The 115,343-nt window shown below is 62.6% G+C and carries 94 protein-coding genes and 2 pseudogenes (2 of these 96 running past the window's edge); 34 read left to right on the top strand and 62 right to left on the bottom strand.

What is annotated here, in order from left to right:
• From FJ930_RS09375 to FJ930_RS09400, 6 genes are all read left to right on the top strand, one after another.
• Window positions 1-471, top strand: the end of a protein-coding gene (locus FJ930_RS09375) for an ABC transporter substrate-binding protein (RefSeq protein WP_181763336.1). Its footprint begins 675 nt before the window's first position; 471 of the gene's 1,146 nt are visible here — the last part of the coding sequence; its start codon lies off the left edge, out of view; it ends in the stop codon at window positions 469-471.
• Window positions 472-495: 24 nt separating this feature from the next.
• Complete coding sequence (locus tag FJ930_RS09380) at window positions 496-1,683, top strand: ABC transporter substrate-binding protein (RefSeq protein WP_141837020.1); 1,188 nt, start codon at window positions 496-498, stop codon at window positions 1,681-1,683.
• 71 nt (window positions 1,684-1,754) lie between these two features.
• Window positions 1,755-2,492: an ATP-binding cassette domain-containing protein gene (locus FJ930_RS09385; RefSeq protein ID WP_141837022.1), complete on the top strand. Its 738-nt coding sequence runs from the start codon at window positions 1,755-1,757 to the stop codon at window positions 2,490-2,492.
• The gene (locus tag FJ930_RS09390; protein WP_141837024.1) at window positions 2,485-3,243 is read left to right on the top strand and encodes an ATP-binding cassette domain-containing protein; all 759 of its coding nucleotides are present in this window, start codon (window positions 2,485-2,487) and stop codon (window positions 3,241-3,243) included. Before FJ930_RS09385 ends, FJ930_RS09390 begins: the two co-directional genes overlap by 8 nt.
• Window positions 3,240-4,184 carry an ABC transporter permease gene (locus FJ930_RS09395; protein ID WP_141837026.1) on the top strand — a complete coding sequence of 315 codons (945 nt, stop codon included), beginning with the start codon at window positions 3,240-3,242 and terminating at the stop codon, window positions 4,182-4,184. Before FJ930_RS09390 ends, FJ930_RS09395 begins: the two co-directional genes overlap by 4 nt.
• A gap of 1 nt (window position 4,185) precedes the next feature.
• Entirely contained in the window at window positions 4,186-5,154 is a 969-nt protein-coding gene (locus FJ930_RS09400; protein WP_141837028.1) for an ABC transporter permease, read from the top strand.
• A gap of 6 nt (window positions 5,155-5,160) precedes the next feature.
• Here the strand turns inward: FJ930_RS09400 and FJ930_RS09405 are convergent, their stop codons facing one another.
• Entirely contained in the window at window positions 5,161-6,000 is an 840-nt protein-coding gene (locus FJ930_RS09405) for an amidohydrolase (RefSeq protein ID WP_141837030.1), read from the bottom strand.
• Between the two features lie 66 nt (window positions 6,001-6,066).
• Window positions 6,067-6,852, bottom strand: coding sequence for an IclR family transcriptional regulator (locus FJ930_RS09410; RefSeq protein ID WP_141837032.1), 786 nt, complete (start codon window positions 6,850-6,852; stop codon window positions 6,067-6,069).
• Between the two features lie 168 nt (window positions 6,853-7,020).
• On the opposite strand from FJ930_RS09410, the gene FJ930_RS09415 reads away from it, so the two are divergent.
• The 8 genes from FJ930_RS09415 (at window position 7,021) to FJ930_RS09450 (ending at window position 14,340) form a co-directional block, all read left to right on the top strand.
• The gene (locus FJ930_RS09415) at window positions 7,021-8,340 is read left to right on the top strand and encodes a sugar ABC transporter substrate-binding protein (RefSeq protein WP_141837034.1); all 1,320 of its coding nucleotides are present in this window, start codon (window positions 7,021-7,023) and stop codon (window positions 8,338-8,340) included.
• A gap of 135 nt (window positions 8,341-8,475) precedes the next feature.
• Window positions 8,476-9,372 carry a sugar ABC transporter permease gene (locus FJ930_RS09420; protein WP_141837036.1) on the top strand — a complete coding sequence of 299 codons (897 nt, stop codon included), beginning with the start codon at window positions 8,476-8,478 and terminating at the stop codon, window positions 9,370-9,372.
• Window positions 9,373-9,389: 17 nt separating this feature from the next.
• The gene (locus FJ930_RS09425; RefSeq protein ID WP_140743689.1) at window positions 9,390-10,256 is read left to right on the top strand and encodes a carbohydrate ABC transporter permease; all 867 of its coding nucleotides are present in this window, start codon (window positions 9,390-9,392) and stop codon (window positions 10,254-10,256) included.
• Window positions 10,257-10,260: 4 nt separating this feature from the next.
• Window positions 10,261-11,358, top strand: a complete 1,098-nt coding sequence (gene ugpC / locus FJ930_RS09430; RefSeq protein WP_141837038.1) for a sn-glycerol-3-phosphate ABC transporter ATP-binding protein UgpC — start codon at window positions 10,261-10,263, stop codon at window positions 11,356-11,358.
• A gap of 5 nt (window positions 11,359-11,363) precedes the next feature.
• On the top strand, window positions 11,364-12,476 hold the full coding sequence (locus FJ930_RS09435) for a mandelate racemase/muconate lactonizing enzyme family protein (RefSeq protein WP_141837041.1): 1,113 nt from the start codon (window positions 11,364-11,366) through the stop codon (window positions 12,474-12,476).
• 10 nt (window positions 12,477-12,486) lie between these two features.
• Window positions 12,487-12,816: an L-rhamnose mutarotase gene (locus FJ930_RS09440; RefSeq protein WP_140743695.1), complete on the top strand. Its 330-nt coding sequence runs from the start codon at window positions 12,487-12,489 to the stop codon at window positions 12,814-12,816.
• Complete coding sequence (locus tag FJ930_RS09445; RefSeq protein WP_181763337.1) at window positions 12,812-13,885, top strand: Gfo/Idh/MocA family oxidoreductase; 1,074 nt, start codon at window positions 12,812-12,814, stop codon at window positions 13,883-13,885. The genes FJ930_RS09440 and FJ930_RS09445 overlap by 5 nt, the downstream gene beginning before the upstream one ends.
• Before the next feature lie 8 nt (window positions 13,886-13,893).
• Entirely contained in the window at window positions 13,894-14,340 is a 447-nt protein-coding gene (locus FJ930_RS09450) for a MaoC/PaaZ C-terminal domain-containing protein (RefSeq protein WP_141837045.1), read from the top strand.
• A gap of 10 nt (window positions 14,341-14,350) precedes the next feature.
• Here the strand turns inward: FJ930_RS09450 and FJ930_RS09455 are convergent, their stop codons facing one another.
• From FJ930_RS09455 to FJ930_RS09500, 10 genes are all read right to left on the bottom strand, one after another.
• Window positions 14,351-15,148: an ABC transporter permease subunit gene (locus FJ930_RS09455; protein ID WP_141837047.1), complete on the bottom strand. Its 798-nt coding sequence runs from the start codon at window positions 15,146-15,148 to the stop codon at window positions 14,351-14,353.
• A 2-nt stretch (window positions 15,149-15,150) separates the two neighbouring features.
• Window positions 15,151-16,008 (bottom strand): 2-aminoethylphosphonate ABC transporter permease subunit, encoded by an 858-nt coding sequence (locus FJ930_RS09460; protein ID WP_141837049.1) that lies wholly within the window; start codon window positions 16,006-16,008, stop codon window positions 15,151-15,153.
• Complete coding sequence (locus FJ930_RS09465; protein ID WP_141837051.1) at window positions 16,001-17,146, bottom strand: ATP-binding cassette domain-containing protein; 1,146 nt, start codon at window positions 17,144-17,146, stop codon at window positions 16,001-16,003. The genes FJ930_RS09460 and FJ930_RS09465 overlap by 8 nt, the downstream gene beginning before the upstream one ends.
• Before the next feature lie 32 nt (window positions 17,147-17,178).
• Window positions 17,179-18,207: a 2-aminoethylphosphonate ABC transporter substrate-binding protein gene (locus tag FJ930_RS09470; RefSeq protein WP_140607439.1), complete on the bottom strand. Its 1,029-nt coding sequence runs from the start codon at window positions 18,205-18,207 to the stop codon at window positions 17,179-17,181.
• Window positions 18,208-18,472: 265 nt separating this feature from the next.
• Complete coding sequence (locus tag FJ930_RS09475) at window positions 18,473-19,483, bottom strand: C-terminal binding protein (RefSeq protein ID WP_141837053.1); 1,011 nt, start codon at window positions 19,481-19,483, stop codon at window positions 18,473-18,475.
• Window positions 19,484-19,485: 2 nt separating this feature from the next.
• Window positions 19,486-20,844 (bottom strand): aspartate aminotransferase family protein, encoded by a 1,359-nt coding sequence (locus FJ930_RS09480; protein ID WP_141837055.1) that lies wholly within the window; start codon window positions 20,842-20,844, stop codon window positions 19,486-19,488.
• A gap of 72 nt (window positions 20,845-20,916) precedes the next feature.
• Window positions 20,917-22,374, bottom strand: a complete 1,458-nt coding sequence (gene phnY / locus FJ930_RS09485) for a phosphonoacetaldehyde dehydrogenase (RefSeq protein WP_141837057.1) — start codon at window positions 22,372-22,374, stop codon at window positions 20,917-20,919.
• 237 nt (window positions 22,375-22,611) lie between these two features.
• Window positions 22,612-23,868, bottom strand: coding sequence for a phosphonoacetate hydrolase (gene phnA / locus FJ930_RS09490; protein WP_141837059.1), 1,257 nt, complete (start codon window positions 23,866-23,868; stop codon window positions 22,612-22,614).
• 26 nt (window positions 23,869-23,894) lie between these two features.
• On the bottom strand, window positions 23,895-25,094 hold the full coding sequence (locus tag FJ930_RS09495; protein ID WP_141837061.1) for a 2-aminoethylphosphonate--pyruvate transaminase: 1,200 nt from the start codon (window positions 25,092-25,094) through the stop codon (window positions 23,895-23,897).
• 125 nt (window positions 25,095-25,219) lie between these two features.
• Entirely contained in the window at window positions 25,220-26,926 is a 1,707-nt protein-coding gene (locus FJ930_RS09500; RefSeq protein ID WP_141837063.1) for a Na/Pi cotransporter family protein, read from the bottom strand.
• A 154-nt stretch (window positions 26,927-27,080) separates the two neighbouring features.
• Between FJ930_RS09500 and FJ930_RS09505 the strand changes: the two genes are divergently transcribed.
• Window positions 27,081-27,950 (top strand): LysR substrate-binding domain-containing protein, encoded by an 870-nt coding sequence (locus FJ930_RS09505; protein WP_140743720.1) that lies wholly within the window; start codon window positions 27,081-27,083, stop codon window positions 27,948-27,950.
• Here the strand turns inward: FJ930_RS09505 and FJ930_RS09510 are convergent.
• From FJ930_RS09510 to FJ930_RS09575, 13 genes are all read right to left on the bottom strand, one after another.
• Window positions 27,947-30,424 (bottom strand): FAD-dependent oxidoreductase, encoded by a 2,478-nt coding sequence (locus tag FJ930_RS09510; RefSeq protein ID WP_141837065.1) that lies wholly within the window; start codon window positions 30,422-30,424, stop codon window positions 27,947-27,949. The genes FJ930_RS09505 and FJ930_RS09510 overlap by 4 nt on opposite strands.
• 82 nt (window positions 30,425-30,506) lie before the next feature.
• Window positions 30,507-31,292 carry a DeoR/GlpR family DNA-binding transcription regulator gene (locus FJ930_RS09515; RefSeq protein WP_141837067.1) on the bottom strand — a complete coding sequence of 262 codons (786 nt, stop codon included), beginning with the start codon at window positions 31,290-31,292 and terminating at the stop codon, window positions 30,507-30,509.
• A 111-nt stretch (window positions 31,293-31,403) separates the two neighbouring features.
• A complete protein-coding gene (locus FJ930_RS09520) occupies window positions 31,404-31,544 on the bottom strand; it encodes a hypothetical protein (RefSeq protein ID WP_181763328.1) in 141 nt (46 codons plus the stop codon).
• Between the two features lie 72 nt (window positions 31,545-31,616).
• Window positions 31,617-32,618 carry a N(2)-acetyl-L-2,4-diaminobutanoate deacetylase DoeB gene (doeB, locus tag FJ930_RS09525; protein WP_140743726.1) on the bottom strand — a complete coding sequence of 334 codons (1,002 nt, stop codon included), beginning with the start codon at window positions 32,616-32,618 and terminating at the stop codon, window positions 31,617-31,619.
• 5 nt (window positions 32,619-32,623) lie between these two features.
• The gene (gene doeA / locus FJ930_RS09530) at window positions 32,624-33,802 is read right to left on the bottom strand and encodes an ectoine hydrolase DoeA (protein ID WP_141837069.1); all 1,179 of its coding nucleotides are present in this window, start codon (window positions 33,800-33,802) and stop codon (window positions 32,624-32,626) included.
• Between the two features lie 134 nt (window positions 33,803-33,936).
• Window positions 33,937-34,929: an ectoine utilization protein EutC gene (gene eutC / locus FJ930_RS09535; protein ID WP_141837071.1), complete on the bottom strand. Its 993-nt coding sequence runs from the start codon at window positions 34,927-34,929 to the stop codon at window positions 33,937-33,939.
• A gap of 82 nt (window positions 34,930-35,011) precedes the next feature.
• Window positions 35,012-36,007: a hydroxyectoine utilization dehydratase EutB gene (eutB, locus tag FJ930_RS09540; RefSeq protein ID WP_140743732.1), complete on the bottom strand. Its 996-nt coding sequence runs from the start codon at window positions 36,005-36,007 to the stop codon at window positions 35,012-35,014.
• Between the two features lie 183 nt (window positions 36,008-36,190).
• Window positions 36,191-36,967: an ectoine utilization protein EutA gene (gene eutA / locus FJ930_RS09550; protein WP_141837075.1), complete on the bottom strand. Its 777-nt coding sequence runs from the start codon at window positions 36,965-36,967 to the stop codon at window positions 36,191-36,193.
• A gap of 3 nt (window positions 36,968-36,970) precedes the next feature.
• Window positions 36,971-37,630 carry an ectoine/hydroxyectoine ABC transporter permease subunit EhuD gene (gene ehuD, locus FJ930_RS09555; RefSeq protein WP_141837077.1) on the bottom strand — a complete coding sequence of 220 codons (660 nt, stop codon included), beginning with the start codon at window positions 37,628-37,630 and terminating at the stop codon, window positions 36,971-36,973.
• Window positions 37,631-37,663: 33 nt separating this feature from the next.
• Window positions 37,664-38,323 carry an ectoine/hydroxyectoine ABC transporter permease subunit EhuC gene (ehuC, locus tag FJ930_RS09560; RefSeq protein WP_141837078.1) on the bottom strand — a complete coding sequence of 220 codons (660 nt, stop codon included), beginning with the start codon at window positions 38,321-38,323 and terminating at the stop codon, window positions 37,664-37,666.
• Between the two features lie 173 nt (window positions 38,324-38,496).
• The gene (gene ehuB / locus FJ930_RS09565; RefSeq protein WP_141837080.1) at window positions 38,497-39,348 is read right to left on the bottom strand and encodes an ectoine/hydroxyectoine ABC transporter substrate-binding protein EhuB; all 852 of its coding nucleotides are present in this window, start codon (window positions 39,346-39,348) and stop codon (window positions 38,497-38,499) included.
• A 63-nt stretch (window positions 39,349-39,411) separates the two neighbouring features.
• A complete protein-coding gene (gene ehuA, locus FJ930_RS09570; RefSeq protein WP_281408899.1) occupies window positions 39,412-40,197 on the bottom strand; it encodes an ectoine/hydroxyectoine ABC transporter ATP-binding protein EhuA in 786 nt (261 codons plus the stop codon).
• 247 nt (window positions 40,198-40,444) lie between these two features.
• The gene (locus tag FJ930_RS09575; RefSeq protein WP_141837084.1) at window positions 40,445-41,830 is read right to left on the bottom strand and encodes a PLP-dependent aminotransferase family protein; all 1,386 of its coding nucleotides are present in this window, start codon (window positions 41,828-41,830) and stop codon (window positions 40,445-40,447) included.
• Between the two features lie 82 nt (window positions 41,831-41,912).
• On the opposite strand from FJ930_RS09575, the gene FJ930_RS09580 reads away from it, so the two are divergent.
• From FJ930_RS09580 to hutH, 5 genes are all read left to right on the top strand, one after another.
• Window positions 41,913-42,410, top strand: a complete 498-nt coding sequence (locus FJ930_RS09580) for an Lrp/AsnC family transcriptional regulator (protein WP_141837086.1) — start codon at window positions 41,913-41,915, stop codon at window positions 42,408-42,410.
• Window positions 42,411-42,609: 199 nt separating this feature from the next.
• Complete coding sequence (locus FJ930_RS09585; RefSeq protein WP_141837088.1) at window positions 42,610-44,103, top strand: NAD-dependent succinate-semialdehyde dehydrogenase; 1,494 nt, start codon at window positions 42,610-42,612, stop codon at window positions 44,101-44,103.
• 31 nt (window positions 44,104-44,134) lie between these two features.
• Entirely contained in the window at window positions 44,135-45,514 is a 1,380-nt protein-coding gene (locus FJ930_RS09590) for an aspartate aminotransferase family protein (protein ID WP_141837090.1), read from the top strand.
• A gap of 9 nt (window positions 45,515-45,523) precedes the next feature.
• Entirely contained in the window at window positions 45,524-46,627 is a 1,104-nt protein-coding gene (locus tag FJ930_RS09595; RefSeq protein WP_141837092.1) for an alcohol dehydrogenase family protein, read from the top strand.
• A gap of 148 nt (window positions 46,628-46,775) precedes the next feature.
• The gene (gene hutH / locus FJ930_RS09600) at window positions 46,776-48,275 is read left to right on the top strand and encodes a histidine ammonia-lyase (protein ID WP_141837094.1); all 1,500 of its coding nucleotides are present in this window, start codon (window positions 46,776-46,778) and stop codon (window positions 48,273-48,275) included.
• Between the two features lie 52 nt (window positions 48,276-48,327).
• Here hutH and FJ930_RS09605 read toward each other — a convergent pair whose 3' ends face one another.
• Both FJ930_RS09605 and FJ930_RS09610 read right to left on the bottom strand, forming a co-directional pair.
• Window positions 48,328-49,767, bottom strand: coding sequence for an NAD(P)-dependent oxidoreductase (locus FJ930_RS09605; RefSeq protein ID WP_141837096.1), 1,440 nt, complete (start codon window positions 49,765-49,767; stop codon window positions 48,328-48,330).
• Between the two features lie 191 nt (window positions 49,768-49,958).
• Window positions 49,959-51,398 (bottom strand): DHA2 family efflux MFS transporter permease subunit, encoded by a 1,440-nt coding sequence (locus tag FJ930_RS09610; protein ID WP_246676847.1) that lies wholly within the window; start codon window positions 51,396-51,398, stop codon window positions 49,959-49,961.
• A gap of 347 nt (window positions 51,399-51,745) precedes the next feature.
• Between FJ930_RS09610 and FJ930_RS09615 the strand changes: the two genes are divergently transcribed.
• The gene (locus tag FJ930_RS09615; RefSeq protein ID WP_140743759.1) at window positions 51,746-52,078 is read left to right on the top strand and encodes a hypothetical protein; all 333 of its coding nucleotides are present in this window, start codon (window positions 51,746-51,748) and stop codon (window positions 52,076-52,078) included.
• A 45-nt stretch (window positions 52,079-52,123) separates the two neighbouring features.
• On the opposite strand, the gene FJ930_RS09620 is transcribed toward FJ930_RS09615, so the two are convergent.
• The 8 genes from FJ930_RS09620 to FJ930_RS09655 form a co-directional block, all read right to left on the bottom strand.
• Window positions 52,124-52,906 (bottom strand): ABC transporter ATP-binding protein, encoded by a 783-nt coding sequence (locus FJ930_RS09620; RefSeq protein ID WP_140743761.1) that lies wholly within the window; start codon window positions 52,904-52,906, stop codon window positions 52,124-52,126.
• 10 nt (window positions 52,907-52,916) lie between these two features.
• Complete coding sequence (locus FJ930_RS09625) at window positions 52,917-53,684, bottom strand: ABC transporter permease (RefSeq protein ID WP_181763329.1); 768 nt, start codon at window positions 53,682-53,684, stop codon at window positions 52,917-52,919.
• A 124-nt stretch (window positions 53,685-53,808) separates the two neighbouring features.
• Window positions 53,809-54,816 (bottom strand): ABC transporter substrate-binding protein, encoded by a 1,008-nt coding sequence (locus FJ930_RS09630; RefSeq protein WP_141837301.1) that lies wholly within the window; start codon window positions 54,814-54,816, stop codon window positions 53,809-53,811.
• A 249-nt stretch (window positions 54,817-55,065) separates the two neighbouring features.
• Window positions 55,066-56,358 (bottom strand): hypothetical protein, encoded by a 1,293-nt coding sequence (locus FJ930_RS09635; RefSeq protein ID WP_141837100.1) that lies wholly within the window; start codon window positions 56,356-56,358, stop codon window positions 55,066-55,068.
• Between the two features lie 108 nt (window positions 56,359-56,466).
• Window positions 56,467-57,198: a histidine utilization repressor gene (gene hutC, locus FJ930_RS09640; RefSeq protein ID WP_141837102.1), complete on the bottom strand. Its 732-nt coding sequence runs from the start codon at window positions 57,196-57,198 to the stop codon at window positions 56,467-56,469.
• A 1-nt stretch (window position 57,199) separates the two neighbouring features.
• Window positions 57,200-58,258: a zinc-binding dehydrogenase gene (locus tag FJ930_RS09645; RefSeq protein WP_141837104.1), complete on the bottom strand. Its 1,059-nt coding sequence runs from the start codon at window positions 58,256-58,258 to the stop codon at window positions 57,200-57,202.
• A gap of 15 nt (window positions 58,259-58,273) precedes the next feature.
• Window positions 58,274-59,596 (bottom strand): histidinol dehydrogenase, encoded by a 1,323-nt coding sequence (gene hisD, locus FJ930_RS09650; protein WP_141837106.1) that lies wholly within the window; start codon window positions 59,594-59,596, stop codon window positions 58,274-58,276.
• Between the two features lie 82 nt (window positions 59,597-59,678).
• Window positions 59,679-60,452 carry a glucose 1-dehydrogenase gene (locus FJ930_RS09655; protein ID WP_141837108.1) on the bottom strand — a complete coding sequence of 258 codons (774 nt, stop codon included), beginning with the start codon at window positions 60,450-60,452 and terminating at the stop codon, window positions 59,679-59,681.
• A gap of 373 nt (window positions 60,453-60,825) precedes the next feature.
• Here FJ930_RS09655 and FJ930_RS30335 point away from each other — a divergent pair.
• The 3 genes and pseudogenes from FJ930_RS30335 to FJ930_RS30340 form a co-directional block, all read left to right on the top strand.
• A pseudogene (locus FJ930_RS30335) lies at window positions 60,826-60,957 on the top strand (histidinol-phosphate aminotransferase); the annotation flags it as partial.
• Window positions 60,958-61,135: 178 nt separating this feature from the next.
• Window positions 61,136-62,416, top strand: a complete 1,281-nt coding sequence (locus FJ930_RS09670) for an FAD-binding oxidoreductase (RefSeq protein ID WP_141837110.1) — start codon at window positions 61,136-61,138, stop codon at window positions 62,414-62,416.
• A gap of 71 nt (window positions 62,417-62,487) precedes the next feature.
• Window positions 62,488-62,598: pseudogene (locus FJ930_RS30340) on the top strand (GIY-YIG nuclease family protein); the annotation flags it as partial.
• Between the two features lie 109 nt (window positions 62,599-62,707).
• On the opposite strand, the gene glmS reads toward FJ930_RS30340, so the two are convergent.
• The gene (gene glmS / locus FJ930_RS09680; protein ID WP_141837112.1) at window positions 62,708-64,531 is read right to left on the bottom strand and encodes a glutamine--fructose-6-phosphate transaminase (isomerizing); all 1,824 of its coding nucleotides are present in this window, start codon (window positions 64,529-64,531) and stop codon (window positions 62,708-62,710) included.
• Between the two features lie 625 nt (window positions 64,532-65,156).
• On the opposite strand from glmS, the gene FJ930_RS09685 reads away from it, so the two are divergent.
• The gene (locus FJ930_RS09685) at window positions 65,157-66,578 is read left to right on the top strand and encodes a hypothetical protein (RefSeq protein ID WP_141837115.1); all 1,422 of its coding nucleotides are present in this window, start codon (window positions 65,157-65,159) and stop codon (window positions 66,576-66,578) included.
• Window positions 66,579-66,716: 138 nt separating this feature from the next.
• Here the strand turns inward: FJ930_RS09685 and FJ930_RS09690 are convergent, their stop codons facing one another.
• The 9 genes from FJ930_RS09690 to FJ930_RS09730 form a co-directional block, all read right to left on the bottom strand.
• Complete coding sequence (locus FJ930_RS09690; protein ID WP_141837303.1) at window positions 66,717-68,060, bottom strand: HlyD family type I secretion periplasmic adaptor subunit; 1,344 nt, start codon at window positions 68,058-68,060, stop codon at window positions 66,717-66,719.
• A gap of 26 nt (window positions 68,061-68,086) precedes the next feature.
• Window positions 68,087-69,799, bottom strand: coding sequence for a type I secretion system permease/ATPase (locus FJ930_RS09695; protein ID WP_246676849.1), 1,713 nt, complete (start codon window positions 69,797-69,799; stop codon window positions 68,087-68,089).
• 398 nt (window positions 69,800-70,197) lie between these two features.
• Window positions 70,198-71,109: a methyltransferase domain-containing protein gene (locus FJ930_RS09700; RefSeq protein WP_246676850.1), complete on the bottom strand. Its 912-nt coding sequence runs from the start codon at window positions 71,107-71,109 to the stop codon at window positions 70,198-70,200.
• A gap of 87 nt (window positions 71,110-71,196) precedes the next feature.
• A complete protein-coding gene (locus tag FJ930_RS09705; protein WP_141837119.1) occupies window positions 71,197-72,456 on the bottom strand; it encodes a polysaccharide biosynthesis/export family protein in 1,260 nt (419 codons plus the stop codon).
• Complete coding sequence (locus tag FJ930_RS09710) at window positions 72,443-73,720, bottom strand: hypothetical protein (RefSeq protein WP_141837121.1); 1,278 nt, start codon at window positions 73,718-73,720, stop codon at window positions 72,443-72,445. Before FJ930_RS09710 ends, FJ930_RS09705 begins: the two co-directional genes overlap by 14 nt.
• A complete protein-coding gene (locus tag FJ930_RS09715; protein ID WP_141837123.1) occupies window positions 73,717-74,721 on the bottom strand; it encodes an NAD-dependent epimerase/dehydratase family protein in 1,005 nt (334 codons plus the stop codon). Before FJ930_RS09715 ends, FJ930_RS09710 begins: the two co-directional genes overlap by 4 nt.
• A gap of 45 nt (window positions 74,722-74,766) precedes the next feature.
• Window positions 74,767-75,441 (bottom strand): sugar transferase, encoded by a 675-nt coding sequence (locus FJ930_RS09720; RefSeq protein ID WP_141837124.1) that lies wholly within the window; start codon window positions 75,439-75,441, stop codon window positions 74,767-74,769.
• On the bottom strand, window positions 75,438-76,574 hold the full coding sequence (locus tag FJ930_RS09725; RefSeq protein WP_141837125.1) for a DegT/DnrJ/EryC1/StrS family aminotransferase: 1,137 nt from the start codon (window positions 76,572-76,574) through the stop codon (window positions 75,438-75,440). Before FJ930_RS09725 ends, FJ930_RS09720 begins: the two co-directional genes overlap by 4 nt.
• Before the next feature lie 47 nt (window positions 76,575-76,621).
• Complete coding sequence (locus FJ930_RS09730) at window positions 76,622-77,344, bottom strand: NDP-sugar synthase (protein WP_140612108.1); 723 nt, start codon at window positions 77,342-77,344, stop codon at window positions 76,622-76,624.
• A 566-nt stretch (window positions 77,345-77,910) separates the two neighbouring features.
• Between FJ930_RS09730 and FJ930_RS09735 the strand changes: the two genes are divergently transcribed.
• Entirely contained in the window at window positions 77,911-78,588 is a 678-nt protein-coding gene (locus FJ930_RS09735; protein WP_140749457.1) for a response regulator transcription factor, read from the top strand.
• Window positions 78,589-78,685: 97 nt separating this feature from the next.
• On the opposite strand, the gene FJ930_RS09740 is transcribed toward FJ930_RS09735, so the two are convergent.
• Window positions 78,686-80,428, bottom strand: coding sequence for a PAS domain S-box protein (locus FJ930_RS09740; RefSeq protein WP_141837127.1), 1,743 nt, complete (start codon window positions 80,426-80,428; stop codon window positions 78,686-78,688).
• A 291-nt stretch (window positions 80,429-80,719) separates the two neighbouring features.
• Between FJ930_RS09740 and FJ930_RS09745 the strand changes: the two genes are divergently transcribed.
• Together FJ930_RS09745 and FJ930_RS30345 are read left to right on the top strand one after the other, a co-directional pair.
• Window positions 80,720-81,397: a helix-turn-helix transcriptional regulator gene (locus FJ930_RS09745; protein WP_141837129.1), complete on the top strand. Its 678-nt coding sequence runs from the start codon at window positions 80,720-80,722 to the stop codon at window positions 81,395-81,397.
• Between the two features lie 100 nt (window positions 81,398-81,497).
• On the top strand, window positions 81,498-82,103 hold the full coding sequence (locus FJ930_RS30345; protein WP_246676851.1) for a hypothetical protein: 606 nt from the start codon (window positions 81,498-81,500) through the stop codon (window positions 82,101-82,103).
• Here FJ930_RS30345 and FJ930_RS09755 read toward each other — a convergent pair.
• The 5 genes from FJ930_RS09755 to FJ930_RS09775 form a co-directional block, all read right to left on the bottom strand.
• Window positions 81,989-84,214 (bottom strand): lipopolysaccharide biosynthesis protein, encoded by a 2,226-nt coding sequence (locus FJ930_RS09755; protein WP_141837131.1) that lies wholly within the window; start codon window positions 84,212-84,214, stop codon window positions 81,989-81,991. The genes FJ930_RS30345 and FJ930_RS09755 overlap by 115 nt on opposite strands.
• A gap of 76 nt (window positions 84,215-84,290) precedes the next feature.
• A complete protein-coding gene (locus tag FJ930_RS09760) occupies window positions 84,291-86,507 on the bottom strand; it encodes an exopolysaccharide transport family protein (protein ID WP_141837133.1) in 2,217 nt (738 codons plus the stop codon).
• Between the two features lies 1 nt (window position 86,508).
• Window positions 86,509-88,506, bottom strand: coding sequence for an asparagine synthase (glutamine-hydrolyzing) (gene asnB / locus FJ930_RS09765; protein WP_141837135.1), 1,998 nt, complete (start codon window positions 88,504-88,506; stop codon window positions 86,509-86,511).
• 1 nt (window position 88,507) lies between these two features.
• On the bottom strand, window positions 88,508-89,767 hold the full coding sequence (locus FJ930_RS09770) for a polymerase (RefSeq protein WP_141837137.1): 1,260 nt from the start codon (window positions 89,765-89,767) through the stop codon (window positions 88,508-88,510).
• A complete protein-coding gene (locus FJ930_RS09775; protein ID WP_141837139.1) occupies window positions 89,764-90,987 on the bottom strand; it encodes a glycosyltransferase in 1,224 nt (407 codons plus the stop codon). The genes FJ930_RS09770 and FJ930_RS09775 overlap by 4 nt, the downstream gene beginning before the upstream one ends.
• Before the next feature lie 149 nt (window positions 90,988-91,136).
• On the opposite strand from FJ930_RS09775, the gene FJ930_RS09780 reads away from it, so the two are divergent.
• The 3 genes from FJ930_RS09780 to FJ930_RS09790 all read left to right on the top strand — a co-directional run bounded on the left by FJ930_RS09780 (window position 91,137) and on the right by FJ930_RS09790 (window position 96,202).
• Window positions 91,137-94,058, top strand: coding sequence for an AMP-binding protein (locus FJ930_RS09780; RefSeq protein ID WP_246676853.1), 2,922 nt, complete (start codon window positions 91,137-91,139; stop codon window positions 94,056-94,058).
• A gap of 312 nt (window positions 94,059-94,370) precedes the next feature.
• Entirely contained in the window at window positions 94,371-95,894 is a 1,524-nt protein-coding gene (locus FJ930_RS09785; RefSeq protein ID WP_141837141.1) for a calcium-binding protein, read from the top strand.
• Between the two features lie 95 nt (window positions 95,895-95,989).
• Window positions 95,990-96,202 (top strand): DUF768 domain-containing protein, encoded by a 213-nt coding sequence (locus tag FJ930_RS09790; protein WP_140745652.1) that lies wholly within the window; start codon window positions 95,990-95,992, stop codon window positions 96,200-96,202.
• Between the two features lie 188 nt (window positions 96,203-96,390).
• Here the strand turns inward: FJ930_RS09790 and FJ930_RS09795 are convergent, their stop codons facing one another.
• A complete protein-coding gene (locus FJ930_RS09795; protein WP_141837144.1) occupies window positions 96,391-97,362 on the bottom strand; it encodes a GlxA family transcriptional regulator in 972 nt (323 codons plus the stop codon).
• Window positions 97,363-97,512: 150 nt separating this feature from the next.
• Complete coding sequence (locus FJ930_RS09800) at window positions 97,513-99,405, bottom strand: sugar phosphate isomerase/epimerase and 4-hydroxyphenylpyruvate domain-containing protein (RefSeq protein WP_140745648.1); 1,893 nt, start codon at window positions 99,403-99,405, stop codon at window positions 97,513-97,515.
• 1,061 nt (window positions 99,406-100,466) lie between these two features.
• On the opposite strand from FJ930_RS09800, the gene FJ930_RS09810 reads away from it, so the two are divergent.
• The 3 genes from FJ930_RS09810 to FJ930_RS09820 all read left to right on the top strand — a co-directional run bounded on the left by FJ930_RS09810 (window position 100,467) and on the right by FJ930_RS09820 (window position 104,147).
• On the top strand, window positions 100,467-101,519 hold the full coding sequence (locus FJ930_RS09810) for a Dyp-type peroxidase (protein ID WP_141837309.1): 1,053 nt from the start codon (window positions 100,467-100,469) through the stop codon (window positions 101,517-101,519).
• A 7-nt stretch (window positions 101,520-101,526) separates the two neighbouring features.
• The gene (locus tag FJ930_RS09815; protein ID WP_141837146.1) at window positions 101,527-102,354 is read left to right on the top strand and encodes a family 1 encapsulin nanocompartment shell protein; all 828 of its coding nucleotides are present in this window, start codon (window positions 101,527-101,529) and stop codon (window positions 102,352-102,354) included.
• A 266-nt stretch (window positions 102,355-102,620) separates the two neighbouring features.
• Window positions 102,621-104,147, top strand: a complete 1,527-nt coding sequence (locus tag FJ930_RS09820) for an FAD-dependent oxidoreductase (protein ID WP_140745643.1) — start codon at window positions 102,621-102,623, stop codon at window positions 104,145-104,147.
• 196 nt (window positions 104,148-104,343) lie between these two features.
• Here the strand turns inward: FJ930_RS09820 and FJ930_RS09825 are convergent, their stop codons facing one another.
• From FJ930_RS09825 to FJ930_RS09865, 9 genes are all read right to left on the bottom strand, one after another.
• Window positions 104,344-104,916: an NADPH-dependent FMN reductase gene (locus tag FJ930_RS09825; RefSeq protein ID WP_141837148.1), complete on the bottom strand. Its 573-nt coding sequence runs from the start codon at window positions 104,914-104,916 to the stop codon at window positions 104,344-104,346.
• Between the two features lie 477 nt (window positions 104,917-105,393).
• Window positions 105,394-107,496 carry an ABC transporter permease subunit gene (locus FJ930_RS09830; protein WP_141837150.1) on the bottom strand — a complete coding sequence of 701 codons (2,103 nt, stop codon included), beginning with the start codon at window positions 107,494-107,496 and terminating at the stop codon, window positions 105,394-105,396.
• Entirely contained in the window at window positions 107,493-108,554 is a 1,062-nt protein-coding gene (locus FJ930_RS09835) for a betaine/proline/choline family ABC transporter ATP-binding protein (RefSeq protein ID WP_141837152.1), read from the bottom strand. The genes FJ930_RS09830 and FJ930_RS09835 overlap by 4 nt, the downstream gene beginning before the upstream one ends.
• A gap of 95 nt (window positions 108,555-108,649) precedes the next feature.
• Window positions 108,650-109,588 (bottom strand): ABC transporter substrate-binding protein, encoded by a 939-nt coding sequence (locus FJ930_RS09840; protein ID WP_141837154.1) that lies wholly within the window; start codon window positions 109,586-109,588, stop codon window positions 108,650-108,652.
• An 86-nt stretch (window positions 109,589-109,674) separates the two neighbouring features.
• Window positions 109,675-110,502 (bottom strand): SDR family oxidoreductase, encoded by an 828-nt coding sequence (locus FJ930_RS09845; RefSeq protein WP_141837156.1) that lies wholly within the window; start codon window positions 110,500-110,502, stop codon window positions 109,675-109,677.
• Window positions 110,503-110,553: 51 nt separating this feature from the next.
• A complete protein-coding gene (locus FJ930_RS09850; RefSeq protein ID WP_141837158.1) occupies window positions 110,554-111,333 on the bottom strand; it encodes a glucose 1-dehydrogenase in 780 nt (259 codons plus the stop codon).
• Window positions 111,333-111,839, bottom strand: a complete 507-nt coding sequence (locus FJ930_RS09855) for an acetone carboxylase subunit gamma (protein WP_141837160.1) — start codon at window positions 111,837-111,839, stop codon at window positions 111,333-111,335. Before FJ930_RS09855 ends, FJ930_RS09850 begins: the two co-directional genes overlap by 1 nt.
• Window positions 111,840-111,845: 6 nt before the next feature.
• The gene (locus FJ930_RS09860) at window positions 111,846-114,041 is read right to left on the bottom strand and encodes a hydantoinase B/oxoprolinase family protein (RefSeq protein WP_141837161.1); all 2,196 of its coding nucleotides are present in this window, start codon (window positions 114,039-114,041) and stop codon (window positions 111,846-111,848) included.
• 14 nt (window positions 114,042-114,055) lie between these two features.
• Window positions 114,056-115,343, bottom strand: the 3' portion of a protein-coding gene (locus FJ930_RS09865; protein WP_141837162.1) for a hydantoinase/oxoprolinase family protein. It continues 854 nt past the right edge of the window; only the last 1,288 of its 2,142 coding nucleotides appear in the window; its start codon lies beyond the right edge, outside the window; the stop codon is at window positions 114,056-114,058.

Genomic DNA, 115,343 nt, shown 5'->3' on the forward strand with positions numbered 1-115,343 from the left:
TACGCCATTGCAGGGTTTCGCACCTATCGCCTGGCCTTCGCCGATATCCCCGTTGTCGGCTCCGGCGGCCCGGTAGGTTCGGCCCTCGGCGGCACCGGGATCGCGGTATCCGCCTTTTCGAAGGCCAGGGATGCCGCGATCGACTTCGCCTACTGGATCGCCAGCGGCGACGTCCAACGCGGTCCTTATGCCGCTGCCGGTGGCCAGCCGGGCCATGCCGCTGCCTGGGAAGACCGGGCCGTCAATGAAGCCGCCGGCAATTTCTACAGGGATACGCGCGCGACGCTTGAAGGCGCATGGGTGCGGCCGCGCCATGACGGCTACATGGGGTTCCAGCAGGTCGCATCCGACCGCATCAATTCCGGCATCACCTCGGGCCATCCCGCCGGCCAGGTTGTTGCCGAACTCAATCGCCTGTTCCGGGAGAGTTTTCCGGCACGGGTCTCCGGCGCTGCCGGTGGAGGAGCCTGAACGAAACGAACGGAGGAGAACACAATGACCAGAATGATCGGCGGCTTGCTGGCCGCAACAGCGCTGGCCTCACTTGCAACAACCGCCCTTGCCGAGGACGTGCAAGGCGTCATCGGCGGACTGCCGACTGAACTCAAGGCGCAGTATGGCGGCGCGCCGCAGAAGGTGCTCCCCTCGGCCTGGGACAACTTCACCCCGCCGCCGAAGCCCTGGAAATGGTGCCACTCGGAATCCTATCAGGGCAACCCCTGGCGGGTCACCGTCACGAAGGAGTTGAAACGCTTGGTCGACGGGCTGATTGCCGACGGCACGGTGTCCAGCTTCGAAGTGTCGGATTCCAACAACGACGCGAGCCAGCAGATCAACCAGATCCGCGCCTTCATCGACAAGAAATGCTCGATCATCACCTCGATACCGGGCTCGGCGACGGCGCTCGACGATGCGATCGACGCGGCAGCCAAGGCCGGCATCCCGTTCATCACGGCTGCTGGCTCCGTGACCAGCCCGAACGCGATCAATGTCGATTCCAACTATGCGCGCTGGGGCTATGACATGATGACGGCGATCGGCAAGGCCGAGCCGAACGGCGCCAGCATCCTGCTGGTCGAAGGCATTGCCGGCCACCCGATCGTGGTGCAGGAGCGCCAGGGCGCGGATAAGGCGCTGGCGGAAGATGCGAAGCTGAAGGTCGCGCGCACCGTCAACGGCAACTGGACGGCCAATGTCACCAAGACGGTCGTGCTGCAGGCGATCGCCACCAATCCGGCGCCGATCGATGCGGTGTGGACGACCGGCAGCGAAAGCCGCGTCGTCGCCGAGGCCTTCGCCGAGGCCGGCCGGCCGGCGCCGCTGATCACCGGTTCGATCACGGGTGACGCTTTGGGCTACTGGAAAGCCAATCCGGACAAGTATCGTTTCGAAGGCCATGCGGTGCTGCCGCATTGGACCGCCGAGACGCTGTTCCGCGTCGGCGAGCGTATGCTGGACGGGCAGAAGCCGAAGCTGAACACGCTGCTGATCCCGATCCCGCCGGTCCACAACGCCGACCTCGGCGCCTGGTATAAGGACTGCATGATGCCGGATGCCGTCTCGATCTTTCCGATCCCGCCGAAGGACCCGATGCCGGAGGAATGGCTCGACGCCTACTTCTCCAACCCGGCGCCGACCAAGGGCTGGGATTATTCGAAGGTGCCCGACGCCTGCGCCAAGTGACGCTTGCGACAGACAAACTCATCGAGCCGGCTCCTTTCAGGGGAGTCGGCTTGCCAGCTTCGAAACACGGCATGCTTGAAATCAGAAACACGTCCAAACGCTATGGCGAGACGGTCGCGCTCGCGGACGCTTCGATCGCGTTCCGGGCGGGGACCATCCACACCATCCTGGGCGAGAACGGCTCGGGCAAGAGCACGATGGTCAAGCTCTTGTCCGGCATCGTCCAGCCGGACAGCGGTACAATCCTTCTGCAGGGCAGGCCGTTTTCAGGCAGCAACCCTTCGGCCTTCCAGGCACAAGGTTTCGCCACGGTGTTTCAGGAAGTGCTGATCGCACCGGACCGCAGCGTGACGGACAACATCCTACTCGGCCTCGACGGCCTGTTGCGGCGCACGGTGCCCCGCAATAAGCGCCGCGACAGGGCGGCAGCCGCGCTGAAACGCTTCGCCGTCACCGACGTGCCCCTCGACACACAGGCCGGTCGCCTGCCGCTCGCCGCCCAGCAACTGGTGGTCCTCGCCCGCGCGGTTGTGCGCAACCCCAAAATCCTGGTCCTTGACGAAGTCACCGCCGCGCTCGACTTCGCCGACCGTGAATCCGTGTTCTCGCTGATGCGTACCTTGGCCGGTGAAGGCTGCCTCATCCTGTTCATTACGCACCGCATGGACGAGGTGATGTCGCTTTCGGATCGCATCTCGATCCTGCGTGGCGGCAGCGTCGTGCGCACGGAAGAGCGCGGCGCCTCGACACCGGCGGAACTGCTGAAGGCCATGGCGCCACGCACGGCAGCGGAGTTGGCGCATGGCTGATCGCGCCGCCTCAGATTTTCGCGGGCTCGCCATCCGCGACCTCGTCATCGCGACTGAAGCCAGCCCGATCACGCAATTGATCGCTCCCGGCGAGATCGTCGGCCTTGCCGGCCTCGACGGTCATGGCCAGGAACTGTTCCTCAAGATGCTCGCTGGCCTCGCGCCGCCGCTCGGTGGCTCGATCGAGTTGGCCGTGCCCGGCTCGTCGCACAAGATCACAGGGTTCCGCAGGGCCGTCGCCAGCGGCATCGCTTATCTGCCACGCGACCGGCGTGCGAACGGCATTTTCCCGACGCAGTCAGTGCTCGACAATTTCGCCGTCGCGACGCTTTCGCGCGATACACGCCTCGGCCTGATCAGTCCGGCGGCGCGCAAGGCGCGCTACGATGTCTATCGCAAGAAACTTTCGATCGTGGCACCCCGGCCCGATGCACCGATCACCACGCTGTCGGGCGGCAATCAGCAGAAAGTACTGCTGGCGCGGGCGTTGGCGCTGGAGCCATCAATCCTGCTTCTCAACGATCCAACGCGCGGCGTCGACGTGGCGACCCGGCATGTTCTCTATGATGTCTTTCGCGGTCTCGCCGCCGACGGCATGGGGCTCGTCATCCTGTCCAGCGAGATCGAGGAGATTCTTCTGCTTTGTGGTCGCGTGCTGGTGTTCAGGGAAAACGAGGTTGCCGCGGAAATCTCGGGTGAAGCGATGAATACCGATAGCGTGATAACAGCCATGTTCGGACGCTCTGCATGAACCCGCGCCTTTCGTCTATTTCGCGAAGCGTCGGCTTCGCTGTCGTGCTGCTGATCATCCTGCTTGCGGTCAATCTCATCCTCAGCCCGGCGCGCTTCCAGCCGGGGTCCTGGGGCGCGCTGGTCGGACTGGCCGCTCCCTTGATCGGTGCGGCAATCGCCTCGACGCCGGTGATTCTCGCCGGCCGTGGCGGCATCGACATTTCGGTCGGGCCGCTGATGGGTTTCGTCAATGCTGTCGTGATCCAAGTGCTTTTCCTCAAGGCCGGCATCTCGTCGCCCCTGTTGCTTGTGCCGGCTGCCCTGCTCATTGGCGCGCTGGTCGGCGCGGCCAACGGTTTCCTGGCGACGGTGGTGCGCATCCAGCCGATCGTCGCCACGCTCGGCACCTATCTGATCCTCACCGGCATTACGCTGACGATCCTGCCGGCTCCGATCGGTCCGGCGCCCGCATGGCTCAAGGCGCTGGCCGGGCCGTGGTCGCTGCTGCCTCTTCTATTGATGTTCATCGGCTGGGGGCTGGTGCGGCGCACGCCCTATTACGATCAGCTGATGGCGGTCGGCAGCGACGACCGCGCGGCCTATACCGCTGGCGTCGATGTCACGCGCGTGCGCCTCATCGCCTATGTCATGGCGGGCATCCTAGGCGGCTGCGCCGGGCTGATGCTGACCGCGCTGATCGGCTCCGCCGATCCCAATATCGGGCCGACCTACACGCTGATCGCCATCGCCGCCGTCGCGCTGGGCGGCGTCAGCCTCGCCGGCGGACGTGGCGGCGTGGCAGGCGCCGCTGTCGGCGCCGTCGACATCTTCCTGTTGCAGAGCGTGTTGACGACCTTCAACGTCTCGACCTTCGTGCTGCAGATCGCCTATGGCGCCATACTGGTGCTGGCCGTGATGCTGACCGCCCTGCAGGAACGTTTAGCCATGAGGGCACGCTGAAATGGCCGGCCGAAATCTGTTCGCGACAACCAATGCCCGCGTCGTCGGAGCTTTCTGCGTCGCGGCGCTTTTGCAACTTGCCGGCACCATTCTCATTCCAGGCTATTCGGCGCCGTTCGCGGTGCGCGCCATGCTGGTGCTGGCCTCGCTGCTCGCGGTCGCCTCGATCGGACAGACGCTGGTCGTCATCATGGGTGGGATCGATCTTTCGATCCCCTTCGTCATCGGCTTCGCCAATGTCGTCGCGGCGCAGCTCTACGGTGACGGTTGGAACTTCTTTCTCGTCTGCGCCCTCGTCGGCGTGCTGGCGCTCGTCATCGGCGGACTGAACGGCCTGATCTCGCGCAGTTTGGACATCCAGCCGCTTATCGTCACCCTCGGCATCGGCATGATCGTGCAGGGGCTGGTGCTGTTGTGGACCGCCGGTTTCCCGTCAGGCTCCGCGCCACCGGTGGTTTCCGGCTTCGTATCGATCGGCGGATCGGCCGGCCCCCTGCCCGTTCCGTGGCTGGTGCCTAGTCTCGTCGTGCTGGCGGCATTCGTCGTGCTGGTGCTGGAGCGAACGCCTTATGGACGGCGGCTCTACGCACTGGGCAGCAATCCGGGCGCCGCGCCGCTGGCACTGATCGATCCCGTTCGCATGTGGATGGTCACCTATGCGGCAAGCGCCTTCTTCGCAGCTGTCGCGGGCGTGCTACTGCTCGGCTTCACCGGCTCGGCCTATGGCGATGTCGGCCAGCCCTATCTGTTCCAGACGATCGCCGCCGTCGTTGTCGGCGGCGCCGCGCTGGTCGGCGGGCGTGGCAGCTATCTCGGCACGATCGCCGGCGTGCTGGTGCTGACCGAAATCAACACGCTGCTGATCGGGCTCGGCTTCCAGCCCTCGGCGGTACAGGCCGCGCTCGGCCTCATCATCGTGCTGCTGGTCTCGCTCTACGGCCGCGAACGGCACGTCTCGACTACCATCTGAAGGCGACTATTCCAACCGCCAGAGCTTGCGGGCATTTCCCGACAGCAGCCTGTCGCGTTCCGAGACACCGCAGCCGGCAAGCAGCGCCTGTGTCGCGGCCACCCAGGTCGAGAGGCCGCCACCAAGCGTGCAGACCGGCCAGTCGCTGCCCCAGACGACGCGATCCCAGCCAAACGAACGAACCGTGTGTTCGACATAGGGCCGCAGGGTGTCGACGGTCCAACTGCCGGGATCGGCATAGGCGACGACACCGGAAACCTTGGCCACGACATTCGGCCGGCGCGCGATCTCGCTCATATGGTCGCGCCAGGGATGCTCGCCATTGCCCTTGATATCGGGAACGCCGCAATGGTCGAGCACGAACTGCACGTCGGGCGCCAAATCGGCCAGCGCGATGGCCTTGGGAATCTGGTGCGGCAGCACCACGAGGTCGAAAGTCAGGCCAGTGCCGCCAAGCCGCTTGATGTTGTCGCGAAACAGCGCAGCTTCCGACAGGTCATCGGGCACGACGTGGAGGACGCGGCGAAAGCCCTTGACGAAGGGATTGGTCCGCTGCCGCTCGAGATAGGCGGCAAAGTCGGCCTCTTCCGGACGGCAGGAGGCGATCGCTCCGGCCAGCATGCTGCCGGCCTGCCGCGACAGGCTTTCGACGCGCTTGGTTTCAGCCTCGATATCGGTGGCATCGACATCGACCTCCATATGCAGCACGCGCTCGACACCGACACGCCGCGCCTCCGCGGCGTACTCGTCATAGGAGAAATCACGGTTAAGCGCCGGCACACCGGCAAGCCAGGGATAGCGCAGGGCCGAGCGATCGATGAGATGCAGATGGGTGTCGATGATCATGGTAAGGCTCCTCCCTCCAGCATTTTCAAATCATCTCACGGAGGAATTCTTCATTCAAATAAGAATTCATGCCGCCGCGCCGACAGCCGATCCGGCCAGGTGTGACAGCTTCCCGGTCGTGGCCAGCAAAAGCTCGATGGTCCTGGTCATATCCGGTGCCGAAGGCGTGTTGATCACGCTGATGTAGGGGATCGACAGCGCCGCTATCGCCTTGCCGTCGGAACCGCGCACCGGTGCTGAGAGATTATAGACCCCGGCGGTCTGCATCGAGGCCATCATCTCATAGCCGCGGTCGCGGATCTGGTCTAAGCGGGCGTAGAATTCGGCCGATTGCGCGGTCTTGTCGGTGCTGCGGACGTGTTCGGAAATCATCATCTGCCGCTCCTCAGGTGAGCGGAAGGCGAGCAGCACGTGGCCGGAACCAGTATCGAACAGGCTGATGTGGGAGCCGACCCGGATCGAGATACCCCAGTAGTTCGGCGCCTCCTGCTGGGCGATGACGACAGCGGAACCGCGATCAAAAACAACAAGTTGGTTGGCCTGTTGCGAGGTCTCGGCCAGCTCGCGCATCAGCGGTGTGGCGTAGGAGACCAGCCGCCGCACCGGCGCGTGCAACTGCGCCAGGCCGAACAGTTTCAGGGTCAGGGAATAACGATCCCCGTCAAGCCTTGTGACGTAGCCGCGCCGCACCAGCCGGTCGAGCATGCGGTAGAACTCATTGGGGCTGCGGTCGAGTTTCTTGGCGATTTCGGCCTGGGTGAGGCCGCCGTCGACACCCGCCAACAGTTCCAGGATGTCGAGCCCCTTGTCGAGCGCCGGCGCGCGGTAGCGCTCGTCTTCGCTGTCGTCCATGGGTATCCCTCCAGTGAATTTAATTCTTCATATACGCAGGAACGTGGGTGTCGGAAACAAATTTCGCCTTGACGTACGTATGAATGTTTTGTTTGTATATGAATGTAGCACTTCTTGTCACGCGGATAAGTTGCGGTCGCCACCAAGGCGCACCCAGGGAGGAACCAAATGAACAGACTGCTTTCCGGCGTGTGCGCCGGTGCATTGGTGCTTGCGTCAGGTGCTGGCACTGCCCTTGCCGGCGACCTGCCCGGCAAGTTCGAAGGCGTGACCGTCGACGTGAAGCTGATCGGCGGCCAGCAATATGAAAAGCTCTACGAGCGCATTCCAGAATGGGAGAAAGCCACTGGCGCCAAGGTCAACATCCTGACCAAGAAGAACGGCTTCGACATCGACAAGGAGCTCAAATCCGACATCGCCTCGGGCAGCACCAATTGGTGCGTCGGCTGGAACCATTCGTCCTTCGCGCCGCAATATACGGGCCTCTACGCCGACCTCAGCAAGCTGCTGCCGAAGTCGGAGATCGACGCCTTCGTCCCGTCGACGATCAAGGCGGCGACCATCGACGGCAAGCTCGAGATGCTGCCGCGCGCGCAGTTCGACGTCTCGGCGCTCTACTACCAGAAGAGCCTCTACGAGAACGCCGACAACAAGGCGAAGTTCAAGGCGAAATACGGCTATGACCTGGTGCCGCCGGACACCTGGAAGGAAGTAACGGACCAGGCCGAGTTCTTCGCCAACCCGCCCAATTTCTACGGCACGCAGTTCGCCGGCAAGGAAGAGGCGATCAACGGCCGGTTCTATGAAATGGTGGTCGCCGAGGGCGGCGAATATCTCGACAAGGATGGCAAGCCGGTCTTCAACTCCGAGGCCGGCATCCGGGCGCTCGACTGGTTCGTCAACCTCTACAAGGCCAAGGCCGTGCCGGCCGGAACCACCAACTATCTCTGGGATGATCTCGGCCAGGGCTTTGCTTCCGGCACCGTCGCCATCAACCTGGACTGGCCGGGCTGGGCCGGCTTCTTCAATGACCCGAAGTCGTCCAAGGTCGCCGGCAATGTCGGCGTGAAGGTCGCGCCGAAGGGTTCGTCCGGCACGCGCACCGGCTGGTCCGGCTTCCATGGCTTCTCTGTGACCGAGAACTGCCCGAACAAGGAGGCCGCCGCATCGCTCGTATGGTGGCTGACCAATGAGGACAGCCAGAAGCTCGAGGCCGCCGCGGGCCCGCTGCCGACCCGCACCGCGGTCTGGGACTGGGACCTGCAGCAGGCAGCCAACGATCCCTACAAGAAGGAGGTTCTCTCCGCCTTCCAGGAAGAAGCCAAGCACGCCTTCGCCGTGCCGCAGACGCCCGAATGGATCGAGATCTCGAACGCCGTCTATCCCGAACTGCAGGCGGCGATCCTCGGCGACAAGACTTCCAAGCAGGCATTGGACGAGGCCGCCGCCAAGGCGACCCAGATTCTGCAGGACGCCGGTAAACTCTAACACTACTCCCAAGGCTGCCTCCCCCATCAGCACTGGGGGAGGCGATCGCGTCTTGAATGAGTGCGCCGCGTGGTGCTTCCGTCGCCTGGTTCGACGAGGACGCCGACAACCAAAACAACATGTCACGGAATCCTTATGAAGGGCTTCAAGCCGTCCGCGCCGTTCCTGCTGCTGCTTCCAGCCATCATCGTGCTGGCGGCGGTCGTCGTGGTGCCGCTGATTTTGTCGCTTTATTCCAGCTTCACGCCTTTCCGCCTGACCAAGCCCGAGACGTTCTTCGTCTTCGTCGGCTTCCGGAACTATCTCTCGATCCTGTCCAATGCGGATTTCTGGTGGGCCTTCGGGCGCACCGTGCTGCTGCTGACCATCGCGCTCAACCTAGAAATGCTGCTTGGCCTCGGCCTCGCCATGCTGGTCGAGAAGGCGACACGCGGCCAGCGCATCCTGCGCACGCTGATGATGTTTCCGATGATGTTCTCGCCGATCCTCGTCGGTTTCCAGTTCAAGTTCATGTTCAACGACAATATCGGCCTGGTGAACAACGCTCTGCAGTCGCTCGGCATCACCGGGGATGCCATACCGTGGCTGATCGAGGGGCATCTCGCGTTCATCGCCATTTCGATCGCCGAGATCTGGTCGTCGACGGCGATCTTCGCCATCCTGATCCTTGCCGGCCTGCTCGCCATGCCCAAGGAACCGGTCGAGGCGGCGCGCGTCGACGGCTGCACGCCGTGGCAGACATTCCGCTATGTGACATGGCCCTTCGTCATGCCCTTCGCCTACATCGCCATGACTATCCGCTCGCTCGACGTGGCGCGCGCCTACGACATCGTCAAGATAATGACCGATGGCGGACCGGCGGGCCGCACAGAGCTGCTTTGGACATTGGTGGCGCGCACCGCCTATAGCGACGGGCGCATGGGTATGGCCAACGCCATGGCTTATTTCTCGATCCTGCTGTCGATCGCCTTCACCGTCTATTTCTTCAACAAGCTCGCCGCGGCGCGCACGCAGATCGGTGCTGAGTGGTGAAGGGCGGCGTCTTGAGAATGGACGAGAATTCTTCCGCCCGCCTGAAGCGCCGGCTGCTGGGCATCGTCTATCGGATCGGCCTGTTCCTGGCGATGCTGACCATCTGTCTGCCCGGTCTCTGGATCGTCATCTCGTCGTTGCGGCCAACCGTCGAGATCATGGCCAAGCCGCCGGTATGGATCCCTAAGGAGATCTCGTTCGACGCTTATGTCGCCATGTTCTCAGGCATCGGCAAGGGCGGCATCCCGGTGATCGAATATTTCCGCAACTCGCTGATCGTCTCGGTGACCTCGACGGTCATAGCGGTCGCCATCGGGATGGCCGGCGGCTATGCCTTCGCGCGCTACCGCTTCCGTAGCAAATCGAGCGTCTTCCTCGGCCTGATGCTGACGCGCACCGTGCCCGGCATCGCGCTGTCGCTGCCGCTGTTCTTCCTCTATGTGCGGCTCGGCATCATCGACACGCATTTCGGGCTGATCCTCGCCTATGTCGCGCTCAACGTGCCGTTCACCATCTGGCTGATCGACGGCTTCTTCCGCCAGGTGCCGAAGGACCTCGCAGAGGCCGCGCAGATCGACGGCTGCACGCGCTGGCAGGCGTTCTGGCAGGTCGAATTCCCGCTTGCCGGGCCGGGCATCGCATCGGCGGCGATCTTCGCCTTCCTGACCTGCTGGAACGAATTCGCGCTGGCCTCGCAGCTGACCCGATCAGTCAGCGCCAAGACGCTGCCTGTCGGCCTGCTCGACTACACGGCCGAGTTCACCATCGACTGGCGCGGCATGTGCGCGCTCGCCGTGGTGATGATCATCCCGGCGCTCACCCTCACCTACATTGTCCAGAAACATCTCGTCGGCGGCCTGACCTCCGGCGCGGTGAAAGGCTGACAGAATGGCAACGGTTTCCCTCAAAAAGCTGACCAAGCGCTACGGCAATATCGAGATCGTGCACGGCATCGATCTCGACATCACCGACCGCGAATTCATCGCGCTGGTCGGCCCATCCGGCTGCGGCAAGTCGACGACGCTGCGCATGATCGCCGGTCTGGAAGAGATCAGCGCCGGCTCGATCGAGATCGGCGGACGCGTCGTCAACGACCTGCCGCCGCGCTCGCGCAACATCTCCATGGTGTTCCAGTCCTACGCGCTCTATCCGCACATGACGGTGCGCGAAAATCTCGGCTTCTCGCTGAAGATCGCCGGTGCTGCCAAGGAAGACATGGACCGGCGCGTCGCCGAGGCCTCGGCCATCCTCGGCCTCGACACGCTGCTCGACCGCCGCCCTTCGCAACTGTCCGGTGGCCAGCGCCAGCGCGTCGCCATGGGCCGTGCCATTGTGCGGGATCCAGACGTGTTCCTGTTCGACGAGCCGCTGTCCAACCTCGATGCCAAGCTCAGAACGCAGATGCGCACCGAGATCAAGAAGCTTCATGCCAAGGTGCGGTCGACGGTCATCTACGTCACCCACGACCAGGTCGAGGCAATGACGCTCGCCGACCGTATCGTCATCATGCGCGACGGCCATATCGAACAGGTCGGCACCCCCGACGAGGTGTTCCGACGGCCAGCGACGCGCTTCGTCGCTGGCTTCATCGGGTCGCCGCCGATGAACCTGCACGAGGCGCGGGTCGATGACGGCCAGCTGGTTTTCGCCAGCGGCGAAAAGCTGCCCCTGCCCCACCAATTCAAGGCCAATGTGACGACCGGCGACAAGGTGGTGTTCGGGCTGCGGCCAGACGATATCTACCCGACCGGACACGGCATCAGCTCCGGCGATGCCGCCGACGTGCACCAGATCGAACTGCCGATCACCGTCACCGAGCCGCTCGGAAACGAGACGCTGGTGTTCGTCGAATTCAACGGCAGTGACTGGGTGTCGCGCATGCTGAACCCGAGACCGCTGAAGTCGGGCGAACGAGTAGCGATGAGCCTCGACCTGTCGCAGGCGCATCTGTTTGCCGCCGACACCGGAAAGACATTGCGGAGCTGACCGACATGGCTAGAATCGAAAAGGTAGAACTGCGGATGGTGGACCTTGTGCCCAAGGTCAGGCGCACCGACGCGATCCAGAGCTTCGTCAGCCAGGAAACGCCTGTTGTGACGATCACCGATTCCGACGGCGCGATCGGCACCGGCTACAGCTATACGATCGGCACCGGCGGCTCGTCGGTGATGCGGCTCTTGTCCGACCATCTCGCGCCACGCCTGATCGGCCGCGATCCCGACATGATCGAGGCGATCTGGCACGATCTCGAATTCGCCACGCATGCAACGACCATCGGCGCCATCACCGCCATCGCCATCGCGGCGATCGATACGGCACTTTGGGACCTGCGGGCGAAGAAGCAGAACCTGCCGCTGTGGAAACTCGCTGGCGGCGCCAAGGACCGCTGTCCGCTCTACACGACCGAAGGCGGCTGGCTGCATATCGAGACGCAGGCGCTGGTCGACGACGCACTGGCCGCCAAGGCCAAGGGGTTTCGCGGCTCGAAGGTGAAGATCGGCAGGCCGCATGGGTCGGAGGATCTCGCCCGCCTGTCGGCGGTGCGCAAGGCCGTTGGCGACGGCTACGAGATCATGACCGACGCCAATCAGGGCTTTTCCGTCGACGAGGCGATCCGGCGCGCGGCAAGGCTGCGCGAGCTTGACCTTGCCTGGATCGAGGAGCCGCTGCCCGCCGACGATATCGATGGCCATGTTCGGCTGTCGAACTCGACACCGACGCCGATCGCCATCGGCGAGTCGCTCTACTCGATGCGTCACTTCCGCGAATACATGCAGAAAGGAGCCTGTTCGATCGTGCAGGTTGATGTCGGCCGCATCGGCGGCATCACGCCCTGGCTCAAGATCGCGCATGCGGCGGAGGCCTTCGACATTCCGGTCTGCCCGCATTTCCTGATGGAACTGCATGTCAGCCTGACCTGCGCTGTTCAGAACGGCCGATATGTCGAGTACATTCCGCAACTCGACCAGTTGACCGGCAAGCGCATGCGCATCGAGGATGGGCATGCGCTTGCGCCAGACGAGCCTGGTATCGGCATCGATTGGGACTGGGACGCGGTGAAGGCCATGAGCATCGCCGAATTCACCACGGCGATAACCAAATAGAGGAACGGACATGCAGCGGATGGGAATGATGCTCGGTCTGAAGCCGGAAAAGGTCGAGGAATATGTCCGCCTGCATGCCGCGGTCTGGCCTGACGTGTTGACCATGATCTCGGCCTGCAACATCAAGAATTACTCCATCTACCTGAAGCGGCCGGAGAACCTGCTGTTCAGCTACTTCGAATACCACGGCACCGACTATGCGACCGACATGGCCAAGATGGCCGCAGACCCGAAGACGCAGGAATGGTGGGCGGTCTGCATGCCCTGCCAGGAGCCGTTGGCGACCCGCAAGGACGGCGAATGGTGGGCTTCAATGGACGAGGTCTTCCATCATGATTGAGGGCGGTTTCGACCCTGCCTCACTCGTCCAATCCTGGCCAAGACCATTGAAGCCCCGGCCGATCGTCACCTTTGGCGCCGGGTCGATCGTCGGCGACGCGCATTTTCCAGCCTACAAGAAGGCCGGATTCCCGGTCGCCGGATTTTACGATCCAGACAAGGCCAAGGCGCAAACCTTGGCCGAGACATGGGGGGTGACGGCGTTTCGCTCGGTGGATGAAGCCGCGGCCGTCAAGGACGCGATCTTCGACCTGGCGACGCCGCCGGGACGGCACGCCGAGATCCTGAAGGCTCTGCCCGACGGGGCGGTGGCGCTGATCCAGAAGCCGATGGGCAACTATCTCGGCGAGGCAACCGAAATCCTCGAAATCTGCCGCGCCAAGGACCTCAAGGCGGCGGTCAATTTCCAGTTGCGCTTCGCGCCGATGATGCTGGCGCTCAAGGATGCGATCGCCAAGGGCTGGCTCGGCGCGGTCGTCGACTTCGACGCCTGGCTGGCGCTGGCGACACCATGGCAGCTATGGGAATTCCTGCTCAAGGCGCCGCGTGTCGAGATCGCCATGCATTCGATCCACTATCTCGACCTGATCCGGCAATTGCTCGGCGACCCCAAGGGGGTGCATGCCAAGACACTCGGCCATCCCAACCATAAGGTGGCGCAGACGCGCACCAGCGCCATTCTCGACTATGGTGACACGGTGCGCTGCGCGCTGTCGATCAACCACGACCACAAATTCGGCCGGCGGCACCAGGCCTGCGAGTTCCGTATCTGCGGCACCGAAGGGGCTGCCTATCTGAAGCTCGGCCTCAACCTCGATTATCCCGCAGGCGAGCCGGATGTTCTCGAGATCTATCCGAAGGGCGGCACGGACTGGGTCGCGGTGCCACTGGCCGGCGATTGGTTTCCCGATGCCTTCGTCGGGCGTATGGCCAATGTGCAGCGCTTTGCATCTGGTGAAGATGACACGCTGGTCAGCTCGGTCGAAGACGCATGGAACACCATGGCGCTGGTGGAGGCCGCCTATAGATCGAGTGCGGCGCCGGCGACGCCAATCGCTGAAAGGCCGTGAGGCAGGATATGGAACAGATCACTTATTTCGAGGACTACGAGATCGGCTCTACGCGTCTCACCAGCGGCCGCACCATCACGGAAACCGACTTCGTCGTCCATGCCGGCCACACCGGCGATTTCTTTCCGCATCACATGGATGCCGAGTACATGAAGACGACGCCGTTCGGCCAGCGCATCGCTCATGGCACGCTGGTGTTTTCGGTCGGCATCGGGCTGACGGCTGCTATCGTCAACCCCGTCGCCTTTTCCTATGGCTACGACCGGCTGCGCTTCATCAAGCCGGTATTCATCGGCGACACGATCCGCACGCGCACCACCATCACGGCCAAGGAGGACGACGTAAAGCGCCCAGGTTCAGGACGGGTGATCGAGCGCTGCGAGGTGATCAATCAGCGCGGCGAAGTCGTGCTGGCGGCCGACCACATTTACATCGTCGAGCGCAAGCCGGCCTGAACCTCAGAATTCACGAACCGGTGGCGCGCGCGGTGACGCGTTCCAGCCCGAGCAGCAGAACCAGCGTCGCCACCACCAGGATCATGGTGAGCGCCGCACCAGCAAAGATATCGCCGCGGTCGGTGAGGCTGAAGATGGAGACCGGCAGCGTCACCCAGCCCGGCGGATAGACCATGACGGTGGCGCCGAGTTCGCCCATCGACAGCGCGAAGCTCAGGCCGAATGCAGCGACGAGATAAGGCGCCAGCAGAGGCAGCGTGACATGCCAGAGCCGGTATGCGGGCCGCGCGCCGAGGCTTGACGCCACTTGTTCGAAATCGGGCGAAAGCCGTGCCAAACCGGCCGAGACGTTGCCGAAGGTGAAAGCCGAGATCAGCACGAAATGCGCGATCATCACGATCGCCACCGTGCCGTTGAGCAGCAGCGGCGGATGGCTGAACGCAACCAGCAGACCAAGGCCGACAGACACGGACGGCACGGCGCTGGGAATGAAGAAGAGCAGGCCAAGCAGCTGCTTCAAGGCATCGCCCTGAAGGCGAAGCGAAAGGGCCGCCCAGGTGCCGCTGACCAGCGCCAATGCGCTGGCCAGGAAGCCGGTGATGAGGCTCGCCTTGACCGAATTCCAGGCCGCGCCCTTGACGACGTCGGCGTAGTGCTCCGTCGTCAAGCCATTGGGCAGCACCCCGTTCCATTGGTCGGCGAGGCTTGACAAAAGAATGACCGCCAGGGGTGCCAGGAACAGCACGCCGAAGATCAGCGCGAAGAGCACCCACAGCACGATGCGACCAGGGCGCGACCAGACCAGCATGGTTAGACCCCCAACCGGCCGGCGGCGAAGCGGTAAAGGCCGAAAAGACCGAGCGACAGAGCGATGTTGACCACGGCGATGATGCAGGCGACCTGATAGGCCGATTCCTGGATCGCCTTGCCGTAGATCAGCAGCGGCAGCGTGATGACGCCCTTGGCGCCGATGAACAGCACGATGCCGAATTCGTTGACGGTCAACAGCAGGCAGAGGCTGCCGCCGGCGATGAGCGCGGGCACCGCGGCCGGCAGGATGACTTGGCGGACGATGCGGAAAGGCCTGGCGCCCAACACGCTTGCGGCTTCGATCTGGCCGCGATCGACCAGCGAGAAGGCGGCGAGCAGCGGCCGCAGGATGAAGGGCGTGTAGACGGTGACTTCGGCCAGCACCACGCCCCAGGTAGAATAGAGGAAATCGACCGGCGGCAACGGCAGCGAGAAGGCCTCCATCAGCCCGGTGTTGAGCATGCCGGCGGAGCCGTAGAGAAAAGTGAAAGCCAGCGTCACCAGGAAAGTCGGCAGCGCGATGAAGGTGTCGATCAGCCGGGCGATGAAGCCGCTGCCGGGGAACGGCACGAAAGCCAGGATCAATGCCAGCACAAGGCCGACGATGAGGCATCCGGCCGTGGCGGCGACCGAGATGGTCACAGTATTGATCAGTGCGTTGAGGAAGAAGCGCGAATGCAGGACACGGATGATCTCGGCGACATTGGCGACCCCGCTGTCGTCAAGGAAGGCCTGCCGGACGATCAGCGCCAGCGGGTAGAAGAACAGCAGCGCCAGCAGCGCCGCCGGCGGCACGATCCAGAATTTGCCGGGCTCTCGCCTGATCGCCGGCGCGCGGATGGCGACAGCCTCAGACACCGGCGTCTTCCGGAAGCAGCGACGTGTCGGCCGGTGCGAAAAACAGCGGCACCCTGGCGCCGGGTTCCGGCAACGCCGTGGGCAGTTTCGTTGCCGAGACGCGCACCGGCGTGCCGTCGACATCGAGCACGAGATGGGTCAGTTCGCCCTGCCAGTGCACTTCCCTGAGTGTACCGACGATGCGGTTGGTGTGCTCGCTGTCGGCCGTCAGGCTGAGGTGCTGCGGCCTGATGCAGAGCAGGCTCTTGTCGCCGGCCTTCTCGTCACGACCGGCGCCGGTGAGCACGGCATCGCCGTGCCTTGCGGTGGCAAAGCCTTTCGATCCGACAGGTTCTTCAACCGTCACCGGCAGAAGGTTGGCGCGGCCGAGGAACTCGGCGGTAAAACGGTTTGGCGGACGGCGGTAGAGTTCCGTCGTCGGTCCGTGCGAACAGACCCTGCCGTCGCGCATGATGGCGATCTTGTCGGCGAGGGTCAGCGCCTCGGTCTGATCATGGGTGACATAGAGGATCGTCAGGCCCGGCAGGCTCCGGTGCAGGCGAGCGATCTCCTCGACCATGTTGCGGCGGATCTGCGCGTCGAGCGCCGAGAGCGGTTCGTCGAGCAGCAGCACGCGCGGCCGCACCGCCAGAGCCCGCGCAATCGCGACACGCTGCTGCTGGCCGCCCGAAAGCTCGCGCGGATAGCGCCTGGCAAAGGCAGACATGCCGACGGTGCCGAGTGCATCCTTGACCCGCTCGGCGATCAGCGCCTTGTCGGCGCCTTGTGCCCTGAGGCCGAAGGCAACGTTGTCCTCGACCCGCATATGCGGAAACAGCGCGTAATTCTGCACCACCATACCGAGACCACGCTCATAAGGCGGCAGGTCGGTGACGTCGGTGGCGCCGATGCGGATGCGGCCGCTTGCCGGCCGCACGAACCCGGCCACGGCCCGCAAGGCAGTGGTCTTGCCTGAGCCGGAAGGGCCGATCATCGCCAGGATCTCGCCCGGTGCGATGTCCAGGGTCAGCGGATGCAGCACGACATGCGCGCCATAGGCGACGCTGACCTTGTCGAAGTGGACGTTGGAACCGGCGCCGCGAACCTTCGCGGCGTCGATATCCATGACACTGGTACCCGTGAAGGCGACGGCCGACATGGCGTTGTTCTCCCGACTGGTTCCCTTGGAGATCAACTTCCGGTCGCTTCGTTCCACTTCTTCACGTAATCGGGAAGCTTGGCCAGCGCGTCATCCCAGTTCGGCGACCAGATGGTCAGGCCCTTCATGGCCTCCTGCAACTTGGCGAAATTGGCGTCGGACGGCTTCACGTCCTTGCGGGCGGGCATACCGATGGCAATCGAGCTTACGGTGGACTGGGCTTCCTTGGACAACAGGAAGTCGATCAGCTTCTTGCCGTTGTCGGCGTTCGGCGCACCGGTGACCAAGCCGATTTCATAGGGCAGCGCGAAGGTGGAGCGGGTGCCGTCCGGACCAGCGGGCCAGAACACCTTGATGTTGGGATTGTCGGCCATCTGCGACATGTTCATCTGCAAATCGCCATTGGCGACATGCAATTCACCCTTGTTGACCAGCGCGGTCAGTTTGCCGGTCGAGGCGGACGGGCCGACATTGTTGTCCTGCAGTTTCTTCATGAAGGCGAAGCCCGCATCCTCGCCGCCGAAGGCGTGAATGATCTGCAGCATGACGGCGGTGCCGTCGCCGGCCTGGCCGGGAGTCGAATACTGGATCTTGCCCTTGAACTTCGGATCGAGCAGGTCGTTGTAGCTCTTCGGCGCTTCCGACAGCACGGCGCTGTTGTAGATGAAGTTCATGTAGTTGTTGACCAGCGGCCGGTACTTGTCGGTGCCGCCGTCGATCTGGGAAGCGGCCTCAGGCTTGTAATCCTGCAGCAGGCCGTCTGCGGCCGCGCGCTGGATGAAGGGCGGCAAGGTCACCAGAACATCGGCCTGCGGGTTCGACTTCTCCTTGGCGACACGCTCGACGACGCCGCCCGAACCTGCCTCGATATACTGCACGGTGATGCCGGTGGCCTTGGTGAAGGCGGCGAATTCGGTCTCGTACCAGCTGCCGTTGCCGTCATGCAGGCCATCGGCGGAATAGATGGTGACGACGCCGTCGGCGAGTGCCGGTCCGACGAGAGCGGCCGACGCGAGCAATGCGGCAAAGGCCGCGACCATGGTTGCGTTTCGTGATTTCATGACCAGTTCCCCTTTATGATTGAAGGCACATTCTGCGATGCACTAGGACCAATCGGCTCGGTCTTTGACGGACGTTGAGCCGATTGGATGTCGTCGTTGTGACAACTCTGAGGATTGGGGATCGATAAGTAAAATCTATTTATTTTATGACAGGCAAACTTCCTCTGATATTTGTCATGGAACTGTCGCATCCATGTCGTGGACGTATTTCGGGTCGCGGAACCGGCCCGAGACAGGGTCCCTGAAAGTTAAAAGGTGATGGAAATCAGGAGAATAAAACGCCTGCCGTCTGCGCCCGCAGACGAGGATCGAACGAGCGGACTGTCACCGGACGCCCGTCGAGTATTTCGAAGCAGCGGGCGAGCGTGTCCTCTTCAAGCCGGCGCATCGCTTCCGCCGTGAAAAATGTGAGATGCGGAAAGAGGATCACATTGTCGCGACCGAACAATGCGCTCATCGGATGGCCGGACTTCGCCAGAGGCTCGACCGAATAGACGTCCAGGCCAGCGCCGCCAATGCGCCCCGTGACGATCGCCTCGACCAGTGCCGCCTCATCGATCAGCGCGCCGCGAGAAACGTTGACGATGACGGCGGAAGTTTTCATGCAAGCGAGTTCGGCCTTGCCGATCAGGCCACGCGTCTTGTCGTTCAGCACACAATGGATGGAAACGAAGTCGCAGGTCCGCAGCATGGTGTGGAGATCGTCGGCCTTCTCGATGCCAGCAGCGTGCATCGTCGCTGCATCGACGCCGGGATCGAAACCAAGAACCCGCGCGCGAAACCCTTGTCCGGCCATGCGCGCCATGCTGCGGCCGATCCTGCCGCAACCGACGAGCCCCAGCGTGGCGCCGGAAATATCGCGCCCAAGCCAACGCTGCTCGGGCCAGACCCAGCCATCGCGCGACACCGCCGCCGAAATGGCCGGCAGGCGCTTGGCCAGCGCGATCATCAGCGCAAAGGCGCCCTCCGCCACGGTTTCCTCGGCATATTCGGGCACATTGACGACCGGGATGCCGCGCCGCATCGCGGCCGGGATGTCGATGGCATCGATGCCGACGCCATATTTGACGATGCCCTTCAATCTGGTAGCCGCGTCGATCACCCCAGCGGTGATCGGTGTGTAGCACATGAGCAGAAGATCGGCGTCGGCGACCGCACTGATGAGCTTGGCTTCGGGAATGCCGTCGGGCAGCGTCACCAGTTCGACGCCCCTCGCCCGCAAGCCGGCATCGATGCCGGGGCATTCGAATTCCTGGTCGGTACGCACGGCCTTCATGATCAGGCCGCCAGCACCGCGGCCTCGACGACATCGAGCGCGCGGTCGAGATCGGGTTTCGAGATGACCAGCGGCGGCGAGAGCGTCAGCACATTACCTTGGCTGATTTTGAAGCTCAGCCCTTGCTCCAGGCACGTGTAGAAGACGCGTTCCGCAAGTTCACGTGCCGGCTGGCGGGAAGCTCGGTCCTTGACGAGTTCGACGCCGACCATCAGCCCCCTGCCCCTGACGTCGCCGACATGAGGCGAGCGCGCCATCAGATCCTGCATGCGTCCGAGCATATGCCGGCCGAGTTCGGCCGAGCGCTCGACCAGCCCTTCTTCCAGGATAATGTCGATTGTCGTCAGCGCGGCGCGGGTCGTCACCGGGTTCTTCTCGTGGGTGTAATGGCCGATGGCAAAGCCGCCCGTGACGTCGAGATCGCGGCGGGCAATCACGGCGGCGATCGGCAAGATGCCGCCGCCGAGCGATTTGCCGAGAACGACGATGTCGGGCGTCACGCCATCATGGTCGTGGGCGAAGAATTTTCCCGTCTTGCCGAGCCCGGTCGGGATCTCGTCGAAGATCAGCAGTGTGCCGTGCTGGTCGCAGGCCTCGCGCACGCGCTTCCAGAAACCGGGCGGCGGCGGGTTTGGCGTCGCCCGCATCGGTTCGGCGACGACCGCCGCCACGTCCTGCTCGCGGCCGAGCACATAGGCAATCATGTTGGCGCAGGCGAGCCCGGACGCTTCCAGTGAATCGTGGCCGTAGGGGCAGCGATAGCCGTCCCAGGGTGCGACATGTTCGGTGCCGGTCATCATCGGGCCGGCGATATGGGAGCGGAAGGTCGCCTCGCCGCCGACACTCGCCGCACCGAAGCCGGCGCCGTGGAAAGCATCCCAGAATGATACCGTCTTGAAGCGGCCGGTGGCTGCACGCGCGATCTTCAGCGCGACCTCGATGGCATCCGAGCCGCCCGTGGTGAACAGCACCTTGCCGAGATCGCCGGGCGCAAGTGCCGCCAATTTCTCGGCCAGTTCGACCGCGGGCTCGCAAGTGAAGCGGCGCGGCGCAAAGCAGAGCTCGTCGAGCTGCTTCTTGATCGCGGCAACCAGCCTTGGATGGCCGTAACCAAGGTGATGCACGCTGTTGCCATGGAAATCCATGAAGCGCCGGCCGGCCGTATCCTCGATCCAGATGCCTTCCGCTTTGGCGATCGTCGACAGGCAGGGACTGGACAGGCTCTGGTGCATGAAGGCGGCAGCGTCGCGGTCGAGCAGGCCGCGGATACGCGGATCATCCTGGCCGGCGTCCCAGCGGCCGCGCGCCGCCGTGGTGTTGGAATCGCCCTCGGTATGCACAAGCTCAGATATTGCGGCCATAACCCTCTCCGAAACGCGAATGAGGGAGCGTGGACGCCCCCTCGATTTATCCTGCCAGCCAGTGTGATCCGGTCAGGACCAGGGCAGCGAAAACGTCTTCACATTGGTATAGCTCTTCATCGCCTCGATGACGCCTTCCTTGTAGCCATTGCCCGAATCCTTGATGCCGCCAAAGGGCGACATCTCGATGCGGTAGCCCGGCACTTCCCAGATATTGACCGTGCCGACCTGCAGACCGGCGATGTATTTCTGCATGCGGGGAAACGAGTTGGTGCAGACGCCCGACGACAGGCCGAAGGCGGTCGAGTTGGAGAGCGCAATGAGTGCCTCGTCATTGTCAGGCGCGCGCACGATCGGGATGATCGGCCCAAACGTTTCTTCCATCACCAGTTCCGACTTATGCGGTACGCGATCGACGACGATCGGCGGCAGCAGCGCACCCTGGCGGCCCGGATTGTAGAGGATCTCGGCACCTTGCTCGGCGGCCATGTGGACGCGGGCTTCGAACAACGCCGCCGCCTTCTCGTGCACGACGGTGCCGAGATCGGTCGAACGGTCCATCGGATCGCCGAAGCGGATCTTCTTTGCCCGCTCCAGCACCAGCGGCACGAAACGGTCGGCGACGCTTTCCTGGACGAGGATGCGCTTGACCGCCGTGCAGCGCTGGCCGGAATTCTTCGTCGCACCCGCGACCGCGAGATCGGCGGCCTTGGCCAGATCCTCATCGGAGAGGTCGTTGAGGATGATCAGCGGATCGTTGCCGCCGAGTTCCAGCACCTGGCGCTTGTAGCCGGCAATGCGCGCGATCATCTTGCCGACAGGCACACCGCCGGTGAAGGTGATCAGGTCGATGTTCTCGTTGGTGATCATTTCGTTGCCGATGTCGGCCGGCCAGCCGGTCACCACCGAGAGCATTTCCGGCGGCAGGCCGGCTTCGTAGAGGATGTCGGCGAGCAGCAGCGCCGTCATCGGCGTCAGTTCGGTCGGCTTCACCACCACGCAATTGTTGGTGGCGATCGCCGGCGCCACCTTGTGCGAAACCATGTTGAGCGGATGGTTGAACGGCGTGATCGCGGAGATCGCCTTCAGCGGCTCGCGGGTGGTGAAGATCTTGCGCGCCTTGCCATGCGGTGTGAGATCGCAGGAGAAAATCTGGCCGTCGTCCTGGATGCACATCTGCGCCGACAGCGTGAACACGTCATAGGCGCGGCCGACTTCATAGAGCGAGTCTGTCTTGGAGATGCCGAGCTCAAGTGTGATGAGATCAGAGATTTCCTCCTTGCGCGCGGCCAGCGCTTCGGCGGTACGGAACAGGATCTGCTGCCGCTCGTAACGCGTCAGCTTCGACCTGTAGCCGGCCGCGATTTCGAAGGCCTGGCGGGCGTGTTCGGCGCGACCGGCAGGCACAGTGCCGATGACAGCATTGGTATAGGGGTAGTGGACGGGAACGACGCCGTCGGCGTCGACCTTGCGTCCTGCGATGCGCATCGGTTCATGGCGCACCTTGATCGAAGTATCGAGCTTAGTCATGGGCTCTGTTCCAGCAATGTGTGGGCGTGTTGTAGCAGAGGATCGACCCCCACTCCGGCCCTTCGGGCCACCTCTCCCCCGATCGACGGGGGAGAGGAAGTTCGGCAACGTCAGCGCCCCATCGTTTCCAAGCCAAAGCGCGGCAGGATCAGCTTGGCGCCCTTCCTCTCCCCCCGTCGATCGGAGGAGAGGTGCCGAGCGGAGCGAGGCGGAGTGGGGGTCGACATCAGGCTCAGCCTACGCCAAAGCCGCCGCCATGGTGGCGTAGTAGAAGGCGTCGAAATTGCGCAAGGTTGGCTCGTTGGGCAGGTCCGGCAACACGCGGTTGACGATGAACGGCACTTGCTGCTCGGTCAGCCCGCCATGCGAGCGCAGCGGTTCGTCGAGGGCCGCGAGATCATGCCGGTGTTCGCTGGTGCCAATGGTCTTGTTCTCGGTCGAGATCAGCACGATGTCGCCGATGCGGTCGGCCGGCAATTCGAAACGTTCGCAGGCCGTCGGGCTGTCGACGACCAGCATGATACCGTCGACCTTGGCCAGACGCGCCATGATGTCGGCCTGGTCCGCGCCATCAGGCAGATAGGCGGTGGCGAACGAGCCGAGGGCGCCATGGTGCACGACATAGGGGTCGGTGATCGGCAGGATCACGCGGGCGGCGTCCTTTCCCAGCCATTCGTCGAGCAGGTCCTGGACATAGACGACGTCGGGCGAGCCGTCGGCCTTGTGCTTGGGCTTCATGCCATGGTCGGCGGTGACGACGATCGCCGCGCCCAGCGCATCAAGCTCGGTCAGATACCTGTCGAACATCTCGTAGAAGGCATTGGCCTGAGGCACGCCCGGCGCATATTTGTGCTGCACATAGTCGGTGGTGGTCAGGTACATGATATCTGGGCGGAATTCCTTCAGCAGCTGGACGCCTGCGGCGAAGACGAATTCCGACAGCTCAGCCGAATAGACTTCCGGCACCTGCAGCCCGAAGTGCTTGGAGGCATTGTCGATGCCGTGCTCGGCCTTGGTGGTGGTGTCGGACTTTTCCGCCGAGAAGCACAGCGCACGGCCTTCGTCGAAGGCAAGCCCCTTGCCGAGCAGCGCCCGCAATTTGTCCTTGGCGGTTACCACGGCAACCTTGGCGCCGGCGTCGTAGAAGGCCTGGAAGATGGTCGGCGCGCGCAGGAAGCGCGGGTCGTTCATCATCACTTCCTTGCCGGTCTCACGCTCGTAGAGATAGTTGCCGCAGATGCCATGCACCGACGGTGGACGACCGGTGGCGATCGAGAGATTGTTAGGGTTGGTGAAGCTCGGGATGACCGAGTGCGCCATGCGCACCGTGCCCTTCTGCTTGATCCTGATCAAAGCCGGCATCAGCCCGGCATGAATAGCCTCGTCGAGATAGGCCGGCTCGCAGCCATCTAGGCAGATGGCGATGGCGGGCACGCGCGGCCAGGCGTAGGTGCGGCCGTTGACGGCGACGTTGACGGGAGACATCTGGTTCATCGAAAATCCTTTGAAATCCTGCCGCTTCAGGCGGCGAGTTTGGCACGCTCGGCGATTGCCGCGGCGGGTGGAGCGGCGGTGTCGACGCCCATTTCCTTCAGTGACTCCGCCGCCGCCTCGACGACGCGGCGCATGACATGTTCGTCCATCTGGCCGATGCAGCCGACGCGGAAGGAATCCACGACCGTCAGCTTGCCCGGATAGATGATGAAGCCCTTGTCCTTCATCAGCTCGTAGAAGCGATCAAAGGCGAAGTTGGCATGGGCCGGATTGAAGAAGGTGACGATGATCGGCGACAGCCAACGGTCCTTCAGCAAGGTCTCGAAACCGAGTTCGCGCATGCCGGCCACCATCACGTCGCGATTCCTGCTGTAGCGGGCGCCACGGCCGGCGACGCCGCCCTCGGCTTCGTGCTGGCGCAGCGCTTCGAGGAAAGCCGCGACGACATGCGTCGGCGGCGTGTAGCGCCACTGGCCGGTCTTGTTCATATGTGCCCATTGTGCGTGAACGTCGAGCGACAGCGAATGGCTGCGGCCCTTGGCGCCCTCGAGTTCGCTCTTGCGGGCGATGATGAAGCCGAAGCCCGGCACACCCTCGATGCATTTGTTGGCGGAGGAAACCATCGCCTCGTAGCGGATTTCGTTGACGTCGAGCGCGACCGCGCCGAAGGCGCTCATGGAATCGACCAGCAGCTTGCGGCCCTTGGCTTGGACGGCCTCGGCAATCTCGGCGACCGGATTGAGGATGCCCGAACTCGTTTCGCAATGGATGGCGATGACATGCGTGATGGCGGGGTCGGCCTCCAGGGCTGCCGCCACCTCGTCGCCGCGCGGCGGCAGATAGTCGCCCTTGTCGATCAGCGTATAGGCACGACCGAGATACTGCATGGTCTGCGCCGCACGCAGGCCATAGGCGCCATTGGCCAGCACCAGGACCTTGCCGTCCCGGGGCACGAACGAGCCCAGCATCGCCTCGACGCAGAAGGAGCCGCTGCCCTGCATCGGCACGCAATCGAATTCGCCTTTCGCGTCACCGGTCAGCGCCAGCAGGCGGCGGCGCATGTCTGATGTCATGGCGCGGAAGTCGCCGTCCCACGATCCCCAGTCGCGCAGCATGGCCTGCTTGACCGAATAGGCCGTGGTGAGCGGGCCCGGGGTCAAGAGATAGGGCTCGCCCAGCGCCGGCATGGCCAGCGGCTCCGCGGCAAATTTCGTCTCGGCGAGCATGGGTGTCCTCCGACAGGTCGCTGCTTTTTTGATGCGGCCTTACTCTCGGCCGGAATGACATATTTGTAAAATCGTTATTTTGTATCGAAGTATCGATTTCCACGATGATAGGATTGCCATCTCTGTCAGGCCGGCACGGGCGCCATTGCGTCCGCTGCGCCACCGCCCGTGGCCAGCCGGCTTTCAAGCAGATCGCCGCTTTGCGTCAGCAGGGGATAGGCGACCGACGCCATCAGCGAGTTGATTTCCTTCAGCGCCCTGACCGCCTCCAGGTGAATATCGCTGGTGTCGATGCTCTGCGGCATTCCCGATTGCAGGCGCTTGAGGTGACGATCATGGCTCATGCGTTCCAGCTTGCGCATACGCTCCTTCTCGACCACAAGTTGCCGCGCCGAATCGAGGTCGCCCGATACCAGCACGTTGAGCGCAAGCTGCATGTTGGCCATGACACGGCTGTGAAGCCCGCGCAGTTCTCCCCAGCCGTCGCGCGAAAAGCGCAGATTCTTGTCCCGCAATTCCCCGGCAAGCACGAGCAGGTTCTTGGCGACGATATCGCCGGCCCGTTCGAGATTGATGGCGAAATCGGTGAGTTCGATGCCGCGGCGAGCCTCGGCCGCGGTCATGCTGCCGCGGTTGACCTCGGCAATGTAGAGCTTGATGTCGGTGTGGGCGCGGTTGACCTCGTCATCCAGCTTGCGCGCCTGGCGGATCTGATCGGCAGTGCCGGCGTCGAAGAAATCCATCACCGGACGCAGCATCACCTCGACGACTTCACCCATGCGCAGCAACTCGCGGGTCGCACTGGCCAGCGCGAGACCCGGCGTGCGCATGACGCTGCGATCCAGCGCGCAGGCGCGACGCGACATCAGATCGGTACTGTCCTCCGGCTTTGCCGACGACTTGTCGGCGATCAGCGAGGTCACCAGCCTTTCCATCAAGCCGGCGAAAGGCAGGCAGCAGACGACCAGAGCCAGATTGAAGGCGAGGTGCAGGTTGACCAGCTGCCGGCCTTCGGTTGCACCGAAAAGGTGTGCCGGGAACGCCAACGCCTGAAGGGCGAACAGGGCGCCGAGCGCGGCCGTGCCGCGGAAGATCAGATTGCCAAGGGGGATGCGGCGCGCCTCGGCGGGCTCGCCGCGCGTCAGCCACACCGCGATCAGCGCGCCGCCGCAATTGGCGCCAAGGATGAAGAACAGGCCGACCTCGACAGGCAAGACGCCTTGCGCGGCGAGCGTGACGAACAGCAGGATCGCCGCCACGCTGGAATGGATCAGCCATGTGAACAGGGCGGCGGCGGCAAAGGCCGTGAAATAGTCCGCGCGCAAATAGGAAATCACCAATGGCAGCAGCGTGCTCTGGCGCATCGGCGCGGTCGCCTCGCCGATCATGTGCAGCGACAGCAGAACGAACGCTATGCCCATCAGGATGCGCCCTCCTTGCTTGATGCCGCGCGCCTCGAACTTCAGGAACATCGCGCCGCCGACAAGGATCAGCGCGGGTATAAGCCAGCTCAAGTCGAACGAGAGCACCTGCACGACCAAGGCGGAGCCAAGATCGGCGCCAAGCAGGATCGCCAGCCCGGCCGAAACCGAAACCATCCCGCTTGCGGCAAACCCAGCTGCCAGCATGGCGACGGCCGTGGAACTTTGCAGCAGGACGGCAAGCACGGTGCCGATCCCCGCCGATCTGATCCGCGCACCGCGAGCCTGTCTCAGGGCATCGCGCAATGCAGGCCCGCAGGCCCGCTCGACGCCGGTGCGCACCATGCGCACAGCCCAGAGCAGCAGCATGACGGCACCCGCCAGATGCAGCAGGATGATGGAAAATTGCATGGCTACGCCTCCGGATGTCCGTGGCCGGCAGAGACGTCGACCTTTACTCAGGCTAAGTTTGACCGAACATAAGTCAAATCGTTCATTTCTATCTTTTAGTTAATCTGGCTTATGGTAGGATATCCACTCTTCCGGATCTCGAACGGCGGAAACGATGCGCTACGTCCAGTTGCGGGCCTTTCATCAAGTGGCGATCTCGGGCGGGTTTTCGCGAGCGGCCGAAGCGCTGTTCCTGACCCAGCCGGCCATTTCCGACCAGGTGCGCAAGCTCGAGGAAGAATATGATGTCCTGCTGTTCAATCGGAACAAGAAGCAGGTCACGCTGACCCATTCGGGCCAGAAGCTGCTTGAGATAACCCACCGCATGTTCGACACCGAACAGCAGGCACTGGAACTGCTCACCGAGTCGCGCGCGCTGCGTTCCGGCACGCTGCGCATCGTCGCGGACGCCGCACATCACCTGCTTCACATCCTCGGCAGCTTCCGGTCCCGTTATCCCGGCGTCCAGGTCTCTGTGCGCGCCGGCAACACAGAGACGGTCATCAGCAGCCTCTACAGCTATGATGCCGACATCGGCGTGCTGGGCGAGGTACCGGCCGGCCGCGATTTCGAGGTGCTGAAGCTCAACTCGACACCGATCATCGCCTTCACCTCCATCGACCACCCGCTGTCGGGCAAGAAATCGCTGACCCTCAAGCAGCTCGCGCAGGAATCGCTGGTCATGCGCGAACGCGGCTCGAAGACGCGTCAAAAGCTCGAAGACCTCGCTGCTGCCTCGAAGGTCGAGCTAAGGCCGGTCATCGAGGCCGAGGGCCGCGAGGCTGTCCGCGAGATCGTCGCCTCGGGCGCCGGCATCGGCTTTGTCTCGGCGGCCGAATTCGGCCAGGATTCGCGGCTCGTCCCGATCACCATCGACGCTCCCGAAACCCTCATGGACGAAGCGCTGATCTGCCTGCGCGAGCGCAGCGGCGGCAAGCTGGTGCGCGCCTTTCTCGACATGGCGCGCTCGATGTCGGCGGATTAAGCGGCGGCGCGAACCTCAATCCCATCCGCCTTCACCCGCTCTGATTTCGGATCGTAGGGGCTGCGCAAGTGCGCCGTGGCCGTATGGCGAACGCCGGCGAGGTCGATCTCGAAACGGCCACCGCTGAGGAATTGGGCGTCGACGCCGGCTTCATTCTCGACCAGCCCGAGCGCGACCGAGCGGCCCAGCGTGTGGCCATAGGCCGCCGAGCGAACCTCGCCAACCGGTTTGCCGTCACGCAGGATCAGCTCACCGCCCCACAGCATCGGCTCGGCATCGTCGAGCGTGAACAGCACGATACGCTTGGCCGGTGCCGCCGCAGACCTTGCCTCGACCAGCGCGTCGCGGCCGATGAAGCCGCCCGGCTTGTCGATAGCGACGGCAAAGCCAAGCCCGACCTGCCAGGGGTTGATATCCGGCGTCAATTCCCTGCCCCAGGCGCGAAAACCCTTTTCGATGCGCAATGCATCGAGCGCGTAGTAGCCGGCGTCAGCCAAGCCGAATTCGCCCCCCGCCTCGTGCAGCGCCTCGTAGACGCCGACGGCGAATTCTGTCGGCACGATCAGCTCCCAGCCGAGCTCACCGACATAGGTCATTCGATTGGCATAGGCAGTGGCATGGCCGATATCAATCTCGCGGATAGTGGCGAAGGGGAAGCCCGCGTTGGAGAGATCGGCCGAGGACAGTTTGCCGAGGAGATCGCGCGAGCGTGGCCCCATCACGGCCAGCACGGCGTAGGCGGAGGTGATGTCGGTCAGGGTCGCATGCGCATCGGCCGGAATGTTCTTGACGATCCAGTCGGCGTCGTGGACCGCCTGCGCGGACCCTGTGACGACGAGGAATTTTTCCGCGCCCAGCCGCATCACGGTGAGATCGCTTTCATAGCCGCCACGCGCGTTGAGCACACCCGTGTAGACCGACGTACCTATAGGTACATCGACATTGCCGGCGCAGATCCGGTTCAGCACGGCGCAAGCGTCGCGGCCCTGGACAAGCAGTTTTGCGAAAGACGTCTGGTCGAAGATTGCGACGGCCTCGCGCGTCGCCTTCATCTCGCGGCGGACCGCCTCGTGCCAATTCTGGCGGCCGAAGGCATAGTCATTCTCGGGCTTCTCTCCCGAAGCGGCAAACCAGTTGGCGCGCTCCCATCCCATCTTTGAGCCGAAGCAGGCGCCCCTGGCGGCCAGCCGATCATAGAGCGGCGAGCGGCGGAAGGGCCGCGCGGTGTCGAGTTCCCGGTTCGGCCATGGCATGGCGTAGTGCAGGCCGAGTGTCTCCTTGACCCGGTCATGCAGCCAGCGCGGGTTGTTGTTGAACGAGGCGAAGCGCCTGATGTCGACCGGCCACAGATCCATGGTGGGCGCACTGTTGACGATCCATTCGGCCAGCGCCCTGCCGGCGCCGCCGGCACTGGCGATGCCCATCGAATTGAAGCCGGCGCCGACATAGAAATTCTTCAGTTCCGGGGCCTCGCCGAGGATGAAATTGTTGTCCGGCGTGAAGCTTTCGGGACCGTTGTAGAATTTCTTGACCTCGGCATGCGCCAGCTGCGGCACGCGGACCAGCGCGTTTTCCATCAGGATCTCGAACTGGTCCCAATCGTCCGGCAGCAGCGCGAACTCGAAATTTTCGGGGATGCCGTTCATGCCCCAGGGCTTGGCATGCGGCTCGAAGCCTCCCATGACCAAGCCGCCGACCTCTTCCTTGAAATAGATGAAGCCGTCGGGGTCGCGCATGACAGGCAGGTCAGGGTGCACGCCCTCGATCCTGCCGGTGACGATGTACATGTGCTCAGCCGAATGCAGCGGTACCGAGACGCCGCACATCAGTCCGACCTTGCGCGCCCACTGGCCGGCGCAGTTGACGACGATCTCGGCGGCGATGCTGCCGTGGTCGGTTTCGACACCGCAGGCGACGCCGTTGCTGACGCTGATGCCTGACACCTTGACCCGTTCGATGATTTTCGCGCCGCGGTTGCGCGCGCCCTTGGCCAGCGACTGCGTCAGATCAGTCGGGTTGGCCTTGCCGTCGCCTGGCAGCCAGACGGCACCGACCAGATCGTCCGTCGCCATGACAGGCCACAGATCGCCGGCCTCCCTGGGCGAGATCACGTCGATCTCCACGCCCTGAGCACGCGCCGACGCTGCCATGCGCTTCAGCACCGTCATGCGATCAACGGTGCGCGCAACGGACAGCGAGCCGCAATTCTTCCAGCCGGTGGCAAGGCCGGTTTCGGCCTCCAACTCGCTGTAAAGCTGGGTGGAGTATCTGATCAGGCTGGTCATGTTCGAATGGCTGCGCAACTGACCGACAAGACCGGCGGCATGCCAAGTGGTGCCGCCGCTGAGTTGTCCCTGCTCAAGCAGGACAACATCGGTCCAGCCGAGTTTTGTCAGATGATAGGCGACCGAGCAGCCAATGATGCCGCCGCCGACGATGACAACGCGAGCCTGGGTGGGAAATTCATTTGCCATGAGCGTTCCGCCATTGGAGGGATGGCCGGGACACTAACATAGGGAAACCAAATATCAACTCAAAAAGTCACAAAATATCACATCAAGCAACGAGGAGCTCTGGCCCCTTTCGCGAAAGCGCCTCCGCAAGCGCTGGTCCGGGATTGGCGTCGACGATAACGCCGGCAGCCCGTTCGAAATTCGGAATCCTGAGCGGTGTCAGCTTGCCGAACTTGCTGCTATCGAGCACGAAATAGGCCTTGCCGGCGAGCGCGATCATACGGCCGCGCTGCTCGGCGCCGGCACGGGTGAAGTCCGTCACGTCGCCTTCCGGCGACAGGGCGCCACCACCGAGAAAGGCGATATCGACGCGAAAGCGGCCCATTGCATCGAGCGTGTCGATGCCGGAAGCCGCCTCCTCGCCCGGATCGATTTCGCCGCCCAGCATATGCACGCGCATGCCCGGGACATGGCACAGATGCAGCGCTATCTTCAGGCTTGCCGTGCAGATGGTAAGATCGCGCAACTTGGTCATGGCCTGCGCAACGGCCAAGGTGGTGGTGCCGGAATCGAGAAAGACCACCATGCCATCCCTGACCAGGCCGGCGGCGGCCCTGCCGATCGCCGCCTTGCCGCCAGCATTTTCCTGGCTGCGCAGGCTCATCGCCGGTTCGCTCGGCTCAAAGAGGGCGGCACCGCCGTGCACGATGCCGAGTCTGCCCTGCTCCGAAAGCAATTTCAGATCGCGGCGGATGGTTTCGCGCGAGACTTCGAAGAACCCGGCCAGTTCGGCAACGCTGACCGAACCCTGGGCGCTCAGCCGCCGCAGGATTTCGTCATGGCGGCGCGGGGCAAGGGCGCGCGCCGGCAGGCGGCTGACGGGAGACATGGCGATCCTCTTGTCGAGCATTGGTGTTGCAATATGTGGCAGTGAACTCGCATAGACGCAACCGCGCCCGACGTGGCCGGTATCGATCGGCACTCTATTTGTCTGTCGAGGCTAGGGCTTTCGCGACAGGCCACCGCCCTCTATCGCGTTGACGAGCGTCTCGCTCCTTTCGCGCAGACGCTGCCGCAGAACGCTCGCGGCTTTCCTGCCGTCGCGCTCGCGGCAGGCGGCCAGCAGTTCGCGATGCTTCATCTGCGAGCCGGGACGATGGTCGCATCGGGCTCGCTCCGCTCGGGCGAGAGCCGAGCACACAAGCACCCGTGCTCAGCCTACCTTCACGGCCATCACCGCGGCGCAGTCACCCGCTTTGACCAGCCCGGGAAAATGCCGCGCCGCCAGCAAGCCAGACATCTTTGCCCGGATTTCCTGTGGGGCAATGCCGGTGCGGCCGGTGGAATGGATGCGTGCCAGCACCGCGCCTTCCTCGATGGGTTCGCCGAGATCGACCATGGTTTCGATCATGCCGTCGTCCTCGGCGAAGGCGAAGCAATCGGCCGAGGGCATGTCGAGCCACTGTGTTCTGGTCTTCTCCACCGCACCATCAACGATGCCTGCATGGCGAAGCACATTGAGGATGCCGCGCCGCGCGATGCGCACGGTTTCGGCACGCGATGTCCCCCCGCCGCCAAGTTCGGTGGTGACGAAGACCTTGCCCATGTCCTCGGCCGCGGTGTCGTACATGCCGACCGCATCGATCTCGGTCATGCGCATCGAGAAAGGTGCAGAGAAGGCTTCGACCGCGGCGAAGGCCTTTTCTTCCTGCGCCTTGTCCGGCAGCGTGTGCGCGGCGCAGAAAGGCACGAAATCCAAGGTCCTGCCGCCGGAATGGAAGTCGAAGACGATGTCGGCGCGGGGGAGCAACTCGCGTTGAAAATAGTCGGCGATCTTCTCGGTCACCGTGCCATTGGGCCGGCCGGGGAAGCTGCGGTTCATGTTGCCCTTGTCAATTGGCGACGTGCGCGTACCAGCACGAAAGGCCGGATAGTTCATCGCCGGCACGATGATCACCGTGCCGGAGACGTCCTTGGGGTCGAGTGTGCGGGCGAGCCCGTAGAGCGCCAGCGGGCCCTCATACTCGTCGCCATGGTTGCCACCGGTCAGCAGCGCCGCCGGTCCCTTGCCGTTGCGGATGACGCAGATCGGGATCATCACCGAGCCCCAGGCGGAATCGTCGCGGCTGTAGGGCAGGCGCAGGAAACCATGCTGGACGCCGTCACGGTCGAAGTCGACAGTCGGTGCGATGGGCGACGGGCGGAGGCTGGACATCGGGTTCAATTCTTCACCACCAGCTTGCGCGGCACATTGGCCAGGCATTCCACACCCGTTTCGGTGACCAGGATGGATTCGGTGATCTCAAGACCCATCGTCTCCAGCCACAGGCCGGTCATGAAATGGAAGGTCATGCCCGGCTTGAGCTCGGTGCGGTCGCCGGGACGCAAGCTCATGGTGCGCTCGCCCCAATCCGGCGGATAGGAGAGCCCGATGGAATAGCCGGTGCGATTGTCCTTGACGATGCCATACTTCTTCAAGACCGCGAAGAAGGCGTTGGCGATGTCCTCGCATGTGTTGCCGGGTTTTGCTGCCGCCAACCCCGCATCCATGCCTTCGAGCGTCGCCTTCTCGGCATCGAGGAATTCCTGCGTCGGCTTGCCAAGGAAGACGGTGCGCGACAGCGGACAGTGGTACCTGTTGTAGCAGCCAGCAATCTCGAAGAAGGTGCCCTCGCCCGACTTCATCGGCTGGTCGTCCCAGGTCAGATGCGGCGCCGAAGCATCGACGCCCGACGGCAGCAGCGGCACGATCGCCGGATAGTCGCCGCCGATGCCGTCGACGCCGCGCGTGCCGGCATCGTAGATCTCGGCGACGAGATCACATTTGCGCATGCCGACTTCAACCTTGTCGACGATGCGCTGATGCATCGCCTCGACGATACGGGCGGCCTTGCGCATGTAGTCGATCTCGGTCGGGCTTTTCACGGCGCGCTGCCAGTTGACCAGGGCGGTGGCGTCGACGAAACGGGCGTTGGGCAGGTGCTTCTGCAAGGCGGCGAAGGCGGCGGCGGAGAACCAGTAATTGTCCATCTCGACGCCGATGGTGAGCTTGCCCCAGCCGCGATCGGTCAGCACGCTGGACAGGAAGTCCATCGGGTGGCGCTCGGTCGACTGCACATAGTGATCGGCATAGCCGACGATGTTGTCATGCGCGAGATAGGCGGTGCGCTTGGCGCCATTGGCGTCCTGGCCGCGGCCGTACCAGACTGGCTCGCCGGATGGCGGCACGATAACCGCCTGGTGCACGTAGAACGACCAGCCGTCATAACCGGTCAGCCAGGCCATGTTGGAGGGATCGCTGACGATCAGGAGATCGACGCCCTTGGCCTCCATGGCTTTCCGCGTCTTGGCGAGGCGTTCCGCATATTCGCCGCGCGAAAATTTCAGATTTGGCTGCATTTTGTTGGTCCTCGTTTGTTGGGCCTGGAGCCTGTTTCAACTTCGTTGAATCCGGCTCGTCGTCTGATTCTGCTTTGCGCGTGATCTTTTCAGAAAGCCGGTTCCCACTTTTCCGGATCACGCTTTGGCCGGCATCAGCTTTCAAAAATGGTTCCGGATTTCGCGGCCAGCGCCCGGTCGCGGGCGAGCGTGGCAATCGCCGTATCCTGCACGCCGGTGCCGGTGAGATCGGCAATGGTGATGTCGCTGGCCGAGCGCCGCCCGTGTCTTTCGCCGGCGATGACCTGGCCCAATTCGGCCACCTCGTCCTCGGCGGCCATGATTCCTGCGGCGATGGCATGATGCAGTTCGCCCAGCCGCCGTGTCTGGCGAGCACTATCGGCGACGTAGAGGTCAGCCATGCGCAGGATCGCAGGGGCGATCTCGTTCTTGTGTTCGGCGTCCGAGCCCATGGCGGTGATGTGCTGGCCGGCGGAGATGAAGCCGGCCTTGATCAGCGGCTCGGTCGAGGGCGTCGTGGTGACGATGATGTCGGCGCCCACTATGGCCTCGGCAGCATCGGGTTCGGCGCGAACGGCGATGCCCAGTCTATCGCTCAAGGCGCCTGCGGTTGCCTCTGCCTTGGCGGCATCGCGCGCCCAGATGCGCGCCTGTGTGATTGGCCGCACGAGGCGAAGCGCATCGAGCTGCAATCCGGCTTGCACGCCGGCGCCGAAAATCGCGGCAACGGACGAATCCGGCCGCGACAGATGCTTGGCCGCGACCGCGCCCGCGGCGGCGGTGCGGATATCGGTGAGATAGCCATTGTCGAGCAGCAGCGCCTCGACCAGACCTGTCTTTGCCGACAAGAGCACCATCATGCCGTTGACGCTGGGCAGGCCGAGTTTCGGATTGTCAAAGAATCCGGGACTGATCTTGATGGCGAAGCCATCGACGCCAGGCACATAGGCGGTCTTCACATCGACCTCGCCGCGATGCTCAGGGATGTCGAGCCGCAGGATCGGCGGCATCGCCACCGGCAGAGTGGCAAGCGCGCGAAAAGCATTCTCGACGCAGGCGACGGCATCAAGATCGAGCGTCACGATCTTACGCAGTTCGGCTTCGGTGAGGATTGTCATCCGGTTCATGCCGCGCGCTCCCCGGCGGTACGCTTTGCGAAGGGTAGCGTTCCGTCATACCCCCCGGCGGGAACTCGACGTTGAAGAATTTTCATGCGACGCGCTCCGCAAATGAGGGCTTCTCTCCGCAAACGATCTTCCTGTGCAGTTCCATGTCGATGTTGCGCCCCGAAAGCAGAACCACCACCGGTCCGCTCGCCCTGACCTTACCGGCGAGCAGTGCCGCGATGCCGACGGCGCCCGCGCCTTCGACAATCTCGCGCTCCTGCGCATAGGCATGGCGGATGCCGGCGGCGATTTCCTCCTCGGAAAGCAGGACGACATCGTCGAGCAGGTCGCGGCACATGGCGAAGGTCAGGTGGTTGTCGAGGCCGATGCCACCACCAAGCGAATCCGCCAGCGTCGGCAGTTCCTCCACGAGCACCGGCCGGCCGGCATCGAGGCTCGCCTTCATCGCCGCGCCGCGCGCCATCGAGACGCCGATGATCTTTGTCCCGGGGCTGACGCCTTTGACGGCGGCAGCAACGCCGGAGGCCAACCCACCGCCCGACAGTTGCACCAGCACCAGCGCGGCGTCAGGAACCTGCTCGATCATCTCCAGTCCGAGCGTGCCCTGGCCAGCAATGATGGCTGGATGGTCGAAGGGCGGCAGCAAGATGAGCCCCTCCTCCGCCACCAGCCGCTCGACCTCCTGCTGCGCGTCGTCCTGGCTGTTGCCGACAATGCGGATTTCGGCCCCAAGTCGGCGGATTGCGTCGAGCTTGTTCTGAGGCACCAGACGCGACATGCAGATCACCGCGCGCATGCCCTCGAGTTTCGCCGCATGGGCGAGCGCTCGGCCGTGGTTGCCGGTGGAGGCCGCGACCACGCCACGTGCCTTCTCCTGCACGCTCAGCGAAGCGACAGCGTTCGAGGCGCCGCGCAACTTGAAGCTGCCGGTGGTCTGGCGCTGCTCGAGCTTGAGATGGACAGGGAAGCCCAAGCGTTCCGACAGAGCTTCGGACAGCACGGTTGGCGTTCGCTCGATCTTGCCGGCGATACGTTCGCGGGCGGCTCGGATGTCCGAAAGGGCGATGGCGCGCGTCATGGGGCGCGCCCCTCTGGCCTGCCGGCCATCTCCCCCTCAAGGGGGAAGATCGGCAGCTCATGCGGCACCGCCGTTTCTATAGCATCCACAAGCAGCCAAAACGCAGCGGCAGGGAATCTCCCCCCTCGAGGGGGAGATGGCCGGCAGGCCAGAGGGGGTCGCTCTTGCACGCAGAACATAATCTTACCGTCCCAGCGAAAACGTCATCAGCCGCCCGAACTCCGGGTACTGCGTCTCATCCCCGCACAACCGCAAACAATTCCATGCTGTCGCCTGGTTGCTGGTCACCACGGGACGACCGATCGCCTGTTCCATGCCAGGGACCGCGAGTGCAGCGCGCAGCGCCGTGCAGGACACAAACAAGCCTTCGGCCTGTGGATGGGTCGCCTGGCGCGCGAGGTCGACAAGTGCTGCCGGCGGAATGCGTGCCATCTCGCGGTCATCCTCGAAACCCAGGCAGGTGAAGCTGGCGATATCGAAACCGCGTTCGGCGAAATAGGTTGCCATCGGCCTGGAGGTTTCGACCGTGTAGGGGGTGAGGATGCTGATCCGGCGCACGCCGAAGGCGTTCAGCCCGCGCACGCCAGCCATGGGCGGGGTTACGACCGGAATGCCTGGTTTGGCGGCCTGGATCGCCGCCTCGATCTCGGCATCGCCGATCACCACCGATGCCGAAGTGCAGGAGTAGCAGATGGCATCGAGCGGCTCGTCGGGCAGAATCAAGGCCGCGCCCGCCGTCAGCGCCGGCTGCATCTTGCGAAGGTTCCGAGGCGTCGTCGGATTGGCATAGGGGATGCGCGCGACATAGACGCCGATCCGTTCGCTCGCCACCATGCGGCGAAAATCCGGCTCGGTCGTATGGTCGGTGGCCAGGACGATCAGGCCGACGCGCTTCGCCAGCGGGCGGTTATCGAGCGCCGGCCGGTCGGGGTGGACCTTGATCTCGGGCAAGGGCTTCATGCGTTATCTCTCGATCTTGCCGTAACGGCGTTCCAGCCAGCGCAGCAGCACGACAGAACAGAGGCTGATGGCGAGGAAGAAGGCGCCGACCAACGTGATCGGCTCCAGGTAGCGATAGTAGGTATTGGCGACGCTTTTGGCCTGGTTCATCAGTTCCAGCACGGTGATCGCCGACAGCAGCGGCGTCTCCTTGAACATCGCGATGAAATAATTGGCCAGGGCCGGGATCATCGGCGGAATGGCTTGCGGGATGATGATGTGGGACCAGGTCTGCATGGCGCTGAGGTTGCACGCCTTGGCGGCCTCCCACTGGCCACGCGGCACATTGTCGATGCCGGCGCGGTAGACTTCCGCCGTATAGGTGCCGTAGTGCAGCCCGAGCCCAATGACACCGGCGACCAGCGGCGGCAGAAGAATGCCGACGTCTGGCAGCACGTAGAAGATGAAATAGAGCTGCACCAGCAGCGGCGTGCCACGGACGAATTCGGCCGCCCAACCGACCGAGCGCGACACCGCCTTGCTGGGCGAGCGGCGCGCCAGCGCGATGCCCAGACCAACGATCGCCGCCAGCACCGAGCCGAGCAGCGTCGCCAGGATGGTGATCTTCACACCCTGGATCAGCGTCGGCAGGATCTGCCGAACAAAATCCCAATCCCAATCCATCAGCGAACCTTGGCCATCAGCGAGCTCCGGTCATCAGACGCGCACCCCGTCGAGGCCGCGCGCCAGGTGGCGCTCCAGCAAGCGCACACCCCACGAAATGAGCAGCGCAAGGATGAAATAGAGGATGAGGATGGTGGTGAACGGCACCATGGTATTGCCGGTCTGGGCTCGCACCACCTGCGCCTGGAATGTGAGGTCCGCGAGCGAGATCAGTGAGACGACGGATGTGGCCTTGAGCAGTTCGATGGCGTTGTTGCCGAAGGTCGGCAGCATAACCAGAAACGCCTGCGGCAGGATGACGGTGCGCAGACCTTGCCAGCGGCCGAGATTGAGCGCGATGCAGGCCTCGTGCTGTTCGCGGCCGATCGACTGCACGGCGCCGCGCACCACTTCGGCGGCGTAGGCGCCGACATTCAGGCCCAGCGCCAGCACGCCGGCCTGCAGCGGGGTCAGTTCCAGGCCCAATAGCGGCAGCACGAAATAGGCGAAGAACAGCTGCACGAAGATCGATGTGCCGCGGAAGAATTCGATATAGGCGGTAGCGAGCGCGCGCAGCAGAAAGAAGCGCGACAGCCGTCCCATGCCGGCAAGAAAGGCCATGATCAAGGCAAGCACCGATCCCATCAGCGTCAGCTCGATGGTCACAAGCGCTCCTTGCAATATCAGGCCGAAATAGCCGGACCATTGGGTCATTCGATTAGAAGTTCCAACGTTTGCGATTCGGGTTCCTTCTCCCCGTTCAACGGGGAGAAGATGCCGGCAGGCAGATCAGGGACAGCGCTAGCTTCTCCAAACCTGGCGCTGCCCCTCATCCGTCACTTCGTGACACCTTCTCCCCGTGAACGGGGAGAAGGAAGAGGAGCGCGCTACTTCGCGGCGCAGAGCTTTTCGCGCGTCGTCGACATCGCGGCCGCCGCCGAGAAGCCGTAGGGCTCGATGATCTTGGCGAACTCGCCCGACTTCTTCATCTTGGCCAGCTCGACATCGTAGGCGTCACGCAGCGCCTCGTCGCCCTTCTTGAAGGCAGCGCCGTCACAATAGACCGGAGCGCCCTGCACCGGCGCGATAACCTCGAGGTTCGGGTCGTTGGCCTTCTTCATCAGATCATTGATCGACAGAACCGGCAGCGAATAGGCGTCGATGCGGCCGTCCTGCACCATCTTCAGGCCGCTCTGCCCATCCGGCACGACGATGACACGTTCACGCGGCACGCCGGCGTTGAGCGCCAGCTTTTCCTCGGTGCCGCCGCCCGGCGCGCCAATCGTGGCGGCAGTGTCCTTGGCGACGTCCTCGTAGCTTTTGAAGTGCTTGGGATTGCCCTTCTTCACCAGCATCGCCTCGGCGTCGCACAGAACCGGCTCGGAATAGGCGACCGCCGCGCAACGCTCCGGCTTCATGAACAGACCGGCGGTGACGACGTCGAAGCGGCCGGCCTGCAGGCCGGGAATCATCGCGCCATACTCAGAGATCGAAGCGACGATATCGGCCACGCCGAGCCGCTTGAATATCTCGCGCGCCACGTCGGGCGCCGCGCCCGAAACCTTGCCGTCGGCGGCGACCGCCGTATAGGGCGGTTCGTTGGCGATGGCGACGCGGGCGAAACCTTGCGCTTTGAGCTGTTCGAGCTTCTTGTCCGCGGCCGAGCCCACGCTTGAGGTAGCGAGCACCGCCGTAATTGCAAAGCCGGCGACGCCGGCCAGAATGCCAAGTTTCTTCATTGTTCCCAACTCCTGTTGCTCTTCTTGGTTTGCTTGTGGGCGGTTCGCGCGCCCGCATGGCGGTCAGACGCGGTGTCCGGCCGCGATGATCTTCTTCAGGAAGCCTTGCGTGCGCTCCTGCTTGGGATGGCGGAAAATCTCGTCGGGCTTGCCTTCTTCAACGATCTTGCCGCGATCGAAGAACAGCACCCGGTCGGCGAAGTCGTGGGCGAAACCCATCTCATGGGTGACCAGGAGCATCGTCATGTCGGTTTCGGCGCAGAGCCGCCACAAGACATTGAGCACCTCCTCGACCAGTTCCGGGTCGAGCGCCGACGTCACCTCGTCGAACAGCATGATCTTCGGCTGCAAGGCGAGCGCCCTGGCGATCGCCACACGCTGCTTCTGGCCGCCGGACAGTTGCGCCGGCATCGCCTTGGCTTTGTCGGCCATGCCGACCATGTCGAGCAGCTCCATCGCGCGTTTTTCGGCGGCGGCGCGCGGCGTGCCCTTGGTCAGCATTGGCGCCAGCGTCACATTGTCGATGACGCTCTTGTGCGGAAACAGGTTGAACAGTTGGAAGACCATGCCGATCTTCTGGCGCATTTTTGCCAGATGCCGCTCGTCGGCCGGCAACAACTGGCCGTTCCGCTCCATGTGGTAGAGTTGCTCGCCATCGATCTGGATGTGGCCGCCGTCGATGCGCTCCAGCGTCATCAGGATACGCAGGATCGTCGTCTTGCCTGAGCCCGACGGGCCGATCAGCGCCAGCTTCTCGCGCGGCATGACCTGCATCGACAGGCTGTCCAGCACCTTGAAGGCACCAAAGCTCTTCGAAATGGCATCGACCTTGATGATGGGTGCGGACAAATGAATTTCCCCGTGTTGGAGAAGCCTGTGTCCTTAACGATGAGGAACACGCCAAATCATGTCAATTGGGAAAATAATACCATGACAATTATTCCGATTGCGCACAATTCCCGACCGACTGGGCGACCCTTCGAGGGTCGGGGCTCAGGCCCGCGCCAACACTGGCGGCGTCTGAGACCGGAACGGAGCCGGAAGCGCAGGAGACCACCTTTCGCAGGCCGGCATCACCGGAATATCGACGCACCCGCTAGATGGCGAGCAGCAGGTGCTCCGGATCGCCGAGCAAGAGCTTGGTGACAACGCCGAGACCAGCGCGCAGTTCCCCCTCGGTGGTCGAGCCCAGCGAGATACGCACCGCCGGATGCCAGGGGGCATCCGAAATGCGGAAGGAGGCGCCGGGTGCGATCGCCACGCCCTGCAGCCGGGCCTGGGCGACAAAACTCTCCTCGGCCCGGTCGCCAGGCAATTGCAGCCACAGATGCAGGCCATCGCGATGCGAACGATAATCGACCCCTGCAAGGACCTCCGCGGCAATGCCCATCCTGTGCCGGAGCGCTTGGCGCTGCCAGCGGACAAGCTCCATCGCCGTGCCGTCGGTCACCCATTTGGTGGCGATCTCGGCCACCAGCGGCGTCGCCATCCAGTTCGAGACCAGGTGCCGGTTGGCAACGGCGGCAACGTAACGATCGGGCGCGGCGAGATAGCCGATGCGCAGGCCGGGCACGGTGATCTTGGTGAAGGAGGTGACGTAGAGCGTGCGCTCCGGGGCGAAAGCAGCGACCGGCGGCGGCCGGTCCTCGACCAGCGGACCCAGCACATCGTTCTCGATGATGGCGATGTCGTGCTTGCGCGCCACGGCCGCGATTTGCTCGCGGCGCTCCGCATCCATCAGCGTCGCGGTCGGGTTGATCACCGAAGGCTGTACGAACACGGCGCGAATGTCGGACAGCCGGCAGGCCTCGTCCAGCGCCTCCGGGACGAGGCCATTGCCGTCGATCGGCAGGCCTTCGAGGTTGAAGCCGAGATAACGAGCCAGCGGTACCAGCGTGTGGTGGCCGATCGCCTCGGTGGCGACAGTCGATCCGGGCGGCGCCACGCTCATCAGCGCCACCGTCATGCCAGCGGTGGCGCCGTTGGTCAGGCTGATGTTCTGCGCGGACGCATCGAGCCCGCACAGTCTCAGCCATTCGACGGCGACGGCGCGGTGACGCGGGAACACCATGTTGGGCCGGAAGGACAGTGCCGAACTCGACGGCAGGTGTTCGGCCAGCCATCCCAGTGCCTGCTTCATCCGTTCCAGATGCATCGGCTCGCAGACCGGCTTCAGGATGGAGAGGTCGATGACCTCGCCGAGGCGCTCGGGCAGATAGGGCGGCTCCGGCTCGCGGCGCTGCGTCTGGACAAAGCTGCCGCGGCCGATCTCGCCTGAAATCAGGCCGCGCCGGATCAATTCCTCATAGGCGCGGCTCACCGTCTGCACCGACAGTTTCAGGTCGTCGGCCAGCCGGCGATGGGTCGGCAGCCGGGCGCCATTGGCCAAGCGCCCGTCATGGATGGCGCGCGCGAACTGGTCGGCCAGCGACTGGTAGGCCGGCCGCCGTATGAGCGCGGGATCGGGTTGCCACAATGTCATGACTTATTAGAGATCGAAATCAGTGCAATTGACAATCGAAATAATGCACCATCATGGTGCCGTAGACGAAAAGTGGACTGTGATGACTGCTGCGAAACTCGACGCGATCGACCTCAAAATCCTCGACGCCATCCAGCGTGACGGACGCATCACCAAGCTGGCGCTGGCCGAGCAGGTCGGGCTCTCGCCGACGCCATGCTGGATGCGGCTGCGCAAGCTGGAGAAAGCCGGCATCGTCTCGGGTTACCACGCCCGGATCGCCATGCGCGTGGTGGCGCCGGTCGCCACCGTGCTGATGGAAGTGACGCTGGCCAGCCACCGCCAAGCCGATTTCGACCGCTTCGAGCGCGTCATCCGTGACATTCCCGAGATCGTCGCCTGCTGGTCGGTGGGCGGCGGCGTCGACTATGTGCTGAAGGTGATGGCGCGCGATATCGACGCCTATCAGCGGTTGGTCGATGCCTTGCTCGACCGCGAGATCGGCATCGACCGCTACTTCACCTACATCGTCATCAAGACGGTAAAGGACGAGACCGTTTTGCCGCTGACTGACCTGTTGCCCATCGCTTCGCCATCCTAGGGCGGAGCAGGAGCGAAGCCAGGGATGACGAAGTTGAGAGGCTCGGCCGACGGCGATGCATATTCCCCTCATAGAGAGATCACTCTGCTCACCGGGGAGAATAGAGAGACTCTCTCTACGCAGAGACGGCAAAACAGCCTCATCCTTCGCGCAACATCCCTAGTCTTCCCGCATCAGTCCGAACCGGGAGGCTTCAACCATGTCCGCGCATTTCGCCCGCTCGCATCGCCATGAAGCGCTCGATCGCCTCACCGACCGCCGCTTGCTGCGCGAGCTTGCCTATGTTGACGGCCATTGGACGGCGAGCGAGGCGGCCGAGAGTTTTGAAGTCACCGACCCGGCGACCGGCACCACCGTCGCCTTCGTCGCCGCGTTGGATGAGCGCCAGACGACAAAGGCGATCGATGCCGCTGCGCGTGCCTTCCCCGCCTGGCGAATACTGCTGCCGCAGGAGCGCGCAAAAATCCTGCGAAAATGGTTCGAGCTGATCATCGCAGCGAAGGACGATCTCGCCCTGCTGATGACACTGGAACAGGGCAAGCCACTCAAGGAGTCGCTCGGCGAGATCGACTATGCCGCCTCTTTCGTCGAGTGGTATGCCGAGGAAGCCAAGCGTCTCAACGCCGAGAGCGTCACTAGCCATCTGCCGAACGCAGAAATGATGGTGCGGCGTGAGCCGCTCGGCGTCGTTGGTGTCGTCACGCCCTGGAATTTTCCGTCGGCCATGCTGACCCGCAAGGCGGCCGCCGCACTCGCCGCCGGCTGCACCATTGTCGCCCATCCCTCCTCGGAAACGCCACTATCGGCACTGGCGCTGGCCGAACTCGGCGAGCGTGCCGGGCTGCCCGCTGGGGTCTTCAACGTCATCACCGGCAAGGCCGCGACGATTGTCGGGCGCATGTGCGAAGACCCGCGCGTCCGCGCCGTGAGCTTCACCGGCTCGACCGAGATCGGCCGGCTGATCGCCGCGCAGAGCGCGCCGACGATGAAGCGGCTGGTGATGGAGCTTGGAGGGCATGCTCCGCTGATCGTGTTCGCCGACGCCGATCTGGATAGAGCCGTGAGCATCGCCATCGATGCCAAATTCGCCACATCGGGCCAGGACTGCCTCGCCGCCAATCGCATTTATGTCCAACGTCCGATTTATGACCGCTTCTGCGCCGCCTTTGCCAGGCGCATCGAGGCGCTGCGGACAGGCAATGGACTTGCCGCGGAAACCGAGATCGGGCCGCTGATGCACGAGCGCGCCGTCAAGAAGGTCGAGGAGCAGGTAGCCGACGCGCTGACCCATGGCGCGCGCTGCTTGACCGGCGGCGGACGGCATCAGACCGGCCCGCTGTTCTACCAGCCGACGCTGCTGGTCGATGTTGCCGACGATGCGCTGATCATGCGCGAGGAGACCTTTGGCCCGGTCGCCGCCGTCACGCCGTTCGACAGCGAGGACGAGGTGATCACCCGCGCCAATGCCACCGAATATGGCCTCGTCGCCTATGTCGTGACCGAGAATGGCGCCCGCCAGCAACGTTTGGGCCGCGCCCTCGACTACGGCATGGTCGCGATCAATCGCGTCAAGATCACCGGCGCACCGATCCCGTTCGGCGGCGTCAAGCAGTCCGGCATCGGCCGTGAGGGTTCACGCCACGGGCTCGAAGCCTTCACCGATCTGAAATACCTGTGCCTGGATGTGGCATAAGTCAGTCCGGCCATCCCTCAAGGAGTCAAAAATGCTCGATCAGTCCAACGAACTCAACGCCTGGGACCGCGATCACTTCTTTCATCCCTCGACCCATATGGGCACGCATGCACGCGGCGAGAGCCCCACCCGCATCATGGCCGGCGGTGAAGGCGTCACCGTCTGGGACCACAATGGCAGGAAGAGCATCGATGCCTTCGCCGGCCTCTACTGCGTCAATGTCGGCTACGGCCGCCAGAAGATCGCCGACGCCATCGCCGCCCAGGCCAAGAACCTTGCCTATTACCATGCCTATGTCGGCCACGGCACCGAAGCATCGATCACGTTGGCCAAGATGATCATCGACCGCGCGCCGAAAGGCATGTCGAGGGTCTATTTCGGCCTCTCCGGCTCGGACGCCAATGAAACCAACATCAAGCTGATCTGGTACTACAACAACGTTCTCGGCCGCCCGGAGAAGAAGAAGATCATTTCGCGCTGGCGCGGCTATCACGGCTCGGGCGTGATGACAGGATCGCTGACCGGGCTGGAGCTGTTCCACAACGCCTTCGACCTGCCGCGCGCGCCGATCCTGCACACCGAGGCGCCATACTATTTCCGCCGCGCCGACCGCTCGATGAGCGAGGAGCAGTTCTCGCAGCATTGCGCCGACAAGCTCGAGGAAATGATCCTGGCCGAAGGCCCCGAAACAGTCGCAGCCTTCATCGGCGAGCCGATCCTCGGCACTGGCGGCATCGTGCCGCCGCCCGCAGGCTACTGGGAAAAAATCCAGACGGTGCTGAAGAAGTATGATGTGCTGCTGGTCGCCGACGAGGTGGTGACGGGCTTTGGCCGGCTCGGCACGATGTTCGGTTCCGACCATTACGGCATCAGGCCGGATTTGATCACCATCGCCAAGGGCCTGACGTCGGCCTATGCGCCACTGTCGGGTGTCATCGTCGCCGACAAGATGTGGCAGGTCTTGGTGCAGGGCTCCGACAAGCTCGGCTCGCTCGGCCATGGCTGGACCTATTCGGCGCATCCGATCTGCGTTGCAGCAGGTGTGGCCAATCTCGAACTGATCGACGAGATGGATCTGGTGCGGAATGCCGGCGAGACCGGTGCCTATTTCCGTACCGAGCTCGCCAAGGCCGTCGGCGGCCACAAACATGTCGGCGAGGTGCGTGGCGACGGCATGCTGGCGGCGGTCGAATTCGTCAGGGATCGCGACGACCGGGTCTTCTTCGATCCTTCGCTCAAAGTCGGACCGCAGGTCGCCACCGCCCTAGCCGCAAGCGGCGTCATCGGGCGCGCCATGCCGCAAGGCGACATCCTCGGCTTCGCGCCGCCGCTCTGCCTGACGCGCGACGAGGCCGATATCGTCGTGGCCAAGACCGCGGATGCCGTGAACAGCGTGTTTGCCAATCTCTGAGATCGACCCATGAATGCCATGACCAACACCCTCCCCACCACCATGGCCGCCGTGCTGCTCACCGGGCACGGCGGAACGGAAAAACTCGTCTACCGCACGGATGTGAGAGTGCCCGCCCCTGCTTCGGGGGAAGTGCTAGTAAGGGTCAGCGCTTGCGGAATGAACAACACCGATGTGTGGGTGCGCCAGGGCGCCTATGGCACGGAGGAAGACGCTGCAGCGGTGTCGACCTGGCGGCGGCAGGGCAACACGCTGACCTTCCCGCGCATCCAGGGTACCGACACTGTCGGCATCATCGCTGCCGTCGGTGAAGGCGTCTCGCCTGATCGCATCGGCGAACGGGTGATGGTCGATTTCTCCATATACAACCGCGACGACGATTCACTTGCCGATATCGACTATATGGGCCACGGCCGCGACGGCGGTTACGCCGAATACCAGGCTGTGCCGGCGGAGAATGCGCATGTCGTCGACACGGACATGAGCGATATCGAGCTCGCCACCTTCTGCTGCGCCTACCTCACGGGCGAGCAGATGCTGGAGCGCGCGGCGCTCAAGGCCGGCGAACGGGTTCTTGTCACCGGCGCCTCGGGCGGCGTCGGCTCCGGGATCGTGCAACTGGCGCGGGCGCGCGGCGCCATTCCCTATGCCGTTGTCGGCAAAGGCAAGGAGCAGGCGGTGCTCGACATCGGCGCCGAGGCGGTCATCACACGCGGCGTCGCCGACCTGCCGCAGGCCGTGTCCGGTGCGACCGGCGGACAACCGATCGACGTGGTGGCCGATCTGGTTGGTGGCTCGATCTTCAATGACCTGCTGCGCATCCTGCGACCGGAGGGCCGTTACACCACCGCCGGGGCGATCGCCGGCCCGGTCGTGCAGCTCGATCTCAGGACCATGTATCTCAAACAATTGCAGTTGCATGGCTCGAGCCAGGGCACGCGCGCGGATTTCCGCCGGATCGTAAGCTACATCGAGGAGGGCAAGATCCGGCCGCTGGTGGGCGGCGTCTACAAGCTCTCCGATTTCCACCACGCGCAGGCCGATTTCGTCGCCAAGGATTTCGTCGGTAAGCTGGTAGTGGTGCCCGATGCCGTCGCGGAGCGTCCCGCCTAGCCCAGAACCATAACCTTTCGCCCGAAACGCACTTCACCTGCCGCTGTCACAATCGGAATGGCTTGCAGTCCGGCCGGCAAGCCGCCACAAACAGCGACGCCCGCCGCACCATCGGCCCGGGCATCCGATCACGGGATACAGGCGAAACATGACAGCCCGAATGGTTCTGCTCGACGCCAAGTCGCTCGGTGTGGCTGACGTCGCCGAGATCGCACGGCGCAACGCCCGGCTTATGCTCGGCGAGGCAGCGATGCGCCGTATCCGGGCGAGCCGCGCGCTGATCGAGCACCTGACGCAGCTCGGCAAACCGATGTATGGCGTCACCACCGGCCTCGGCGCCTGTGTCGACACGCCGCTCGCCGAGGCCGATCTGATCGCCTTTCAGCATAGCGTGCCGCTCAGCCACAGCATGGGCATCGGCCCCGCCCTTCCGACCGAGGCGGTGCGGGCGCTGATGACCGCACGCATCTCGGGCATGGCCGCCGGCGGCACCGGCACCTCCGAACGCGTGGTCATGGGCCTTGTCGCGGCGCTCAACGCCGGCGTCCATCCGGTGATCCCCACTTGGGGATCGATTGGCGCGGCCGACCTTGCCCATCTCGGCCATATGGCGCGAGCGCTGCGCGGCGAAGGCGAGGCGGAATTCCAGGGCCGGATCATGCCATCGGCCGAGGCGCTAACCCTTGCCGGGCTGGAGCCGCTCGACCTGCGCGAGAAGGACGGCCACGCCCTCATCGTCGCCAACAGCCTGTCGACCGGAACGGCGTGCCTGTGCCTCGAAGACGTCGCCCATCTTATCGACTGGGGGTTGGCTGCCGTGGCACTCAACCACGAGGCGTTCCGTTCTTCCCTCACCGCGATCGACGAGGATGCGCTGGCGGCGCGGCCGGCCTTCGGCCAGCGCGAGATCGGCGCGCGGCTGCGCACCGAACTGGCGGGCAGCGGCTTGTGGAAGGACAAGGCGGCGCGGCGTCTCCAGGACCCGCTCAGCTATCGTTGCGTGCCCCAGGTCTGGGGTGGCCTGCTCAATGCGTTCGAACAGGCAAAGCTGGCCACCGAGATCGAACTGGCCCATTCAGGCGACAATCCTGTGATCCTGCCGCAAGACGAGCGGGTGGTTTCGAACGGCAATTTCGACCTCACCGCGATGACACTCGCCTGGGAACAACTCGGTCAGGCGCTGGCGCATTGCGCGGTCGGCACCGCCAACCGCTGCATGAAGCTGATGTCGCCGACAACAGCTGAACTGCCACGCTTCCTGTCGGCCAGGGGCGGCAGCCGCCAGGGCTATGCCGAACTGCAGAAGCCACTGGCCGCGCTGGAAGCCGAGATCAGGCATCTCGCCAACCCGATGTCGCTCAGCCCGCTTGCCGTTTCGGATGGGATCGAGGACCAGTCGTCGATGGCGCCCCGAGTGGTGGCCAAGACCGGCGAGATCATTGAGCGCCTGCGTTATCTCGTTGCGATGGAGCTGATCTTCGCGGCCACCGGCGTGGAGTTGCGCGGCGTGGTCGACAGCATGGGCGAAGGGCCGCAGCGCACCTTCGCCGCCGTACGTGCGCTCGTCAGCCCGCTCGGCGACGACCGCGAGATGAGCACCGACATGACACGGATTGCGCGCATGGTGGCCGGTCCTCGCCTGGGCTAACGCTCCATCCGTCTGACACCGGTTCAGTCTTCACGCCGGTAGGTCGGGACTACTACTGGTAGGGACCCCTGAGATTCAGTTTCTCGGCCAACAGGCAGAAACGGTCGATCAGCCGGACGAGTTCTTCGCCTTGTTCGGCGACAATCCCGCCACGCTCGGCGGTTGGCGCTTCCGACAGCGCCTTCCACAACCGGCCTTTCCGGTCACAGAGATACGCCAGCTCGGCGCAGTCGCTGGAGGTCAATTTCAAGAGGTGGGACTCCGTCACCGGTCCGATGCCGGGAGGCGTCGTCACTCCGAGGGAAACATAGCCTGGCGGCACGGAGCCCTTGGCATTCGTCACCGCTTTGCGGCAGATGACATCGAACAGCTGGTCGACGGCCTGTTTGGCGCCGGCGACGCGCGAAGGATGGTCAGTGTCGGCCGCGGCATGGGGCAGAAGTTCGAGCTTGTCGCCATGTTTCTCGACGAGGTCGAGATAAGGCAGCATCGGACCGGACAGGCTGCCGGTCGAGGCATCGCTGAAGAGATCGGCATCGATGGCGGCATGACGTAGCCGGCCCGAGGACAGGGCGTCGTCAAGCGCCTCGATATCGACAAGCTCGCCGCGATCGTAGTTGACCAGCACGGCACCGCTCTTCATGCGGGACAGGATGTCCGCGCCGACGAGCCCGGCATTGGCGTAGCGGCCGGTCTGCGCGTCCTGCTTGCCCAAGCCGACATGGACGCTGAGCACATCGGCCTCCGCGGCCGCTTCGGCCGGACTCGCCGCATAGACAAGTCCCTCTGCTTCTATCCAGTCCCGGTTCCGAGGGCGTGCATGGATCACCACGCGCATGCCGAAGGCACGGGCGAGCTTCGCCACCTCGCGGCCGATATTGCCATAGCCGATGATCGCGATCGTCTTGCCTTCGAGCTTTTCGGTGGGGAAATCGCGCAGCTCCCTGCCGGTGTCGAAGGCGCCGCGCGCCACCCGCTCGTGCAGCATGTCGACCGGGAGATCCGGCAGGACTTTCAGGATCGCCTTCATCGCCATCTGCGCCGTGGCGCGGCTGTTGATGCCGGGCGTGTTCATCAGCACCGCCGTGCCGCCCTCGCCACTGCCGCCACCCCAGGAGCGTGAGCCCATATTGCCGGTGCCGGCACCAATGCGCACGCCGGCCAGCGGGAAGACGGTCTCGGCTGGCAGGAAGGTCGCCGCCGCGATGACAGCATCATAGCGCCCGTCGCCCGCGGCTTCGACCAGCTCTTCCCGGATGCTGAGGTCCGGCTGGTAGAAGAAATGCACGCGGCCACGCTCAAGCTCCGCTTTGTCGCCGAGCGACGATGAGTGAAAGCGGCCGCCCTTGGCTTCGATATGGGCGCGGACTTCGCTCGGGTCGGGCTTGCCGTCTGGCCCGAAGCGCAGGCCGACCAGATCGCAGATCAGCACGGCGTAGATGCTTTGCGGGTCGATTGGCTCCACGGCCTGCATGCTGGTCTCTGCGGTCACGTCGTTTCCCCCATACAAGAACGGCAAGGCCTGCTGCGACAGCAGGAGTGTCCTGAATAATCAGAACCTATCAGCCCTGAAAGATGTCAGATCGATCGCAGGCGGCAAACCGGCGGCAAGTTGCGACACGACAGTGCCGAACGCGCCAACGAGAGCGGGCCAGCAGGGGTCGAGCGAACGGATTGTCTCCCCTACTCTTGCCGGGATGATTTGCGAGATCGCCCGATGTGACCGCTGACCTGCACGCCGTCCTCGGCGCGCAGGTACAGAAAGCCGGGAATGGAGATGAGCGGGATGATCGCCGTCAGCATGAACACCTGGTGGAACCGCTCCGGCGTCAGGACGTGGCCTTCCCCTACAATCAAGCCCAGCAGCATGGCGGCGACCGAGACGCCGAGCGAAACGCTAAGCTGCTGCAAAACGCCGCCAAGACTGGTGGCGCGGCTGAGCTTGTCCGCCGGCAGATCAGCGTAGGACAGGGTGTTGGAGGTCATGAACTGCGCCGACCGGACGACGCCGAACAGGAAGACATAGAAACCGATCATCCAATGGGGCGTATCGGCGCTCATCAGGGCGAAGCCCGCCACGGTGGCGGAGCCAACGATCGCACTGCCAATCAGCACGACTTTGAAGCCGACGCGCCGCAGCAGCGGCGACAGCAGTGGCCGCATGAGCAGCGCGCCGAAGCTGCCGACGAATGTCAGCGAGCCTGAGGTGACCGGGCTCATGCCGAACCCGACCTGAAGCATCAGCGGCAGGAGGAACGGGGCGCCGTTGAGACCGACGCGGCACAGGCCCCCCGCCAGCGTGCCGACCCAGAACGAGCGAAATCGAAACAGCGTCAGGTCGACGGCCGGCGCCACGACACGGTGCGCATAGCGCCCGAAGGCAAGCAGCAGCAGGACGGCCGCGGCCAACACCAGCACGGTCGCGAAGGCGGGAACGATCGGCCGGCCGATATTCTCCAGCCCGAACTGCAGCAACGCCACGCCGCATCCCACCATCAGGAATCCGGCGAAGTCGAAGCGCTCCACCGCCTCCTCGTGGAAATCGTCGACGAAACGCAGCGCCGCCAGAATGCCAAGACAGCCAAACGGCACGTTGACATAGAATATCCAGCGCCACGACGCGTAGGTGGTCAGCAGGCCGCCGAGCAGCGGCCCGATGATCGGCCCCATGATGGCCGGCAGGGTCGTGTAGGTCATGGCGGCGATCAGGCCGCTGCGTGGAAAGCTGCGCAGCAGGATCAGCCGCCCGACCGGCGTCATCATGGCGCCGCCAAGTCCTTGCAGCGCGCGCATGGCCAGCAGCAAGCCGAAACTGTTCGCTATGCCGCACAGCGCGGAGCCGAGGGTGAAGGTGAAAAGCGCCAGGGCGAACACCCTGCGCGCGCCGTACCTGTCGGCAAACCAGCCGCTGACGGGAATGAACACGGCGAGCGTCAGGATGTAGGTGGTGATCGCCAGATTCAGCCTGACCGGCGTCGTTTCCAGACTTTGCGCCATGGCCGGGATCGCGGTGGTGATGATGGTGGAATCGAGCTGCTCCATCAGAAAGGCGATGGCGACGATGATCGGGATGATCAACCTCAGCCTCGGGTCGCGCTCGGTGGCAAATAGAGGCTGTTCCAATGCTCTGGCCAATTCCGTCAAGCAGGCGGTTCATATGCCTTGGCGAAAGGCCGGCATATTTGCGTTGAAAACATTGATCATCCGCGACCAACCAGCCGGGGCGCGATCACTTGGCGCGTTTTATGGTCTGACAAATGCAGCAGCGACAATGAATTCTTGCCGGACAGTGGTCAAAAAATCTTGAGCGCGGACAGAGGGCGAGGAAAGCAGTGATCGCGTCAAGAAGGATCGTCCAAAGACATTAGGCATTCAGCGTCAGGCATTCAGCGTCCCGATTTCGTGAAGGAACGTCTGGGGCGAGAGGCCGTTTTTCAGGTGCATGTCTCGTAGGAACAGGAGGCATCTTCATGAAACGGCGTCTGATGCTCGCCAGCAGCGCTATCGTGCTGGCCGCCGCGAGCGGGATTTCATTCACTTCCATCGCCGATGCGGCGGCTGTCAGGTACCACTTTGTCCATACCGCGGTTCATCGCCACAACGGACATCGGTACGTCGTCCAACGGCAACATCGAAACCCTCACGTGTGGGTTGGCGGCGGTTGGACCGGCGACAATTGGACCGGCGACAATGGCTGGATGGACAGCTACTACAATGGCTACGGCAGCTACCATGGATTCGTCGGCGACTTTTGCGGAACCATCGAATGGACGCTCGGCTTGTGCGGTCCCCACGGTCCTTGACCCCTGATCCCCAGAGCACCGGCAGTTGACCAGAGTCGGGCGATGCTATGCCATTTCGGGACGCCTTGACGCCTCGCGGATTGCCTTGTGCACGTCGCGCTGCAAGTCCATGAAAGCCGGGGTTTCCATCACTTCTTCCCGGCGCGGGCGCTCGATGCCGACGTTGAACGTCTTCATGATGCGCCCCGGACCGATCCCCATCACGACGATCCGGTCCGACAGGTAGACGGCCTCCTCAACATCGTGCGTGACGAAGAGCACGGTCAGCCTGTGTTCCTCCCAAATCTGGGTGAGAAGTTCCTGCATCTGATGCCGGGTCAAGGCATCGAGCGCGCCAAAAGGCTCGTCCATCAGGAGCATCTTCGGCCGATAGGAAAGCGCACGCGCAATGGCGACGCGCTGTTTCATGCCGCCCGACAATTCGGACGGATAGCGGTCCGCACTCTGCGACAGCTTGACGAGGTCGAGATGCTTGAGCGCGATCTCGCGGCAAGCCGACCGGTCATAGCCGGCGGCCTTGAGGGCAAACTCGATGTTCTGCCGCGCCGTCAGCCAGGGAAGCAGCGTGTAGGACTGGAAGACGACGCCACGGTCGAGACCCGGCTGCAGGATCGGCGCACCGTCGATGCTGAGTTCGCCGGCGTCGAAGTCCTGCAGTCCGGCCACGATCGACAGCAACGTGCTCTTGCCGCAACCCGATATGCCGACAAGCGAGACGAACTCGTTGTCGGCTAGATCAAGATTGATGTCGCGCAGCACTTCCGTGCGCCGCTCTCCCGTGCCGAAGCTCTTGTGGAGGCCCGCGATCCGCAACTTGGGAGCATTCATCGGCTGTTCCTCATTGCGGATGACCTTCCTGCCGGAACAGCACCTTTTCCAGTGCCTTCATCACCTGGTCGGTGATGAGACCGAGGACACCCAGGAGCAGGATGTAGCCGATGATGGTGTTGGTCTGGAAATAGCGTTGCGACACGGTGATGCGATAACCCAGGCCGGACGTCGCGGCGACAAGCTCGGCCAGCACCAGCCAGGTCCAGGCCCAGCCCAGGCTGATGCGTAGCGTATCCCAGATGCCGGGCAAGGCGCTAGGAACGACGATGCGCGTCAGGATCTTGCGGTCCGGCAGGCCGAGCGTGCGGCCGAGGCCGATGAAGTCGGCGGGCACCCGTTTTACATTGTCCATGATCATCAGCACCTGCTGGAAGAAGGTGCCGATGAAGATGATCAGGAATTTCTGCGTATCGCCGGTGCCCGCCCAAAGGATGGAGAGCGGCACGAAAGCGACAACCGGCATGTAGCGGATGAAATCCACCAGCGGCTCGATGCCCGCTTCCCAGGAGCGGAAACTGCCGATCAGCACGCCGATCGGGATCGACAGCGCCGAGGCGATAAGAAAGCCGATGGAAATGCGGTAGATCGAGGCCCTGAGGTCCAGCCACAGGGTCCCGTCAGCGACGAGCTTGGCGATCTGGGTCGCAACGCTGCCGGGCGACGGCAGGAAGATGGGTTTCACCCATCCCAGGCCGGTTGCCGCCCACCAGGCGAGGCCAAGCCCGACAAAAACGGCCACCGCTATCATCAGGAAACGCGACCTGGCGATGGGCACGCCGATCCCGGAAGATCGGCGGCGTTTTGCCTGTTTCGTGACCGGCCCTGGCGCGGAGCGAGCCAAGCCGGTTTTCGCGGGCGGCTCCGCGGACATCTGTGTCACCACCGCGATCCGGCCCTCGTCATTGCGCCGCCTTGACGAAGGACGGGTCGATCATCTGCTCCGGCATCACATCGGCCTGCAGCAGCTTGGCATTCTTGGCGGCCGCCTCGACATCGGCGAACGTCTTGGTGGTAAAATCGCCGGTGAGCGCCGTCTTGTTCTCGGCCAGGGAGTAGTAGCGCACGCCGTCGAAAGCGGTGTTGAGATCCTTGACATCAGAGCCGACCGCCTTGGCGATGATGGCGCGGCCGCCGGGTGTGTCGGCATTGTAATCCTTCAGCGCGGCGTCCCAGGTCTTGATCATGGCCAGCACCTGCCCGGGCCGCGACTTGATCACATCGTCGCGCACCACCAGCACGTCGCTGATCAGGCCGGGATCCTCGCCGGCGGTGAACAGCAGCTTGACATCCTTGTTCTGTGCCATGGCGACGGTGAGATACGGCTCGTAGGTGACGGAGACCGGCACGCGGCCCGCAATCAATGCGCCGCCGGCATCGGCGGCGGGCATCGGAACCGGCTGGATGTCGGCCACCGACATGCCGTTCCTGGCAAGTGCGTATTTGAGCAGGATGTCGCTCGTCGTCCCCTCCTCGAAAGCGACCTGTTTGCCCTTGAGGTCCTTGATGGAGGTGACATCCTTGCCGGCGATGATGGCGTCGGCTGTCATGGAGACATCGAGCAGCAGCACGATCTTCACGGGCAGGCCGGCCGCCACCATGCCCATGGCCGTGTGGGTCGCGATGTTGGCGGCATCGAGCTGGCCGCTTGCCAGCGCCGCGTTGATGTCCTTGTCTTCGGCGAAATTGACGATCTGGACATCCGGCAGGCCATTGGTCTTGAACAGGCCCTTGGCGTCAGCAACATGCCACTGGCCATATCCAAGCCAGGGCTCGATGCCGATCTTGAACGATCCAGCCTCGGGCGTCGTGGGAATGGCCGCATCGGCGGCACGGGCCGCGGGGGCGGCGGCGAGCCCGATGGCGGCGGCCATCACGAGCGCGCGAAATTGTCCTGTTAGGTTACGCATCATCTCTGTTCCCCTTGATGATCAGACCGCTTTTTCAACCTGGCGTTCGGTCTGGTGAGATTGCGGGTCTCTGCTCTTGCGGCACTGTGCCTCGGCGTCTTGCCCGCCACTTCATGATGAAGTGCCGGGATATTTCAGCGTCAGCGCAAGCGGATGTCAAGGCTAAAATACATACATGCATATACAAGTTGGAGTGACTCAACTTCCGCTATGACCGGGCGCATCCACCCGCCGCTCCGCGATACCGGTTCATGCTCTTTCAGGATCGATAAGGTCGAAGAAACCGGTCACCCGATCGGCCCCGTCACCGGGCTCGCTGCCAACCATGACCGCGACCGAAAAGGCAATGAGAGAGGAGACCGGCGTGTGACTGCGCGCGCCGGCCCGCAGGTTCATGACCAGGGTCGGCGACAGGAAAAGCCCTGAGCGCAGGACCGCCCGCCAATCCGCCGGAAGCATGCCGCGTTGTTTGAGTTCCAGCAGCAGTGGCCGCCACAGCGCCGTCGCCTTGACCTCCAGCAGGTCGCGGCGAACCGGGCTCAGGTCCCAGTCCGTGTCGACATGGAAGAGGTTTCCCTTCAGCCGCGCCCGCGCATGGAAAACATCGGTCGCGATGGCCGGATCGTAGAGCCAGAACGGATGGGCGAAGATGTTGTGGAACGTCGCCTTTACCTCCGCCAGCAGTGTCGGAATGTGCGAGCCGGCAAAGGCGGGATCGAAGAAGGAGAGTTCCGCCCTCCCCGCTTTTTCAGTGTACCAGACATTGGCGTTGTGGGCGTCGCCATGCGCGACCACGCCGCCGGCATCGGCAAGCCGGTCCGGCCGCAAGCGCGCCGCCGCTGCGTCGAAAAGCTCGCCGACACTGTTGGTGTAACGCTGGCCGTTAATGACAAATTTCAGCCGGGAGAACTGACCCCAGTCGAGCTCCACGCCCGGAAAGACAAAGGGCTTGCCGACGTAGAAATCGGCAAGCCGGCCGCCAGGCGACGACCGTGTATCGGCGTCGATCAGCCGTTCGTAAAACAGCCGGTGGATAGGCTCCGCCGACACCTGCGCGACGGTCACGGGATGCAGCGTCTCGAGATAGACCTCGAGCAGCCTGGCGGACAGGTCGCGCTCTGCAAGAACCGCCTCGCGCCGCTTGCCGGCGTCGTCCTGCCTGTCCAGCGCGAACAGCACATCCGAGAATCTCGGATCCATGCGGCGACGATAGACAAGGATCTGCTCGCCGGGCTGGGCGGACATATGGACGGGCTGGTCGACCGGCAGGCCGGCACGCGATAGGATCTCGGCCCGGTAGTACTCACCTGTCATGCCCTCTTCTCGCTCCTCCTGGTGGAACTTGAAGAAGTAGGCTTGGCCCTCGCTGTCGAAGAAGCCGTTCAACGAATTGAGGCTGTATTTGTCGATGTTGATGCGAACGTTGCTGGGACTCATCGCGAACAGGTCGCCCAGCAAGGACGACAGCGCGCGCTGCGCCTCGCCGACATCGTGCTGCGCAAGAGCCCGGATCCGCGCCGTGCGGCTCGGTGTCACCGTCATCGGTCGTCCCTTCCAGCCGGTCCGCCCGCCAGGCGCGAAGCGGCTCTTATCAAGACATGTACATACATCAGCAACGAAAACTCCGCGGCGCGCATTCACTTGTCGATTTCAGCTGGTTCTGGAGGGGGAATACCGGCTGCCTAGCGAATAGCGGCTGCCGGCATAGGTCAGCTTGCTGATCGTTGCCACGACCGCGCCCGTCCATGTGCGGCGGTGCAGGAGAAGGCAGCAACTGCCGACATCGATGCCGAGATGCTGCGCTGTCTCCTTGTCGGCCGGGATCGCGGAGATGATATGCTCGACCTCGGTCACCGGGGTCTTCTGCATGAGGTAGTCATAGGTCGCCGTCCTGGTGAAGTCCTGCTTGTCGTAGTCGGGTATCAGGCTCGGGTTGACGAAGCGCTCTTCCAGCTGCACCGGCAGGTCATTCTCGAAATTGACGACGACCGAATGATAGATCGAGGTTCGCTTCGCGAATTCGAATGACAGTGCCAACTCCTTCGTCGGCATGATGGTTTCGAGGATGAGGACTTCGGAGCGATGCCGGTTGCCGCGCTCGACGATCTCCGCCGCGATGTTGTTGATCTCGATCAGGGTCGATTGCGGCCGGGGCGGCGCGATGAACGTTCCGACGCCTTGCAGCCGGATCAGGAATCCCGCCGCGGTAAGTTCTCGCAAGGCCCGGTGAACCGTCATCCGCGACACGCCCAGCGAGGCCACCAGTTCATTCTCCGATGGCAGCTTGCGATCCTTGCCCCATTTGCCCGTTCCTATGTTGGTCAGGATGTAATCCTTCACCTTCTCGTAAAGGGGGCTGGCCGTATCGGGCAAATCGATCATTTCAAAAAATCCTTTCCGGCAAACTATCGAAAATCACCGATGCTCGACAGGTTGCCGCAATGCGGATGATTGTTTTCAGGCCGTCGCTCTGCCCCGCCAGCAGCCGCTCGTAGGCAGCTGGAATATCGTCCAGGCCAATCTCGCGGTCGATCAGGGCCAAAAGCGGTTCACTGAGCTCACCCAGCATCCGCACGGCGTCGGGCATCTCATCAGCGAAGGCATGGCACCCCAGCAGTGCTATCTCGCGCTCGACCAGAAGATTGGGATCGATGTCGAGGCAGCCATGGAAGATGCCGACCATCGCCACCGCGCCGCCGGACTCGAGGACGCCGAGCAACTGATTGAATGCGGCGATGCTGCCGGTCGCCTCGACGGCCGCCAGCAACGGGGCATTGGCGGTAGCGGCGGCAATGGCTTCGCGGTTGAGCTCGACGATCCTGGCGCCGGTCACCCGCGCCACGCGGGCACAGCGCGCCTGGTTGCGGTCGGCGACAAGCACGGGGCCGGGAAACGTTCTAGACAGCAGCAGCGCGGCAAAACCGCCGATCGGCCCGCAGCCGACGACCAGCACCGAGCCTGCCGTCTTCGGCAGGCGCCGCACAGCGTGCAGCGCCACCGCGAGCGGCTCGGCCATCGCCGCGACCCGCTCGTCTAGCGCGGCATCGATGACATGCAACAGTCGCGCGGGCAGCACCGCCTGTTCGGCAAAGCCGCCGTCGCAGATTTCGCCAACGAAACCCAGCGTGGCGCAGAGATGGCGCCTGCCGGCACGGCATTGCGCGCACTCCCCGCACCAGAAACGCGAATCGGCCACCACCCTGTCGCCAACGGCAACGGTGTCGACGCCCACGCCGAGCGCGATCACCGTGCCGGTCAGTTCGTGACCGGCCGTCGAAGGCGAGCGGCTTATCCATTGTCCCGTACGGAAATTGTGCAGATCCGAACCGCAGATGCCGGCGGCATCGACCCTGAGCTTCACCCAGCCGGCATCCGGAATGCCTGGCGTGGCGATGTCCTCCACACGCAGGTCACCGGGTCCATAGAGTCGTGCCGCCTTCATCGTGATCGTCTCCACTCAACCGGCGAGATAGCGGTCGCGGATCTCCGAGACCGCGTTTTCGTGGGAGCTGAAGCCCTCGTAGCGGGCGAGCCTGCGGGCATGCTGCGCCAACTCGGGATAGGCGGCCGAAGTGACATAGCCGACCGACGAACGCTTGACGAAATCGGTCACCGAGAGCGGCCCATAGGTCCGCGCCCAACGGCTGGTCGGCAGCACCGCGTTCGGCCCAAGGACGAAGTTGGCGAGGGTCACCGGCGTGTGCGGGCCCATGAGGATTTCGGCCGCCTCGGTGATGTGCCCGAGATGCGCGAAAGGCTCGGTCGACAGGATCTCGAGATGTTCGGGCGCATAATCGTTGATGAAGCGGTAGCTCTCTTCCAGCGAGGCGGTCAGCACGATGCCGCCGCGTTTTCCCGTCAGCACCGCGCGCGAAAACTCCACACGCTGTTCGGTCATCCGCGACCAGTGCTGGGGGATCGCGGCCAAGGCGGCCTCGGCAACCTTGCGGCTGTGCGTCACCAGATAGGCCGAGGAATCCGGCCCGTGCTCGGCCTCGATCAGCAGATCGAGCGCGGCAAGGCCGCCGTCGACGCTGTCATCGGCAAAGATGATGGCTTCCGACGGACCGGCCGGCAGACCCGTATTGATGATCGAGGACAGAACGCTCTTGGCCGCCACCACCCATGGGCTGCCGGGACCGACGATCTTCAGCGCCGGTTTCACCGTTTCGGTGCCGTAGGCGACGGCGGCGACGGCCTGGGCGCCGCCGCATTTGTACACCGTGTGCACGCCGGCCAGGCGAGCAGCGACAAGCGTGGCCGCATCCACGGAACCGTCCGATGTTGGCGGCGTCACGATCGCGATCTGCGGCACGCCGGCAATGACAGCCGGAACCGAGGTCATCATCGTCACCGACGGGAAAGCACCCTTGCCGCGCGGCACATAAAGCGCGACGGAGGCGATCGGCGTGTACCTGTCGCCGGCATAGGCGCCTGGCCGCACTTCCTTGAGCCACATCGTGTCCGGCCTCTGCTCCTCATGGAAATGCCTGATGTTCTCGATGCCGAAGCGGATGCTCTCGACGACATCCTTCTCGACCTTGTCGAATGCCGCGTCGAACTCGGCTTCCGACACCTTCAGTCCGCCTGCGGCCACATCGGCCTTGTCGAGTTCCCTGGCGAAGCGGATCAGGGCGGCGTCACCTTCGTCCCTGACCGCCTGGATGATCGGACGGACCTTTTCGACGAAGACCGACAGGTCGGCCTCGGCGCGCTTCAGCAGGCTGGCTCGCTGGGTGGCATCGAGGGATGACAGATCGTGGAAGCTGATGTCGGGCATGGGTATTCACCTTCTGTTGGAACGCAACGTGCCGGCCGGTCACATTGCGGAAGACCTTGATTTCAACCTGTGGCGAGCCGCCTCAAATCGATGCCAGGAAGCCGCCATCCACTGGAATGGACTGGCCGGTTATGTAGGCCGACGCATCCGAGGCGAGGAACACGGCGATGCCGTGCAGGTCGCGCAGATCGCCGAAACGGTGCTGCGGGATCTTGGCGAGCATGGATTGCTGCCAGGCTTCGTTGCTGTAGAAAACATCCGTCATCGCGGTCCTGAAGTAGCCAGGAGCGATGGCGTTGACCCTGATGCCGAGATCGGCCCACTCCGCCGCCAGAGCCCGGGTCATGCCGAGCAGGCCCGACTTCGACGAGCCATAGGGCACCGCGGTGGGAATCCCGACTTCGGAGGTCAGCGAGCAGAGATTGATGATCGCGCCGGACCGTCCGGCGTCGCGCATCTGCCGTGCGGCGGCCTGGGCACAGAAGAAGGCTCCCTTGAGGTTGGTGTCGACGATCCGGTCCCACAGCGCCTCGTCGACATCGAGCGAGGGCCGAACCTCTTCCATCCCGGCATTGTTGACGAGGATGTCGAGGCCGCCGAGCAGGCCCGCAGCTTCGGCGGTGGCCGTACGGCAACGGCCGACATCGGTGACGTCGAGAGCAATCGCATGCGCAACCCCGCCGGCCGCGCGGATCGCCGCTGTCGTCTCATCGAGCGAGGTGAGGCTACGCGCGGTGACGGCGACGTCGGCGCCGGCAGCACTCAGCGCCTCGGCGATGCTGCGCCCTATGCCACGGCTGGCTCCGGTGACGAGCGCCTTCCTGCCGGAGAGGTCGAACAGAGAAGCGTTGCGCATGTGATCCTCCTTGGCCGCTCCGGTTGCGTCGGGCTAAGACTACCAGAACCACTTACATATACAAGCATATACAAACGATCTCGTCTGCGATAGTGGTGACGTCGTCCGCCGTAGGCGCGATCGCACGTAGGCGCGATCGCATAATTGGGCTCGCCCGCACGCGACGCCGCGCGGCAATCGTTCAAGGCCTGAACGACGCCAATGATCGGCCGGCCAGGGAGGAGACCAGACGTGTCCAAAGCTTCAGAGATGGTCCGGACCGAAGTCACGCGCCCGTCGCCTTACAATTCCGGACTGACCATCGGCGAGGTCATGCAAGGATACGCCCCTGCCAGGATCGCCAAGCTCGGCTTGAACGAAAACCATCTTTGTCGAGGACCTCCTGCGCGATGGCGTCATCGTGAAGCCATGGAAGCAGGAAGGCTTCGACACCTTTGTGCGCGTTAGCATCGGCTCGCCGTCGGAGAACGACCATTTCATGGCCGCCCTGTCGCGACTGTTGTGATTGCCCGAAAGCCATGCAGAATGCCCGGCGCGCGCCCGCTAGGAAATCCGAGGGTCTGCCGTTTCCGTTCTGCCGTTTCCGTATGGAGTTTCCCGCAGGTGGCGTCGCCTTTTGCCCAATGGTTTCAGCCCAGCCTTTTTGACCTGCGTTGCTCCCGGTCACCTTGACGATGCCCAATATGCCTGAAGGCAGCCCACCCAGGAGTCTCTATCGCGAAACGGTCGGCGGCACCGGCGACTATCCCGCCCTTGCCGGGGCGCAACGGGCAAGGGTCGTCATTGTCGGCGGCGGCTTCACGGGCCTTTCGACCGCCCTGCATCTGGCGGAAGCGGGCGACGACGTTGCCGTGCTCGAAGCCTACCAGCCGGGCTGGGGCGCGTCTGGCCGGAATGGCGGTCAGGTCAATCCCGGCCTCAAATACGATCCCGATACGATCGAGGCGATGTTCGGGCCTGAGCTCGGGCCGCGGATGATTGATTTCTCCTATGGCGCACCGGACTTCACCTTCGGTCTCATCAGGCGCCTGTCGATCGCCTGCGAGGCGCGGCAGAACGGCACCATACGCGCGGCCATACGGCCAAAGCCGGAATCCGCGGTTCGGATCACCGCGGCGCAATGCGAGCGGCGGGGAATGCCGGTACGCGTGCTGGACGCACAGGCGATGGCGACGCAGACCGGAACCGACCGCTACATATCCGGCCTATTCGACGCCCGTGGCGGTGACCTCCATCCCCTGAAATACAGCCTTGGCCTGGCAGCAGCCGCGCGGAATGCCGGTGCGCGAATTTTCGGCGGCAGCGAAGTCCTCGCCCTGAAGCGCGAGACTGGAAGATGGGTCCTCAGAACAGCGAACGGCTCAGTCAGCGCCGAGAAGGTGCTTGTCGCGACCAACGGCTATACAGGAGCCCTGTGGCCGGGCCTGGAGCAATCGCTCGTTCCGGTGTTCAGCGCGATCGCGGCGACCGAACCGCTTTCACCGGCGGTCGCGGCCACGATTCTCCCTCAAAGGCCCGTCGTCTACGAATCCGGCAATATCACCGTCTACTACCGCATCGACGCCAAGAACCGGCTTCTCATGGGCGGCCGGGGACCGATGAGGCCGATCGAAGATGCCTCCGCCATTGGCTACCTCACCGACTATGCGCTGCGGCTCTGGCCGGCGCTTGCCGGAGCAAGCTGGACACATGCCTGGAACGGTCGCGTTGCGATCACCAAGGACCATCTTCCGCACATTCATGAACCGGACGACGGCATCCTGATCTGCCTCGGCTATAATGGGCGCGGCGTCGCCATGGCCTCGGCGATAGGCGCAGCCTTGGCACAGCGCCTGCGAGGCAGCGAAACGCCATTTCCCATGCCCATATCCCCGCTCAAGCCGATCCGGTTTCACCGCTTCTGGCCGCTGGGGGTGAAAGCAGCGATCCTTTCAGGGCGGGTGAAGGACCGGTTCGGCCTTTGACGACATCTGGCGCGAGTTCTTCGATCTGATCGACTTCCCGATGGATGACGTGATCACCGTCGCACTGGCCTTCGATCCAGCGCGAGAAGTCGCTGAAACGCTGGTCGCGCCAATGGAAGATCGAACTGATCGAAAAGGCCAACCCAGAATGGTTCGAGCTTTTCCGCGGGACCGGGTGGTAGCGCTCGGTTTTGCACCGTTTAGATCCGCCACAAAGGTCACGGAATGAATCCTCGGGTCTGCGCAGTCGCTTCGCGCCTGCTCCGCCCGTGGATGACGAAAGGATCAAACCTACTCCACGGTCACCGATTTCGCCAGGTTGCGCGGCTGGTCGACGTCGGTGCCCATGAACACGGCGGTGAAGTAGGCCAGCATCTGGATCGGCAGCGCGTAGATGATCGGCGAGATGATTTCGGGCACGTCCGGCAGCACGATCGTCTCCATCGTCTTCACGCTCGCCTGCGCCGCCCCCCTGCTGTCGGTGATCAGGATGATCTTGCCGCCGCGCGCCGCCACCTCCTGCATGTTCGACACGGTCTTTTCAAAGATGCGGTCATGCGGGGCGATGACGATGACCGGCATGTTCTCGTCGATCAGCGCGATCGGTCCATGCTTCAATTCGCCCGCCGCATAGCCCTCGGCGTGGATGTAGGAGATCTCCTTGAGCTTCAGCGCCCCTTCCATGGCCAGCGGGAAATTGGTGTCGCGGCCGAGATAGAGCACATCGGAGTAGCGTGACAGCTCCCGCGCGATGCGTTCGATCTGCGCCTCGAGCTTGAGCACCTGGTTGGCATAGCGCGGCGCTTCCGAAAGCGCCCGCACCAGGGTCTTTTCCTGCTCCGTCGAGATCGCGCCGCGCGCCACGCCGGCGCGCACCGCCAGCGAGGCCAGCACCGACAGCTGGCAGGTGAAGGCCTTGGTCGAGGCGACGCCGATCTCGGGGCCGGCAAGCGTGGGCAGCACGACATCGGATTCGCGCGCCATGGTCGATTCGCGCACATTGACCACGGCGCCGATCCGCATGCCGGCCTTGCGGCAATAGCGCAGCGAAGCCAGCGTGTCGGCGGTCTCGCCCGACTGCGAGATGAAGAAGGCGGCATCGGTGCCCGACAGCGGCATCTCGCGGTAGCGGAATTCCGAGGCGACATCGATGTCGACCGGCAGCCGCGCATAGCGCTCGAACCAGTATTTGCCGATCAGGCCGGCGAGATAGGCGGTGCCGCAGGCCGAGATCGCCAGCCGGCCGATTTTGGCGAAATCGAACGGCAGGTCGAGCGGCTTCGACACGCCGGAGACGAAATCGACATAGTGGGCCAGCGTGTGCGAGATCACCTCTGGCTGTTCATGGATTTCCTTCTCCATGAAATGGCGCCGGTTGCCCTTGTCGACCATGAAGCTGGTCGACAGCGATTGCTGGCGCTTGCGGTCGACCTTTTCGCCGCCGATGTCGAAGATGGCGACGCCGTCGCGGCGCACCACCGCCCAGTCGCCGTCCTCGAGATAGGTGATCGAATTGGTGAACGGGGCGAGCGCGATGGCGTCGGAGCCCAAAAACATCTCGCCTTCGCCATGGCCGACGGCGAGCGGCGGTCCGTTGCGGGCGCCGACGATCAGGTTGTCGTCGCCCCTGAACATGATGGCCAGCGCAAAGGCGCCCTCCAGCCGCTTCAGCGCCTGGTGCGCGGCCTCGACCGGCTGCAGCCCCCTGGCCAGTTCGCGCGCCACCAGATGGGCGACGACCTCGGTGTCGGTCTGCGAGGCGAAGCAATAGCCGTCGCGCGTCAGCTCATCGCGCAGTTCGGCGAAATTCTCGATGATGCCATTGTGGACGATGGCGACGCCTTCGGAGAAATGCGGATGCGCATTGGTCTCGTTGGGCACGCCATGGGTTGCCCAGCGCGTGTGGCCGATGCCGATGGTGCCGTCGAGCGGCTCGTCCTTCAGCCTCCGCTCGAGATTGACCAGCTTGCCCTCGGCGCGCCGGCGGGCAAGCTTGCCACGCTCGATGGTGGCGACGCCGGCCGAGTCATAGCCGCGGTATTCCAGACGCTTCAGCGTAGCGAGGATGAGTGGCGCAACCTGCGAGTGGCCGACGATCCCAACGATACCGCACATGGCATTACCTCCATTGCCGGCAGAATCCCGGCCCTATTGCCGTAAAAGCCACATTATCCCTCCTTGATTACCGGCTGATCGTTCATTTGAAGGAGCCCAATGCGTTAATCGGAGCCCGGACTGTCGTGCTTGAAACCGACGTGATCCAAGTGGACGCTGGTCCGGGCCTGGGCCTGACGCAGCTGGTTTGAGTGATGCTATCGCGACGGCAGTGTTCGTTTGAATGATGCGCGTTCATCGGATGAGGTGCAGGGTGGCTCAGCCGGCGAACCAAAACACACCCAACAGCCGGTTAGGCCCGGCCGCCTGATGCCCCCCTCCAAGAGGCTGTCGGGCCGCCCGATAAAGCGGCGCTGAATTCAGGCAACAGGTGACCTCAGGATGAACGCAATAAGGGCTGCCTGGCGCGAGAGCCTCCAAGGCAGCCCTTGCAGGTGATCGACGACCATCAAACCTCAGGCCTGCCGCCCGCGAGTTCTCGACGACTCCTGCGGTGACAGCGCTAAATCGCCGGAGCTTGGCATCGTTTGATTGCACGAAGACGCTCAACGGATCTCCCGGTACAAAAGGTATCTCAGTCCGCGTGCCTTGCTGGGTCCAGGCATGCCGTAGGGGGATGTAGAGCATGAAGCTCAGGGATCTGATCAGGCGTGCCGACAATGCGGAGAAGTCGTTCGAGGAACTCGAAGCTGACTTGGCCGACGCTGTCGACGAGTGCATTGATTTGGATGACCTGTTGTCGCCGGCGGAGAACGACGTCCTGGGCGAGGCGCCCGTGGAGCAGGACGACGGCGCGCAAACCGGAGACGACGCGAGCACCCCGGAAAGCGCGCGACGGCTGACCTCTCATACGCAGAGCCGTATGGCTGCCTTGACGTCCTTCGATGGGCTGTTTCGCGATGCGAAGCTCCATTTCGAGGAAATCAACGCCAGACTTTCGGAGATCGCAAGCACGCATCACCTGACCCGCGAATTCTTCCACATCCTTCACGCCGACATTCTCCGCGCCAACGAACTGGAACTGGCGAATCAGAGCCTGACCGCGGAGCAAAGGGTCCTGTCGGACAAGCTCAACGACCTGAACCGAAGGCAGTATGAGCGGGAAAGCATTGTGGAGACTTTGCAGCAGCGCGAGGCAAGCCTGGTTCAAGACAGCGAGGCGCTTCGCGGCGCACTGGCCGCGGCAAGGCTGGAACTCGTGGAGGCAGCGAACGCGACCGCAAAAAGCGAAGCGGAATTTGGAGACCTCACAAACACGCTTGCCGCCGTAACCGTCGAGGCTGACAGGCGCGCGCGCGAAAACAAACTGTTGCGGGAAAAGAATGTCAGCCTGTCGATCGACCTCGAAAAGGCGCTAAAGCGGGAAGATGAAGCGAGGCACAGACTCGACGCCTTCTCCACGATCCATGCCAACGAAGCGGCGCGAAACTCCGAAATGCTGGGTGCGCTCGGCAAGAGCGAAAAGGAAGCGACACGGCTCCATACGTCGCTTGAGGTCGCCCAGGCGAAACTGTCGGAGGTGACGGAAGCCGCCCGTATCACGGAGGCGGACAAGAACGCCGAGATCGAACGCTACCGTGCCGAGATCAGAGGATTGCGTTCCGAGATTCAGAACCTCCAGGCGCGACTGGAGCTCGCATCAAGCGCAAATAAAGGAGCCTCGGACGAGATCGCCAAGCTCAAGCTTCAATGGAGCGACGCGCTGGCGGAAAAGCAGGTCGCGGATGAAAGGTTGGCTGCTCTCACCAAGGAGGCCGAGACCGACAAGCAGAACCTTTCGAAGCTAACCGCCAATTTCTCACAGCTTTCACTGCAGCAGGCGTCCGATCAGATACAACTCGATATCCGCCGCCAGGAATGCGAAGACCTGCGGGCCGAAATTGCATTGGTCAACGCCCGGATCAGGGAATTGCTGCCCTTCGAGAGACTCCATGTGGCCACGAACGCCTTGCCGCACAAGAACGATGTGGCCAAGGCTCCCGTAACGGCGGAGCGAACAGCGCGGGCCGCGCGCCGCGTTCGCCGCAGGGCGCTCACCGGGTCTTAGAGCGGTTCAGCGTTTGATAGAATCGTTGACCCGCTCTAACTCTTTGTTTTTATGCAATCCCCGACGGAAAACCGCTCCGTTTTCTGGAATTGCTTTAGGAGGAAGCGTCGCTCGTATTTGCGGCTCGCTTCCGGTGATTCATTGGCGGAAGGCCCGGGACATCTGATCCGTAAGCGGCTTCAGCAGATAGGACCAGACGCTGCGTTCGTCGGTGCTTATGTGAACCTCCGCCGGCATGCCCGGTTTGAGCACCTTGGCATCGGTCAGGCAGGCCGCCTTGTTCTCGACGTTGATACGCGCCGAGAAATACGAGAGCTGGCGCTGTTGATCCTTGATCAGATCGGCCGAGATGCGTTTGACCGATCCCTGGCAAGCAGGCGTGGTGCCGGAATCGAAAGCCGGAAAACGGATCGAGACCCGCTGGCCTGGACGAATGTCATCTATGCGTGAGGGAGGGATCAGCGCGTCGACGACGAGGTTGTCGGCGTCGGGAACAATCATCATGAGCACTTCCCCAGGAGCGATCACGCCGCCGATTGTGTGGATGGTGGATTCCTGCACCGTTCCCGATTGGGAAGCGCGGATGGTGGTTTTGGTCAACTCGTCTTGCGCCACAACCTTACGTTCGTTGAGTTCGGTCTGCTTGGCTTCCGTTTCGCGCAGCTCGCTGGTTACCTCACTGCGCCTTTGTTCATCGAGCTGAAGAATTTGCAATTCGGTCTCGCTGATCCGGGCCTGCGCCTCGGCGACCGCCGCCGCGAGACGCCCTGACTCTCCGTGCGCCCGGGTGGCATCCAACCTGACGTTGCTCAGCCGCTCCTTGGACACCAGTTTTTTGGAAAAAAGTGCCTGGACGTCGACAAGATCCGAGTCCAGCAGGGTCACGGATTGATCTTCCGCGGCCTGCTGTGCCTTGAGACCATCAATCTGGCGTTCGAGTTGCTTTGAGCGGCTTTGCAACTGCGCCTTCTGCCCCGTCAACGCCGCAGCGCGACTTTCGAACAGAGCGCGCTCGCCGCTGACGAGTGCAGCCAGTCCCGGGTCGCCCATCCGCGTCTGAAGGCTGGACGGAAGCTGCATATCCGGCAGGCCTTGCCGCTCGGCTTCCAGCCGCGCAAGGCGAACGGTCGCGCGATCGAGATCCTCACTGATGATCTGCAGGTTGGCCCGAGTCAGCGTGTCGTCCAGCCTGGCCACCACATCGCCAGCCCGCACATGGTCCCCATCTTGCGCGAAGATACCGCCGATCGTGCCGCCGTTCAGATGCTGGACTTTCTTGATATTGCTTTCGACCACCACCGTGGCAGGCGCAATCACCGCGCCGGCGATCTTGGTCAAACCAAGCCAAAGCCCTCCGCCGGCGATCAACAGAACCGTGACCGCCACGCCCAGTATCAGGTTGGCCCGGATGTCATCCGGCGCATCGGCCGAACTGGCTTCGGTCCTTCGGCTGCCATCGCCAATCGGCGCATATGAAAACATCGTCGCGTCAGACATGGAACAGGACCTCACGCATGACCGCTCACCCCTTTCTGCATCGGAACAACCGACGCTGGCCGTTCAGCAGCCGAGGGGAAGGGCCGGATAACGTTGGCCAGGACCTCCTCGCGCGAGCCAAAGGAGTGCAGCATGCCATTCGACATTACGAGTACCTTGTCGATATTGGTGAGGGCGGAAGGACGGTGCGCGACAACGATGACGATGCCTCCGCGCCGGCGTACCGCCAGGATCGCGCCGGCCAGGGCGGCATCGCCATCAACGTCCAGGTTTGAATTCGGCTCGTCGAGGACGACAAGAAACGGGTCGCCATAAAGTGCCCTGGCAAGCCCGACAAGTTGCCTCTGTCCGGCCGACAGGGCCGCCCCTCCCTCGCCTACCCGTGTTTGAAAACCATCCGGCAAGCGCATGATCATCTTGTCGATGCCCGCGGCCCTGGCAGCAGCCAGCACGCCCTTGGCGTCGCCCTTGCCGCCAAATCGCGAAATATTATCGGCAACCGTTCCATCAAACAGTTCAACATCTTGCGGCAGGTAGCCGATATGAGCGCCAAGCTGTTCCTGCCCCCATTGGTCGAGCGAGGCCTCGTCCAGCCTTACCGTTCCGCGAAGCGGCTGCCACACACCCACCAGGGCGCGCACAAGCGTGGTCTTGCCAGAGCCGCTTGGGCCGACAATAGCCATGCCTGCTCCCCCGGAGAGGTGGAAGCTGACATTGGTGACGGTGGGCTTTTGCTGGCCGGGCGGGACTATTGTCAGTTCCTCGACCGCAAGCATCGCCTGTGGACGCGGCAGTTCCATGAGTTCGCCATGGCCGCCAAAGGCGGCCAACGCCGCTGCCAGTTGGGAATAGCTTTGCCGGAATGCCACAAACCCCCTCCAGTTTGCGATGGCCGCGTCAACCGGGGCCAACGAGCGGCCCAGCAATATGGAAGATGCTATGATCACACCGGGGGACGCTTCACCCCCGATCACGAGATAGGCACCCAGCCCCAGAACGCAGGATTGCAAGGCCATCCGGAGCGCCCGCGACAGGGAGCCGGTGGCGCCAACAATATCGGAGAGCCGTTCCTGGTGCGTGAGATATGATTGATTGATCTCGGCCCAACGACGGCCGAGCCGCCCGGAAAGGCCCATAGCGCGCACAACCTCCGCGTTGCGGCGGCCGGAATCGGCAAGGGTCCGTTGCGACACGAGTGTCTCGGACGCGCGCGCCGCAGGTCCGCGGCCAAGGATTTCCGCGACCACGGTGAGCAGTACGACCACAATCGCACCGCTCGCTGCCAGCAGACCGAGCGAAGGATGCAGGAGATAGATGACCAGCAGATAGAACGGTATCCACGGGGCGTCGAAGATGACGGTCGGTCCCAATCCGGAAAGGAAGCCGCGCAACTGATCCAGATCACGAAGCGGCTGTATCCGGCTCGCATCCTGCCCGCCGATAAGCGGCAAGGAGAGCGAGAGGCCGAAGACCTTTTGCTGCAGATTTCTGTGGAGGCGATTGCCGATCCGAACCAGGAGGCGAAGCCGCACGAAATCCAGCAAGCCGTAGACAGCGTAAAGGCCCAGCATTCCGATGGTAAATCCGACAAGTGTCGGAATGCTCTGCGAAGGCAAAACGCGATCGTAGATTTGCAGCATATAGACGGAGCCGGTCAGGGCGAGAATGTTTATGACCGCCGAGAACAGGCCAACACCTATCAGCCCAGGCGCGGTGCCAAGCATGGCGGCGCGCAGATCGGGCGAGCGTCTTCCACCGGGGGTCATGACCTGCGGCCTTTGGCAAAAAATAGTCGCGCAGGCCCATTGGCTCCGGCGGCCATGGACAAATTTTTGGTTTTCAGGAGCGTTTCCCCTCTTTGCTTTCTAACATTACGCCCCGCTAACGTACGTGCCCTTCAGTCAAAATGCAGCGAAATCGTGACGCCAGCCAGAGAAACCCGAAACTGACGCGTCAAATCGGGGGAAAACTGCCATTTAGGGTGTTCGGGAAGCCTGGATCGATAGCGTTCCAGTCAATGAGACCGACGACGCATCATCCTTTTTGAGCGTGATTCGCTCCGCGGGCAGGCGCCGGTTCCCGGCTCCTAATCATTTCACCTGGCTATTTGCGATTCCGTTTTCTAGCGCTTCTTCGCAACAACCAGGAAATGCTGCGCCAGTTGTCCGGGGATGCGAAGGGTTCTGGACGCCTTCTCGAAAGGTTCCATCAACGCCTCGCACAGCCCTGGCAAGAGGCGTCCCGGCCGAGGCAGATAACCGTAATGTATCACCTCCTCGACGAGGAATCCCGACGCGGTCAGGAGCTCCTTGAACCTCGCTTCGCTTAGCGTATTGCGGATTGTGCGTCCAAACAACCGATTGAGCAGCCGGCAGACCAGGCCAATGGGTGACGTCGCATTCATGTGAACATTGCACACCAGCCGTCCGCCATCTTTCAGCTGCAGATTTATCGCTTTCAGCGCCTCCTGTTTCAGTCGATCCTCGGCATTCAGAAAGAAGCGAAATGCCGTTACGATATCGAAGGTTTCGTCGAAGGATTCCATCGTCAGATCGGTGTGAAGCAGCCTCACATTGTGGGGAACCTCCGCGCAGGCAAGCATGGATTTGGAGACGTCGACGCCGACCACCTCGCCGAAGAGCCCAGCCGCGACATTGGTGATGCGACCTGTTCCGCATGCGAAATCGAGGCACTTTCGGCCAGCTCCGCCCATCGGGCCAAGAACGCCTAGGATCAGAGGCCTTTCGATTTTATCCCACAGCGCGCCGTAGTAGCCGGATTCGTGCGTTCTGTTGTAATGCGCGCCATAGCCCGGCGCGCAATGGCTGGCCCTGTAGTCGTCCGACACCCCGTCGCCTTGCGTGTGGGCCTTCTGGTTGGACGTCAGGTCCTGCCAGAGTTCGGGCCCACGGGTCCGGGACTCGATCAAGGGAATTCGCGCCGCCAAAGGCGGATCGAAAGCATAACTTGCCGGCTGGGCCATTTGAGCCGCGTTCATCGACCGCGTCGACTTTCGCTTGGAATTGAGCCTCACCAGGATCTCCCGTTCGGTTCTGTTCGACTGCCTGATCGAACAGTGAGTTTCCCAAGCCCGTTTCTATCGGCCAGCGATCGAGGCCGCCTACCGGATTGCCGCGCTCTGCAGATCACTGCTGAACTTGGCCTCGACGGTATCCCCTGGCATCACGATCGTGTCCTCGTCGGCCGAGATTTTGCGCCACTCATTGCCGACCTTGCGCACGATGGTGACCTGGGCCCGGATCGTTTCGCCGGCCATCGGCAATGGCTGGGCCGATGCTCCGCTCGGTTGTAGCTTTTCGCTGGCGGCGTGGAGTTTGGCGGTGACGTCGGCGAGCCTCGCGTTGGTGTCCTTCAGATCCGTCAGCAAGCCAATCCTCCTCTGATTGTCATTGCGTTCGTGCTGCCTGACGTAGTCCTCCTGCTGGCGTCGCGCCCTCATGAGCTCCACCGACGTCTGAAGCGCGCCGCTTGAAGACAGAAGCAAGGCGCGCCGGACGTCCGCGAGCCGGTTGTTGGTCAGGTTGCCTGACTCAAACACCTTTGTGACGCGCGCAAGGTCTTCCTGATCCGCCTTCACACCCTCGGCCTCGACCTGTTCGCGCTTCTGCAAAACGTCGATCTGATCGGCCGCGTCCTTTTCGCCCTTCTCGAGAAAAGTCTGTTCCTGCTGGAAATCGCCCAGCGCAATCTTCAGCGCATCCGCTTCAGCCTGGGCGATCGCGGCTCCGATGCTAGGCGAAAGAGGCGATCCCTGTGGGGTCTGCTTGTCGAAATCCGCCTGGTCCTGAAGTTCGGCACGGATACGGGCGGCATGAAAATAATCCTTGGTGTAGTCGCCCCAAAGCGTTTCGTAATCGCGCCTGAGGTCAACCGGATCGGGTCCGGTCTGGCCTGCCCGTGACCGCAAAAGGCTGAAGCCGCCGGAGACGGCGAGCGCCTGCCGTACGGTCATGAGCGGACGGTAGGCCTGCTGTCCCGGTGTAAGCACGTCGCCCATCACGTAGATCGGACGGTAGTCGGCGATGACGGCGGTGACGTCGCTTGGCTGGACGACAACCATTTGCTCCCGTCCATCGGGCAGGCGCGCATGAAAAATCTTGGTCGGCAGCAGCGCTTGCATGCGCGTCTGCAGTTGAGTCGCCGTCAGGCCCGCGACCATGACCATCCCGACTTCGGGAAGGGCGATATTGCCGTCCATCTGGACCACGGCGCGCTGCGTTCGCTCCGGAATTGGGGCTATCCCTATCTCGACGGTATCGCCAGGTGACAGCTGATAGGGCCCGGTGTCGCCTGCGGCGGCCGTAGACGTCAGCGACATCACGGCAACTGAAGCAAGAACGGTTCGTTTAGTGAAGGCCATTTGTAACAATCTCCTTCTGGTTCGACACCTGCTCCCAAGGCCATTCAACACGGGCAACGAAATCGTACACCGGGCCGCCAGGCACGCCCCAATTGCTCGACCAGACCACCTGTGAGCCATCTGGAGATGGCGAGGCATGCGTCTCGTTCCAGTAGTCGAACTGCGCGTTCTGCGTGTTGACGATAGGGCGGACCTCTCCGCTGCCGTCCGTGCGCAGCGCGATGACCTGCTGCGCATAGGGCGCCCAATCCTTGTGCTTCGACACTTCGGCTGATGTCCCGCCATAGCTCAGAAACACCCAGCCGGGTCTGTCCAGGGACCTGAGGGACGCATGCATGGCCTCGCCGTACTTCATCAGCGAGGTGACCTTGCCATCGACCAACCTGCGTTTGATCACCTGATACTTGTCGGGGTCCGATTTGCTGATCCCGACATAGATTTCGGCGCCGTCGGCATCGACGGTCATGTCCCCGTGACCGGGCCGATGATGCTCCGTCCACTTCTGGCGCAAGACGCCATCGATCGAAAAGATGAAGCTCGGTTCGTTGCCGTCCGGCAATCCCTGGGAACACAGAATGTTGATCCCGAGCGGGGAGATCGAACAGGCGTTGGTGGTCCCCGGAAGTTGCGCAAGATCGATATCCGGGAATTTCTGCCGCAGCTTGAGGTCGTAGCCAAAGACCACCGCTTTGCCGTCATTGCGCGTTGCACGCACCGCGATGCGGTTGCCGTCTCGGCTCGGATTGCCCTTGTAGGGCCCGAACTGCAGATTGCGATAGGCTGCCGAGACGAATACGATATCCTCGTGATTGGTGCGTGGCGCCCAGGTGGAAATCCGCCGGCCACCAACGCAAATCATCAGGTTGGGATCCTTGGGATGCCATTCGCATTCGATCGAGCGGTCGCGGCGGAACAATGGAACGTAGGTATGCCCATCGAGAAAGCACATGGCACCACAACCATTGACGATAAGGAGAAGACTCTGGTCCGCGTTCCAGGCCTGGGCGCTTGAATAACGGTGGGTGCAGTATTTCTTGCCGCATACAATCCCTTGGCCGAGGATTCCGGGTCTGGTGATCCGCACGAACGCGGTGCCGAACGCCGTATCCTTTGTTTCGCGCAGATAGTCAGGCAGGTTCTTCGCCGCCGGTGCCGCCGACTGCTCCGATACGCTGCTTGCCCGTCCGCCGGCTGTATAGATATTGAGGAATACGGCACCGGCAATCAGCAACAGCGCCAAAACATGCCGGCGGAGCAGGGTCATGTCATATAACCCTTTTCGCGCCGTACCCGGCCTTCGCTAAGGCGTGCCCGCCACCATGCGATCGTTCGCTGCAACCCGTCGCGCAGGCTGGTCTGCGCCCGCCATCCAGCCTCACTCTCAAAGCGCGAGGAATCCGCGAGCAAGGCGCGAACCTCCGAATTTTGCGGCCGCAAACGGCTTTCGTCGCGATGGACCGGTTTTTTGGAACCGCTCAACTCGAGGACAAGATCCAATACGTCGGAGATGGTCACCGCGCGTTGGCTGCCGGCATTGTAGGCGTGGCCGAATTCAAGCCCGGCAAGGCCCGCAGTCAGGAACGCCGCCGCGGTGTCCTCGACAAAGGTCAGGTCGCGGATCGGGCTTGTGTCGCCGACCATGATCGCCGGGCAATTCGGGTCGAGGGCCTGCCGGATTATGGTCGGCACGATGGCGCGCTCACTCTGACGAGGACCATATGTGTTGAACGGCCGCATGATCACGACTGGGACGTCAAACGACCTGGCGTAGGATTCCGCCATCATGTCGGCACCGATCTTGGAGGCCGAATATGGCGACTGTCCCTGTAGTGGATGAGTCTCGCGGATGGGCATGGTCAGGGCGGTTCCATAGACCTCGCTCGTGGAGGTATGCACCACCCGCTCCGTCTCCCATTGGCGCGCCGCTTCGAGGACGTTCACCGTGCCCAGGATGTTGGTTTCCACATAGGACTGGGCAGCCGCATAGGAATATGGAATCGCGATAAGGGCAGCCAGATGGAACACAACGGCCTGGCCACGCATGATCCGGTTCAGGAACGCGCAGTCGCGGACATCACCGCGGACAAGCTTCAGCCGGCTCCGAATGTTGTCCGGCAAATCGTCCAGCCACCCGTGGCTGTCGAAGGAATTGTAGAGCGCCAGAGCCGTGACATCCGCCCCGTTGCGAACGAGCGCTTCGGTGAGATGCGAGCCGATAAACCCATCCGCGCCCGTCACCAGAACTTTCTTGCCGTTGTAACTCATGACCGCGCATTCCCTTGGCTGACTGGGGAACTTCCCATTTGGGTTTCATACGTCGATCGGCGGTGATGGAACCCAGCCGACAACAGCCAGAAAGCCGCGCAGCATCCAGACGATGTCGGAGACGATGGTGCGCTGCGGATAATAGGAGAGGTCGAGTTTGGCCTTGGCGGGGAACATAACCTCCCGGTAGAACAGGATCGGATCCACGGACTGTGGAAAGAAATGAGCCTCGTGCCGGAAAAGAACCTGGGTCGGGCCCAGCAGGCCAGGCTTGTATTGCAGGACGGCCTCCAGGCCACCCCGGAAACAATCGGCGAACGCCAGGCTCTCGGGTCGCGGCCCGACGATCGCCATCTCGCCTTTGAGGACATTCCACAGCTGTGGCAACTCGTCGAACTTTGTCGCGGCGAGGAACCGGCCCACCGTCGTCATGCGGCTGTCGCCCACGACGGTCAGCGCGAACCCATGGGGGCTGCAGTCCACGCCAAACTTGCGGAATTTGTACATGCGGAAGGGTTGGCCACCCACGCCCATGCGGGTCTGTACGAACAAGACGGGGCGGCCGCCTTCGAGCAGAAGCGCTACGGCAATCAGCAGCATCAGCGGTGCCAAAATGACGGTCGCGGCGCCTGCGACCGCAAGATCGATCGCGCGTCTCGCGAAGCCATGCGTGGGGCTTGAGACGAGACGCCGGTGAAAGGAAAGGTCCGTCGCATTCATGCCGCAGTTCCTGTTTGAGCGCCGCTGTTGAGCGCGGCTGCGAGCGCGGCCACAACCGCCTCGGCGACAGGCGAAGTGATCTGGGGGTGCAGTGGAATTGTTAGTTCTCGCTGAGCAAAATCCTCTGTCCGCGGCAGATTGATGCCGGGATAACGCTCACGATAGAATGTCATCTGGTGCACCGGTGGATAATGAATCGTGGTCTGTATGCCCTGTGTCCGCAGTTCATCGATAATGTCCTGCCGCCTCGCATAGCGCGGCAAAAGGATCGGCATGATGTGGTAAGCCGACGTCCGGGGTTCGCTGAAGGGAATTGTCACCGCGGGGCAACGTTCTGCGATGAGGCGCTGGTACAGGACGGCCAGGATACGCCTGATTTCGTTCCACTCTTGCAGATTCTCGAGTTGAACCAGTCCGATCGCCGCGCGCAACTCATCCATGCGGTAGTTGAAGCCAAGCATGGTGACATCATATTGCGGGGTGCGACTGTTCAGCCGCTGATGCGTCCCTGTGGTCATCCCGTGCCCGCGGGCCTGGCGAACCCGGTCGAGCAGATCGGGGTCGCGAGCAATCACGGCCCCCCCTTCCGCCGTCGTCATGTTCTTGTTGCCATAGAAACTGAAGGCAGCAGCGGCGCCGAATGTCCCCACCGACCTCAAGCCGGGCGCATGCGCGGCATCCTCGATGATATGCAGCCCTCGGGCACGGGCGAACCGCTGCCATTGTTCCCGATTGGCGAGATAGCCCGCGAAGTGAACGAGAATGACCGCCTTTGTGCGTGGCGTGCACCGCGCTTCGGCTTCCACAATCGACATCAACGGCACGTCGACCGACTCGATATCGACAAAGACCGGCGTCGCCCCGACATACAGCACCGCATTGGCGGTCGCCACAAAGGTCAGCGACGGCACCAGCACCTCGTCGCCCGGGCCAATTCCCAATGCATGCAGGATGAGATGAAGCGCCGCGGTACAGGAACCGACCGCTACGCAATCCTGCGCGCCATGCATGTCGGCAAAGGCCTGTTCGAAAGCTCGTACCCTCTCTCCCATTGTAAGCCAGCCGCTATCAATCACTTTTGAAAGAGCTGCCTTCTCCGGCACGCCTAGGATCGGGGCGCTCACCAAGAGCATCTTGACCTCCTGAACTCTTATTTACGGTTCGGCCTCATCTGAATTCTCTATGCGGCCGCGGCGGCGACCTCGATTGAGGTCGACTGCTCTTCCCAGGAAATCGCCTGTGCATTCTGGAAGTCGTCAACGCGACCGATGTCGAGCCAAAGACCGTCGTGCTTGTACACATGCACGGTTGTGCCGCCCTGCATCATCTGGAGCATCAGGTCATCGAACCCGAATGGTATGCCGGAAGGAATGAACCGCAGGACGTCCGGGTTCATGCAGTAGATCCCCATGCTGACGAGATGGGAAAGTGTCGGCTTTTCCCGAAAGAGCTGAACGGCGTTGTCGATCTCGTCGATGACGCCGAAGTCCATCTTGATCAGCCGGCAGGCCGTGGCGATCGTAACCGGGTCCTTGTGCAAACGGTGCGCGGCGACAAACCGGCTGAGGCTTAGATCGGTGAGAACATCGCCGTTGAGCACGACAAATGTATCGTTCAGTTCATCCCTGATTAGGGAGAGAGGCCCGATGGTGCCGAGCGGCTCCATTTCCTGCGTGTATCTGATCTTCAGATTCCATTGCGATCCGTCGCCGCAGACGCTGCGGATCAGGTGCCCGAGATAGCCGGTCGTGATATAGACCTCTTCTATGCCGTTGCGCCGCAGCCACTTCAGAAGCAACTCAAGAACCGGCCGAGCCCCTATCGGCATCAAGGGTTTCGGCAAGACCGACGTGAAGGGCCGAAGGCGCGTACCCATCCCACCGCATTGAATCACCGCTTTCATCCGATCCTCCTGATTTGCAGTTGGCTGTGTCCGGGCACTTCGTGTTCGAGTTCATCCGGATCTGGCACCCGGTCAGATCCGATCCGACTCTCGGCGGCAATCCGAACATCATGACTGAAGGGTATGTGACCGCCGGGGTGGCTGTCGTCGTGCATTCGAATGGCAACGATCCGACGCCTTTCCGGTATCAAATAGCCGCGACATCAAGGGCTGATCCAAGCGTTCAGGACCTGACCGTGAGACGAACGAAGCCAGCATGTGTCGTGCCGGCATCAAAAGGCTGTACGGCCCCACCGTCCGGACATTGGAACGGGCACCCGGCATCGTTCGGGAGGCAGGCACCTCACGCGAAAGTTAAGAAAAAATAACAGAAGCTTTTTCGCGATTTAGGACTATATTAGCCATACTTGATATTTTCGGATGGGAGCGCCGTGGATATCATCGTGATGTCATGACCAGTGGTTGGCTGCGATTTTGGGACCACCGCGGCTCGGTTCATCACAGAGAGTAACGGGAGGCTTCAGCGGGTTTTCTCGTCGGAGCCGAGTAAGCGTTGGGGTAGTTCAATGTATCGGATCGTCATCGCCGACGATCACGGCTTGTATCGGCGCGGCCTTCGGCTGGCACTTACGGCTGGAATTCCAAGTGCCGAAATATTCGAGGCTGCGTGTTTCGACGCCGTGGTCAGTCTTCTCGAGGAGCAGGCATCCATCGATCTTGCGATCCTCGATTTAAATATGCCCGGACTGTTTAATCAGGAAGTTCTTGGCGACGTTCTGTCCGCCTATCCTGATACACGCTTCGCGATCGTTTCGGGAGACGATTCGCGCTCCGAGATATTGACCGCTCTTTCGATCGGACTTCACGGTTACATCGTCAAATCCCAGAGGGATGAAGAAGTCGTGATGGCCGTCAACGAGATCCTATCGGGACGGATCTACGTGCCGGCGCTCTTGTCCCGAACGTCCGCCGGACAAAGATCCTACGCCGCGCAGCCCTCCGCGAAAAATCCGACCCGTCAGCGCGTGAGCTCGGGCAATCTCGCTAGACTGACATCGAGGCAGAAGGACGTCCTCAAGCTGATGGCGGAAGGGTATTCGAACAAGGAGATCGCCCGCAATCTGGATATTGCCGAAGCGACAACGAAAATCCATGCGGCTGCCATTCTGCGCGAGCTTGGGGTGCGAAACCGGACCGAAGCAGCGGTTTTGCTGCAAACCTGGCTATCGAAAAATGTGACCTGATGCCTGTCGCCCATAGCGGGCAACCGCGGTTGGGAACGGGACGTCCCCCAGGATGAGAACCTAAAGCGCCACGAGACCGTTTCACGGACGACGCATTCTACAGTTCGATTTCCTTTCGCGACAGCCGTAACGAATATCGCAGTCCGTGCTCCGATATTTCCAGTTTCGGGGAATGACCGACGAGCGGCGCGCCGTCCACGCCGATGATCATGGAGCCGAAACCGTGGCGCACGATGCCTGAATTGTTGCGGTGTCCTGATTCCACCCAGTCCAAGACGACATCATCACCTGCGCCGTCGGATGCGAACTCCCACTTCACGTCGACCTTGCCTTGCGAATTACCCAACGCGCCGTATTTCACCGAATTGGTCGTCAGTTCGTGAAGAACCATTGCCAAGCTCTCGGCCGCGCCACTTGGCACGACAATGGAAGGGCCGCTGATCTTAATGTCCCGTGTCTCCTTGAAAGGCTGCAGTTCCTGGGCCACGAGATCGTGGAGCATCCCTGAAATACCGCTATGACCTGACAGGAGCAGATGCGTCGCTTCCAGCGTTTTGATCCGATCGACCAGCATCTCCTTGTATTTGGCGACGTCGTTCTCGGGAACATTGATCATCTTCACCAGGGCTGTGATCACTGGGAACAGGTTGCTGAACCGATGGCGTTCTTCGCGCATGATGCGCTCGCGTTTCTTTACGGCCGCGCGCAGAAGTGTGGTTTGTCGGCGCTCGGTGAGATCGGCAGCCACCCCGATGCGCAACTGGCGATCGCCGTGTCTTTCCTGGCGTCCGCGCAGAGCGATCCAGCGCACATGGCCGTCCGTCCGCCGGACACGGACCTCGACGTCGTAGTTCACCGCCGAAGAGGGTTTGGTCGAAGCCGCCAGCTTCGGCCAATCGGCCGGATGAATCACGGCCGAGAGCTCTTCCAAGCGGCGGACGGGCGTTGGCGGCAGACCGAGAATGTCCCAGAACTTGTCGGAGCCCGCGACCGTCCCCTCCCTGAGATCGATTTGCCACGTTCCCAGGCGTCCGGCAGACAAAGCGAGATCAAGCCACTCTTTCTGAGCCCGGAGCGCCTCGCGAGCCGCTCGTCGCTCCGAAATGTCGTCGACCACCACGAACACGCTCTCGGTGGAGACCTCATCAGGCCGCGATGAAGACACGGCCAGACGCGCCCAGAATATCTTGCCGTCCTTTCTCAGCAGGCGAATGTCCGCGGCGGATGATGCGGCGCCACTGTCCACGTCTCTCAACAACTCCCGCACGGCATCTCGATCGTCGGGAAGAACAAATGCCTCGAGGGGTTGCTGGGCAAGTTCCCGTTCCGCGTAGCCTGTCATCTCACAGAGGCGTCTGTTCGATTGCAGCAGTTCGCCGCGTCGATTGGTGTTTGCAAAACCCAAGGCGGCACGTTCGAAAGCCAAACGATAACGGCTCTCGGCCGCATCGATGGCGGCAAGCCTCGCCTCCGCAACCTCAAGCGCCCCGCGCAAATCCTGTCGCAGGCGGTGGAACACAAGCGCTATCAGGCCGCCCGAGACCACAAGGAAAATGGCGCGGGTCCAATCTTCAGCAGAGAGTTGAGCGTTCAGGACGTGTCGTACCCACAAGCCGACGGCGGCCATGAGAAGCGTCGCAACGATCCCGGCCAAACGGCCTTCGAGGTATACAACGACAATAATAGCAGGAATAGACGCCATAAACGCCGTGTCCTGGCCAACGTATACCGTACTTGTTACTTCGAATATTATTGATACTGCCAGCACCAATAGGGAAGCCACATGAGCTAACGGGGTGCCTGACACGTTCGATTCCAGCCAACGCAGATGCGAACCCATGCGCAAGACTACAACCTTCCGTCTAGCCCGTCGAGACTAGGCCCCGACAGGGCAGCCTAATACCACTGCTGGATTGCCACGCCTTTGCCGGGGACTAGAATCAGTTGCGGAAGGGCTCATCAGGAACGCGCATTCAACGAAAGCTGCGAAAGAAACCTGACGCGGATTTCTATAACCGTGTCGAAATTCAAGCCAGAGGAGTGTGATCCCTGTCGAAAGACGGAAATCAAAGCAAGTAAATTTACACGTCATTTACTTGCGTCAAATGCAACAAGGGTTGGGGTAGAAGCGATGACACTGATTGACAGGCGCAACGATACGGTTGCGGGTAACCAATATATTGTGTTGAGGGATACTGGGCATGTACGCTCGACACACTTCTCGGATCGATCAGACGCCAGAATTGGCGGGCCGCAGCGACGCAGTTTGGAATCCATAACCGGCATGCTTGAACGCATCGGCTGCGGCTATCTCGTGCTGGACCGCGACAAGAAAGTAATCGAATGGAACACGGCCGCTCAAGACACGCTTGAACGCCAAGGCGAAGCGGCCGATACGGCCTGCGAGCTTTCTGCCGGGCTGAGGCGGCTGGTTGCGAATGTTCCGGTGCATTTCCAGCCAGGCTCACTGTCATGGGTGGTGATCCGCAGCAGAGGCGACAGGCCGGTGATCCTGAACGAGACGGGCGTCATCGCTCCTGACGGGACAAGCATCGTCGCATTGCTGGATCGGGAGAACACGTCGGCGGCAAACCCTCAGACATTGCAAAGAATGTTCGGGTTGACCAGCGCGGAAACGCAGCTGGCGTTGCGCCTGGCTCATGGCGACGCGCCTTTGGAGATCGCCCGCAGCTGGCACCTCAGCCGCACGACGATTCGCTCCCAGCTCGCCTCGCTGTTCGCCAAGACCGAGACAAGGCGCCAGGCGGAGTTGGTGGCGCTTCTGGGGCGCATTTCGGTCCTGCCATGAGATAGGCGCCGGGGTGTCACCGGATTCACGCGATCGGAAATCGCGTTGCAACGCAACCGCGGCGCTGCGTTGCAGAGATCCGTAGGACGGCCGGCCACGTGTGGCGGATTTCACCTATATCGACGACATCGTCGAAGGGGTGGTCCGCCTGCTTGCCATGCCGCCGCATCTGGATCCGGATTGGGACAGTCGTACGGCCGATCCCGCCGCGAGTTCGGCACCAGGACCTATCCGGACCTACAATGTCGGCAATGACCGGCCCGAAGAAATCAACCGCCTGATGGCGATCATCGAGACGGCCCTTGGCCGCCGCGCCCTTCGCGTCGACGTTCCCTTACCTCAAGGCGATGTACTGGAGACCCACGCCGATGTGAGCGATCTTCGCCGGGCTGTCGGCCTCGCCCCGGCGACAGCTCTCGAGGATGGCATGCGCCCGTTTCGTCGAATGGTACCGGGATCTCATGAAGGGCCCGCCAGCCGAGAACGGCAAACGTTCATTCAAGCTAGGGGCGCGGGAACCACCGGTCGCAATACCTATTCAACATGCATCCGGTTCAATGGTGAGGGACACCACGGCAGGATCGACAGCTGTCATTTGCCAACCCTCAAGAACCAATTCCACTGCTGGCCGCCGATCACGCCTGGCCTGATCGAGAGCAGGACAAACACCAAGCCAGGCAGGATCTTCAGTCGCTTGCCGATATAGATAGCCATGGCAACGCTCCAGATGCCCAGCGCAAGCGCGACACCCACGGCAGCACCAATCGGGCCGTACATCGCGACGCCCAAGGCACAGGCTATGATGTTGGCCACCGCACCGGCAATCATGGTCGTGGCGGCGGCCCATTCGTTTCCGGTCATTGCCAAAAGATTCTGCTGAGGCCCGCACAGCGCGACAAAGATATATCCCAAGATGAGAACCCGAGCGATTGGCGTTCCCGCGTTGTAGCCCTCACCGAAATAGCTCAGGAACGGTTCGACAATCACCATCAACGGGACGGCCACCACGATGGCGCCGCCAGCAGAAAGCAAGGTGGCCCGCGCGAACAGCTGCTGCAGGCCTTTGCGGTCTCCCCTGGCATGCAGATCGGCCGCTGTTGGCGAAAACATGGTAGCGACGGCGATGCGGGAGAGCCCCACAAGCATCGCGACGTTCAACGCCAGGGCGAATATACCCGCTTCGCGGATATGCTGGGTCCACCCCAACACCAGCACTCCGGCCCGGCTGACAAACACATCGAGACCGGTGATGAGCATGAGCGGAGGGACGGCAAACCACCATTCCTTCGCTTCGTAACTGGGCCGGGCCTGCCGCAGGCCGGGCGGTTCAAACTTCGCCGCCGTGATGAACACCAGCCCGACCGTGATCGCGGAGCTTATCAGCACCGCCAGCATCACCTCCGGCGCATGAACGGCCCGCAATCCGGACTTTGCCATCATCGCCACCAACACCAGCAGGAGCCCATCTCGCACGATGCGCTCCGGCAATAGCGCCGAGACGACGCCGCCAAAAGCACGTACAAGCGTAGCGCCGATAGCATAAGCGGTAATCAAGGGGACGGCCGCCATGCCAAGCATAATGCTTGTATCAAGTCCGTTTTGCGTATGATCCGAAAAAAGGAGAACCAAGGTAGCGCCCGTTATCCCGAATAGCGACGCCGCCAACAGCGATCTTTGCACCGCGAATTTGATCACCCCTCGTGCCAGATCAAGCCTGCCATTGGCTCTATAGGCAGGTACAAAACGCAACAAGGATACGTTGAAACCGAGCGTTGCCAGGTAAGCGAGGACGGACGTCCATGCCAGAACGTAGGAATAGATCCCGTAGTTGCGAGGCCCGATGAGCCGTGCAATGGCCAGCTGTGCAAGGCTGGTCAGTCCGGCACCTCCGATATAGATCAAGAGAGCGAAGACGCTCGCTCGAGCGAGCCGGGAGCCCACATCCTTATTCCGCAAAGGCGCGGCGATCGTGGGAGGAACGTCCGTGGGACGGTTCGGAGACTTTGCATAAAACCGAGTATCGAGACCTGAGGTGACACTGCTATCGAGAGAGCGTTGTCTTTGGCCTCCAGCCGTAACTCCCTTATCTGTCCGCGAAAGTGCGGAAATGATTTGTTTCTCGACCTTACAAATGCCGTTGAATTTCGATCGACCGTCGGCGTTTTCCACGGAAATGACTTTTCGCCCGGAAATGGCGAGGAGATCATTTATAGATTCAAACACACCAAGAGAACGCATATTCACGTTCATGTCAGCTTCGAAAATTCGCTCCGCCGGCGGCTCGCGCTCCATCCGTCGCCGCAAGCGATTCTCCACGACCACAGATGGCACCACTAGCCTGACGGTGAGGTCGGCCGGCGGCGCGAGGCTGAGCGCCTTTGCGAGCGTGGCATGATCAGTGCTCCCGTTGAATGCCGCCAGCGATCCAATCGCTTGAACGTATCCTTGATCGAATATTATGATTTCGGACGATTGCTTCGCACGGCTCCAGCGACGCGAAAGGTGCAAGATATATTGCCAGATTCGAGCGCGCCATATTCGCCTTTTTGGCGGTATCAGCCGTACCAACGACAATGAAATGAAAAGATCGTTCGGCCTTCCTCTGGAAGAAATCAATATTCGTGCGGTCGAAAGGATTGCCGATACGATTCTTGAGACGAACAAAAAAATCCCGAGATCGAAGCTTCCGGCCCTGGTGCCGGGTTTGTAGCTGAGAGCGACCTTGGCGTGATAGCCTTTCCCACGCAACTGCTCTGCGAGCGCGTGCGCAAACGTTGTTTTGCCGGATCCTGGGGACCCGAAAAATTCGATGATCATTCCGGGTCAGGTCCCATCATGGGAACGCACTTGGTTCCCGGGAATATTCCTTCGCGGCTGGAGACGACGGCCTTCATCAAACCCTCGCCAGCAGGAGGTCGGCGCTGTCTCCAAGCCTGTAGCCAGCATGCTTCTTGAGATTCACCTGGGTGAGCACACTTCCCACGGGAACGCTGACGGACCCACCGGCTCGCAGTGATTCCAGAACGCCGCGGGCAATGCCGCGCCGCGTCCTGGCCCAGCGGACGGCAAAAAGCACTGCATCCGCCCAGCGCTTCAGAAGCCTGGTTTCGGGCCCTCCGAGGCCCAGGGGTCCGTTTATGATGACGACGTCGTAAACCGAGAGCAACTCATCGGTAAACTGGGACCTGTCCACCGTGGACAGAAGCGTCAGCAGGTCATCCGACGGTGCTGGAGCGGCCATGAGATCGATGCCGATTTCTGGCATTCTCGTGACCGCGTCCTGCAGCACACAGCGGTCACTCACATAGTCCCCAAAGGAGTTGCGAGCCCTGACGGTGCTGAATTCGCCCCGAAACTCGTTCGTGAGCCGCACGTCCTTGCGGTCAAGGTCGAGGAAAAGCACCCTTCCTCCCAGCCGTGTTGCCGCAAGCGCCAAACTCCATGCCAACTCGGTCTTGCCATCGTCCTGGAGACTGGACGTTATGAGGATGATGTGTGGCGGATGCCCCCTCCCCTGAGTTGGCGCAGCGGTGACAAGAACGGACGTCACGGCACGACTGAACGGCGAGGTCAGCTGGCTCAGAACCAGATGCTGCAACTGTTTCGCGTGAAGTCCCGAAACCTTGGGAAGCAGCCCCACGCACGGAATCCCAAGCTCGGCTTCGGCCTCGGCTTCACTGCGCAAGGTCTGATTGAAGGCGTTGCGGACCATGACGAAAATCGCGCCCATTAGGCCGAACACGATCATGCCGGGCGGGACCAGGAAAACTGCCGGGAGCGTCTTCGGAGTTGACGGTGGCCATGCCGTCGAAAGGATCGCTACACCGGGTGAAGGAGCGGCGATGTGCTGTATCAAATCCTGTCGCCGGCCAAGGCGCTCGTTGTATCGCTGCGTTACGATGGCCACCTGAGGCTCGAGGGCACGCAAGCCGGAAAGCTGGCTCGCGGTGTCGGCCACCGCCGTGTCGAGCACCCTTTCGTGTTCTTCCAGCGCCGCGACCTGGGCGCGGTAGACTTTTGCCTCGGCTGCGATGCGCGCGATGTCCTGTTCCATCTCACGGTTGATCGCATTCCCCAGATCCTCGTCCGCACCAGCGCCCGGCTGGCGAGCCACCAGGTCGGCCAGCACCGGCGATCCGATTTCTTCAGCGACCGCCGAAACGGGCGCGCCCGCCTTCCGCAGATCCTCGATACGTTGAAGACGCGCTTCCGAGGCGGAGAGATCGGCTTTCGACAGGGAAATCTGTCGGCTGAGTTCCGCTCTCTCATTGGCCGCATTGTTTGCCGCACTTTGATCGACGGCGCCGTGGGTCAGCCGATACGTCTCCAGACGGTTGGTTGCGTCGACCAGATCGCTTTGCACTTGCGGCAGGCCGGCGACCAGCGATTGCAGTTCGACCTGATCCGATGCACGTCGTTTCTGTATGAGGTCGTCAATATAGACCTGAGCGAATGTGTTCGCGACAAGCGCAGCACGAGCCGGATTGGCATCGGTGAAGCCGATGGTGATGACCCGCGACCGCAGCTCTTGTCCGACCCTCATTCCGTTCCGAAGCGCCTTGAGCTCGGCCGCGTCCGCCTCTTCCGGACTTCCTGCCGCCGGCTTGCCCTGTGGCCAGACCCGGTTCAGGAGATCGCCCACGAACGAGCCCGCAGTGTGCTGATCGGCGGGAACGAGGCTGGAGCCACTTTTTCCGGCAGCGTTGGCTGCCTCCGCTTTGCGCAGCGACGCCAGAACTCGGCGCAAATGGGCTTGCGAGGAGAGCATCGTCAGATGGTCATCGATGCTCGAATCCAGCAAATCCTGAACGGACCCTGCGCTGCCCGAGGTAGCACCGCCGGTTGGAGCGTCGATGATTACCTGCGTCGCCGCCTCATACAGCACCGGACGAGCAAGACCGGCGAGACCAGCAAGGACGCCACCCAGAACGGCGATGGCAAGCAAGAACCATTTTCTCGTCGCCAAGGTGACGACAAGCTGACGGAAAGGAGACGACGGCTCCAGGGGCTCGCTTAGCGGTTGCCTCATCCGCGGATTTGTCTCAAGCGCAGCGACGGCCATTTGCGTGGTGCGCGGACGTTTGGCGCGGCCAGCTACGGAACCTTCCATCTCAACCCCCTGTCAGTTCGATATGGTGAGAGAGGCGCGTTGCCGGCGCCGGTGGTTGCGTGGCTTCGTTGCGCCACGCCTGGAACATGAGCAGAGGCCACAAATCGCGGGAATGATCTTGTTTTCCCTGCAGGTGATCGCGCCAACAGGCGCCGACCTTTGCAAAGTCGACAACTCCGTCTTCCGAGAGGCGTATTGTGGCGATGATATCCGTTGCCCAGGCGCGCAGGGGCCCTTTCAGCCAAGCTCCGACTGGAACGTCGAAACCTTGCTTGGGCCGATCGACCAGTCGCCGCGGGACATAACGATCAAGGAGCTGGCGAAGTATCCATTTACCCTTGCCATTCCGAACCTTGGCATTGGTCGGCAGTCGCCAGGCGTATTCGATGACGCGATGGTCCAGGATCGGGCACCGCCCCTCGAGGCTGTTGGCCATGGTGGCGCGATCGAGCTTCACCAGGATATCGCCGGGCAGATAGCCGGTCATGTCGTCGAACAGCAGACGGGATAGCAGGTCGTCGAGCTCTGCTGCACGGGCCTTGGTTGCCGGCGGCCTGTGATGAACAAGGTTGTTGGCCGAGGACTCGGTCAGCCGCTGAAGCAGTTCGTCCTCATTTGCAGCCGCGAGCAGGCGGGCGAGGCGATTCAGGCGGTCACTGCGCAATCCGTGCCGCGCGTTCGCCGAAAGCGGCAGCCTGCCGAAGATATCTTTCCGGGAGGCCTGGGCCAGCAATCCGGCCCCAGCCGCCAACATCCGGCGAAGTGGGGATGGAAGCTCATGCTGTCTTCTGAGGCGGGCCGCCAGGAAGTGCCGGGAATAGCCCGCAAAGCACTCGTCACCACCGTCGCCCGACAGCGCTACGGTCACGTGTTGCCGGGCGAGGCGCGACACCAGCAGTGTCGGTATCTGTGACTCATCGGCGAACGGCTCGTCCCAGATCCGTGGCAGTTCCGGAATGACCTCACGCGCGGCGGCCGGTGAAAGGTGAAGTTCGGTGTGGTCGGTGCCCAGATGTCGTGCAACCGCTGCCGCATGAGGGGCTTCGTCGAACCCGCTCTCACCGAACGCGATGGTGAAGGTGCGGACGGGCTTCCGCGACTGTGCCTGCATCAGGGCGACGACCGTCGAGCTGTCGATACCACCCGACAGAAAGGCGCCAAGCGGCACGTCGGCGACCATTCGTTCGCCGACGGCAAGGCGAAGCAGACGATCGAGCTCGGCCGTAAGTTCCTCGTCACTGCCGGTGAGCGGTTCCCGCAGCGCCGTGCTGGCGACATCGGCCAGCGACCACCAGCGTCGAATGCGACGCGCAAGCGAGCCTGCACCGCGGGTATTGGCGAAATCCGCCGCCGTCACGGAAAGGACGGAACCGGGTGGCAGCTTGAACACGCCCTGCCAGATGCAACTGTCATCCGGCACCCACCCTTTCGAAAGCATTGTCGCCGCGGCGTCGACATCGAGTTCCGGGGCGAACCCGGGGAAACAAGTGATCGCCTTCAGCTCCGAGGCAAAGACGAGCGCCTCGCGTGTCGAGGCGACGTAGAGCGGCTTCTTGCCCATTCGGTCGCGGGCGAGGTGAAGGATACGGTTCTTCAGATCCCACAGCGCGAAAGCGAACATGCCGGCGAAGCGCGCGAGCGCGGCGTCGAGACCCCAGCTTTCAATCGCGCACAGCATGATTTCGGTGTCGCTGGTGCCACGGAAATGGTGGCCCGCCCCTTCCAGCTCGCGGCGCAGATCGCGAAAATTGTATATCTCGCCATTGAAGGTAATGACGTACCGGCCGCTGGCGGAGTGCATCGGCTGCCGGCCCGCCTCCGACAAGTCGACGATGGCCAGACGCCGGTGGCCGAAGGCGATCCCGGCTTCGCGGCTCATCCAAAATGCCTCGCCATCAGGTCCACGATGACGAAGGGCCGTCATCATCGGCCCGATCGCCCGTAGCGCGTTCGTATCGGCCGCGTCGGGCGCCAAGAGAATTCCAGCGATCCCGCACATCCTAATATCTCCTCTGGCGAACGATGGCGGGGATCGCTTGAGGCGTCCCCGCGACAAGGCAGAGCGTCACGGAGAACCACACGATCGGATGGCGGATAATCAGGTGCGGAGCACTGAACACAACGATCGATACCATGAGCGCCACGAGGGCATCCAATCTCGCACGCCAGGCGGACAAGGCGGCGGAGCCGAGGATCCACAAGAGCGCCATGACTGAAATCAAGCCACCCTGGGTATAGAGATCGAGGATCGTGCTATGGGCCTCGAAAGGCCGAGGCAGAAACTGCTGATTGGTGATGGGGGGACGTTCAAGGTGAGGCCCGGGGCCGAGGCCGAGCGACCCAGATCTTGCTCCCTTGTCCAGTGCCTCGTCCCAAAGGTAGAGGCGAAGCTCGGCGGTTTCCGCGGTCGCTTGCCCGCCCTTGTCCTTGGTAAGGCTCTTGGCGAAGTTTTCGGCGCTGGCGGCGTCGCCGAGGGCGTAAGGCGCGACGGAGATCGCCAACGGAACGAACGCAACCGTGAACAGGAGGGCAATTTGCCGTGAAAGGCTGACCTTGCCGCCATCGATTGCAAGCCAAGCCCGAATCCGCAGCCCGAGAAGGATCAGGCAAGCCAGGATTGTCGTGTAGAGATAGGTATCGCTCTTTGTCAGCCTTCCGACGTAGAAGGTGAGGATCAGGCTGGTTAACCCAAGGCACCTCCCCCACGGATTGCGGGTGGTTACGGCAAGATGCAGGGCCAGCGGACCAAGGAGAGCGCAATAGAGCGCAAGCTGGTTCGGATTGTCGGACCAACCGCTGAAGCGGTCCCAATACCAGGGATTGACGCCAGATTGATGGATCCAGCCCCACCCAAGCCCCAGTTGAACAACAAAGCATGCATTCGCGACGGCAATGATCCACCAGCCCGTGTTGCGTAGACGGCGACCGGCGTCGGGCTCCGCCGCGGCCAGGCAGGTGATGAAGACCAACAGCACATACGCCATCGTGTCATGCATCAACGGAGCGATGAACAGGACGGTCGTCAGATAGCCGACGATCGTCCCAACACTCAGGGCAAGCGTCAGGATCAGCCAGAAACGTGCAAGCTGGGCCAGGGCCGGCGTGAACTCCAATCGGCCGCCCGCGAGAACCCGCACGATCGACAGCAATATCCAAAGCGCGAGGAACAATTCGCTGTAGCCGAACGGCAGGCCTGGGATGCTGAGTCGGACCGCATAGGACATTGCGATGCCGCAGGCCAGGAGCGCATCACGGATCATTGCCGCGCCTCCCACAGTCGGGGGCTCCGCGCGCTCTCTTCCATCAGGATCGCGGGGGCTGATCGAGCTAGACTGCCCCGGTACTTTGCCCCGAGGACGGTCTTGTACAGCTCGCAATACTGATCGACGACCCACGACAGCGAAAAGCGCTCCCGGACAAGTCCGACGGAACGGCCGCCCATGATTTTTCCACGGGCGCGATCGGACAGGATCTCGATTATCCTGGATGCGAAGCCATCCACATCGCGCGGCGTGACGAGATAACCGTTCCAGCCATCTTCAACCACGTCATTGCAGCCGGGCATCCGCGAGGCGACGATCGGCAATCCGGACAATCCCGCCTCCAGCAGGACACGCGGAATACCCTCGCGATATTGCGTCGGAAACGCGAACAGATCGGCCATGCCAAGGAGGGCCGGAACATCCTGTCGCGATCCCAAGGCAATGACGTGAGGCGCATATCGATCGATATCGGCCTTGTTGACCGCGAACGGTCCCTCCGAGTCCTGCGGACCGACAAGGACGAAACGCGCATCGGGTCTTTCGGAAAGGACACGGGGAACCGCCTTGAGGAGGGTCGGAATCCCCTTCTGGCGGGTCAGGCGGCCGACAAAGATTATGATTTCGGCCGACTGAAGCCCAAGGCTCTCGCGCATCGTCGTGGCCGAAGGGCCACGATACCTTGCTGTCGAGAATGCCGTCGGGTCGATGCCAGAACTGCGGACCAGCCGCGCTTTGTCGTGACCAACCAGCCGATAGCGTTCGAAGAAGGCCTGATCGTCGCGATTCTGGAAGACGGTCATGGCTGTCCATAAGGATGCCAGTCCCTGAAGGCCGCAAAAGATCGGACGCAAGGCCAGAGCCCGCGGTTCGAGGGACGAGAATGTCCAACCAAGGCCATTGATGGTGCGGACAACCGGCACCTGCCCGCGCACGGCCAAAGGGGTCAGAAGATTGGGCTTGGTGTCGAAACTTTGAACGATGTCCGGACGCAGTTCCGACATCAATTTGCGGACCGCGCCAAGAGCGCCCCATTCCCCGCCGCCACTGGTAAAGCGGTCAAATCCCAATCGGCGATGCGCAATGCCATGAAGAGAGAAGGCGTTGCCCACATCGCTCGATACGGCGGTGACCCGGAAGCCCCTTTCGCGCAGCGCCAGCAGGAACGGAATTCTAAGACGATGATCCTCGCCTCCAACACAGACCAGGTGGGGGTTCATCCTGCCCCTCCAGGACGCCGGCGGTATCCCGGTCGCGCGAAATGGCTGGCTCTAGAATCTGCTCTCATGGTCCGGCTTCATTGCCCCTATGCGCACGACACCCAAATCCACGCTAGGAGCAGGCCTTCCCGCTGTCCTCGTCTGTTTGAATGAAGCAGGGCTTCAATGATGCGGCGATGCACCTGAACCCCTTCATGTCGGATCGGCGAGTTCGGCCGGAATCATTCGTTCTAACGATGCCACGGCCAAGATGGTCGCGTACGACACTGCAAAGCCGGTCAGCAAAAAAGGGGGTCGTGTTGGAAGCGTTCGAGCGCACGCGTTCTTCAGAAGGCCTGCCTTTGCGCGCCTTGCAGTCCGTCCCGAGGCCGGCGAAGGAGCGGGATGTCGCGATGACGCGCGACAATGGTGCTCAAGACGGTTTCACATGGAAGCAGGCATCCACCCGCCCTCTGGACATGGACGGACCGGCAAGCACTGCCTTCCAAACGATGTGCGATGACTTCTCCGAAAAATCGGCGTTCTGGCACCTCGAGAGAATTGTCGGGAAATATCCGGACAAGATCGCGATCAGCGACGGCTCGACATCCCTCAGCTTCCTGGAATTGTTGAACGCGGTCCAAAACCTGGCAGGTGCGATTGCCGGTTCAGTTCCAATGGGTGCGGCAGTCGGGCTTCTGATCGGGAATACCCTCTGGTACCCGGTGGCCATGCTTGCCGCCATGCGTGCGGGCAGGCCCGCCGTGCCGCTAAACCCCCGGGATCCATTTCAGCGCCTCGCGGCGATTGCCGCCAGCGCGGGACTGGCTGCAATCGTAAGGCCAGGGCCGGGCAAGCCGGCAGGCTGGCCTGATGCCTCGTCCCTGAAATGGATCGATGCGGGAAGCTGCATGGCCGCAACGCCGGACGGCATTCTACCGGCGCTGCCACCAGACGTGCCGGTCGATTCGCCGGCGATCGTCCTGTACACGTCAGGCAGCACCGGAGCCCCGAAAGGCGTCGTGAACAGCCAGCGGGCGATCCTCCAGCGGGTGCAGCAATATGTCGATGCTTGCCACATCGGCCCCGACGATGCGTTCATGCCGTTGACCGGCCCGGCGACGATCGCGGGCTGCCGCGAGATGATGACCCCGATGCTGTGCGGCGCCACATTGTATCTTTTGGACATTGAGAGTGCCGGCATCCGCGCTGCGCGCGACAATTTCCAAAAATGGCGGGTGACGATCGCCTATCTCGTGCCGGCGCTGCTGCGTGTGTTGATGACCGATTCAGCGCCGGACGCATTCTCGTCACTGCGGGTCGTGCGGGTCGGCGGAGAAAAAGTGTTGTGGTCCGACATCGACCGGCTTCGCGACAATGTCCCTGAGTCCTGCCTTGTCCAGATCAGCTATTCGTCCACGGAAACGACCGGCACGCAGTGGTTCCTGCCGAGGGATTACCCGGAGTGCGGCGCGACGGTCCCGGTCGGCTTCGTCCTTCCCGGCATCGAATACACCGTGGTGGATGAGAATGGATACGAGGTCGCCCCCGGCGACGAAGGGGAGTTGCTGATCAGGGGCAACTACACCACGCTCGGCTATTGGGCGGACGGGGGACATGTCCCTCTTCGTGCAAGCTCCGCCAATCCCCGGCTTCGGATCTTCGCAACCGGCGATCTGGTCAAGGTCGACGGCACCGGAATGATGTGGATCGTCGGACGAAAGGGACGCCAGATAAAGATCAACGGAAGACGGGTCGAGCCTGCCGAACTGGAACTCGTCCTGCGCCGGGCGCCCCAAGTGAGTGATGCCGTCGCCGTGGTGACGGACGCGAACGAACTGGTGGCCTTTGTCGTTCCCGCGAGAACTGGCGCAAGCGAAATCATACCCGAATTGCGGGACTTGATCAGGACAGCCCTGCCGCCGGCAGTTCATCCAACGCGACTGCACAGTATTGCCGAGATACCGCAGCTCAAGGGCGGCAAGGTCGACACTGTCAAGTTGCGGGAACTGGATCGCGCACTGAACGCGCAAGACGCCCAGAGCCCGCCAGACGCCCGGCAGGCGGTGAACCCGCTCGATTTCGAAGGCGTGGCAGCGGCCGTATGGGAGAGGATACTTCCCGGCAAGAAGGCGGCTGGCAGCCATTGGGACGATGCCGGCGGCGATTCACTGAAGCTGCTGCAATTCGTCATGGAACTTGAGACGGCTCTGGGACGGGAACTCAACTTGGATGCCTTCACCGTCGGAATGAGTTTTGCCGACGTCGTCAGGGCAGCGTCCGCAGGGCAAGATACAAGCGGCGTGCTCGTCGAGGCGTCCGACCCCAGGCCGCTTTTGTTTATTGTGCCGGGATCGATCGGCTACGGGCCAAGCCTGGCGGCTTTCGGTGTCGAGATGAGCGATGTCGCCAGGGTTGTCGCCATTCGCTATGGCGACCTCAACGATCTACTGAAGGGGCATGGCACCATACCGCGGATGGTGGATGCGGTTGTCGAGCAGATCAGCCAGGTCCAGCCTGATGGCGACGTGAAGCTGATCGGCTATTCGCTTGGCGGCGGCGTCGCGTTCGAGGTTGCCGCCAAACTTGTTGCAGCGGGTCGATCGGTCACGTTCCTGGGAATCCTCGACACCAATATCGGGCCTGGGCAGCACGATTACCGTGAAACTCTCGCTCGCACCGTCCAGCGCATCCGTTCGCATAGAGTGACGGCGGATCGCATGATGTTACGGGCTCTCGCGAAAGCATTTGCCAGATTTGGCGCTGAAGCCCTGCTCGCCAGGGGCATCGACTGGCTGAAATGGAGGGCTTTCGCCAGAGTGCGGTTCATTTTGCGCCTTGAGCTTGAGGAAATCCTGCGGATGCGCGCATTTGGGCAATGGCTGGCGCAACCGAAGACCGCGTTGCCGATTACCGCCACCCTGTTTCGATGCAGGCGTACAGGGGTTCCGACGGATCTTGGCTGGAGTGCCTTTTTTGCCGATCTGAGCATAGTCCCGATCCTCGGCGGACACCTCGATATGCTCATCGAACCGTATCTGAGCCACAACCGTCCTTTGATAGAAAGAGCCTTTCTGGTGAGCGGCGCATAGCGCGTGGACGACCGCCATCCGCACTCTCCGAAGCGGCTGGAATGAACCAGCGCGATCCTACGCTTTCTGCAGTCCACAACAAAATCCAGCAGTGCCGCCGAGGCAGGAACAGTCCAGTCCTGCCTTGCCACGCTGGAAATATCCCTGAACAATCAACAAGCCCGGAACCAGGAGCAACGTCCCATCGCGTGGACCTTTCCTCGCCGTGATCAATGATTCTATCAACGAGCGTCCGTATTTGATTTGGTTCTAATATACCCTTTCCAATAGGCAGGCGTGGGGCACCTACCGAATCAGACGAAGGATATTTGCATGACAACCCTCCATTACGCCTCGGGTGGATCGGCCTCCGAGGTCGCAAACGCCGGATTCAATCTAGTCGACGTTTCATCCGTGGACGAACTCAACGCCCTGCCGGCGGGCACGAAAGGTCTGGTCTGGCTCGATGAAGCCAATGGGGCAACCTCGTCCTTCATCCAGAAAGTCACGCCCTTTATCGGCAATCCGAAAGCGTTCGGATTCTTCCTTGTCGATGAGCCGGACCCCACCGGCAAATGGGGAACCTATGCCACCGCCGCGAACCTGAAGGCGGAATCCGACTGGATCCACACCAACGTGCCGGGCGCCAAGACCTTCATCACCATGATGAACATGGGGTCTTCCGCAAATCCCGATTTCTCAAACACCTATAATCCCGCCAACACACATATCGACTATTACGGGCTGGACCCGTATCCGGTGCGCACCGGGACAAGCACGGTCGACTACAACATGATCGACAGGACCGTGGCCGCGGCTGTCGCTTCGGGGGTCCCGCTCAACCAGATCGTTCCAGTTTATCAGACGTTCGGGGGCGGCAGCTACACGACCGATACGGGCGGCCAATATGTCCTTCCGACCGCCGCCCAGGAACAGACCATGCTGGACCACTGGTCCAAGCTGGTTCCGTCGCCCGCCTTCGACTATGCCTATGCATGGGGTTCCCAGCAGGGCGACACGGCACTTGGAAACTCGCCGGCGTTGCAAGCCCTCTTCCTTCAACACAACCAAGGCACCGCAAGCGTGCCTCCGGCCAGCGACACGACTTCGTCCGGCACCACTGTGCCCTCGACCAGCGATACGACTTCGTCCATCACCCCACCTTCGACCAGCACCACCCCTCCGATCAGCACCGCGCCTTCGACCGGCGATCACGTTTTCTACGGCACCGGCCGCGCGGATGTACTTCACGGCACCACCGGCGCCGACACGATGATCGGTGGCGGCTACAACGACACCTATTATGTCAACAACCCTGGCGACAAGGTGGTGGAACTGAAGGGCGCAGGCAACGATACCGTGCTGGCATCGGTGAGCTATGCACTGTCGGCCGGCTCGGAAATCGAGCATCTCGCCACCACGAGCCGGGCCGGCACCACTGCCATCAACCTCACGGGAAACGAGTTCTCGCAGACCATACAGGGTAATGCCGGCAACAACGTCATCAATGGCGGCGGCGGGCAAGATGTGCTGACAGGAAATGGAGGCAAGGACGTCTTCGTCTTCAATTCCGCCCTCAAGGCAGGCAATGTCGACAAGATCACCGACTTCAATGTGACGCAGGACAAGATCCAGCTCGACCACACGGTGTTTGCCGGGCTTCAGGTCGGCGCCCTTCCCGCTGATGCGTTTCACACCGGCAGGGGTGCGCATGCCAGTACCGACCACATTATCTACAACAGTTCGACCGGAGCCCTCTCCTTCGACAGCGATGGTGCCGGCAGCGCTCATCAGATCCAGTTTGCCGCTCTTTCTCCGCATCTGTCGTTGACGGCATCCTCGTTCGTCGTGACGTGAACCTTTGGAACCGTCAGGCCCTCATCAAAAGGGTCTGACGTTTTCTTGAATATATCTCCGCGGAACGAAATCGCTTCGACGAACATTAGTTCGTCATGAGCGCTCGCGGCATCGAATTCCTGCAGAAATGGGTGGAGGAAAATGTTCCACCCTATTCGACGTCCGATCCGGCGCTTGCGGCGAAACTCGCCAAACAAGCGACGGCGGACGCCATCAAGGCGGGAATTCGCCCCGAGGAAATATCGGAAGAAGTCGGAAGCATGTTGACCACCATGCTTGAAGTGCTCGAAAACCCCGACACTGAATGATTGCGAGCCGACAACGACGGCAACAGGAGAGCCCGAAGCCGGCGTGGATGTGGTTTCCGGTTGCCGCTGGATAGATCCTCGAGCGGGATTTCCGGCATAGTTTCAAGACTTCTACTCCCGCTGGTTATTGATCCCAGCTTGAGCTGTGGCACCCCCTCAATCCCACCAAGCGCGGAACTATCACCGCATCAGGCCTCGCGAGATATGCGGCCTGGATGTCTGAGGTTCGTTGGCGTGATGCCGGTATGCTGACGGAAGGCGCGGCTGAAATGCCCGGCATTGCCGAAGCCGCACCTGAACGCAATTTCCCCTATCTGCAAGTCGCTGGCTTCCAGCAGCGACTTCGCGTGGTGCACCCGCAGCGCCAGATAGGCGGCCATTGGGCTGATGCCCAACTCGATGCCGAAAAGGCGCTCCAGCTGGCGCCTGGAGCAATTCAATCTGGCCGCGATTTCGGTAACCGAAACCTTCTCCTGAAGATTGCTCTCCATCAAGAGCAAGGCTCGCTTCACCGGACGGCTGGAGGCTCCGGGAAACAGATCTCCGACCGGTTGAACGTCACGGATGTTCCGGATTCGATCAAGGACAAGGATCTTGGCGGCCTTTTCCGCTGCCTTGTGACCAATGAATTTCGACACGAAATAGCCGGCCAGGTCGGCTGCACCCGTGCCTCCGGCGCAAGTAGAGCGGTTGCGGTCGACGGAAAACAGACTGTCCGCATGGGCGTTTACGTCGGGGAATTTCGCCCGGAAGTCCTTGATATGAAACCAGCTGACCGCGGCACTATAACCGTCCAGCAACCCGTAGCGCGCGAGCACGAAGCTGCCCGTGCAAAGGGCGGTGAGCGGCACGCCTTTCTCGGCAGCCCGCAAAAGGAATGCCTCCTTTTCAGAACTCAAGCCGCGGTTGGTGTCGAGCAGGCCACCAACCACAACGACATTGTCGAAGTCCTCGGGATGTCCAATCTCTTTTGTCGGCAGCAGTTCTACGCCGCAGCTGGCCCTGATCGGCAGACCGCGCTCTCCGATCACCTGCCAGTCAAATTCCACGCGACGGCTTCGATCGCCCTCATCACCCGCCAGGCGCAGTGTGTCGATGAAAAGCGACAGGGGTGACAATGTGAAGTCGCGGACCAGAAGGAATGCAAATTTCTTGGACATTGGTTCAGCGCTATCCGCGATTAATTTCAGCAGGACCAAAACTATGTGTTTGGGCACAGTCTGCACAGGAAATCACCCGAAAGGAGATTATGCCCCATCCGCCTCCAAAGTCGTCCCGTCCAGGATCCATGGCCTCCCGTGCAGTCGAGCTCAACTGCGCGGCATGGCCGCCGGGCGTGCGTGCCGTTTTTGCGCCGCGATCCGAAAGATCGCGTTCGCCGCGCCATAGCCACGGTAGTCGCGCCGCCGTTCGGCGATTTCAAAGAAGAAGCCTTCGCCATTGACCGGGCTGCAAAGCTGGAAATATTCCCCCGTCTCGTCCCGATCATAGAGAATATTCGCCGCCCGCAGCCGTTCGGCGAACTCGGGATCGAGCCCTAACCGCGCTTCGATATCATCATAATAGTTTCGACTGATCGCCAGCGGTCTGAAGCCGTTTTTCGACAGCGCCTCGGCGGTGGTGAATATATTGCTCGTCTGAAAAGCCAGGTGCTGAATGCTGGAACCGAAATGCTCGGCGATGAAGTGTCCAGCAAATGTCCGATAGTTTTCAGCGCCATTCAGCGTCACCCGCAAACCGCCGGAAGAATTGAAGACCAGCTGACTATGCACCACGCCGGCAGGATCCATGATGTCGACGACCGGTGTCTTCTCCACCTCGAGAAAGGACGTATAGAACAGGACGGCGGTCAGCAGTTCGTCATATCTGACCGCCTGGGCGATATGATCGATCGTCCTCAAGCCGACGGGCGCGGCGGCGTCGCTATCTTGCTCAGCCAGGAAATCCGTGGTCCAGACGCTCGCCAATTGGCGCGTTTCGTCCAGAAAATAGAAGACGCCGCCTCCTGGGCCGAAGACGCCAGGAAGCGCCGTTTCGCTCTGGCCCGCAGGCTGGGAGAATGCCTCTGCGCCCAGGCCAACAGCCCGCTTCACCGCGTCATGGGCATTGGCAACCTTCAAGCCGACTGCATAGGCCGTCGTTCCATGCATGTTGTAGGCAGCCTTGGCGAAGCCGACCGTTTCGGTGTTGATGACGATGCGGATTTCACCTTGCTGGTAGACGACGACGGATTTCGACTTGTGGCGCGCCGTCTTGCGGAAACCCAGCGCATGAAGCAGCGCGATCAACTCGGCCGCATCTTTTTCAGCGGTGGCAAATTCGATGAAAGCGATCCCCTCGACCTTGATACGGTCCGGAAGATCCGGCATCGCCAGCCCGGCATCGGGCTCCAGCCGCCGAACCTGGTCACCCAGATAGATCAGGGACCGTCGCCCATCCATGGCAATCAGACGGGTAGAACCACCACGGAACTGGTCGTTGAATATTTCCAAGGAGTAGTAGCCATCATAGCCTGTCGCGGCAACCGCTCTCGTAAACTCCGTCACCGGCAGGTCGCCCTCGCCCGGCATGTTGCGATAGTGCCTGCTCCAGTGGAGGATATCCATATCGATCAGCGGCGCATCGGCAAGCTGGACGATGAAGATCTTCTCTTTCGGGATGGAGCGGATGGAATTGATCTCGATCTTGCGGGCGAGTATGTGGAAACTGTCAAGGATCAGCCCGACATTGGGATGATTGACATGCCGGACGATTTCCCAGGCATCACGGTAGTCGTGGATGTGCTGCCCCCAGGCCAGGGCCTCATAGCCAACCCGCAAGCCACGTTTCGCCGCGCGCTCCCCAAGATCATGAAAATCGGCCGCGGCCCTGTCCAGACCTCCCAATGCGATCGACGACACATTCGAACACACGAGCACCAGATCCGCGCCCAGCTCCTGCATAACGTCGAATTTCCGCTCGGCGCGATTGAACGTTCGGCGTCGGTGAGGCTCCGGCATGCCTTCAAAATCCCGGAATGGCTGGAATAGCGATATCTCCAGCCCGCAGTCTCGTACCATCCTCCCGACCTGACGCGGCTTTTTGTCGAACACGAGAAGGTCGTTTTCGAATATCTCGACGGCGTCGAAACCAGCCGCGGCAATCGCCGCAAGTTTCTGATCGAGCTCTCCGCTCAGGGAAACAGTGGCGATGGAGGTCCTCATCGATGATCTCCTCATCGGACCGCAAAATGAGAAACAGCTCGGACAGCTAGCGCCACGAACCGGCGTTTCAAGATTGCTCTCGTACCTGATTTGGTGGGACTTTGACGTTACTCGGGATCAGCACCCGCCGCCAGCAATATTGCGATACGACCGACAGCAAGTTGGTAGCCTTCCGTCCGTCGCTTCTGGCGAGCTTCTCACGATGCTCCCCGAAAGCGCCGTGCCGACCGACTGGCGGCGGCTTGGCTCCGATGAGGGAATGCCCGACCTTCCATCGTTACAATTGACGATGGTGCTACCGCAGCAGCTGCGTCTTCAATCCGCCAGCTCGCAGGTCATCGTCGACAACTATGTCCTTTCGGCAAGCAAGCCGCTCGTGCTGGCCGCCATGCGGTTGGCATGTCGCGACCGAAGACCAATATTCCCCAACCGATTTGGGCATATTGTCCGATGCCGACGGAGCACTAAACTTAAGAAACTGATTTTATTCGCCATTCAAAATAGACGCGCGAGTTGCTAGCAGGCAGGGCCAAGAGGGAGGCAGGGCCAAGAGGGAAGAGCGAAACACGCGGGCGCCCGAAAGCCGCGCTCCGGCGCCATTCCGCTGCCGGTCCAGGAGAATCGAAGCGATGCCGGAACATGATCTCTACATCAAGGTGAAGAAGCCAGGCATAGCCTTTATGTGCGCAAGGGCTCGGCTCTCCCCGATTTCGCCGATCCGAAGGAATGGCTCTTTGATGGCACGGCGGCGCAGGACCTGCTGCCTCCGAGCGTCGTGGACGGCGCCGCCGCTGACGGGCATGCGTTCCGGGATATGGATTAGGATGCTGTCAATCGCCGGGAATGCCGCGACCGTAGAACCCGCTTCTTGAAGTCCGTCCCCAGCGCGATGGCCGGTGTTCCTGATTTCCCCCTGCCCCCGATTTCCCATGCGGATTCCGCCGCAAATGTCCTATGATCGACAGACAGCTCGCCGTCGCGAGTCCCGCATATAATGACCTGGCTTGAGCGCCACGGCCAATGCCGGCATCGCGCTTCAAACCATACTCAACGGATCGAACATGGTTTCAAGCTTGCCACCTCCCGTCTCTCAATCGGTCGCCGCCAGGCTTACGCGGGCAGCGATATTCCTGGTCGTGACGATCAATCCCGGATCGGCGTCCGAAGAAACGGTTCGCGGCTTGTGCGCCGATCTCTCCAGCCTGCTCCGCGGCGTGGGTTTCCGCAATCTCAACGGACAGCTGTCGTGCGTCATGGGGTTCGGATCCGATGCCTGGGACCGGCTGTTCGGGGCGCCGAGGCCGAAAGACCTGCATCCTTTTCGCGAAATTCGCGGCGTGCATACCGCCGTTTCGACGCCCGGCGACATCCTCTTTCACATCCGCGCTGCGAGCATGGACCTCTGCTTCGAACTTGCGACACATGTCATGTCGCGGCTCGCCGGCGCGGTCTCGACCGTGGACGAGGTGCACGGCTTCAAGTTTTTCGACGACCGCGATCTGATCGGCTTTGTCGACGGTACCGAAAACCCGGTCGGCCAGGCCGCGGACGCGGCCACCCTTGTCGGCGATGAGGACGCCGCCTTTGGCGGCGGCGGCTACGTGATCGTGCAAAAATACCTGCACGACGTGGAGCGGTGGAACAAGGTGCCGGTCGAGGAACAGGAAAACATCATCGGGCGGCATAAGCTGTCCGACATCGAACAGCTCGATTCGGTGAAGAAGCCGTATGCACACAATGTCCTGACGTCGATTGAAGAAAACGGAGAGCAACTTCAGATCGTGCGCGACAACATGCCATTCGGCGAAGTGGGCAAGGGCGAGTTCGGCACCTATTTCATCGGCTACGCGCGGTCCCCCCACCGCATCGAGAAGATGCTGGAGAACATGTTTATCGGCAACCCGCCGGGCACCTACGACCATCTGCTGGATTTCAGCCGCGCGGTGACGGGGTCGCTGTTCTTCGTGCCGACCGCCACCTTCCTCGATGATGTCGATCCCGAGGCAGGACCGGTTGCCGACGCCGACGCGAAAGTGCCGCAAGCGCCGGAGGCGCCTCGGCCGGACGCGCTTCCCAACGATGGTTCACTCGGCATTGGATCACTGAAGAAATGAGGCGGACATGAACAATCTTCATCGAGAACTGGCTCCCATCTCCGACGCGGCCTGGGCGCAAATCGAAGACGAGGCGTCCCGTACCCTGAGGCGCCATGTGGCGGCGCGGCGTGTTGTCGACGTTGTCGGCCCAAAGGGCGTCGACTTCTCGGCTGTTGGCACCGGTCATCTCAAGCAGCTTCCCGCCTTCGGTGACGGGGTCCAATCCGCACAACGCGAGGTGAAGGCGCTGGTCGAATTGCGCGTTCCGTTCGAGCTCACGCGCCAGGCAATCGATGATGTGGAGCGCGGCGCGACGGATTCGGACTGGTCACCCGTGAAGGAAGCCGCGCGCAAGATCGCCTTCGCCGAGGACCGCTCCGTTTTCGACGGATATGCGGCGGCTAGCATACAGGGCATCCGGCAAGGAAGCAGCAATCCAGCCTTGAGGCTCCCCTCCAATGTGATGAACTATGCGGAAGCTGTCGGGCACGCGGTCAGCCAGTTGCGGCTGGCCGGGGTCAATGGTCCCTACGCGCTCGTGCTGGGTGCCGCCGCGTACACGGCCGCGAGCGGTGGCAGCGACGAGGGCTACCCGGTGTTCCATCATCTCGAGCGTGTGGTCGAGGGAGGGATCATCTGGGCGCCGGCCATCGAGGGTGGGTTCGTGCTTTCCACGCGTGGCGGCGATTTCGAGCTGGATATCGGCCAGGACATCTCTATCGGCTACCTCAACCATTCCGGCACGGCCGTTGAACTCTATCTCCAGGAGACCTTCACCTTCAGGCTTCTGACAACCGAGGCGGTTGTGGTGCTCGCGGCTGAAGAAGCGGCTCAACCGCGCGGCAGGAAGTAAACCACGCATATCCGGGACGCCGCCGAGGCATTCACAGGCTGCCGCGAGCGTATGGTGACGGGCTGCCGCGGAGCCTGGACAACCGTCCGCCACGCTTGATGCCCAAAACGGTTGAAATCCCACGGGGCACATGGTTGGCACGAAGGTTGCTCGTCCTATGTCATTCTATGTGCTGTGCCGGGAGCCCCCATCGTCACAGCTCCGCGCGCCGACGGCGGCAGGTGGCCTTCCCATTCCAGGAGCGCCAAAGGGGCAAGGAGACAGGGATGACTGAGCATTCATCGTCGCCGGCCGGCCCCGATTTCACCCAGGGTGTCGCTTTGGCGGATATTCCCGAGGGCGGCATGTTGTCCGGCCACGTGAACGGCAAGGCCGCATTGCTCGTGCGCCAAGGCGAAGAACTGTTCGCCGTCGGCGCAACGTGCACCCACTATGGCGGACCGCTGGCCGACGGGCTGCTGGTCGATGACACGATCCGCTGCCCCTGGCACCATGCCTGCTTCAGCCTTCGCACCGGCCAGGTTCTTCGATCACCCGCTTTGAGCGATCTCAAATGCTGGGATGTGGCGCGGCGAGACGGTCATGCATTTGTGGGCGACGAGCTGCCGACGCCACAACCGCCCAAACTGACGGCCGCGGGGCTGCCCGAATCCGTGGTCATCATCGGCGGCGGCGCGGCCGGAAACGTCGCCGCCGAAACGTTGCGCCGCGAGGGTTATCAGGGACCCGTCACGATGTTGAGCGCCGATCGTTCGCCACCATACGATCGGCCGAATTTGTCGAAAGACTATCTCGCCGGGACGGCGAAGGCCGCCTGGCTTCCTTTGCGATCGCCGAAATTCTACGCGGATCATCATATCGATGTCAGATGTGATCAACGCGCCGTCAAGCTCGATCCCGCGCGGAGAACGATAGCGCTCTCGGATGGCAGCGAGATGACCTATGGGGCACTGCTGCTTGCCACGGGCGCCGAACCCGTCCGGCTCACCGTTCCCGGCGCAACCTTGCCGCAGGTGGAAGTGCTGCGCACCCTGGCAGACTGCGATACGTTGATCGCGCGTTGCGGCACGGCGCGACACTGCGTCGTGGTCGGCGCGGGCTTCATTGGCCTCGAAGTAGCGGCGTCATTGCGAAAGCGCGGACTGGAGGTCCATGTCGTCGCGCCCGGCTCACGCCCCATGGAACGCCTCCTCGGCGCGGCGCTCGGCGACATGGTCAAGACACTTCACGAATCGCATGGGGTTGTCTTCCATCTCGGGACCACCGTGGCCGAAATCCACCAGGATGGCGTCAGACTTTCGACAGGCGTGGATTTGAGCGCCGATCTGGTGATTGTGGGGATCGGAGTGCATCCCGAGGTAAGTCTGGCGAAGCAGGCCGGCCTCGCCATGGACGGCGGGGTGCTGGTGGACGGGTTTCTTCAAACAAGCGCTGCGGCAGTCTACGCGGCCGGCGATATCGCGCGCTGGCCGGACCGCAGGACGGGAGACCGCATCCGCGTCGAGCACTGGGTGGTTGCGGAGCGCCAGGGCGCCGTTGCGGCGCGCAATATTCTGGGGCAGCGGCAGCGCTTCGCCACGGTTCCGTTCTTCTGGAGCCAACACTACGACACGACCATCAACTATGTGGGTCATGCCGAACAGTGGGATCGGCTGGACATGGATGGCGATCCTGCCGCGCGCGACTGCATGGTCAGCTATTGGCGCAGAGACAAGCGGCTTGCCGTGGCGACCGTGGGGCGTGACCTGGACAGCCTGCGCGCGGAGGCCGAGTTTGAGCAGGAGACGCCTTGAAGGACGTGCCTGCTGAAGAGACGAGGAAAACACGCGGCGAGGAGCCAAGCTTTTTTCGATACTATGATCCTGGCGACCGGGGGTTCGCCATGCCTGTTTCGGCCATGACGAATGCGAACCCTTCGCGCCAGGTCTGAAGACGCTGGAGGATGCCGCCAAGATCTGAAAAACCGCTCCGCATCTTCCTGCACATGCTTTAGGCGTTTCTCGGCAGCACCTGGAGCACCCTGGCGATGAACATGCCGAATTCGGCCATGTAGTTGCGCAGGAATTCCTGGGTGGATGCAACCGTGACCTCCCCGGCGTCGGTGACCAGGCCAGGCGTGAATTGGATATAGGCTTCAGGGGCGTTCATCTGCGGCGAGTTGCAGAAGCTCAGCACGCTGCGCAGACCTTGCTGGGCGACCGCGGTGCCAATCGGGCCGGGCGATGTGCCAATGACCGCGGACGGCTTGCGGGCGAAGGAATTCTTGCCAAAGGGACGGCTAGCCCAGTCGATGGCGTTCTTCAGACCGCCGGGGATGGAGCGATTGTATTCCGGCGTCACGAAAAGGACGGCGTCGACAGCGGCGATGGCATCCTTGAAGGCGCGAGCGACGGCCGGAAAGTCGGCGTCGTAGTCGTAGCTGTAGAGCGGCAAGTCCTTGAAGGAGATCTCCGACATTTCGAGTTGCGGCGGGGCAAGCTGCACCAGCGCCTTCGCGAGCTTGCGGTTGATGGATCCGCGCGCGAGGCTGCCGATGAGATAGCCGACTTTGTGCTTGGTCATTCATACCTCCTGCGTTTTGACTTGTGCTGACGATGACTTCGATCCGTGCTGGGCATGGTTCGCCATTGGCGAATGCCGCCCGCCACGACGTGCGGCAGCGTGCGTGCGAGGTTCGGGCGCCGTCATCCAGCGGTAGGGCATGCCGCATCGTACGTCCCAGTTCTCCGCGTCACGCAATATCAATGGCTTAAGTTGACCCTCGCTTCGTTGCTGGACTTTCCGGCCATGGCCGAGAGACAAATTGCCCATAGATTTCAATAATTTGGTGCAGAAGTTGCAATGGTCAAGCCTGAGGTCTTCGACACTGGCTTCAGTCTGCACTATTATGCAACCCAGGCCCCAGCCAAGCCACGAACGCCTGCGTCGGCATCTTGCCGACTTCGTCGCGGCCCGCAACCTTGGCCGCGGATGCATCCGCAAGGAAACCCTGAGCGTTTCATCCCCGATGCGTTCCACCGAATTGCCAGAACTAAACATCTAGGCGCCTCGATCAGGGACCAGGGTCCGACCCCCCACCCATCCCGCTACCATGCGATCCGCCAGGATCGCCAGGAAGGCGATGGACAGGCCGGCGATCAGGCCCATGCCGGCATCGGCCTTGCCGAGCGCGACATAGACCGCCTGCCCGAGATCGCGCGTGCCGACAAGGGCTGCGATCGCGAGCATCGACAAGGCTGCCATGATGGTCTGGTTGAGCCCCAGCATCACCACCGGCAGGGCCAGCGGCAGCTTGGCCTGCAACAATGTTTGGGCAGGCGTCGCGCCCATCTGCTCGACCGCCTCGACGACATCGACACGCACATGCCGCAAGCCATGCTCGACGTAACGGATCGGCGGCACGATGGCGTAGAGCATGATGGCGATCAGCGCGGTGAACTCGCCGACCTTGAAGAACATCAGTGCCGGAATGAGGAAGACGAATTGCGGCATGGTCTGCAGTGCGTCGCAGATCGGCTTCAGAATGCGCGAGACGCGGTCGCTGTAGGCGGCCCAGACACCAAGCGCACCGCCTATGATCAAGCAGAGCAGCACCGCCAGCGTACAGAGGTAGAGCGACTGGATGAGCTGGGGCCACAGCCCGTTGACCAGGATCAGGGTAAAGCCGGCAAGCGCGAAAAGGCCAAGCCGGATGCCCGCCACCTGTGCGGCAAGCAAGGCGATGCCGAGGATAAAGACCGGCCAGGGCAGGCCGAGGAAGCCGGTGAACAGGACCAGGCCCGCCGCCAGTGCGGCCACGGCGGCCCGCCACCCGAAGCGGTGCGCCGACAGTGCGGCGACGCCCAGGATCAGCGCGCAATATCCAGCCGTCATCGGCGGCGACAGCGCAAAGCCCCAGAGTGCAGGCGTGGCGGCTCCCGAAATGCCGATCCTGAGCGGCAGCAACAGACAATAGAGGACGCTGTTGCGGATATCGTCGAAGAACCAGGCGTAGTCGCGGACCAGGCCGAGCAGCCATTGATTGACACCGCCGACCTGCATGCGCAGCCCGCCGGCTGGCAAGGTCTCGACAGGCCACAAGACACGAATGGCAATCGCCAGCACGGCGGCAAGAAACAGGAACATCGCAAGCCTGCGACCGGTCATCCATGTCATGGCGGCGGTCGGTCCGGTCGGCCGTTCCCTGGCGAAGCCGATCGTCAGGCGATCGACGAGGATGGCGAGCAGCGCGATGACCAGTCCGGACAGAATGCTCTGGCCGAACTCGGCTTTGCGCATCGATGACAGCACCTCCCAGCCGATGTCCTCGAAGCCGCCGATGATGGCGGCGACAATGACCATCGAGAGCGCCGCCATCGTCGTCTGGTTGAAGCCGACGAGCATTTGCGGCAGCGCGGTCGGCACTTCGACCTGCCAGAATTGCTGGCGGCGCGTGCAGCCGCTCATCAGCCCGGCCTCGCTGATATCGGATGGCACGCGGTCGAGCCCGAGCATGGTGTTGCGCACCATCGGCGGCGTCGCATAGATGGCGCTGGCGATCAGCCCGACAACAGGGCCGAAGCCGAACAAAAGAAGCAACGGGATGAGATAGGCGAAGGCCGGCACGGTCTGCATCAGGTCGAGTGCGCCGAGCAGTGCGGGCCGCAGCCCCGGTCTGCCATGACCCAGCACGCCAAGCCAAAAGCCGAGCACAACGGAGATCGGGACGGCCAGCAGCACCAGCGACAGCGTGCTCATGCTTTGCGGCCAGTAGCCGGCAAACAGGATGTAGGCGAGCGCCAGAACGGCGAAGACCGCCAGCCGAATGCCGCTCGATTTCAGCGCAAGCGCCGCGACCGCCAGCATCACCGCCGGCCACGGCAGCCATACCAGCACCAGGCGCGCGCCGCGCATGGGTGCATCGAGCACAGCGGACAGGGCGCGGAATGCGGGCTGGACGACGGTCACGACCGTATCGGTGACCAAATTGATGGCCGGTGCGAACGGCAGCGTCCATTCCTTCGGAAATGTCACCAGCCAGGGGAAATCGGCCTTCAGCACGAGACATAATGCGGTCAGCACGATGAATGCGTACCAGGGTAGAAGCGCCGGCTCGATCGCGACCCTGGGCGAGGATCGAAACGATGCGGCTGGCGCGGTCACAGCCGTGTGCGCCTTTTCTGTTCCCGCTCCAACACGGCAAGCACGGAACCGGCGCCAAGCAGCCGCGGCGGACTGGCGCCCTCGCCCGGCACGGTGAAGGCGCCGATACCGGACGCCAGACGTGGGATCAGGTCCTCGAGGCTGGCACCGGCAGCGACGCTTTCGTCCGGCATCGTGGCTCCGTTCGCCGGCGCCGCCAGATCGCCCGCCTTGATGACGCGCAACAGCGGCATGTCCTCGGTGAACTGCGCCACATAGTCGTCGGCGGGATTGAGCACGATATCGGCAGGGCGGCCGATCTGAACGATCTTGCCGGCGCGCATGATGGCCAACCGGTCGGCCAGCCGGAAGGCCTCGGCCATGTCGTGAGTGATGAAGACGATGGTTTTCTGCAGCATGCGCTGCAGACGCAGGAACTCGTCCTGCATCTGCCGCCGGATGAGCGGATCGAGCGCCGAGAACGGCTCATCGAGGAACCACAATTCCGGCCCGACGGCGAGCGAACGGGCAATGCCGACGCGTTGCTGCTGGCCACCGGAAAGCTGGTGCGGAAAAGAAGTCTCGCGGCCTTCGAGACCGACGAGCGCGATCATCTCACGGGCGCGGGCTTCGCGTTCTTTCACCGGTTTGCCTTGGATCTTCAGCGGGAACGCCACATTGCCGAGAATGGTGAGATGCGGCAGCAGGCCGAAATTCTGGAACACCATGCCCATGGCGTGGCGGCGCAGTTCGATCAGTTCCTTGCCGGAGACTTTCGAGAGGTCGCGGCCGTCGAGCAGTATTTCGCCGGCGCTCGGCTCGACCAGCCGCGACAGGCAACGCACCAGCGTCGACTTGCCTGAGCCGGACAGCCCCATGATGACGAAGATCTCGCCGGTGGCGACCTCGAAGGTGGCATCGACCACGGCGGGCAGATGCGCTTCGGCACGCAGCCGCTCGGCCAGGACGTCGGGTTCGATGATGTAGCCGCGTGAATCGAAATAATAGGCGGGACGCCGCCCATAGACCTTCCAGACATTGCGGCAGGCTAGTTTTATCTCTCGGACCGCCTTGCTCATCGTCGGCCGCCCGCACCAAGCAAGCGTCCAGTTCCCGGATCACCGGGAACCGAGCGGCAATTCTCGTCAGTGCCTGGGCACGGCATCGGCCGAGATCACCCCTTGGCCGCGTCGACCCAGGGTTTCCACACCGCTTCGTTCTTGTCGAGCCAATCCTTGACGACGGCGTCGAGGTCCTTGCCCTGCTTGTCGACCGCCAGCATCATCTTCTGCTGTTCGGTGGCATCCATCTTGAACGCCTTGAGGAAGGCATAGGCGGCAGGCCATTTGGCGCCGAAGCCGGACCAGACGATCTTGTCGACATCGGGTGGCGTGATGCAATGTTCGTTGGTCTTGTCTTTACAGGGCGGCATGGTGATCCAGCCGACATCGTTTTCGGCCAGCGCGTAGTGCGGCCCCCAGAACATCATGACCAGCGGCGACTTGGCGGCTTCCGAGGCCTCGAGTTCGGCGACCAGCGCGCCTTCCGAGCCAGCCGGCACGGCGGTGTACTGCATGTTGTTGTCGGCCAGAATGGTCGCGGCCCGCGAACCCCAGTCGGCCGGATAGTCGAGGAAGCGGCCGTTGGGCGCGGTCTCGGGTGTCGACAGCGCCTGGATGCACTCCGGCTTGTTCAGTGCGTTCCAATCCGGCAGGCCAGGGCAGACCTTCTCCATGAACTTTGGATAGATCCAGCCTTCCCGCGTCTTGAGATCGAGCTTGCCGATGTCCTCGATCTTCTTTTCGGCCAGCACTTTGGGATAGATGTCACCGACATTGTTCAGCCAGATTTCGACCGAGGCGCTCAGCGTGCCGTCGGCAAGGCCGGAGAATTGCGGGAAGTTGCCGGCGGTGACGTATTCGACCTTGTAGCCGAGCTTTTGAAGCAACTGCCCGGCGATGTGCGTAGACACATGCGATCCGGTCCATTCGAGCATGGCGAGCTTGATCGGCTCGTCCTTAGCGCCGAGATCGGCGGCTCGTCCCTGAGCGGTTACAGCAAGCACAAGCGCCAGCCCGACGCCGGCGCCTTTCAAGGCAAGTGTTCTTGTCATGTCGGTTCCCCTGTCGTTGGACTTTTTCATTCCTTACCTTTTGCCGACCTCCTCCCATGAAGGCCCGCAGCCATCCCGCGCGGATGCTACCACAATGCTCCGCCGGTGATCTGTATGTTTTCCATGGTGATGCCCTTGGCGATATCCGAGCAAAGGAAGACGGCAAGTGCTGCGATCTCCTCCGGCTGCATCATGCGCCCCTGAGGATTGCCCTTCCTGAATTCATCCATGACCTCCTCGGCGCTGCGGCCCTTGCCCTCCCGCTCGACCACCTGCGCCACATTGCGGCGCATCAGTTCGGTCTCTACCCAGGTCGGGCTGATCATGACGCAGGTAACACCGTGCGAGGCGCCTTCCAGAGCCACGCAACGCGTCAGGCCCAGCAGGCCAGCCTTGGAGGCGCAGTAGGCCGGATTGTCCTTCCAGCCGACCGTAGCGGCGGTCGAGCCAATATTGACGATGCGGCCCCAGCCGCGCCCGATCATGCCTGGCAGCACAGCGCGGGTGGCTCGGAAGGCGCCGGTCAGGTTGGTGTCGACGATCTTGTCCCACAGTGTGTCGGAATGACCGCAGACGGGTTGCTCGGCCGTTGTGCCGGCGGCGTTGACCAGAATGTCGGCGGGACCGATGACGGCTTCAGCCTCGGCGGCGAAAAGGTTGGTCACGTCGCTGTCACGCACATCAAGATGGGCAGCATAAACTTTGATGCCATGGGCCGACAGCGCCGAACGCACGCGCTCGATCTCGCCGGCGCCGGGATAATAGGCGGCATCGGATTTGTCGGCGCCTGCGGGGGCGATGTAGGAGCCGACGGCGACGTTGGCGCCGGCCCTTGCCAAGGCGGTGGCAATCGCAAACCCCATTCCGGAGAACCCGCCGGTGACGATCGCGCTGCGGCCGGAAAGGTTTGTCATCAGGCGAGATCTCCACAAGGTTTGGTGCGGGCGGCAAGGCCCGGCGGGAATTCACACGGCAAGATAGCCTCCATCGACGACCATCTCGGAGCCAGTGACGAATTTCGATTCATCCGAAGCGAGGTAGAGGACCATGTAGGCGATGTCGTTGGGCTCGCCGAGGGAGCCGATCGGATGGCGCGACAGCGCTTTGGCCTTTTCCTGGTCGAGCGTGCCGAGATCGCGCAGATAGTTTTCGGTCTGCGGGGTCCAGATGTAGCCGGGGTGGATGGAGTTGCAGCGGATGCCGTAGCGCTGTTCGGCGCAGTGCACGGCGACCGCCTTGGTCAGCGTGCGCACGCCACCCTTGGAGGCGCAATAGGCGGCAAGCTCGGCCTCGCCGATGATGCCGTCGATGGACGACAGGTTGACGATCGAACCGCCGCCAGAACGCTTCATCAGCTTGATGCCTTCCTGACAGCCGAGGAAGACACCGTCGAGGTTGATGGCCATGGTCCGCCGCCATTCGGCAAGCGTGGTGTCTTCGATGTTTCTGGCAATCGCGATGCCGGCATTGTTGACCAGAACGTCGAGCCGCCCGAACCGCTCCTCGATCGCGGCCATGACGCAAGGCCAGTCCTCGGGCTTCGAGACATCGTGGCGAAGCGCCAACGCCTCGCCGCCCGCCTTCTCGATCTGCCTCGCCGTATCGGCGGCAAGCGCCTCATCGATGTCGCTGACGGCCAGCGTCGCGCCTTCCGCCGCCAAAAGCAGCGCGGATGCCCGCCCGAGGCCGAGACCGGCCCCGGTGACGAGCGCTATCTTGCCTGCAACGCGACCTGTTTTTGCCATCAGCTTTCCTTGTTCATCGGCTCCAGCGGCTTGCCCAGCCAGTCACGGTAGAATCCTTCGAGGTCCGGTTCGAAATCGTGCACGATGGGATAGCCGGGTGCGGCAGCCTCCACCTCGTGCATCGTGCCGCATTGCGGGCAGATGAACTCGCGGATCTCCATCCATTCGGGATCCGGCAAATCGCTGTTGGGATAGATTTCGCGCAGCGTTTCCTCGGTGTTGCGCACGATGATGGATGCGTTGAGCTTCCAGTTCTTGCGGTAGTCGCCGAAGGAGTGGCCACACTCGCACCGGGTCACCCGCTCGTCGCCGCTCTGGCAGATGAACAGATGGTCGGAGACCGGCAGCAGGATCGGGTCCTTCCAGCCGACGCGATCCTGCAGCACCGCGACATATTTGAAGAAGCGGTCGTCGTCCTTGTAGGCACTCATGACGCGGCGCGTCTGTGGCCAGGGCAGCGTGCCCGCGACCAGATCGGCGATGACTTCCTTGCTGTACGAGGTCATGGTCCCTTACTCCACGCCGAAGGCCGACTTGGCGTCGACATTCCAGAAGGTTGAAAAGTCCTTGGTGAAGCGCGGCGACAGCTTCATCGCGCTGGCGTACATCTTCTTCACCTCAGGTGCGAAGTCGGCCTTTTCGACCCGGCCACGCTCCTTCGCGATCCACTCCGATACCGGCCTTGCCTGGGCGAGCCGCTTCGCGCGCATCTCGGCGCGGTGGCGCTTGGTGGCCTCGATATTGGCGACGGGATAGCCGTCAGCATCCTCATCCAGCATGATGCCGAAGATGCCTTCGGCGGCTTCGCGGGTGAGATAGCCGTTCTCGACATCCGAAGCCGTCTTGATGGGATCGCGTTCCAGCACGTCACCATAGCCGCCGCCGCCATTGTAGGAATGGGTGAAGACATCGCCTGTCTTGTGCGGCGCGGTGATGTAAGGGCCTTCCATCGTCACATGCTCGCCCTGCAACCGGACTTCGAGTTCCGACCGGTGAGGGTTGGTGCCGGTATGATGCGCCAGCGGCGCCCCTTTTTCAGCCAGTTCGAAGATGTTCGAACCGCGCACGGCGCGATGCTTCTGGCAGGTCGGCGCCGGATAGCCGCCGCACATGCCACCATTGTCGAAGACGCGCGAGGAATGCTCGGAAGTGACCAGCCTCAGGTGGTCGGTCTTGCTGACCAGCCATGTCGACAGGAAGGAGCAGCCGCCGCGGTATTTGCCGGCGCCGCCGGAATTGGGAACGATGGAGCGGCCGATATAGACCATCGGCATGTTCTGTTCCCATATCTCGATATTGCCCATGTCGGATTCCGGGTTCCAGCCGACATAGGCGGTGTCGAGCCCATCCTTGATGGCCAGCGCGCCGGACCCGGCGGCCGCGCATTCGAAATGCGCCATGCCGAACAGCGAGCCGTACTGGCTGGTGCCGCCCATTTCGATCATCGGGCTGTTGACCTGGCCGACGAAGGCCTCCTCGACGAAACCGCGCGCGATGAACGAGCGCGACAGCAGCCGTTGGAACACGCCGTAGGCCGGCAGCAGCAAAGCCCATGAGGTGGCGGTCGCCACCATCTCATTGTCGGGATTGGTCCAAGTGCCATGCGGCAGCTTCAGTTCGGTCGCCATCCAGGCACCGTCATTGACCAGACCCTCGAAATTCATGTGCTGGGTCAGGGTAACGAACATGCCGCCATCCATGCCGGCCGGCGTGCAGTTCATCGAATGGTAGCCCCAGGGCTGCGTGCCTTCGAAGTCCATGATGATCTTGCCGCCTGACGTGATCTCCATCTCGATCGGCATGTTGTAGAGCCAGTCGGGATCGCCGAGCGGCTGATAGCCCGGCTTGCCCGCGGTGACGTGGCCATAGAAGGTGTGGCCACGATAAATGCCCGGCACGGTCAGCTGGCGGGTGCGGGCAAGCTGGGCGCGGCGGCCTTCCTCGATGAACTCCTTCGATATCTTCATCCAGTAGTCGAGGCCGATCTCGTCGATCAGCGCCTTGACGCTTTCGCGCATGTCGATGCAGGAGGCGACCTTGGCCTTCTCGTCCAGCACCCAGTAGATCGGCATGCGCAGATTGCGCTCGCAGCGGATCACGTAGTCGCGCCGCAACTCGTCGTTCTGGCCGACCTTTTCGGCGCAGACGAACAGGCCCTCGGTGAAACGCTCCTGCGCCAGCGCCACGTCGCCACCGGGCGTGATGCCGCCGGCTTCGAGTTCGTGGCAGACGGCGCCGGCCCAGCCGACGAGCTTGCCCGAATGGAAGATCGGCACCACGTCCATCACGTCGGGCACCTGGACGGTGCCGATGAAGGCGTCGTTGTTGGCGAAGATGTCGCCATCGACGATGCCGGGATTCTCTTCGTAGCCTTGCCTGATCATCCATTTGATGAAGCGGCTCATCGTGTGCACATGCACCATGATGCCGTTGGAGAGCGCGATCGCATCGCCTTCCGGCGTGTAGATGGCGACCACCATCTCGCCGACCTCGCGCACGCCAGGCGAGGCCGAGATGCGGCGCGCCATCTCGCGGGCCGACACGCAGTAGGCGCGCAGCTTGGTGTGCAGCGTCTCGAATTTCAGCGGATCCTGGTTGCGCAGCGAAAGTTCCGTGATGCCGTCGTAGCAGCCGGTCTCTTCCATGAGCCGTTCGGATTCGATCAGCCGCTCGCGGATGCGCAGGGCGGAAGCGGGTTTGTCCAGCATGGCGTTCGCCCTTCTCAAGCGTGGGTGTAGTGCAGCAGCGTCCACTCATCGACATGGACACGGTCTTGCGGATGGACGACGAGCGTCGTGGCGGGGTGTTCGATGATGGCCGGGCCGATCACCTCGTGGCCGGGCTGCAGAAGGTCCATCTCGTAGAGGTCGGCCTTGTGCCAGCGGCCTCCGATATAGGCCTCTCGAACGCCCTTGTGGGCCGACGCCGGATCGGACTTGCCGAGCGGGCGCTTCAGGAGCACAGGCTTGACCTTGTCGGCGGTGGCGATGAGCCCGAGCTCGGTGATCGAGAAGCCGGCTTCGCCGTAGCGCGACACGCGATGGTTTACCTTTGCGTAGACCGCCTCGAATTCGTCGATCACCTTGCGCATGTCGTCGGCCGAGTTGATGGCCGACAGCGGCGCCATCACCTCGACGTCCTCGAGCTGGCCGGTATAGCGCATCATCAGGAACGGCACGGTCTTGACCTTGTCCCTGCTATGGCCATCGGCGATCATCTCGTCGACCGCCGCCTTGGTGAGATCGTCCCAGATGGCGGTGACTTTCGTTCCGAAGGCCACCAGCTGGTCATCGCTTGCGCGCGCGCCGATGTCGATCTGCGTCGACACCGAATGCCGGCGCATGAAATCAGCCGTTGTGCAGCCGAAGGCGGAGAAGGCGGCGGCGAACTGGAAGGTGATGATGTCCTTGAAGCCGATGCCGCGCGAGCAGCCGGCCAGGTGCAGCGGACCCGAGCCGCCATAGGAGAGCAGCGTGAACTCCGACGGATGGATGCCCTGGCCCGAGATGACGCGGCGGAGTGCGTTGTTGGCGTCGGCTTCCAGCATGTCGATCATGCCTTCGGCTGCCTCCTCCACGCCGACGCCAAGCAGACGGGAACACTTTTCCTCGAAGGCCTTGCGCGCCTTCTCGACCTGCAGCACGACCTTGCCGCCCAGGAAGTAATGCGGGTTGAGACGGCCGAGGATGGCGTCGCAATCGGCGATGGTGGGTTCGGTGCCACCCTTGGCGAAGCAGATCGGGCCGGGATCGGAGCCAGCGCTTTCCGGTCCGAGGGAGACTTTCCTGGTCAGAGGGTCGACCTTGAGGATCATGCCGGCGCCGGCGCCAATCGTGTCGAGATGCAGCGTCGGCACGTTGAGCTTGAAACGATCCATCAGCGGCTCATTCTCGATCCGCGTCTGGCCGCGGGTGATGACGCCCATGTCGAAGGAGGTTCCGCCCATGTCCGAGCAGATCAGCGAGTCGTTGCCGATCAGCTTGCCGACATAGGCCGCGCCCAGGATGCCG

Source organism: Mesorhizobium sp. B2-4-15 (genome assembly GCF_006658505.1).
Lineage (GTDB): Bacteria > Pseudomonadota > Alphaproteobacteria > Rhizobiales > Rhizobiaceae > Mesorhizobium.

Coding starts and splice junctions, on each gene's coding strand:
- FJ930_RS09380 (WP_141837020.1), top strand. CDS start 496: ATGACCAGAATGATCGGCGGCTTGCTGGCCGCAACAGCGCTGGCCTCA.
- FJ930_RS09385 (WP_141837022.1), top strand. CDS start 1,755: ATGCTTGAAATCAGAAACACGTCCAAACGCTATGGCGAGACGGTCGCG.
- FJ930_RS09390 (WP_141837024.1), top strand. CDS start 2,485: ATGGCTGATCGCGCCGCCTCAGATTTTCGCGGGCTCGCCATCCGCGAC.
- FJ930_RS09395 (WP_141837026.1), top strand. CDS start 3,240: ATGAACCCGCGCCTTTCGTCTATTTCGCGAAGCGTCGGCTTCGCTGTC.
- FJ930_RS09400 (WP_141837028.1), top strand. CDS start 4,186: ATGGCCGGCCGAAATCTGTTCGCGACAACCAATGCCCGCGTCGTCGGA.
- FJ930_RS09405 (WP_141837030.1), bottom strand. CDS start 6,000: ATGATCATCGACACCCATCTGCATCTCATCGATCGCTCGGCCCTGCGC.
- FJ930_RS09410 (WP_141837032.1), bottom strand. CDS start 6,852: ATGGACGACAGCGAAGACGAGCGCTACCGCGCGCCGGCGCTCGACAAG.
- FJ930_RS09415 (WP_141837034.1), top strand. CDS start 7,021: ATGAACAGACTGCTTTCCGGCGTGTGCGCCGGTGCATTGGTGCTTGCG.
- FJ930_RS09420 (WP_141837036.1), top strand. CDS start 8,476: ATGAAGGGCTTCAAGCCGTCCGCGCCGTTCCTGCTGCTGCTTCCAGCC.
- FJ930_RS09425 (WP_140743689.1), top strand. CDS start 9,390: ATGGACGAGAATTCTTCCGCCCGCCTGAAGCGCCGGCTGCTGGGCATC.
- ugpC (WP_141837038.1), top strand. CDS start 10,261: ATGGCAACGGTTTCCCTCAAAAAGCTGACCAAGCGCTACGGCAATATC.
- FJ930_RS09435 (WP_141837041.1), top strand. CDS start 11,364: ATGGCTAGAATCGAAAAGGTAGAACTGCGGATGGTGGACCTTGTGCCC.
- FJ930_RS09440 (WP_140743695.1), top strand. CDS start 12,487: ATGCAGCGGATGGGAATGATGCTCGGTCTGAAGCCGGAAAAGGTCGAG.
- FJ930_RS09450 (WP_141837045.1), top strand. CDS start 13,894: ATGGAACAGATCACTTATTTCGAGGACTACGAGATCGGCTCTACGCGT.
- FJ930_RS09455 (WP_141837047.1), bottom strand. CDS start 15,148: ATGCTGGTCTGGTCGCGCCCTGGTCGCATCGTGCTGTGGGTGCTCTTC.
- FJ930_RS09465 (WP_141837051.1), bottom strand. CDS start 17,146: ATGTCGGCCGTCGCCTTCACGGGTACCAGTGTCATGGATATCGACGCC.
- FJ930_RS09470 (WP_140607439.1), bottom strand. CDS start 18,207: ATGAAATCACGAAACGCAACCATGGTCGCGGCCTTTGCCGCATTGCTC.
- FJ930_RS09475 (WP_141837053.1), bottom strand. CDS start 19,483: ATGAAGGCCGTGCGTACCGACCAGGAATTCGAATGCCCCGGCATCGAT.
- FJ930_RS09480 (WP_141837055.1), bottom strand. CDS start 20,844: ATGGCCGCAATATCTGAGCTTGTGCATACCGAGGGCGATTCCAACACC.
- phnY (WP_141837057.1), bottom strand. CDS start 22,374: ATGACTAAGCTCGATACTTCGATCAAGGTGCGCCATGAACCGATGCGC.
- phnA (WP_141837059.1), bottom strand. CDS start 23,868: ATGAACCAGATGTCTCCCGTCAACGTCGCCGTCAACGGCCGCACCTAC.
- FJ930_RS09495 (WP_141837061.1), bottom strand. CDS start 25,094: ATGCTCGCCGAGACGAAATTTGCCGCGGAGCCGCTGGCCATGCCGGCG.
- FJ930_RS09500 (WP_141837063.1), bottom strand. CDS start 26,926: ATGCAATTTTCCATCATCCTGCTGCATCTGGCGGGTGCCGTCATGCTG.
- FJ930_RS09505 (WP_140743720.1), top strand. CDS start 27,081: ATGCGCTACGTCCAGTTGCGGGCCTTTCATCAAGTGGCGATCTCGGGC.
- FJ930_RS09510 (WP_141837065.1), bottom strand. CDS start 30,424: ATGGCAAATGAATTTCCCACCCAGGCTCGCGTTGTCATCGTCGGCGGC.
- FJ930_RS09515 (WP_141837067.1), bottom strand. CDS start 31,292: ATGTCTCCCGTCAGCCGCCTGCCGGCGCGCGCCCTTGCCCCGCGCCGC.
- FJ930_RS09520 (WP_181763328.1), bottom strand. CDS start 31,544: ATGAAGCATCGCGAACTGCTGGCCGCCTGCCGCGAGCGCGACGGCAGG.
- doeB (WP_140743726.1), bottom strand. CDS start 32,618: ATGTCCAGCCTCCGCCCGTCGCCCATCGCACCGACTGTCGACTTCGAC.
- doeA (WP_141837069.1), bottom strand. CDS start 33,802: ATGCAGCCAAATCTGAAATTTTCGCGCGGCGAATATGCGGAACGCCTC.
- eutC (WP_141837071.1), bottom strand. CDS start 34,929: ATGAACCGGATGACAATCCTCACCGAAGCCGAACTGCGTAAGATCGTG.
- eutB (WP_140743732.1), bottom strand. CDS start 36,007: ATGACGCGCGCCATCGCCCTTTCGGACATCCGAGCCGCCCGCGAACGT.
- eutA (WP_141837075.1), bottom strand. CDS start 36,967: ATGAAGCCCTTGCCCGAGATCAAGGTCCACCCCGACCGGCCGGCGCTC.
- ehuD (WP_141837077.1), bottom strand. CDS start 37,630: ATGGATTGGGATTGGGATTTTGTTCGGCAGATCCTGCCGACGCTGATC.
- ehuC (WP_141837078.1), bottom strand. CDS start 38,323: ATGACCCAATGGTCCGGCTATTTCGGCCTGATATTGCAAGGAGCGCTT.
- ehuB (WP_141837080.1), bottom strand. CDS start 39,348: ATGAAGAAACTTGGCATTCTGGCCGGCGTCGCCGGCTTTGCAATTACG.
- FJ930_RS09575 (WP_141837084.1), bottom strand. CDS start 41,830: ATGACATTGTGGCAACCCGATCCCGCGCTCATACGGCGGCCGGCCTAC.
- FJ930_RS09580 (WP_141837086.1), top strand. CDS start 41,913: ATGACTGCTGCGAAACTCGACGCGATCGACCTCAAAATCCTCGACGCC.
- FJ930_RS09585 (WP_141837088.1), top strand. CDS start 42,610: ATGTCCGCGCATTTCGCCCGCTCGCATCGCCATGAAGCGCTCGATCGC.
- FJ930_RS09590 (WP_141837090.1), top strand. CDS start 44,135: ATGCTCGATCAGTCCAACGAACTCAACGCCTGGGACCGCGATCACTTC.
- FJ930_RS09595 (WP_141837092.1), top strand. CDS start 45,524: ATGAATGCCATGACCAACACCCTCCCCACCACCATGGCCGCCGTGCTG.
- hutH (WP_141837094.1), top strand. CDS start 46,776: ATGACAGCCCGAATGGTTCTGCTCGACGCCAAGTCGCTCGGTGTGGCT.
- FJ930_RS09615 (WP_140743759.1), top strand. CDS start 51,746: ATGAAACGGCGTCTGATGCTCGCCAGCAGCGCTATCGTGCTGGCCGCC.
- FJ930_RS09620 (WP_140743761.1), bottom strand. CDS start 52,906: ATGAATGCTCCCAAGTTGCGGATCGCGGGCCTCCACAAGAGCTTCGGC.
- FJ930_RS09630 (WP_141837301.1), bottom strand. CDS start 54,816: ATGCGTAACCTAACAGGACAATTTCGCGCGCTCGTGATGGCCGCCGCC.
- FJ930_RS09635 (WP_141837100.1), bottom strand. CDS start 56,358: ATGACGGTGACACCGAGCCGCACGGCGCGGATCCGGGCTCTTGCGCAG.
- hutC (WP_141837102.1), bottom strand. CDS start 57,198: ATGATCGATTTGCCCGATACGGCCAGCCCCCTTTACGAGAAGGTGAAG.
- FJ930_RS09645 (WP_141837104.1), bottom strand. CDS start 58,258: ATGAAGGCGGCACGACTCTATGGACCCGGTGACCTGCGTGTGGAGGAC.
- hisD (WP_141837106.1), bottom strand. CDS start 59,596: ATGCCCGACATCAGCTTCCACGATCTGTCATCCCTCGATGCCACCCAG.
- FJ930_RS09655 (WP_141837108.1), bottom strand. CDS start 60,452: ATGCGCAACGCTTCTCTGTTCGACCTCTCCGGCAGGAAGGCGCTCGTC.
- FJ930_RS09670 (WP_141837110.1), top strand. CDS start 61,136: ATGCCTGAAGGCAGCCCACCCAGGAGTCTCTATCGCGAAACGGTCGGC.
- glmS (WP_141837112.1), bottom strand. CDS start 64,531: ATGTGCGGTATCGTTGGGATCGTCGGCCACTCGCAGGTTGCGCCACTC.
- FJ930_RS09685 (WP_141837115.1), top strand. CDS start 65,157: ATGAAGCTCAGGGATCTGATCAGGCGTGCCGACAATGCGGAGAAGTCG.
- FJ930_RS09690 (WP_141837303.1), bottom strand. CDS start 68,060: ATGTTTTCATATGCGCCGATTGGCGATGGCAGCCGAAGGACCGAAGCC.
- FJ930_RS09695 (WP_246676849.1), bottom strand. CDS start 69,799: ATGCTTGGCACCGCGCCTGGGCTGATAGGTGTTGGCCTGTTCTCGGCG.
- FJ930_RS09705 (WP_141837119.1), bottom strand. CDS start 72,456: ATGGCCTTCACTAAACGAACCGTTCTTGCTTCAGTTGCCGTGATGTCG.
- FJ930_RS09710 (WP_141837121.1), bottom strand. CDS start 73,720: ATGACCCTGCTCCGCCGGCATGTTTTGGCGCTGTTGCTGATTGCCGGT.
- FJ930_RS09715 (WP_141837123.1), bottom strand. CDS start 74,721: ATGAGTTACAACGGCAAGAAAGTTCTGGTGACGGGCGCGGATGGGTTT.
- FJ930_RS09720 (WP_141837124.1), bottom strand. CDS start 75,441: ATGAATGCGACGGACCTTTCCTTTCACCGGCGTCTCGTCTCAAGCCCC.
- FJ930_RS09725 (WP_141837125.1), bottom strand. CDS start 76,574: ATGCTCTTGGTGAGCGCCCCGATCCTAGGCGTGCCGGAGAAGGCAGCT.
- FJ930_RS09730 (WP_140612108.1), bottom strand. CDS start 77,344: ATGAAAGCGGTGATTCAATGCGGTGGGATGGGTACGCGCCTTCGGCCC.
- FJ930_RS09735 (WP_140749457.1), top strand. CDS start 77,911: ATGTATCGGATCGTCATCGCCGACGATCACGGCTTGTATCGGCGCGGC.
- FJ930_RS09740 (WP_141837127.1), bottom strand. CDS start 80,428: ATGGGTTCGCATCTGCGTTGGCTGGAATCGAACGTGTCAGGCACCCCG.
- FJ930_RS09745 (WP_141837129.1), top strand. CDS start 80,720: ATGACACTGATTGACAGGCGCAACGATACGGTTGCGGGTAACCAATAT.
- FJ930_RS09755 (WP_141837131.1), bottom strand. CDS start 84,214: ATGATCATCGAATTTTTCGGGTCCCCAGGATCCGGCAAAACAACGTTT.
- FJ930_RS09760 (WP_141837133.1), bottom strand. CDS start 86,507: ATGGAAGGTTCCGTAGCTGGCCGCGCCAAACGTCCGCGCACCACGCAA.
- asnB (WP_141837135.1), bottom strand. CDS start 88,506: ATGTGCGGGATCGCTGGAATTCTCTTGGCGCCCGACGCGGCCGATACG.
- FJ930_RS09770 (WP_141837137.1), bottom strand. CDS start 89,767: ATGATCCGTGATGCGCTCCTGGCCTGCGGCATCGCAATGTCCTATGCG.
- FJ930_RS09775 (WP_141837139.1), bottom strand. CDS start 90,987: ATGAACCCCCACCTGGTCTGTGTTGGAGGCGAGGATCATCGTCTTAGA.
- FJ930_RS09780 (WP_246676853.1), top strand. CDS start 91,137: ATGAAGCAGGGCTTCAATGATGCGGCGATGCACCTGAACCCCTTCATG.
- FJ930_RS09785 (WP_141837141.1), top strand. CDS start 94,371: ATGACAACCCTCCATTACGCCTCGGGTGGATCGGCCTCCGAGGTCGCA.
- FJ930_RS09790 (WP_140745652.1), top strand. CDS start 95,990: ATGAGCGCTCGCGGCATCGAATTCCTGCAGAAATGGGTGGAGGAAAAT.
- FJ930_RS09795 (WP_141837144.1), bottom strand. CDS start 97,362: ATGTCCAAGAAATTTGCATTCCTTCTGGTCCGCGACTTCACATTGTCA.
- FJ930_RS09800 (WP_140745648.1), bottom strand. CDS start 99,405: ATGAGGACCTCCATCGCCACTGTTTCCCTGAGCGGAGAGCTCGATCAG.
- FJ930_RS09810 (WP_141837309.1), top strand. CDS start 100,467: ATGGTTTCAAGCTTGCCACCTCCCGTCTCTCAATCGGTCGCCGCCAGG.
- FJ930_RS09815 (WP_141837146.1), top strand. CDS start 101,527: ATGAACAATCTTCATCGAGAACTGGCTCCCATCTCCGACGCGGCCTGG.
- FJ930_RS09820 (WP_140745643.1), top strand. CDS start 102,621: ATGACTGAGCATTCATCGTCGCCGGCCGGCCCCGATTTCACCCAGGGT.
- FJ930_RS09825 (WP_141837148.1), bottom strand. CDS start 104,916: ATGACCAAGCACAAAGTCGGCTATCTCATCGGCAGCCTCGCGCGCGGA.
- FJ930_RS09835 (WP_141837152.1), bottom strand. CDS start 108,554: ATGAGCAAGGCGGTCCGAGAGATAAAACTAGCCTGCCGCAATGTCTGG.
- FJ930_RS09840 (WP_141837154.1), bottom strand. CDS start 109,588: ATGACAAGAACACTTGCCTTGAAAGGCGCCGGCGTCGGGCTGGCGCTT.
- FJ930_RS09845 (WP_141837156.1), bottom strand. CDS start 110,502: ATGACAAACCTTTCCGGCCGCAGCGCGATCGTCACCGGCGGGTTCTCC.
- FJ930_RS09850 (WP_141837158.1), bottom strand. CDS start 111,333: ATGGCAAAAACAGGTCGCGTTGCAGGCAAGATAGCGCTCGTCACCGGG.
- FJ930_RS09855 (WP_141837160.1), bottom strand. CDS start 111,839: ATGACCTCGTACAGCAAGGAAGTCATCGCCGATCTGGTCGCGGGCACG.
- FJ930_RS09860 (WP_141837161.1), bottom strand. CDS start 114,041: ATGCTGGACAAACCCGCTTCCGCCCTGCGCATCCGCGAGCGGCTGATC.